General features: G+C 59.7%; 94 protein-coding genes, 1 tRNA gene and 1 other RNA gene (1 of these 96 only partly in view). 74 read left to right on the forward strand and 22 right to left on the reverse strand.

The window, feature by feature from the left end:
- Positions 1–369: 369 nt before the first annotated feature.
- Both larA and larD read left to right on the forward strand, forming a co-directional pair.
- Positions 370–1,647 (forward strand): nickel-dependent lactate racemase, encoded by a 1,278-nt coding sequence (larA, locus tag DXC52_RS00125; protein ID WP_117745662.1) that lies wholly within the window; start codon positions 370–372, stop codon positions 1,645–1,647.
- Between the two features lie 49 nt (positions 1,648–1,696).
- Positions 1,697–2,428 carry a D/L-lactic acid transporter LarD gene (gene larD / locus DXC52_RS00130; protein ID WP_117745663.1) on the forward strand — a complete coding sequence of 244 codons (732 nt, stop codon included), beginning with the start codon at positions 1,697–1,699 and terminating at the stop codon, positions 2,426–2,428.
- A gap of 303 nt (positions 2,429–2,731) precedes the next feature.
- Here larD and DXC52_RS00135 read toward each other — a convergent pair whose 3' ends face one another.
- From DXC52_RS00135 to serB, 4 genes are all read right to left on the reverse strand, one after another.
- The gene (locus tag DXC52_RS00135; protein ID WP_117745664.1) at positions 2,732–3,271 is read right to left on the reverse strand and encodes a TetR/AcrR family transcriptional regulator; all 540 of its coding nucleotides are present in this window, start codon (positions 3,269–3,271) and stop codon (positions 2,732–2,734) included.
- Positions 3,272–3,273: 2 nt separating this feature from the next.
- On the reverse strand, positions 3,274–4,185 hold the full coding sequence (locus DXC52_RS00140; RefSeq protein ID WP_117745665.1) for a LarC family nickel insertion protein: 912 nt from the start codon (positions 4,183–4,185) through the stop codon (positions 3,274–3,276).
- A gap of 10 nt (positions 4,186–4,195) precedes the next feature.
- Positions 4,196–4,978 carry a nickel pincer cofactor biosynthesis protein LarB gene (gene larB, locus DXC52_RS00145; RefSeq protein ID WP_117745666.1) on the reverse strand — a complete coding sequence of 261 codons (783 nt, stop codon included), beginning with the start codon at positions 4,976–4,978 and terminating at the stop codon, positions 4,196–4,198.
- Between the two features lie 114 nt (positions 4,979–5,092).
- Positions 5,093–5,728, reverse strand: coding sequence for a phosphoserine phosphatase SerB (gene serB, locus DXC52_RS00150; protein WP_117745667.1), 636 nt, complete (start codon positions 5,726–5,728; stop codon positions 5,093–5,095).
- A 256-nt stretch (positions 5,729–5,984) separates the two neighbouring features.
- Here serB and aspS point away from each other — a divergent pair, with 256 nt between their 5' ends.
- Positions 5,985–7,772 (forward strand): aspartate--tRNA ligase, encoded by a 1,788-nt coding sequence (gene aspS / locus DXC52_RS00155; protein ID WP_117745668.1) that lies wholly within the window; start codon positions 5,985–5,987, stop codon positions 7,770–7,772.
- 242 nt (positions 7,773–8,014) lie between these two features.
- Here aspS and DXC52_RS00160 read toward each other — a convergent pair whose 3' ends face one another.
- Entirely contained in the window at positions 8,015–9,031 is a 1,017-nt protein-coding gene (locus DXC52_RS00160) for a LacI family DNA-binding transcriptional regulator (protein WP_117745669.1), read from the reverse strand.
- A gap of 376 nt (positions 9,032–9,407) precedes the next feature.
- On the opposite strand from DXC52_RS00160, the gene DXC52_RS00165 reads away from it, so the two are divergent.
- The 15 genes from DXC52_RS00165 (at position 9,408) to DXC52_RS00235 (ending at position 29,903) form a co-directional block, all read left to right on the forward strand.
- Positions 9,408–12,416, forward strand: a complete 3,009-nt coding sequence (locus DXC52_RS00165; RefSeq protein WP_117745670.1) for a glycoside hydrolase family 2 TIM barrel-domain containing protein — start codon at positions 9,408–9,410, stop codon at positions 12,414–12,416.
- A 3-nt stretch (positions 12,417–12,419) separates the two neighbouring features.
- A complete protein-coding gene (locus DXC52_RS00170) occupies positions 12,420–12,875 on the forward strand; it encodes a hypothetical protein (protein ID WP_117563669.1) in 456 nt (151 codons plus the stop codon).
- 153 nt (positions 12,876–13,028) lie between these two features.
- Positions 13,029–14,492 carry an amino acid permease gene (locus tag DXC52_RS00175; protein WP_117563668.1) on the forward strand — a complete coding sequence of 488 codons (1,464 nt, stop codon included), beginning with the start codon at positions 13,029–13,031 and terminating at the stop codon, positions 14,490–14,492.
- Positions 14,493–14,913: 421 nt separating this feature from the next.
- Positions 14,914–15,162: an HPr family phosphocarrier protein gene (locus tag DXC52_RS00180; RefSeq protein ID WP_022094361.1), complete on the forward strand. Its 249-nt coding sequence runs from the start codon at positions 14,914–14,916 to the stop codon at positions 15,160–15,162.
- A gap of 188 nt (positions 15,163–15,350) precedes the next feature.
- Positions 15,351–15,593, forward strand: coding sequence for a FeoA family protein (locus DXC52_RS00185; protein ID WP_040358815.1), 243 nt, complete (start codon positions 15,351–15,353; stop codon positions 15,591–15,593).
- Between the two features lie 39 nt (positions 15,594–15,632).
- Positions 15,633–15,854 (forward strand): FeoA family protein, encoded by a 222-nt coding sequence (locus tag DXC52_RS00190; protein ID WP_006234774.1) that lies wholly within the window; start codon positions 15,633–15,635, stop codon positions 15,852–15,854.
- A 123-nt stretch (positions 15,855–15,977) separates the two neighbouring features.
- The gene (locus DXC52_RS00195) at positions 15,978–18,305 is read left to right on the forward strand and encodes a ferrous iron transporter B (protein ID WP_117745671.1); all 2,328 of its coding nucleotides are present in this window, start codon (positions 15,978–15,980) and stop codon (positions 18,303–18,305) included.
- A gap of 175 nt (positions 18,306–18,480) precedes the next feature.
- Positions 18,481–18,681 (forward strand): hypothetical protein, encoded by a 201-nt coding sequence (locus DXC52_RS00200; protein WP_117745672.1) that lies wholly within the window; start codon positions 18,481–18,483, stop codon positions 18,679–18,681.
- A 143-nt stretch (positions 18,682–18,824) separates the two neighbouring features.
- Positions 18,825–19,904 carry a substrate-binding domain-containing protein gene (locus DXC52_RS00205; protein WP_117745673.1) on the forward strand — a complete coding sequence of 360 codons (1,080 nt, stop codon included), beginning with the start codon at positions 18,825–18,827 and terminating at the stop codon, positions 19,902–19,904.
- Between the two features lie 284 nt (positions 19,905–20,188).
- Positions 20,189–21,616 (forward strand): glucuronate isomerase, encoded by a 1,428-nt coding sequence (uxaC, locus tag DXC52_RS00210; RefSeq protein ID WP_117745674.1) that lies wholly within the window; start codon positions 20,189–20,191, stop codon positions 21,614–21,616.
- 50 nt (positions 21,617–21,666) lie between these two features.
- Positions 21,667–23,172 carry an MFS transporter gene (locus tag DXC52_RS00215; protein ID WP_117745675.1) on the forward strand — a complete coding sequence of 502 codons (1,506 nt, stop codon included), beginning with the start codon at positions 21,667–21,669 and terminating at the stop codon, positions 23,170–23,172.
- A gap of 78 nt (positions 23,173–23,250) precedes the next feature.
- Positions 23,251–24,765: a tagaturonate reductase gene (locus DXC52_RS00220; protein ID WP_117745676.1), complete on the forward strand. Its 1,515-nt coding sequence runs from the start codon at positions 23,251–23,253 to the stop codon at positions 24,763–24,765.
- A gap of 78 nt (positions 24,766–24,843) precedes the next feature.
- A complete protein-coding gene (locus DXC52_RS00225) occupies positions 24,844–26,328 on the forward strand; it encodes a UxaA family hydrolase (RefSeq protein ID WP_117745677.1) in 1,485 nt (494 codons plus the stop codon).
- Between the two features lie 207 nt (positions 26,329–26,535).
- On the forward strand, positions 26,536–27,753 hold the full coding sequence (locus DXC52_RS00230; RefSeq protein ID WP_117745678.1) for an FAD-dependent oxidoreductase: 1,218 nt from the start codon (positions 26,536–26,538) through the stop codon (positions 27,751–27,753).
- A gap of 200 nt (positions 27,754–27,953) precedes the next feature.
- Positions 27,954–29,903, forward strand: a complete 1,950-nt coding sequence (locus DXC52_RS00235; protein WP_117745679.1) for an NAD(P)/FAD-dependent oxidoreductase — start codon at positions 27,954–27,956, stop codon at positions 29,901–29,903.
- Positions 29,904–30,256: 353 nt separating this feature from the next.
- On the opposite strand, the gene DXC52_RS00240 is transcribed toward DXC52_RS00235, so the two are convergent.
- The gene (locus DXC52_RS00240) at positions 30,257–31,348 is read right to left on the reverse strand and encodes an ATP-binding protein (RefSeq protein WP_117745680.1); all 1,092 of its coding nucleotides are present in this window, start codon (positions 31,346–31,348) and stop codon (positions 30,257–30,259) included.
- Positions 31,349–31,870: 522 nt separating this feature from the next.
- Here DXC52_RS00240 and DXC52_RS00245 point away from each other — a divergent pair.
- From DXC52_RS00245 to DXC52_RS00300, 12 genes are all read left to right on the forward strand, one after another.
- Positions 31,871–32,563 carry a GntR family transcriptional regulator gene (locus DXC52_RS00245; protein ID WP_117745681.1) on the forward strand — a complete coding sequence of 231 codons (693 nt, stop codon included), beginning with the start codon at positions 31,871–31,873 and terminating at the stop codon, positions 32,561–32,563.
- A 125-nt stretch (positions 32,564–32,688) separates the two neighbouring features.
- Entirely contained in the window at positions 32,689–33,711 is a 1,023-nt protein-coding gene (locus DXC52_RS00250; RefSeq protein WP_158554555.1) for a LacI family DNA-binding transcriptional regulator, read from the forward strand.
- Positions 33,712–33,753: 42 nt separating this feature from the next.
- Positions 33,754–34,248, forward strand: a complete 495-nt coding sequence (locus DXC52_RS00255; protein WP_117745683.1) for a type II toxin-antitoxin system RelB/DinJ family antitoxin — start codon at positions 33,754–33,756, stop codon at positions 34,246–34,248.
- Entirely contained in the window at positions 34,235–34,606 is a 372-nt protein-coding gene (locus DXC52_RS00260; protein ID WP_117745684.1) for a DUF86 domain-containing protein, read from the forward strand. Before DXC52_RS00255 ends, DXC52_RS00260 begins: the two co-directional genes overlap by 14 nt.
- A gap of 134 nt (positions 34,607–34,740) precedes the next feature.
- Positions 34,741–36,078 (forward strand): glutamine synthetase family protein, encoded by a 1,338-nt coding sequence (locus DXC52_RS00265; RefSeq protein WP_117745685.1) that lies wholly within the window; start codon positions 34,741–34,743, stop codon positions 36,076–36,078.
- Between the two features lie 50 nt (positions 36,079–36,128).
- Positions 36,129–36,791: a response regulator transcription factor gene (locus tag DXC52_RS00270; protein ID WP_006234733.1), complete on the forward strand. Its 663-nt coding sequence runs from the start codon at positions 36,129–36,131 to the stop codon at positions 36,789–36,791.
- A 208-nt stretch (positions 36,792–36,999) separates the two neighbouring features.
- On the forward strand, positions 37,000–38,460 hold the full coding sequence (locus DXC52_RS00275) for a S1C family serine protease (RefSeq protein ID WP_117745686.1): 1,461 nt from the start codon (positions 37,000–37,002) through the stop codon (positions 38,458–38,460).
- A gap of 447 nt (positions 38,461–38,907) precedes the next feature.
- Positions 38,908–41,136, forward strand: a complete 2,229-nt coding sequence (gene ligA, locus DXC52_RS00280) for an NAD-dependent DNA ligase LigA (protein WP_117745687.1) — start codon at positions 38,908–38,910, stop codon at positions 41,134–41,136.
- Between the two features lie 284 nt (positions 41,137–41,420).
- Positions 41,421–41,813: a type II toxin-antitoxin system Phd/YefM family antitoxin gene (locus tag DXC52_RS00285; RefSeq protein WP_158554556.1), complete on the forward strand. Its 393-nt coding sequence runs from the start codon at positions 41,421–41,423 to the stop codon at positions 41,811–41,813.
- Positions 41,810–42,232 carry a PIN domain-containing protein gene (locus DXC52_RS00290; RefSeq protein ID WP_117745689.1) on the forward strand — a complete coding sequence of 141 codons (423 nt, stop codon included), beginning with the start codon at positions 41,810–41,812 and terminating at the stop codon, positions 42,230–42,232. The genes DXC52_RS00285 and DXC52_RS00290 overlap by 4 nt, the downstream gene beginning before the upstream one ends.
- A gap of 108 nt (positions 42,233–42,340) precedes the next feature.
- A complete protein-coding gene (locus DXC52_RS00295) occupies positions 42,341–42,610 on the forward strand; it encodes a type II toxin-antitoxin system prevent-host-death family antitoxin (RefSeq protein ID WP_117635874.1) in 270 nt (89 codons plus the stop codon).
- The gene (locus DXC52_RS00300; RefSeq protein ID WP_117745690.1) at positions 42,600–42,935 is read left to right on the forward strand and encodes a type II toxin-antitoxin system RelE/ParE family toxin; all 336 of its coding nucleotides are present in this window, start codon (positions 42,600–42,602) and stop codon (positions 42,933–42,935) included. The genes DXC52_RS00295 and DXC52_RS00300 overlap by 11 nt, the downstream gene beginning before the upstream one ends.
- Positions 42,936–43,072: 137 nt before the next feature.
- Here the strand turns inward: DXC52_RS00300 and DXC52_RS00305 are convergent, their stop codons facing one another.
- Complete coding sequence (locus DXC52_RS00305; RefSeq protein WP_117745691.1) at positions 43,073–44,419, reverse strand: MATE family efflux transporter; 1,347 nt, start codon at positions 44,417–44,419, stop codon at positions 43,073–43,075.
- A 317-nt stretch (positions 44,420–44,736) separates the two neighbouring features.
- Here DXC52_RS00305 and DXC52_RS00310 point away from each other — a divergent pair, with 317 nt between their 5' ends.
- The 15 genes from DXC52_RS00310 to gatB all read left to right on the forward strand — a co-directional run bounded on the left by DXC52_RS00310 (position 44,737) and on the right by gatB (position 64,311).
- Positions 44,737–45,774, forward strand: a complete 1,038-nt coding sequence (locus tag DXC52_RS00310; RefSeq protein ID WP_117745692.1) for a hypothetical protein — start codon at positions 44,737–44,739, stop codon at positions 45,772–45,774.
- A 235-nt stretch (positions 45,775–46,009) separates the two neighbouring features.
- Positions 46,010–47,065 (forward strand): GTP 3',8-cyclase MoaA, encoded by a 1,056-nt coding sequence (gene moaA / locus DXC52_RS00315; protein WP_233504692.1) that lies wholly within the window; start codon positions 46,010–46,012, stop codon positions 47,063–47,065.
- A gap of 4 nt (positions 47,066–47,069) precedes the next feature.
- Positions 47,070–48,356, forward strand: a complete 1,287-nt coding sequence (mobB, locus tag DXC52_RS10365; protein ID WP_117745693.1) for a molybdopterin-guanine dinucleotide biosynthesis protein B — start codon at positions 47,070–47,072, stop codon at positions 48,354–48,356.
- Between the two features lie 265 nt (positions 48,357–48,621).
- A complete protein-coding gene (locus DXC52_RS00325) occupies positions 48,622–49,908 on the forward strand; it encodes an MFS transporter (RefSeq protein WP_158554557.1) in 1,287 nt (428 codons plus the stop codon).
- A gap of 224 nt (positions 49,909–50,132) precedes the next feature.
- Positions 50,133–50,954, forward strand: coding sequence for an HAD family hydrolase (locus tag DXC52_RS00330; RefSeq protein ID WP_117745695.1), 822 nt, complete (start codon positions 50,133–50,135; stop codon positions 50,952–50,954).
- Positions 50,955–51,459: 505 nt separating this feature from the next.
- Positions 51,460–51,654: a hypothetical protein gene (locus DXC52_RS00335; protein ID WP_117583351.1), complete on the forward strand. Its 195-nt coding sequence runs from the start codon at positions 51,460–51,462 to the stop codon at positions 51,652–51,654.
- 223 nt (positions 51,655–51,877) lie between these two features.
- The gene (locus DXC52_RS00340) at positions 51,878–54,841 is read left to right on the forward strand and encodes a hypothetical protein (RefSeq protein WP_117745696.1); all 2,964 of its coding nucleotides are present in this window, start codon (positions 51,878–51,880) and stop codon (positions 54,839–54,841) included.
- The gene (locus DXC52_RS00345; protein ID WP_158554558.1) at positions 54,834–56,498 is read left to right on the forward strand and encodes a SpaA isopeptide-forming pilin-related protein; all 1,665 of its coding nucleotides are present in this window, start codon (positions 54,834–54,836) and stop codon (positions 56,496–56,498) included. The genes DXC52_RS00340 and DXC52_RS00345 overlap by 8 nt, the downstream gene beginning before the upstream one ends.
- Before the next feature lie 114 nt (positions 56,499–56,612).
- Positions 56,613–58,367: a SpaA isopeptide-forming pilin-related protein gene (locus tag DXC52_RS00350; protein WP_158554559.1), complete on the forward strand. Its 1,755-nt coding sequence runs from the start codon at positions 56,613–56,615 to the stop codon at positions 58,365–58,367.
- A gap of 304 nt (positions 58,368–58,671) precedes the next feature.
- Entirely contained in the window at positions 58,672–58,824 is a 153-nt protein-coding gene (locus tag DXC52_RS10040) for a hypothetical protein (RefSeq protein WP_192919544.1), read from the forward strand.
- 328 nt (positions 58,825–59,152) lie between these two features.
- Positions 59,153–59,305 carry a hypothetical protein gene (locus DXC52_RS10045; protein ID WP_199409394.1) on the forward strand — a complete coding sequence of 51 codons (153 nt, stop codon included), beginning with the start codon at positions 59,153–59,155 and terminating at the stop codon, positions 59,303–59,305.
- 282 nt (positions 59,306–59,587) lie between these two features.
- On the forward strand, positions 59,588–60,505 hold the full coding sequence (locus DXC52_RS00355) for a class C sortase (protein WP_158554560.1): 918 nt from the start codon (positions 59,588–59,590) through the stop codon (positions 60,503–60,505).
- 304 nt (positions 60,506–60,809) lie between these two features.
- Positions 60,810–61,121 carry an Asp-tRNA(Asn)/Glu-tRNA(Gln) amidotransferase subunit GatC gene (gatC, locus tag DXC52_RS00360; RefSeq protein WP_055287082.1) on the forward strand — a complete coding sequence of 104 codons (312 nt, stop codon included), beginning with the start codon at positions 60,810–60,812 and terminating at the stop codon, positions 61,119–61,121.
- The gene (gene gatA, locus DXC52_RS00365) at positions 61,121–62,635 is read left to right on the forward strand and encodes an Asp-tRNA(Asn)/Glu-tRNA(Gln) amidotransferase subunit GatA (RefSeq protein WP_117745700.1); all 1,515 of its coding nucleotides are present in this window, start codon (positions 61,121–61,123) and stop codon (positions 62,633–62,635) included. Before gatC ends, gatA begins: the two co-directional genes overlap by 1 nt.
- The gene (gene gatB / locus DXC52_RS00370) at positions 62,635–64,311 is read left to right on the forward strand and encodes an Asp-tRNA(Asn)/Glu-tRNA(Gln) amidotransferase subunit GatB (protein WP_117745701.1); all 1,677 of its coding nucleotides are present in this window, start codon (positions 62,635–62,637) and stop codon (positions 64,309–64,311) included. Before gatA ends, gatB begins: the two co-directional genes overlap by 1 nt.
- A 224-nt stretch (positions 64,312–64,535) precedes the next feature.
- Here gatB and DXC52_RS00375 read toward each other — a convergent pair whose 3' ends face one another.
- On the reverse strand, positions 64,536–65,540 hold the full coding sequence (locus tag DXC52_RS00375; protein WP_117745702.1) for a helix-turn-helix transcriptional regulator: 1,005 nt from the start codon (positions 65,538–65,540) through the stop codon (positions 64,536–64,538).
- A 114-nt stretch (positions 65,541–65,654) separates the two neighbouring features.
- Here DXC52_RS00375 and DXC52_RS00380 point away from each other — a divergent pair, with 114 nt between their 5' ends.
- The 6 genes from DXC52_RS00380 (at position 65,655) to DXC52_RS00405 (ending at position 73,073) form a co-directional block, all read left to right on the forward strand.
- Positions 65,655–67,481 (forward strand): ABC transporter ATP-binding protein, encoded by a 1,827-nt coding sequence (locus tag DXC52_RS00380; RefSeq protein WP_117745703.1) that lies wholly within the window; start codon positions 65,655–65,657, stop codon positions 67,479–67,481.
- Positions 67,482–69,239, forward strand: a complete 1,758-nt coding sequence (locus DXC52_RS00385) for an ABC transporter ATP-binding protein (RefSeq protein ID WP_117745704.1) — start codon at positions 67,482–67,484, stop codon at positions 69,237–69,239.
- A gap of 485 nt (positions 69,240–69,724) precedes the next feature.
- Positions 69,725–69,970 carry a DUF6110 family protein gene (locus DXC52_RS00390; protein WP_022094642.1) on the forward strand — a complete coding sequence of 82 codons (246 nt, stop codon included), beginning with the start codon at positions 69,725–69,727 and terminating at the stop codon, positions 69,968–69,970.
- Between the two features lie 78 nt (positions 69,971–70,048).
- Positions 70,049–72,064 carry a heavy metal translocating P-type ATPase gene (locus tag DXC52_RS00395; protein WP_233504693.1) on the forward strand — a complete coding sequence of 672 codons (2,016 nt, stop codon included), beginning with the start codon at positions 70,049–70,051 and terminating at the stop codon, positions 72,062–72,064.
- Between the two features lie 143 nt (positions 72,065–72,207).
- Positions 72,208–72,561 carry a hypothetical protein gene (locus tag DXC52_RS00400; protein WP_147330579.1) on the forward strand — a complete coding sequence of 118 codons (354 nt, stop codon included), beginning with the start codon at positions 72,208–72,210 and terminating at the stop codon, positions 72,559–72,561.
- On the forward strand, positions 72,558–73,073 hold the full coding sequence (locus tag DXC52_RS00405) for a PIN domain-containing protein (protein WP_147330580.1): 516 nt from the start codon (positions 72,558–72,560) through the stop codon (positions 73,071–73,073). The genes DXC52_RS00400 and DXC52_RS00405 overlap by 4 nt, the downstream gene beginning before the upstream one ends.
- Before the next feature lie 58 nt (positions 73,074–73,131).
- Here the strand turns inward: DXC52_RS00405 and DXC52_RS00410 are convergent, their stop codons facing one another.
- A complete protein-coding gene (locus DXC52_RS00410; protein WP_117745708.1) occupies positions 73,132–73,566 on the reverse strand; it encodes a hypothetical protein in 435 nt (144 codons plus the stop codon).
- A 239-nt stretch (positions 73,567–73,805) separates the two neighbouring features.
- Between DXC52_RS00410 and ssrA the strand changes: the two genes are divergently transcribed.
- The 8 genes from ssrA to DXC52_RS00450 all read left to right on the forward strand — a co-directional run bounded on the left by ssrA (position 73,806) and on the right by DXC52_RS00450 (position 83,244).
- Positions 73,806–74,169: a transfer-messenger RNA gene (ssrA, locus tag DXC52_RS00415) on the forward strand.
- 685 nt (positions 74,170–74,854) lie between these two features.
- Positions 74,855–75,733, forward strand: a complete 879-nt coding sequence (locus DXC52_RS00420; RefSeq protein WP_117745709.1) for a patatin family protein — start codon at positions 74,855–74,857, stop codon at positions 75,731–75,733.
- Between the two features lie 193 nt (positions 75,734–75,926).
- A complete protein-coding gene (rplM, locus tag DXC52_RS00425) occupies positions 75,927–76,370 on the forward strand; it encodes a 50S ribosomal protein L13 (protein ID WP_022094635.1) in 444 nt (147 codons plus the stop codon).
- 2 nt (positions 76,371–76,372) lie between these two features.
- Positions 76,373–76,768, forward strand: a complete 396-nt coding sequence (gene rpsI, locus DXC52_RS00430; RefSeq protein WP_022094634.1) for a 30S ribosomal protein S9 — start codon at positions 76,373–76,375, stop codon at positions 76,766–76,768.
- Between the two features lie 123 nt (positions 76,769–76,891).
- A complete protein-coding gene (gene glmM, locus DXC52_RS00435; protein ID WP_006234694.1) occupies positions 76,892–78,229 on the forward strand; it encodes a phosphoglucosamine mutase in 1,338 nt (445 codons plus the stop codon).
- A gap of 71 nt (positions 78,230–78,300) precedes the next feature.
- On the forward strand, positions 78,301–78,798 hold the full coding sequence (locus tag DXC52_RS00440; RefSeq protein WP_022094632.1) for a PTS glucose transporter subunit IIA: 498 nt from the start codon (positions 78,301–78,303) through the stop codon (positions 78,796–78,798).
- Between the two features lie 271 nt (positions 78,799–79,069).
- Positions 79,070–79,798, forward strand: coding sequence for a glucosamine-6-phosphate deaminase (gene nagB, locus DXC52_RS00445; protein WP_117745710.1), 729 nt, complete (start codon positions 79,070–79,072; stop codon positions 79,796–79,798).
- Between the two features lie 449 nt (positions 79,799–80,247).
- Complete coding sequence (locus DXC52_RS00450; RefSeq protein WP_117745711.1) at positions 80,248–83,244, forward strand: BTAD domain-containing putative transcriptional regulator; 2,997 nt, start codon at positions 80,248–80,250, stop codon at positions 83,242–83,244.
- A gap of 58 nt (positions 83,245–83,302) precedes the next feature.
- Here DXC52_RS00450 and DXC52_RS00455 read toward each other — a convergent pair whose 3' ends face one another.
- From DXC52_RS00455 to DXC52_RS00480, 6 genes are all read right to left on the reverse strand, one after another.
- On the reverse strand, positions 83,303–83,602 hold the full coding sequence (locus tag DXC52_RS00455) for a YhbY family RNA-binding protein (RefSeq protein ID WP_006234690.1): 300 nt from the start codon (positions 83,600–83,602) through the stop codon (positions 83,303–83,305).
- A 158-nt stretch (positions 83,603–83,760) separates the two neighbouring features.
- Positions 83,761–84,648: a methyltransferase domain-containing protein gene (locus DXC52_RS00460; protein ID WP_233504694.1), complete on the reverse strand. Its 888-nt coding sequence runs from the start codon at positions 84,646–84,648 to the stop codon at positions 83,761–83,763.
- 318 nt (positions 84,649–84,966) lie between these two features.
- Entirely contained in the window at positions 84,967–86,331 is a 1,365-nt protein-coding gene (locus tag DXC52_RS00465) for a PFL family protein (protein ID WP_117745712.1), read from the reverse strand.
- Between the two features lie 108 nt (positions 86,332–86,439).
- A complete protein-coding gene (locus DXC52_RS00470) occupies positions 86,440–88,998 on the reverse strand; it encodes a homocysteine S-methyltransferase family protein (protein ID WP_199409395.1) in 2,559 nt (852 codons plus the stop codon).
- Positions 88,999–89,007: 9 nt separating this feature from the next.
- Positions 89,008–89,796: a hypothetical protein gene (locus DXC52_RS00475; RefSeq protein ID WP_117745713.1), complete on the reverse strand. Its 789-nt coding sequence runs from the start codon at positions 89,794–89,796 to the stop codon at positions 89,008–89,010.
- Positions 89,796–90,668 (reverse strand): methylenetetrahydrofolate reductase, encoded by an 873-nt coding sequence (locus DXC52_RS00480; protein ID WP_117745714.1) that lies wholly within the window; start codon positions 90,666–90,668, stop codon positions 89,796–89,798. The genes DXC52_RS00475 and DXC52_RS00480 overlap by 1 nt, the downstream gene beginning before the upstream one ends.
- A gap of 428 nt (positions 90,669–91,096) precedes the next feature.
- Here DXC52_RS00480 and DXC52_RS00485 point away from each other — a divergent pair, with 428 nt between their 5' ends.
- Positions 91,097–93,184, forward strand: coding sequence for a glutamine synthetase III (locus tag DXC52_RS00485; RefSeq protein ID WP_117745715.1), 2,088 nt, complete (start codon positions 91,097–91,099; stop codon positions 93,182–93,184).
- Between the two features lie 218 nt (positions 93,185–93,402).
- Here the strand turns inward: DXC52_RS00485 and DXC52_RS09920 are convergent, their stop codons facing one another.
- The 5 genes from DXC52_RS09920 to DXC52_RS00510 all read right to left on the reverse strand — a co-directional run bounded on the left by DXC52_RS09920 (position 93,403) and on the right by DXC52_RS00510 (position 98,340).
- Entirely contained in the window at positions 93,403–93,630 is a 228-nt protein-coding gene (locus tag DXC52_RS09920) for a hypothetical protein (RefSeq protein ID WP_147330581.1), read from the reverse strand.
- A 190-nt stretch (positions 93,631–93,820) separates the two neighbouring features.
- Positions 93,821–93,897: transfer RNA gene (locus tag DXC52_RS00490), tRNA-Glu, on the reverse strand.
- A gap of 100 nt (positions 93,898–93,997) precedes the next feature.
- Positions 93,998–96,175 (reverse strand): MurT ligase domain-containing protein, encoded by a 2,178-nt coding sequence (locus DXC52_RS10180; protein ID WP_233504695.1) that lies wholly within the window; start codon positions 96,173–96,175, stop codon positions 93,998–94,000.
- 45 nt (positions 96,176–96,220) lie between these two features.
- Positions 96,221–97,264, reverse strand: a complete 1,044-nt coding sequence (locus tag DXC52_RS00505; protein WP_117745716.1) for a hypothetical protein — start codon at positions 97,262–97,264, stop codon at positions 96,221–96,223.
- A complete protein-coding gene (locus DXC52_RS00510; protein WP_117745717.1) occupies positions 97,264–98,340 on the reverse strand; it encodes a hypothetical protein in 1,077 nt (358 codons plus the stop codon). Before DXC52_RS00510 ends, DXC52_RS00505 begins: the two co-directional genes overlap by 1 nt.
- Positions 98,341–98,840: 500 nt before the next feature.
- Here DXC52_RS00510 and DXC52_RS00515 point away from each other — a divergent pair, with 500 nt between their 5' ends.
- From DXC52_RS00515 to DXC52_RS00540, 6 genes are all read left to right on the forward strand, one after another.
- Positions 98,841–100,064, forward strand: a complete 1,224-nt coding sequence (locus DXC52_RS00515) for an iron-containing alcohol dehydrogenase (RefSeq protein ID WP_035136916.1) — start codon at positions 98,841–98,843, stop codon at positions 100,062–100,064.
- Positions 100,065–100,147: 83 nt separating this feature from the next.
- Positions 100,148–101,248 (forward strand): glycerol dehydrogenase, encoded by a 1,101-nt coding sequence (locus tag DXC52_RS00520; RefSeq protein WP_117745718.1) that lies wholly within the window; start codon positions 100,148–100,150, stop codon positions 101,246–101,248.
- Between the two features lie 156 nt (positions 101,249–101,404).
- On the forward strand, positions 101,405–101,731 hold the full coding sequence (locus DXC52_RS00525; RefSeq protein WP_117745719.1) for a hypothetical protein: 327 nt from the start codon (positions 101,405–101,407) through the stop codon (positions 101,729–101,731).
- 151 nt (positions 101,732–101,882) lie between these two features.
- Positions 101,883–103,136 carry a 4Fe-4S binding protein gene (locus DXC52_RS00530; RefSeq protein WP_117745720.1) on the forward strand — a complete coding sequence of 418 codons (1,254 nt, stop codon included), beginning with the start codon at positions 101,883–101,885 and terminating at the stop codon, positions 103,134–103,136.
- Positions 103,137–103,250: 114 nt separating this feature from the next.
- Complete coding sequence (gene ychF, locus DXC52_RS00535) at positions 103,251–104,327, forward strand: redox-regulated ATPase YchF (protein ID WP_035136922.1); 1,077 nt, start codon at positions 103,251–103,253, stop codon at positions 104,325–104,327.
- 11 nt (positions 104,328–104,338) lie between these two features.
- On the forward strand, positions 104,339–104,722 hold the full coding sequence (locus DXC52_RS00540; RefSeq protein ID WP_089572786.1) for a DUF1648 domain-containing protein: 384 nt from the start codon (positions 104,339–104,341) through the stop codon (positions 104,720–104,722).
- 9 nt (positions 104,723–104,731) lie between these two features.
- On the opposite strand, the gene DXC52_RS00545 is transcribed toward DXC52_RS00540, so the two are convergent.
- Positions 104,732–105,121, reverse strand: coding sequence for a hypothetical protein (locus tag DXC52_RS00545; protein WP_117745721.1), 390 nt, complete (start codon positions 105,119–105,121; stop codon positions 104,732–104,734).
- Positions 105,122–105,197: 76 nt separating this feature from the next.
- Here DXC52_RS00545 and DXC52_RS10380 point away from each other — a divergent pair, with 76 nt between their 5' ends.
- Positions 105,198–105,416, forward strand: a complete 219-nt coding sequence (locus tag DXC52_RS10380; RefSeq protein ID WP_035136926.1) for a helix-turn-helix domain-containing protein — start codon at positions 105,198–105,200, stop codon at positions 105,414–105,416.
- Positions 105,417–105,738: 322 nt separating this feature from the next.
- On the opposite strand, the gene DXC52_RS00555 is transcribed toward DXC52_RS10380, so the two are convergent.
- A complete protein-coding gene (locus DXC52_RS00555) occupies positions 105,739–106,752 on the reverse strand; it encodes an asparaginase (RefSeq protein WP_117745722.1) in 1,014 nt (337 codons plus the stop codon).
- A 267-nt stretch (positions 106,753–107,019) separates the two neighbouring features.
- Between DXC52_RS00555 and guaA the strand changes: the two genes are divergently transcribed.
- From guaA to DXC52_RS00580, 7 genes are all read left to right on the forward strand, one after another.
- Positions 107,020–108,618 (forward strand): glutamine-hydrolyzing GMP synthase, encoded by a 1,599-nt coding sequence (gene guaA, locus DXC52_RS00560; protein ID WP_117635915.1) that lies wholly within the window; start codon positions 107,020–107,022, stop codon positions 108,616–108,618.
- A 489-nt stretch (positions 108,619–109,107) separates the two neighbouring features.
- Positions 109,108–109,275, forward strand: a complete 168-nt coding sequence (locus tag DXC52_RS09970; RefSeq protein WP_158553195.1) for a hypothetical protein — start codon at positions 109,108–109,110, stop codon at positions 109,273–109,275.
- Positions 109,272–109,550 (forward strand): hypothetical protein, encoded by a 279-nt coding sequence (locus tag DXC52_RS10050; RefSeq protein ID WP_199409396.1) that lies wholly within the window; start codon positions 109,272–109,274, stop codon positions 109,548–109,550. The genes DXC52_RS09970 and DXC52_RS10050 overlap by 4 nt, the downstream gene beginning before the upstream one ends.
- Positions 109,551–109,618: 68 nt before the next feature.
- On the forward strand, positions 109,619–111,457 hold the full coding sequence (locus tag DXC52_RS00565; protein ID WP_199409397.1) for a site-specific DNA-methyltransferase: 1,839 nt from the start codon (positions 109,619–109,621) through the stop codon (positions 111,455–111,457).
- Between the two features lie 2 nt (positions 111,458–111,459).
- Positions 111,460–114,369 (forward strand): DEAD/DEAH box helicase family protein, encoded by a 2,910-nt coding sequence (locus tag DXC52_RS00570; protein WP_117745723.1) that lies wholly within the window; start codon positions 111,460–111,462, stop codon positions 114,367–114,369.
- A 391-nt stretch (positions 114,370–114,760) separates the two neighbouring features.
- Positions 114,761–115,060, forward strand: coding sequence for a DUF2958 domain-containing protein (locus tag DXC52_RS00575; protein ID WP_158554561.1), 300 nt, complete (start codon positions 114,761–114,763; stop codon positions 115,058–115,060).
- Positions 115,061–115,064: 4 nt separating this feature from the next.
- Positions 115,065–115,343 carry the 5' portion of a hypothetical protein gene (locus DXC52_RS00580; protein ID WP_117745725.1) on the forward strand. It continues 15 nt past the right edge of the window, so the window shows 279 of its 294 coding nt (coding positions 1–279); it begins with the start codon at positions 115,065–115,067; its stop codon lies off the right edge, out of view.

Raw genomic sequence — 115,343 nt, forward strand, 5'->3', positions numbered from 1 at the left:
GGGCTTCTTGCGTCCTGCGGAGTGTGCCTAAAAGTAAACTGATGGCGGGCCCTACGATGTCCGGTCTTCGGGGATTAAAGCTGAAGGGAATAATGGCGCGCTACGCGCGTTTTGGATGGGGTCTGTCCCGGCGGCGCGTTTGGCGCTTCGCGCCTCGCGTCTTATCGATCGGGATTGAGATGCATTTGGCGCTTCTGGCCTTACGACTGTAGCGGCCGCGGTCCCGTTTGGGGTCGTGGCCGTTTTGCTGTGGGTCAAATATGAACGTTGTGTTAATGAGTCGGTGGACGGTGGTGTTTTTCGGTGAGCGGCGTATCCTTCCAACGGTTTATCTAGTGTGTCAGTTGAAAAGGAAGAGGGCGCTCGTCATTGTTTGAATGTGAACTGCCGTTTGACCACAAGACGTTGCATCTGGAGCTCGAGGATAAGAACTTCGCGGGTGTGATGGAAGGTCATCAAAACGAGTTTAAGACCACGAAATCGCAGGAAGAGCTGGTAGAGGAGTCGCTTGCCAACCCTTATGGCTCGCCGTCGCTCGAGGAGCTTTGTGCTGGCAAGAAGGATATCGTCATCATTAGCTCCGACCATACGCGCCCCGTTCCATCGCGTGTGACGATGCCTATTCTGCTGCATCATATCCATACTGCTGCACCCGAGGCTCGTGTGCGTATTTTGGTTGCTACGGGTATGCATCGTCCGTCGACGCATGAGGAGCTCGTCAACAAGTACGGCGAGGAGATTGTTGCCAACGAGGAAATCGTTATGCACGTCGCGACTGATGACAGCATGATGAAAAAGATCGGCACCCTGCCTTCTGGTGGCGAGTGCATCATCAACAAGATTGCCGCCGATTGCGATCTGCTGCTTGCCGAGGGCTTTATTGAGCCGCACTTCTTTGCTGGTTTCTCTGGTAGCCGCAAGTCCGTCCTGCCTGGTATCGCCAGCTACAAGACCATCATGTACAACCATAACGGTCAGTTTGTGAATGATTCCCACTCGCGTGCCGGCAACCTGTGCCACAACCACGTGAGCGAGGACATGTTTGCCGCTGCCGAGATGGCTCACCTTGCCTTTGTGCTCAACGTGGTGCTCAACGGCAAGCACGAGGTCATCGGCTCCTTTGCCGGCGATATCCACAAGGCGCACGAGGCTGGCTGCGAGTTCGTGAAGAGCCTTGCCGGCGTTGAGCCCGTCGAGTGCGAGATTGCCATCACCACCAACGGCGGCTACCCGCTCGACCAGAACATCTACCAGGCCGTGAAGGGCATGTGCTCTGCCGAGGCCACGCTTCCCGAGGGCGGCGTGATTATCGATGTCGCCGGTTGTGCCGACGGTCACGGTGGCGAGGGCTTCTATCACAACATCGCCGACAACGATCCTGCGGAGTTTGAGCGCGCCTGCATCGACCGTCCTAAGGACGAGACCCTGCCCGACCAGTGGACGAGCCAGATCTTTGCCCGCATCCTGGCGCATCACCCCGTGATCATGGTTACCGACCTGTGCGATCACCAGATGATCAAGGATATGCACATGACGCCGGTCAACACTCTCGATGAGGCGCTCAAGCTCGCCTTTGAGATGAAGGGTGCCGATGCCAAGGTGGCCGTCATTCCCGATGGCCTGGGCGTTGTCGTCGCTCAGCACTAGTACGCGGCCTAAACGAATCGTTTATAACCGACAAGAAAGATAAGGTTTTATGCTTACCAAACTCCTCTGCGAATTCGGCGCAACGGCCCTCATGATCATCTTTGGCGTGGGCGTGCACTGCGATACCGTGCTTAAGGGCACCAAGTATCAGGGCTCCGGCCACATGTTTGCCATCACCACCTGGTCTTTTGGCATCTCGGTCGCCTTGTTTATCTTTGGCGGCGCCGTGTGCATGAACCCCGCCATGGTGCTTGCCCAGTGCATCGTCGGCTTGGTGCCGTGGAGCAGCTGCATCCCCTTCATGATTGCCGATATGCTCGGCGGCTTTGTGGGCGCCGTAATCGCTTGGCTTATGTATGCCGATGAGTTCAAGGCTTCCGAGGGCGTCGTCGACCCCATTGCTCAGCGCAACATCTTCTCGACCAACCCCACCACCGAGGGCACGAACTATGCCCGTAACTTCTTCTGCGAGGCCATCTGCACCTTCGTGTTCATCAGCGCCATCCTTGCTGCTGCTAGCCGCGCCGGCGAGAACGTTCTGATGCTCGCTATCTGCGTCGGTCTGATCGTTTGGGCCGTCGGCATGGGCATGGGCGGCATCACCGGCTTCGCCATGAACCAGGCTCGTGACCTTGGTCCTCGCATGGCCTATCAGGTGCTGCCGATCAAGAACAAGGCCGATAACAACTGGAAGTACGGCCTGCTCGTTCCTGGCATCGCGCCGTTTGTCGGTGCCGCTCTGGCCGCGCTGTTTGTGCATGGTTTCTTGGGCATGTTCTAGTCTGAGGCTACATAGGTTGTCCGCTGTCCGCATGGGGTAACTTCCCAGCGCGTCCTCGGACATGCAAAAAGGCTCGCTGCGCACTTTGTGCGGCGAGCCTTTTTGCGTCCTGCGGAGTGCGCTGGGAAGTTACCCCATGCGGACAGCTGCGGGGTCTTTGTTGCGTTCGTACAAGCAACCCAACATATATATCTGAATTTGGATGGGAGGGGCTTGTTGCTGGTAGGGGCGTTGGGCTGCTGTCGACACTTTGGGATGCGTGGCGGCTTGGGTTGGGACGATGCTTTGGGATGAGCTTCTTACTTAGTTGAAGAGGGGCTTTGTGGCTGAGAGGTAGTCTTTGGCTACTTCGGCCTTATCTGCTTGAAAGTTGTGCCAGGCCCACCATTGGACCATTCCTACGAAGCTTGAGGCTATGTGGTGCAGTAGAAAGCTGCGGTCCATGGTGGCGGCGGGGCCGTTTGGGTCGGTAGGGATGGTTTCGGCTGCGCGCGACATGATGGTCTTGCGTAAGCAGTCGGCGAAGACGCGTGAGCCGGCGCCGGCTACGAGGGCGCGTACGCCCTGACGACGATCCCAGAGGTTGTTGAGGATATGCTCGACTTGCACGAGTGGGTCGTCGAGCGGCGTGCCATCGTCGTCGAGGGCGTGGGTGCAGATGTCGCTCACGAGCTCGGACAGTAGGTCGTCTTTGCTCTTAAAGAGGCCGTAGAATGTCGCGCGGCCTACGTGAGCGCGCACGATGATGTCGCCGACGGTGATCTTGCCGTAGTCCTCTTCGCGTAGGAGTTCGGAGAACGCCGCGACGATGGCGGCGCGGCTTTTTGTCTTGCGGGCGTCCATGGCTATGCGTCCGCGTGAACAAGCAGGCAGCGGAGCGTACCGGAGCAACCCTCGTAGGGGCGTTTGCCGGCGCCGTAGCCGACGGCTTTGATGCGGTAGCGTGAGGGCAGTTGGTCGGACGTGCGCAGAGCAGTGACGATGGCGGCGCCCGTGGGCGTCACGAGCTCGCCGGCGACCGGTGCGGGCGTGAGAGCGATATTGCCTGCTTGGCATAGGTTGATGACGGCGGGCACCGGGATGGGCATAAGGCCGTGGGCGCAGCGGATGGTGCCGTGGCCCTCGGAAAGCGACTCGACCACGATGTCCTCAATACCCAGGTCATCGAGGCAGATAGCGACAGAGCAGACGTCGACGATGGAGTCGACGGCGCCTACCTCGTGAAACAGGACGGTCTCGGGCGTTTTGCCGTGAGCTTTAGCCTCGGCGGCGGCGAGTGCGGTAAAAATGGCGAGCGCGCGACGCTTGGCGCCATCGCTTAGCTGCGAGCCGTCGATGATGGCGGTGACGTCCGCCAAAGAACGATGGTGATGGTGGTGGGCGTGATGATGGCCCTCGTGGCCATGGCCGTGGGCCTCATGGTCATGGTCGTGTGTGTGCTCGTGTTCGTGCTCGCCATGGCCATGATGGTGATGCTCGTGCGTGTGCTCGACAGCTGTTTCGTTGCCGTAGAGCCAGGCCATATCGTGGTCGTGGTTCTCGAGTCCCTCTGCAAGCTGGACGTCGAAATCGCAGGCGTCGATGCCATGCTTGTTTGCACGCGTGACGGCGATCGTAAAGCCGTCGACCGGCAGTGTGGCGAGCTGTTCGCGCAGGTGCTCCTCGCTGGCACCCAGATCGAGCAGGGCCGCGACGGTCATATCGCCGCTGATGCCTGAGGTGCCGTCGATGATAAGCGTGTGCTGATGATTGGACATGGAATGCTCCTTAGCGGGCGCGGGGTGTGCCGGCGCTCAGATGATTGATAAGACTTGCCTGGTAGGCGGCGCCAAAGCCGTTGTCGATATTGACGACCGAAACGCCGCTGGCACAGGAGTTGAGCATGGCGAGCAGTGCAGCTACGCCACCAAAACTTGCGCCGTAGCCAACGCTGGTGGGAACGGCGATGACCGGACAGCTCACCAGACCGCCGATAACGCTCGCCAGCGCGCCCTCCATGCCGGCGATGGCGATGACCACCTGCGCCTGGGCAAGTTCCTCGGCATGCGCGAGCAGGCGGTGCAGGCCGGCGACACCTACGTCGTAGAGGCGGTCGACCTCGTTGCCATAGAACTCGGCCGTCAACGCGGCTTCTTCGGCGACGGGTAAGTCGCTCGTGCCGGCGCAGGCGACGACGATGCGTCCGTTGCCGGTAGGGGAGGGCTTGCCGCCCACGAGGGCGAGCTGTGCGTCCGGGACATATCCCAGGTCGATGCCGTTGTCGAGGAGCTCCGAGGTACGGGCTGCTTTTTCGGCATCCAGGCGCGTGACCAGGATGCGCTCCTGGCCGGCATCGCGCAGCGCTTCGATAATGGCGGCAATTTGCTCGGCGGTTTTACCGGCACCGTAGACAACCTCGCCGGCTCCCTGGCGCACTCCGCGCGAAAGATCGAGCTGTGCAAAACCCAGATCGGCGGTTGGCGCCGTTTGGATGCGCGTGAGGGCGGCTGCCGGGGTGACTGCTCCGCCGGCAACATCGCTCAGCAATTGCTCAAGATCTTGCTTATCCATCTATGTTCCCTTCGACGGCGCAAAGTCTAGCACTCAAAGGGTATGTTTCCGAACACTAAGACAAAATTGTTCGGAAACTATAGGACAGACTGATTCAATTGTTAGACGGATCGACTAGTCACGCAGGATGATGTCCATGGCGAGCATCAGGTTGCGCTCGTCGATGGCAAACGGGGCGGCCTCGCGCGTCTTGGGCTTGGCGCAAAACGCGATGCCCGTGCCCGCGGCCTGAATCATGGGGATGTCGTTGGCGCCGTCGCCGATCGCGACGGTATGGGCCATATCGACGCCGCACTCAACTGCCCAATCCAGCAGCTGGATAAGTTTGGACTCCTTGGTCACAATGTCGGCCGCCAACTTACCGGTGAGCTTGCCGTCTACGACCTCCAGACGATTGGCCAGGCAAAAATCGATGCCCGCAGCGGCCACGATCTTATCGGCGACCTCGTGAAAGCCGCCGCTTACCACGCCGACCTTCCAGCCCTTGCTGTGCGCCGAGCGCACAAGCTCCAGCGCGCCGGGGGTAAACGTCACGCGCTTAAAGGTGCGCTCGAACACACTCTCGTCCAAGCCGGCAAGCAGCCCCACGCGCTCCTCGAGCGCCTGCTTAAAGTCGAGCTCGCCGCGCATGGCGCGCTCAGTAATCTTCGCCACTTGCTCGCCTACGCCGGCCTCCTCGCCCAACAGGTCGATGACCTCCTGGTTGATGAGCGTGGAGTCGATATCCATAACGATGAGGCGTGCAGTCATGACGGGCCTTTCCAAGTGCTGTTTTATTGGGGCATATTGTCGCACGCCGTGCGCCTGGGCGACGGCCACGGCGCATCAATTGTTTCGTCTCCGTCAAGTCTTTGGGCAGGAGCTACTTTTCCGTGGCGCATCGACACAGGTGCGATAAGATAGAACGCCATGTCTGGCTGCGCGGTTTACGCAGGCTGGGCAAATCTGTACGACGCCGCCCGGAACGACACGGGGCGGCACAGATCCATAAAGGAGGATCACTGGTATGAGCCAGACCCGTCCCATCGATGAGCATTCCATGCACACCCGTACCTGCGGCGAGCTTCGCTTCGAGAACGTGGGCGAAGAGGTCACCCTCACCGGTTGGGTGAGCCGTCGCCGCGACCACGGCGGCCTTATTTTCTGCGACCTTCGCGACCGCGAGGGCATCACGCAGCTCACCTTCGACCCCGAGCACTCCGACGGCGACGCCTTTAAGATTGCCGAGACCATGCGTCCCGAGTGGCCTATCAAGATCCACGGCGTCGTGCGCTCCCGTGGCGAGGAGACCACCAACGCCAAGCTCGCGACCGGCGAGATCGAGGTCCTGACCGACCACGCCGAGGTGCTCAACACTTCCGTCACCCCGCCGTTCCAGATCGAGGACGGCATCGAGACCAGCGAGGACACCCGTCTGCGCTATCGCTATCTGGACCTCCGTCGTCCCGAGATGATGGCAAACCTCAAGCTGCGCTCCGACTTTACCTTTGCCATTCGCGAGGCGCTGCACAACCGTGAGTTCATGGAGGTCGAGACGCCCTCCCTGTTCAAGTCCACGCCCGAGGGCGCCCGCGACTTCATCGTCCCCAGCCGCATCCAGCCGGGCAACTTCTACGCTCTACCGCAGTCCCCGCAGCTTCTGAAGCAGCTGCTCATGGTCGGTGGCGTCGAGCGCTACTACCAGGTTGCCAAGTGCTTCCGCGACGAGGACCTGCGTGCCGACCGTCAGCCGGAGTTCACCCAGGTCGATATCGAGATGTCTTTCGTGGACCAGAACGATGTCATGAGCGCACTCGAAGAGGTTCTTGCCGATGCCTTCGGCCGCATGGGTGTCGAGATGCCCACGCCGCTGCGTCGCATGAACTACTGGGATGCCATGGACACCTATGGCTCCGACAAGCCCGATACCCGCTATGGCATGCACCTGGTCGACCTGACCGACATCTTTGCCAACTCCAAGTTCAAGGTCTTCGCGACCGCCGCAAATGAGGAGGGCTCTGTCGTCAAGGCCATCAACGCCAAGGGCGCCGGTGCCTGGGCACGTGCCAAGATCGATAAGCTCGCCGGCGTGGCCTCCACGTTTGGCGCCAAGGGCCTGGCCTGGATCGCCTTCCGCGAGGACGGCTCCATCAACAGCCCCATCGTCAAGTTCTTCTCGGACGAGGAGATGGCGGCTCTGCGCGAGCGCATGGACGTCGAGCCCGGCGACCTTGTGATGTTCGCCGCCGGCCCGCGCCTGCTCTCCGACGAGATCCTGGGCGGCATGCGTTCGCACATGGCCAATGCGCTCGAGATCAAGCGCGAGGGTCACGACTTCCTGTGGGTCGTCAACTTCCCGCTGTTCCATTGGGACGAGGACCGCAAGGCCTATGCTGCCGAGCACCAACCCTTTACCCTGCCGACCGAGACCGACATCGCCAAGATCGAGGCCGACCCGTTGGCAGCCGGTTCGTGCACCTACGACTTTGTCATGGACGGCTTTGAGGCCGGCGGCGGCGGCATGCGTATCCACAACGCCGAGATGCAGATGTCCATGCTTAAGCTTCTGGGCTTTACCGAGGAGCGCGCCGAGTCTCAGTTTGGCTTCCTCATGGAGGCCCTCAAGTTTGGTGCACCCCCGATGGGCGGTTTCGCTCTGGGCCTGGACCGCGTGTGCATGCTGCTCACCGGCTCCGATTCCATCCGCGACGTCATGGCGTTCCCCAAGACGGCCAGCGGCTCCGACCTCATGTCGGGCGCCCCGAGTGCCGTTAGCGGCGCCCAGCTCAAGGACGTCAGCCTGCGCCTGATGTAGGCAAGCGGCTACATATTGCTTGCAACGAGGGAAGGACGTGTGCTTTCCCTCGTTTTTTATATGCCGAGGTTGCGAGGGCATAGGGTGACCGGACGTCGCGGAAACTGCGACCCAGAATCCAGCCAAATAACGGGTCGCACTTTCCGGTTGAGCTTCTGGCGGAAAGTACATCCCAGAATCGGCGTTCGGAATGGGCCGGGCTTTCCGCTAAAGCAGCCTAGCGGAAAGCCCGGCCCAGTTTCCTACAGTGAGTCTCTCTGAACGAGCTGCATGTGCATGACGGTGGTGGTGGGTACGGCGCCATTGATCATATCGAGCGCAATGCCTGCGGCCATGCGGCCTTCCTCGCGAAGCGGCTGACGAATGGTCGTCAACGCGGGGACGCTGCGAGCTGCGACCTCGTGGTCATCGAAGCCCACGACCGAAATGTCTTTGGGTACGCTAATTCCTGCTTCGTTGAATGCGGCGATAACGCCGGTTGCGATACGGTCCGATCCGCATAGCACGCCGTCGGCATGTATTTCGCGCGCGAGCAACCGCCGCGTGGCTTGGTAGCCGTCTCCGCTGCTCCATCCGGTATAGATGACATTTTCATCCGGAAGGCTTTCGCCCAAAATTGCACGGTAGCCGCGAAGGCGGTCGATGACGGCGGGGTTATCCTGCGGTCCCAACACGGCGACGATATCTTTGCGCCCGCGTTCCTTCATAGCGAGCGCCGCAAAGCGTCCGCCCTCTTCGTCGTCGGAGTAGACCGTCGAGAACACGTCGCGATAGGGATGGCCCTCGAGCTGGCCGCATAACACAGTGGGTACGCCCAGCTCGCGCAGCACCTCGAGCAGCTCACTGCCCTTGTAGGGCGAGACGTCGATGACGGCGTCAAACGAGCGGCGCTCAAAATGCTCGCGTGCGCGGTTGCGCTCATGCGAGGAAGATGCCTGCAAGATCACGGGCAAGTAAGACGACTCCGAAAGTTCCTCGGTAATGCCGCTTAAAAACTCACTGTAGGTGGGATCGCTAAACAGCTCGCTCAAAGGCTCGGTAACCAGTACGGCGATAATTTCCGTGCGTCCGACGGCGAGCGCCCGGCCGCGTGCGTTGGGAACGAAGTTAACCTTTTTCGCCGCTGCGCGGACGCGCTTTTTAGTTTCCTCGCTAATGCGGGGGGAGTCGTTGAGGGCACGCGATGCCGTGGAGCGCGAAACACCGGCAGCTTCAGCAACCTCGGCAAGCGTGGGTGCGGTGCGTGCTGGTTGGGTCATGGCGTCTCCTGTGCAATTGGGTCGGTGGGCTATCGATAAAGGCTAATGCGGATACAGATTACTATAGCGCGCGTGAACGGCGTCCATGGTATCCGGTGGCCGGTGTCGTTTTGCAATCAAACTGCGACTGAGCACGGCATGTATGGGCGAGACATAGGCAGGCGCGACAGTTGCCTGTGAGTTCAAGAACGATGCCCCGTGCTGTGCACCTAAGCTTAGGGTGACATAAGTAGCGTGGTTGTACAACCGGTTGCACCGTTAATCCGACAAAATCGACCGTTCGGCGGACAACCGGTTGCACAGATTTTTGTACCGCCCGTAAGATAAGGACAACCGGTTGCACAAAGAAGCACTACGATGACGAAGGAGCATCACCATGGACGCCATTAACGATTGGGAAAACCAAGCGCTCACCCACAGGAACCGCCTGGCACCCCATGCGTACTTTATGGGTTATGAGACCGCCGATCTCGCCGCTACGTACAGCCGCGAGCTGTCGCGCGGATTTGTCCAGCTGTCCGGCTCGTGGCAGTTCCGCCTTTTTGAGGGCCCCGCGGCCGTCTCCAACGAAGCACTTTGCACGTACGAGCCCGAGTGGGATCACGTGGAGGTTCCGCACCTGTGGCAGGTAGACGGCTATGGCAACCTTGCCTACACCGACGAGGGTTTTCCGTTCCCGGTGGATCAGCCGTTCGTTCCCTCCGACGACCCTACGGGCGTCTACCAGCGCATCGTCAAACTTCCCGCCGTGCCTGCCGGCGCTCGCGAGATTATTCGCTTCGACGGTATCGAGAGCTACGGCGAGCTGTATGTCAACGGCAAGTTTATCGGCATGACCAAGGGTTCGCGCCTGTCCGCCGAGTTTGACGTGACCGACGCGCTCGTCGAGGGCGACAACCTGTTTGCGGTCAAGGTTCTGCAGTACAGCGATGGTAGCTACATCGAGGACCAGGACATGTGGTGGGCATCGGGCATCTTCCGCGATGTGTACCTCATGCAGCGTCCCGCCGCGCATCTGGTCGACTTTAGGTTCCGCACGCACCGCGAGGGCGATGCCGCTCTGATCACGCTCGATACGGTTGCCGAGGGCGCAAGTCGCGTCGTGTATACGCTCAGCGATGGCCAGAATGTGGTCGCTACGGGCGAGTGCGTCGACGGCCATGCCGAGTGCAGCGTTGCCGATGCCCACTTCTGGAACCCCGAGGACCCCTTCCTCTATGACCTTACGCTTGAGGTCTACGACGGCGACGAGGTCAGCGAGTACGTTCCGCATCGCCAAGGCCTTGCCGAGGTGACGGTCGAGGGCAATCATATCTACCTCAACGGCACCTACTTTAAGATGCATGGCGTCAACCGCCACGACCACGACGATCACAAGGGCCGCGCCGTGGGTCTCGAGCGCATGCGCCGCGACCTGGAGCTCATGAAGCAGCACAACATCAACGCGGTGCGCACGTCCCACTACGCCAACGATCCGCGCTTCTACGAGCTGTGCGACGAGTACGGCATCATGCTGGTCGCCGAGACCGATATGGAGAGCCACGGCTTCGAGAATATCGGCAATATCGCCCTGGTCACCGACGACCCTGCCTGGGAGCCGGCTTACGTTGACCGTGTTGAGCGCCTGGTGATGCAGGAACGCAACCACGCGTGCATCATCATGTGGTCGATGGGCAACGAGAGCGGCTATGGCTGCAACATCCGCGCGATGTACGCCAAAGCTCACGAGCTCGACGGTCGTCCGGTCCACTACGAGGAGGATCGCAACGCCGATACCGTCGACGTCATTTCCACCATGTACTCCCGCGTGTCGCAGATGAACGACTTTGGCGAGCATCCGTTCCCCAAGCCGCGCATCAACTGCGAGTACGGCCACTCCATGGGTAATGGTCCCGGAGGCCTGTCCGAGTACCAGGAGGTCTTCGATCGCTGGGATTGCATCCAAGGCCAGTTTATTTGGGAATGGTGCGACCACGGTTTGGCTGCTGTGACCGAGGACGGCGTTGCCTACGACATGTATGGCGGCGACAACGGCGATTACCCCAACAACAGCAACTTCTGCATCGACGGCATGGTGTTCCCCTGGCAGCAGCCGAGCCCGGGCCTTACCGAGTACGGCCAGGTCATCTGCCCGGTTCGCATGGCCTACGATGCCGAGGCGGGCGAGCTGACCGTCACCAACAAGCGTTGGTTTACCACCCTCGAGGATGTCTGCCTGTCGGCGGAGACCCTGGTGGACGGCGACGTGGTCTGCCGCAAGACGCTCATGCCCGGTGCGGTTGCCCCCGGCGAGTCCGTCCAGCTTCCGCTGGTGATTCGCGAGGCCGCAGTGGGCGAGACCCTGCTGACCGTGCACGCCTACACCATGGCGGCTCACGCCTGGTGCGAGTCGATGTTCCAACTGGGTGCAAGCCAGTTTGCCATCGCAAACCATCCGGCGCCGGCAATTGCCGCCCCCACTCGTCCTGAGCTTACGGTCGAGGAGACCGAGCAGGAGATTCGCATTCGCTCCCTCAACGGCGAGCTGACCTTCAGCAAGGTCAACGGTACCGTGAGCGAGTGGAAGGCATCCGGTCGCGACGTCATGACCTCCGGTCCCCAGGTTGGTTTTTGGCATCCGCTCGTCGATAACCACGCTCAGGAGTACGACTCCCTGTGGAAGGATAACTTCATCGATGTGATGCAGACGTCTACCCGCAATGTTTCTTGGAAGCAGGACGGCAATGCGGTCGTCGTTACCGTGAGCCAGCGTATCGCTCCTCCCGTCCGCGCGTTCGGCATGCGCGTCGAGCTCGTCTATACCGTGCTTCCGAGTGGCCGCGTCGACCTCAAGGTTTCCGGCGAGCCCTACGGCGACTATTCGGACATTATCCCGCGCATCGGCATCTCCTTCGAGGTCCCCGGTTGTGATCGTGCCGTCGAGTGGTATGGCCACGGCCCGGGCGAGAACTATCCGGACTCGCTGCGCGCCAACCCGGTCGGTCATTACCGCACTACGGTCGACGACATGTTCACGCCCTACGTTATGCCCCAGGACTGCGCCAACCGCGAGGGTACCCGCTGGGTCGCCCTGCGCTCCAGCCACGGTGACGGTCTGGTCGTGACGCGTCCGAGCGACGCCGCTTCCAATCCGTTCTCGTTCTCCGCATGGCCCTATAGCTGCGAGGCTATCGATAATGCCAAGCATGTCTACGATCTTGTCCCGGGCGACACGGTTACGGTCAACATCAACGACCAGCTGCTCGGCCTTGGCTCGAACTCTTGGGGTTCCGAGGTGCTCGATTCCTATCGCACCCGTTTTGAGAGCTTCAGCTTTGAGGTGTCCCTGCGACCGCTGACGTCTGCCGATCTGGCTCAGGCGCTGGCACCCATTAAGGAGGCATAAGTCATGCATATCTTTAACTCGCGTGCCGATTTCGACGCCCAGATGAAGTCCGTCAAGAAGTGGATGCGTACCGGTCAGGCACTCGACGGCGTTTCTGAACTGCAGCACGATGTGGCGTACTCTATCGGCGACTCGCTGGTGTATTGGTGGGTGAACGCCCACGAGGCGGCTACTGCCGATCTGGTCGGTCACCGTCGCTACCATGCCGTGCTCGCCCCGCTCGACGGCAATCTGACCGTTGAGGTGGCTTCCAAGGCCGATCTTACCTGTACGCGCGCCTACAGCGATATCGATGATCGCGAGCGCTTTGAGGGTACGGGGGAGACCGTGACGATTCCCACCGGCGGCGTTGCCGTCGTCGAAATTGACGAGGCCTACCGTGTCGTGGCCGATGCCGCGGATCCCCGCGTCGTGGTACTGCACGTGACAGTCGAAGGTTATTCCTTCCCCAACAAGTAGTATTCGTCCGCCTGGACGTTTGCTTCGCGCCGTTAAGGGGGATGGCTTTGTTGACTCCCTTTTCCCCATTCCCCTTAGCAGGTGCGCCGTCCGTGTTTGCACTTGCAGCTCGGACGGTTTTAGATGACATTTAACAGATGATTGGGAGGGCTTATGAGCTCTGAAAAACGAGGAACGATTGGTTCGTTCGCTCTGCTGGGCATGACGGTCGCCGCCGTGTTCGGTATCAAGAACATCATCAACAACAACGCGGCCATCGGCTTGGCAGCTGCGCCGTCGTTCTTCTTCGCCACGCTTTTGTACTTTGTCCCCTATACCCTGGTTACCGCCGAGTTCGTCGGCCTCAACAAGGACTCCGAGTCTGGCGTGTACGCATGGGTTAAGACCTCGATGGGTGGTCGCTGGGCGTTCCTGACGGCATTTAGCTACTGGTTCGTTAACCTGTTCTTCTTTGCGTCCGTCCTGCCCAACGTCATCATCTACGCGAGCTACGTGTTCTTTGGTGCCAACGCCGAGCTTTCGCAGCTATGGATCACCATTATCGAGATCGTCGTCTTTGCTATCGCCACGTGGGTTTCGACCAAGGGCGCTAAGTGGATCGGCTCCATTTCCTCCTTCGGTTCGACCGCGGCTCTCGGCCTGACCGCCGTGTTCATCCTGCTGTCCCTGGCTGCTGCCTTTGGCGGCGTTGAGTTCGCTACGGCTCCTACTCCCGCTAACATGGCTCCCGACATGAGCAACTTCGCAACTGCGTGGGGCTTCTTCGGTACGCTTGCCTGGATCATCCAGGGCGTTGGCGGCGCTGAGTCTGTCGGCGTGTTCCTTAACGACCTTAAGGGTGGCGTCAAGGCCTTCGTGCGCACCGTCGTTATCGCCGGCCTGACCATCGGCCTTCTGTATGCAGGCGCTTCGCTGCTGGTTAACCTGTTCATCCCCGAGGGCGGCGTTGCCATCTCCACCGGTATCTTCGACGTATTCGGCGCTGTCTTTGCCCACTTTGGCATTCCCATGGAAGTGTCTACGCGCGCCATCGGCTTGATCCTTCTCGCCGCCACGCTGGGCTCCCTCATGATGTGGACCTCTGCTCCCATCAAGGTCTTCTTCACCGAGATCCCCAAGGGCGTCTTTGGTAGCAAAATCGTCGAGCTCAACGAGCACGGCATTCCTGCCCGCGCTGCCTGGCTGCAGTTCGCCATCGTCGTCCCCATCCTGATCATTCCGGCCCTGGGCTCCGGTAACCTCGACGACCTGCTCATGATCGTCACCAACATGACTGCTGCCACCGCTCTGCTCCCACCGCTGCTGATTTTGCTTGCCTACTTTATGCTGCGCAAGAACTTTGACGCCGCTCCCCGTGGCTTCCGCATGGGTTCGCGCAGCTTTGGCCTGGTCGTTGCCGCATTCCTGCTTGTGGTCTTCTGCTTCGTGCTTATCTGCGGCACCATTCCGCTCGATCAGCCGCTGTGGCTGACGCTGGTCTACAACGTTGGCGGCGTGGTTGTCTTCTTGGGCCTTGCCGTGATGTGGTACAACCGCTACATCAACCGTCTGCGCGAGACCGATCCCGAGGCCGCCGAGAACGAGCTTCGCCCTTCCGTCCTCGATATGATGGAGTAGCGGCTAGGATTAATCTACGGCTGTGGAATAAATCGATTCCCTTTCCTAAGGAGGGGCCTTACGAGGCCCCTCCTTTTGTGTTTTGGGGCATGGTTTTGGCCCCCGTGGTCAAAAAATGCCAAATATGAGTACTGTTGCAAAAGAAGTGCCATATTTTTCGGCCTGCTCTGAGCGAAAATGGGCTCAAAATCGATTTATCTAACTCCCTTTAAAGGGCGTTTGACGGCTTTCAACCTCTTCGAATCGCTCAAGCTAGGCAATTTGCTCTCGATTTTGCTGCTACTAAATTTGTGACAGTACTCATATTTGCCACTTTTTGACCACGGGGTATCCGGAGGGGCCCTCGATAAGCATCTAACGCTACAATAACTACCACGTGGCTGGGTTTGCCGGCCGAATGTGTGATGTCGTGGGAGGGGACATGGTCGAGTTTACAAAGACGATTAAAGATCCGTTGGGACTACACGCCCGCCCGGTTGCGCTGCTCTATGACATCATTGCCAAGCACCGTAGCGACGTGTCGGTCAGCATCGGCGACCGCCATACCGACGGTCGCGATGTCATGGGCCTCATGGCTCTCTACGGCGAGTGCGGCGAGGACATCATCTTTCGCGTTTCGGGCGTAGACGAGGCTTCCTGCGTTACGTCGATCAGAAACCTCTCGCTCTAAGCATGACAAGGCGCGGCAAAGGACAGCTCTTTGCCGCGCCTTTTTGTTTCGTATAGGAAACTTTTTCGAAATCTGAATGGGGACCCTTTCCAAAAAGTTAACCACGTGTTAGTTTACTAAAGCAAACATAGGCGTGGTTAACTTTTACCGCGTCGATGTTGAGGACGAACTGACGTTAGGAGCCACTCATGTCTTGCGGACCGCAGATGCCGGCAATGCCGCTTTCGATGGTAAAAGCGGGCGAAACCGTGCGCGTGTCTCGTGTAAAGGGCAATGAGGATATGAAGCACCACCTCAAGGACCTCGGCTTTGTCGAGGGCAGCGAAATTCACGTGGTGAGCTCGAGTGGCGCCAATATCATCGTCACGGTGCTGGGCGCACGCTTTGGTATCGATTCCAAGGTTGCCATGCACATCATGACCGTCGGTTAGTCCGCAGCATTTCATAAAAACCGAAAGGGGGACAAGAGGATGAAGACGTTGGGTGACGTTAAGGTGGGCGAGAGCTCCACCATCGTCAAGCTTCACGGTGAGGGTGCGCTTCGCCGCCACCTTATGGACTTGGGGCTCATCAAGGGCACTTCGTTCAAGGTCGTGAAGGTCGCGCCGCTCGGTGATCCGGTCGAGATCAACGTGCGCGGCTACGAGCTTTCCATCCGCAAGGAGGAGGCGGCCGTCGTCGAGGTCCAGTAAGGGCTTGCGACGTATATTTCTGCAGATAAAGTTAGGTTTTTCTAACTTAATGCAGCATCTTTGAAGCACATTATCCAGCCTGCGCGGAGAAAGCAGCGCAGGCACACAAGGAAGAAGGATTGAATGGCGGATTCTCAGATCCATGTCGCGCTGGCGGGTAACCCCAACTGCGGCAAGACCACGCTTTTCAACCTGATCACCGGCGCCAACGGCTACGTTGGCAACTGGCCCGGCGTCACGGTTGAGAAAAAGGAGGCCAAGCTCCTAAGCGACAAGAACGTTACCATCACGGACCTCCCTGGCATCTACTCGCTTTCCCCCTACAGCCCCGAGGAGCAATGCTCGCGCGATTACCTCATGAGCGGCGAGCCCGATGTTGTCGTCCAAGTTGTCGATGCCACCAACCTCGAGCGCAACCTGTACCTGGCGCTTCAGGTCATCGAGACCGGCCTGCCCGTGGTCGTTGCCCTCAACATGGCCGACTTGGTCGAGAAGAACGGCGACAAGATCGACACCGACAAGCTTTCCAAGAAGCTCGGCTGCCCGGTTATGATGATCTCCGCTCTTAAGAACAAGGGCATCACGGAGCTCTTCGAGCAGGTTAAGAAGTCCGCTGCTTCCAAGGGCCAGGTGCCGGAGCACAAGTTCGACTCCTCCATCGAGGACGTTCTGGACCACATCGAGAACAACCTGCCGGCAAGCGTCCCCGCCAACAAGCGCCGCTACTATGCCGTCAAGCTGTTCGAGCGCGATGCGGACGCCTGCAAGCTCATCAACCTCACCAAGGAGAAGGCCGCTCGCGTCGAAGAGCTGGTCGCTCAGTGCGAGCAGGACTGCGACGATGACGCCGAGTCCATCATCACCGGCGAGCGCTACGGCGTCATTGCCCACATCATCGACGAGTGCCTCACCAAGGCTCCTGCCAAGATGAGCACCTCCGAGAAGATCGACCGTGTGGTTACCAACCGTATCCTGGGCCTGCCGATCTTTGTGGTCATCATGTTCTGCGTGTACTACATCGCCGTTTCCACCTTGGGTGGCACGGTGACGGACTTCACCAACGACCAGCTCTTCGGCACCGACGGCTGGTACGTGCTCGGTCAGGGCCGCGACGCCTATGACGCGGCTGTCGAGGCTGCGGGCGACAATGCCGACTCGGTCGATCCGGCGCAGTACGGCCCCTATGTCCCGGGTATTACCACTATGGTGCACGATGCCCTCGTGGCGGGCGGCACCGAGGACGGTGGCCTGGTCGACTCGCTCGTCTGTGACGGTATCGTCGGCGGCCTGGGTGCCATCTTTGGCTTTGTGCCGCAGATGTTCCTGCTGTTCGTCATGCTGTCCTTCCTGGAGGACTGCGGCTATATGGCCCGCGTCGCCTTCATCATGGACCGCGTGTTCCGCCGCTTTGGCCTGTCCGGTAAGTCCTTCATCCCCATGCTCGTGTCCTCGGGCTGCGGCGTCCCTGGCGTCATGGCCACCAAGACCATCGAGAACGAGAAGGACCGCCGCATGACGGTCATGACCACCACGTTCATCCCCTGTGGCGCTAAGCTGCCGATCATCGCCCTGCTCATGGGCTCCATCATCGGCGATTCTTCCACTACCGCCGCGTGGATCAGCCCGCTCTTCTACTTCCTGGGTGTCTTTGCCGTCATCGGCTCGGGTCTGATGCTCAAGAAGACCAAGCTCTTCGCCGGTCGCCCGACGCCGTTCGTTATGGAGCTTCCCGCTTACCACTTCCCGGCGATTCGCTCTTGGGCGCTGCACGTGTGGGAGCGCTGCTGGGCCTTTATCAAGAAGGCCGGCACGGTCATCTTCGCGTCCACCGTCGTCGTTTGGTTCCTCTCCAACTTTGGTAGCTACAACGGTTCCTTTGGCTTCCTGCCTGCGATGGACGGCATCCCCGAGGAGTTCATGGACTACTCCGTGCTTGCCATGCTCGGCAACCTGATCGCCTGGATCTTCGCCCCGCTCGGCTTTAGCACCTGGCAGGCAACAGCACTGTCCGTCTCGGGTCTTGTCGCCAAGGAGAACGTCGTCGCCACCGCCGGCTCGCTGCTGTCCGTTGCCGATGCCGCCGAGACCGATCCGAGCCTATGGACCGCGTTCGCCGGCATGTTCCCGACCATGGGCGCTTGCGTTGCCTTTGGCGCTTTCAACCTGCTGTGCGCTCCGTGCTTTGCCGCTATGGGTACCATCCGCAACCAGATGGACTCCGGCAAGTGGACCGCGATTGCCCTCGGCTACGAGTGCGCCTTTGCTTGGGTGATCGGCCTGTTCATCAACCAGTTCTACAACCTGCTTGTTCTGGGCCAGTTTGGCATCTGGACGGTTGTGGCTATCGTGCTGCTGGTTGCGATGCTCTTCCAGATCTTCCGCCCCATGCCCAAGTATGCTTGGACGGACGAGGACGAGACCAATACTGCTTCCGCCGCAGTTTCCGCTTAAGTCCGAATAAGGATTAGCCCCTTTTCACGAGCCCGGGTGTCCCAGCGACACTCGGGCTTTTTGGTGGGGGAGATGTGACGTTTCCGCAGATAAAACCGAGCAAAATAAACCTGTTCCTTTTTGCTAGGTGGAGAATGGGGTAAAGTAAGTGATGGCTAACTAGAGGAGGCTTGCTATGGCACCTATCGATATTGTTGTACTGGCTGTTGTCGGTATTGCGTTTATCGCCGTGTGCGTGCGCATCTACCGTAAGGGCACCTGCGCCGACTGCGCTCAGGGTGGCGTTTGCACGGGGCATTGCTCCAACAAAAAGACGTGCGCCGCACTTAAGGGCGTGGACAAAATCGCCGAAGACTTGGGCCGCGGTATCAAATAAGGCCTGACATCCAAACACCCCGCGAGCATCCGCTCGCGGGGCACTTTGCGCATTTGGGCGCGAGCGCGGCGAGTTGAAGAGTATTTTTGGGGTATCGTTACCTGTACTGTTAATTGGCAACTTATCTATAACGGAGTAATCCCATGAGCGCTCGTGTAACCATGAAGGACATAGCCGCCGAGCTTGGCGTTTCCATCAATACTGTGCACAAGGCCCTGACGGGAAAGGCCGGCGTGAGCGAATCCGTGCGCGCCAAGGTGAACGCCAAGGCCGAGGCCATGGGCTATCACCGCAACACAAGTGCCTCAAGCCTGCGCCGCAAGGACATCAATCTGGTGTTTTGCCTGCCCCGCGCATCGCGCGAGGGAGCGTACTTTTTCCGTTACCTGTGGGAAGGCTGCAATCGCTTTGAACAGGAGGTCATCGACCAGGGCATTACGGTTGAGCGTGTTGAATTTGGCGTGGGCGGCTACGCCGATGCGCTCGAGCAGATTGATGAGCGCCTGCAGGTAGGCGAGAAGATTGATGGCCTGCTTGCCTATGTTCCGGGCAATGACCGCGCGACCGAGCTCCTGAGACAGATTGCCGAGGCAGGCGTGACAATCGAGCTCGTCGACGGCGACCGCCCGCACCTCGATCGCTTGGGTGCGAGCTTGGCCGACTATTCGACGGCAGGCAGCCTTATGGCTGAGCAGGCGGCAAATCTGGCCCACGCTTCTGGGGCTGACGCCCGCGTGCTCCTGTTGGCGGGCGACCCCTATACCGATTCACACTATCTGACCGCTCGCGCCTTCCACAATTACCTTCGCGAGCACAATGTTCCCTGGCAGGTCGAGGATCTGACCGGTGCTCATGCCCAGGTCAAGCAGCTCGAGCACGAGCTCAACCAGCGTCTAAGGTCATCGGAAGCCCCCGAGTTGATCTGCAGCGTGTTCGCCGTGGGCTCTGAGCTGATTGCCGATGCGCTTGTCTCGGCTAACAAGGCCGGCGAAGTAATGGTGATTGGCAACGACCTGTTCCCAGAAAGTGCGCTGGCTTTGCGTCGGGGCATCTTTACCAACATCGTCTACAAGGACCCGGTGAGTTTGGCATACCGTGGCGCCAAGACCTTAGGCGATTACCTGCTGTGGGGAAAGACACCGGCGGAGCCTGTGCAAAAGGGGGCTGTTGAGATGGTGTTTGCCAGCAACGTCGATCGTTACTGCGAGCTCGCCGGAATCTAATGTGTTTAGGGAGTTCCCTACTTGCCGCGTATTTTTTGGCAGGGGATCGAAAAATTGTTTCGAAGGTCGCTGATGGCGAATCTGCCGTCAGCGACCTTTCTTTGTGCCGCTTCAACGCAGGATCCATGGCTCGGCAACCGTTAAGCGGTCAAAACCTACCGTTTACCCCGTGGTAGTTAGGTGAACGTTCACCTTTTGAGTCGTAATGGATTAGTATGGTGAACGTTCACCTAGAGGATGACGAGCGTATTGTGCGCCCGCTCCGCAAACAAAGGGGTTGTTTGATGAAAAACTTCATGGACGATCAGGATTTCCTGCTGAGCACCAAGACCGGCGAGGAGCTGTTCCACAACTTTGCCAAGTGCATGCCCATCGTCGATTACCACTGCCACATTTCTCCCAAGGAGATCTGGGAGGACAAGCGTTTCGAGAACATCACCGAGGTTTGGCTGGGCGGCGACCACTACAAGTGGCGCCTGATGCGCGCCAACGGCGTCGACGAGCGTTTTATCACTGGCGACGCCCCTGCTCGCGAGAAGTTCCAAAAGTGGGCCGAGACCCTGGGTCGCTGCGTTGGCAACCCCGTCTTTGAGTGGAGCCACCTGGAGCTTAAGCGCTACTTTGGCTACGAGGACGTCCTCAATGGCAAGACTGCCCAGGAGGTCTGGGACCTTGCCAACGCCAAGCTCGCCGAGGCCAGCTTTACCTGCCGCAACCTGATCAAGCAGTCCAACGTCCGCATGATCTGCACTACCGACGACCCCGCCGACAGCTTTGAGTGGCACAAGAAGATTGCCGCCGATGACAGTTTTGACGTTCAGGTCGTTCCCGCCATGCGCCCCGACGCCGCTCTGCGCATCGAGCGCGGCCAGGAGTTCGCCGACTACTGCAAGCACCTTTCCGAGGTTGCCGGCATTGAGGTCAGCGACTTTGAGGGCATGAAGTCCGCCATCTCCAAGCGCTACGATGTTGCCCACGAGCTGGGCTGCCGCGCCTCCGACCACGCACTCGATTACGTTATGTATGTCCCGGCTACCGCCGATGAGATTGAGGCCATCTTTGCCAAGGGCCTGGCTGCCGAGCCGCTCACCGAGGAAGAGGTCCTCAAGTACAAGACCGCCTTTATGCAGTTTGTCGCCGGCGAGTATGTCCGCCTGGGCTGGGCCATGCAGCTGCACTTTGGCTGCAAGCGCGACAACAACCGCGCCATGTTTGCCAAGCTCGGCCCCGATACCGGTTATGACTGCATCTCCAACTACACGCCGTCCGACCAGCTCGCCGATTTCCTCAACTCCATCCAGGAGACCTGCGGCTTGCCCAAGACCATCCTGTACAGCTTGAATCCCATCGACAACACCATGATCGATACCGTGATGGGCTGTTTCCAGGAGGCTCCGACTGCCGGTAAGATCCAGAACGGTTCCGCCTGGTGGTTCAACGACAACGAGGTCGGTATGCGCGAGCAGCTCACGGCTCTGGCCAACGAGGGCGTCCTGGGCAACTTTGTCGGCATGCTCACCGACTCCCGCTCCTTCCTGTCCTATCCGCGCCACGAGTATTTCCGTCGCGTGCTGTGCAGCGTGATCGGCGAGTGGGTTGAGCAGGGCAAGTATCCGGCCGACATGGAGCTGCTGGGCACCATCGTGCGCGATATCAGCTACAACAATTCCGTTCGCTACTTTGGCTTCGATCTGGGCACCGTCGAGGCATAGATCTGTATGTGCTCCGATTGGTGAAATCGGTTGCAAAGGGGAGGGACCATATGGGAACAGGGCAACAGAAAAACGAGCAGATCGTGTCTGCTCAGGCGGATTCGAGATCTATGCAGAGCTCGCAGGATATCAAGCTGAGCTGGCGTGAGAAAATCTGCTATGGCTTTGGCGATTTGGGCAATGGATTCATGTTCGATCTTGGTCAAGCCTATCTGACCAAGTTCTACACTGACATCTGTCTGATTTCGCCGGGCGTAGTGAGCCTGATTTTCGCCGTCACCAAGATTTTCGATGCGTTCATGGACCAGATTGCCGGTGCATTCGTCGACGGTAGAAAGAAGATTGGCAAGCACGGTCGGTTTCGTCCGGTCATGATGGTTTCGGCCGTGATCCTTGCCGTTCTAACCGTGGTGACCTTCACTGCGCCCGATATTCCCATGGCGGGCAAAATTGCCTATGCGCTGATAACCTACATGATCTGGGGCGTCGTATACAGCTTCACCAACGTACCATACGGATCTCTGGCCACGGTAATGACGCGTGACGTCGATGACCGCGCGCACATGGCGTCAACGCGCCAGGCCGGTTCGCTCTGCGCACAGCTCATCACGGGCGTAGCGTTCATCCCATTGGTCCTGTTCTTTGCGGGTGGCGACACGCTCGACGGCAATCCGCACGGCTATACGATTGCAGCTGTCGTCATGGGACTGTGTGGCATCGCCGGATTCGCCATCTGCTTTTTGGGAACGCGCGAGCATATCCGTATCGATCGACAGGCCGAGGAGAAGGCTGCGGGAAAGGCCGGCAAGAAGTCGAGCGCATTCAGCACGTATTTCAAGGTCGTTTTCACCAACAAGAACCTGGGAGCAGTTATCCTGCTTACGCTGTTTACCATCTCGGCCATGAATACCAACAACACCATGATGGTGTATTTCTGCCAGTACAACCTGGGTAACATCGCGTTGCAGCCCATTGTCAACGGCATCATGATCGGAACGTCGGTTGTCGCCATTCTCGCCATCCCGACGCTCGTCAAGCATTTTGGCAAGAAGCGCACGTGCGTTGCCTGCTTTATCGTCGGTGCCGTGGCAAACGGCCTCAACTTCATCCTGCCGACCAATACCGTGACGTTCATCATCTTCGTCACCATCGGCTACGTCGCGCTTGCCATCCCCAACGGTATCACCTGGAACTTGGTTTCCGATGTTATTGATTACGGTGAATGGCACACGGGAATCCGCAAGGAGGGTACGACCTACGCCGCGTTCAACTTTTCTCGTAAGCTTGCGCAATCCCTTGCCGCGATCATTTCCGGCGGCATCCTTGCCCTTACCGGATATGTGGCAAATAAGCCCCAGACGGCTGCCACGCTGCTTGGCATCAAGGGTGCTCTGACGATTTATCCCGCCTGCGCCCTTCTGGTAGCAGCCTTGATTATCTTCGCTCTCTACGACATTACCGAGAAGAAGTTCAATTCCATTTCCAACGACCTGTCGAATGGTCGCTGGGAGCGCGGCAAGATCGGCGAGAGCATTATCGAGACGATCGATAAATAGTTCCGCTGTCTAAACAATCATGAATGCAACCCGGTGCGGCGATGCCGTACCGGGACTTGAGTTGAGAGGAAAACCTCTATGAATAACATCAGCTACGAGACGCTCGAGAAGATCGGCTACGAGGGCTACGTGCTGCCCAAGGACGCCCCCGAGAAGGTCCTACAGTTTGGCGAGGGCAATTTCCTGCGCGCCTTCGTCGATCGTTTCTTCGATATGGGCAACGAAGCCACCGGTTGGAACGGCAAGGTCGTCATGGTGCAGCCCATCAGCGGCGCCTTCGATTTCGCCGATGGTATCAATGCCCAGGATGGCCTGTACACCGTACTGGTGCGCGGCAAGGAGAACGGTGACACGGTTGACGATTCCCGCGTGATCAGCGCCTGCAGCCGTTGCCTCAATCCGTATCGCGAGGCTGACTACCGTGCCATGATGGAGGTCGCCGTTTCCGACGACCTGGAGATTATCGTCTCCAACACCACCGAGGCCGGTATCGCCTACGATCCGTCCTGCAAGGCCGACGACATGCCCCCCGCGAGCTTTCCTGCCAAGCTTGCCCAGGTGCTCCATGCCCGCTGGGCTGCCGGCAAGCAGGGCGTCATCGTGCTCGCCTGCGAGCTCATCGACCATAACGGCGAGGAGCTGCTGCGCATCATGAACCAGTACGTGAGCGACTGGGGCTGGGAGGACGAGTTTTCGCAGTGGATGGCCAACGACCGCACCGTCTGCACCACGCTCGTCGACACCATCGTTCCGGGTCGCATCCGCGATCCCAAGGAGGCCGCTGCCGTGGCCGAGCGCTTGGGCTATGAAGATCCGTTCTTGGCCGTGCGTGAGCCCTTCCAGATGTGGGGCATCCAGGGTGACGAATCGCTCAAGGAGCGTCTGCCCTTCGTGAAGGCCGGTCTGCCGGGTGTCTTTGTGACCCTCGACGTCACCCCGTACAAGAAGCGCAAGGTCCGCATCCTCAACGGCGCCCACACCGCCTTTGTCCCGGGTTCCTGGGTTGCCGGCTTTGATATCGTGCGCGATTGCATGCACGACGAGACCGTCCGCGGCTTCATGAACACTATGCTCTACGACGAGGTCATTCCGACGCTTGCCGCCGACCTGGATGTCGAGGACTGCAAGGCCTTTGCCGCCGCCGTCGAGAACCGCTTCGACAACCCGTTTATCGACCACGCGCTGCTCTCCATCTGCCTCAACTCCACGGCTAAGTGGCGTGCCCGCGACCTGCCTACGCTCAAGGACTACGTTGCCGAGACCGGCAACCTGCCCAAGTGCCTGGCGACGAGCCTGGCCACGCTCATCTCCTTCTACACGCAGGAGCTCGTGTCCCGCGAGGGTGACGGCCTGCACCTGCGTCGCTCTGACGGCACCGAGTACACCGCTCAGGACGACGCCTTCGTGCTCGACTTCTACGCTGCCCGCGCCGGCGCCGACGACGCCGAGCTGGTGCACGATGTGCTCTCCAACGAGCAAATGTGGGGCGAGGATCTTACGCAGATCGCCGGCCTGGAGGAGTTTGTCGTCAACGCTCTCGCCGTCGTGCGCTCCGAGGGCGCCAAGCAGGCGTTCGCGAACGCTCAGGCCTAAATCCTTCTGTACGCCCGCCGGGTAACTGGCGGGCGTCACTCGACTTCTGCTCAACCTGTAGGGTTAGGACTCTTTGTAATGAACACTATCCAGATCAATCCGGCCGACAACGTCATCGTTGCGCTGTCGCCGCTCGCCAAGGGTGCTGCCGTCGAGGTTCCCGGCGTGGGCGAGGTCGTTGCCGCGGAGGATATCCCGCAGGGTCACAAGATGGCCGTGCGCGCCATTGCAGCCGGTGAGGATGTTATCAAGTACGGTCTTCCCATCGGCCACGTGACGAAGGACATTCAGCCCGGCCAGTGGCTGCACACGCACAACGTGAAGACCAACCTCTCGGGTGAGATCGAGTACGTCTACAATCCGACACATCCGGTCGTTGAGCCGGTCGAGGCCGAGACCTTTATGGGCTTCCGCCGTGCCGACGGTCGTGCCGCCACGCGCAATGAGCTTTGGATCATTCCCACCGTCGGTTGCGTCAACGAAGTCGCTCGTGCCATGTGCGAGCAGGCTCAGGACCTGGTCGAGGGCTCGTTGGAGGGCGTCTATTACTTCCCGCATCCGTTCGGTTGCTCACAGACCGGCGCCGACCATGCCCAGACCCGTCGTCTGCTGGTGGCGCTGTCGCGTCACGCAAACGCCGCGGGCGTGCTGTTCTTGTCGCTCGGTTGCGAGAACTGCACGCATCAGCAGGTGCTCGACGAGCTCGGTGACTTCGATCACGAGCGCGTTCGTTTTCTCACCTGCCAGGATGTAGCCGACGAGCAGATCGAGGGCCACAAGATTCTGTCCGAGCTGGCTGACCTGGCCAAGCAGGCCAAGCGTGAGCCCATTCCGGCCTCAGAGCTGGTTATTGGTCTTAAGTGCGGCGGCTCTGACGGTCTTTCGGGCATTACCGCCAACCCCACGATCGGTCGCGTGAGCGATATGGTCGTCGCCCGTGGCGGCACGTCGGTGCTCACCGAAGTGCCCGAGATGTTTGGCGCGGAGAGCATCCTGCTCGATCGCTGCGAGAACGAGCAGGTCTTTAACGCTGCCTCTGACATGCTTAACGGTTTTAAGGATTACTTTATTAGCCATGGTGAGGTGGTCTACGAGAACCCGAGTCCCGGTAACAAGGATGGTGGCATCACCACGCTCGAGGACAAGAGTTGCGGCTGCGTGCAAAAGGGCGGCTCCGCACCCATCGTCGACGTGCTGCCGTATGCCGGTCAGGTCACCAAGCATGGCCTGAACATGCTGTGCGGCCCGGGCAACGACATGGTATCCACCACGGCGTTGACGGCTGCTGGCTGTCACGTGATTCTGTTCTCGACTGGACGCGGCACGCCGTTTGGTGCACCGGCGCCCACCCTCAAGGTGTTCACCAATCAGCGTCTGTGCGACCACAAGGCCAACTGGATGGACTTTAACGCCGGCGTGATTGCCACAGGCGAACGCACACTCGACGAGGCTGCCCGCGACCTGTATCAGCTGGTACTGGATACAGCGAGCGGTAAGCTAACGAGTGCCGAGCGCCGCGGCTGCCACGAGATCAGTATCTGGAAAGACGGCGTCTGCCTGTAGAGAGATTCGCCATTCGTAGGGGTGGCGAATCTTTTGATCTCGATGACGGGGCTGCACAGTGGCTCCGTGCGAGGGAAGGGTTGCTACTGCGCGTTTGTGAGATGCTTTTCGGTGCCCTTTTCCGCACTGTTGACGTATCTATGGTTATAAATTCGGGCAAATTGGTTTAAGAAGCCGATTTCGTCCAGGTCGATAGAGGGGAATTGCGTGGCTATCCACATCGTTGAGGAAGCAAATCGCTGTCTGGGCTGCAAAAAGGCGTTCTGTCAAATAAAGGGCTGTCCGGTGCAGACGCCCATTCCGCAGGTTATCGACCTCTTTAAGCAGCGCCGTCTGCAAGAGGCGGGCGAGCTACTGTTCCAGAACAATCCCATGAGCGCGGTCTGCCCCATGGTGTGCAATCATTCGGGCCAGTGCGAGGGCGCTTGCATTCAGGGCCGCAAGGGCGCGCCCGTGCATTTTTCGAGCATCGAGAACTATATCTCCACGGCGTATTTGGATCGCAAAGAGTGGAGACCCGCGCCGTCGCGCGGCAAGCAGGTCGCCGTGGTCGGCTCCGGCCCAGCCGGCATTACCGTGGCCATTAAGATGGCCCAGCTGGGCTGTGCCGTCACGGTATTTGAACAGCGCCCCGAGATCGGCGGTGTGCTGGAATACGGTATCCCCGAGTTCCGCCTGCCCCGTGCGCTCGTGCAAAAGTACCGTCATGTGATGTGCTCACTTGGCGTGCGCGTGCGCCCCTCGACCACCATCGGTGGCGCGCTGCATATCGACGACCTGCTGCGCGACGGCTACGATGCGGTCTTTGTTGGTACCGGTACCTGGCGTGCCCGCAAACTGGGCATTCCCGGCGAGTCGCGCGGCAACGTGCTGTTTGGTATCGATTACCTGGTCGATCCCACGAGCGTGGCGATCGGGCAGAACGTGGCGGTCATCGGTGCCGGTAATGTGGCCATGGATGTGGCCCGCACGGCGCTGCGTTCGGGTGCTCGCAAGGTCACTGTGTATGCACGCTCGCGCCATATCTCGGCCATCGACGACGAGGTCGAGCTGACCGAGCTTGACGGTGCCGAGATTGTGTGCGGCAAGGCGATCTGCGCCATCGACGATAACGGACCGGTGTTCGAGACGGCTATCTTTGACGAGGACAACAACGTGGTGGGCTACGAGGAGGAGCTCGACCATGCGTCTGCCGACACAGTTGTGATTGCAGCTTCGCAGGTGCCCAAGGACAAGCTTGTGCTTACGACGGGCGGTCTGGAGACCGACCATCGCGGCCTTCTTTCGGTCGATGAATGCGGTATGACCACCGTGCCTGGCGTCTTTGCCGCCGGCGACGTGGTTAACGGCCCGCTCACCGTGGTTCATGCTGTGGCAGGCGCCAAGCTCGCCGTCGAAGGCATGACCAGCTACCTGGGCCTCTAACCCATCCCACCCATCAGTTGTGGTGAAATACGGACTGTTTTGGCTGTCAAAAGCCTCGATTGCTCCGTATTCCACCGCAACTTTTTTGTGAGGATCGGGATTGAAAGTGGGGAGTGCGAGCGAGTACGAATGCGGCGGATACTGATACGATAGGTACGTCAGCAACTGCCGCCGAGCGGCTCAAATGAAAGGAACCCTGTATGGAGTCCTCCGCCTATCCGATGCTCTTTAGCCCAATCAAGGTCGGTACAACCGAGGTCAAGAACCGCGTCTTTATGCCGCCGGTATCTACCAACCTGGCCGATCATGGCTATGTGACCGATGACTTGGTCGATCATTACCGTGCCCGCGCCAAGGGCGGCGTGGGCCTCATCGTCACCGAGGTCGTGACGGTCGAGCCCACCTATACCTATCTGCCGGGTGACATGTGCTGCTACGACGACACGTTTATCCCCGGCTGGGAAAAGCTCGCCGCGGCCGTCCACGAGTACGGCTGCAAGATTATGCCGCAGCTCTTCCACCCCGCCTACATGGCCTTTAACATTCCGGGCACGCCTCGCCTGATCGCTCCGTCCTTTGTGGGCCCGTCTTACGCCCGCGAGGCACCGCGCCCCATCACGGTCGACGAGATTCACGAGCTCACGCATCAGTTTGGCGACGCTGCCGTGCGTATGCAGAAGGCCGGTGTCGATGGCGTCGAGGTCCATGCGGCGCACGCCCACGGCATGCTCGGCGGTTTCTTGACCCCGCTCTATAACAAGCGTACCGATGAGTACGGCGGCTCGCTCGACGCCCGCATGCGCTTTTTGCTCGAGGTCATCGCCGAGATTCGCGAGCGCTGCGGCAAGGACTTTATCATCGACGTCCGCATCTCGGGCGATGAGTACACCGATGGCGGTCTGACCCTCAACGACATGATCTACGTCTCGCGTCGCCTGGAGAAGGCCGGCGTCGACATGATTCATGTGTCGGGCGGCACCACCATCAAGCGCGGTTCCGCGATTCCTGCCGCCGGCACGCAGCAGGCCTCGCACGCTGCCTGCTCGCGCGAGATCAAAAAGCACGTCAACATTCCTGTCGCCACCGTCGGCCGCATCAACGAGGCCTGGATCGCCGAGGAGCTGATCGAGGACGGCGCTGCTGACATCTGCATGATGGGCCGCGCCAATCTGTGCGATGCCGAGTTCTGCAACAAGGCCGCTGCCGGCAACGCCGATGACATCCGCCCCTGCATTGGCTGTCTACGCTGCCTGAACGGCATTATGTTTGGCAAGCGCATCTCCTGCACCGTCAATCCGGACGTGGAGCGCGACGAGGCCGGCTACGAGCCTGCCGCTACGCCCAAGAACGTGCTGGTCGTGGGCGCTGGTCCCGCAGGTATGGAGGCGGCCTACATTGCTGCCAAGCGCGGGCACCACGTGGTGCTTGTGGACAAGCAGGACGAACCGGGCGGCGAGATGCGCATCGCGGCTGTTCCGCCGGCAAAGCAGGAGCTTACGCGCGTGATCAAGTATCAGTATCGCCGCCTGGCCGAAGCGGGCGTAACGTGCGTCTTTGGTACCGAGCTATCTGCTGAGGATATTCAGCGCGACTATGCCGGCTACGAGGTCGTTTTGGCCTACGGTGCCGAGCCTATCGCTCCGGCCTTTATGCAGGGCTTTAAGCAGGTCATGACGGCTGACGACCTGCTGGGCGGCAACGCCTTCCCGGGCAAGAAGATCGTCATCGTCGGCGGCGGTACCGTCGGCTGCGAGACTGCCGACTATCTGGCTCCGCTGGTCAACGACCTGTCGCCGGCCAATCGCGATGTCACCGTCATCGAGATGACCAAGACGCTCGCTGCCAACGAGGGCGGCGCCGGCCGCGCGGTGCTCATCACGCGCATGCTTTCCAAGGGCGTTCACGTGCTGACCGAGGCCAAGGTAACCGAGATTACCGAGGACACCATCAGCTACGAAAAAGATGGCGAGATCCACACTATCGCCGATGCCGATACGCTGGTGCTTGCCATGGGCTATCGTCCCAACACCAAGCTGGCCGACGACCTGGCCGCTGCCGGTGTTGCCACCCACGTGCTGGGCGACGCCCAGAAGTGCGGCAACATCCGCGATGCCATCGGCGATGGCTACAAGGTTGCCTGCGAGCTCTAGTCAACCCCTTGTTGCGTGGGGGCAGGTTACTTTGCACCAACTTGGCGCATGTAAACCTGGCCCCATTGACGAGGTTTCCGCCATCCCAGGGCGGCTACATGGAGTAGCGCCCGTGCGCATCGATTCCCTCTCATAGATGTGCGGCACAAAGAACCCCGAGCTCACACGAGCTCGGGGCCTTTTTCGTCTGGATTGGGGACGCATAGCCGGACGAAAGCGTGTTGCGTTTGGCGTAAAACCATACGAAAGTGCAATTTGCGTCTTATTTCCGAACGTAAAACAGACGAAAACCGTTTACGTCTGCTTTAAATCCGTACGAAAACGGTTTTCGTCTTGCAGGGCAGTTGCCGTTTCTACAGTTCAACTTCCAGTTCGGCTTTGTGTTCGCAGAGGTAGTCGCGCATGTAGGGGATGGCAAATGAGACCTTGCCGTACGAAGGAGCCTCGATAATCGATTCTCTTAACAGGCGGCTGCGGACGGAGCTCACCTGTTGAGGCGTTTTGTTTAGGGCATCGGCAACCATGCTGGTCGAGCTCGTCTGCCCCAAAGACGCCATGCTCAGCAGATAAGCGATGCACGTGGGCGGAATGCGCTGCAGCGCGGGCTCAATCACCATGGCGCAGAAGCGTTCGCGTGCCGTTGCAATGCCACGCTCGGCTTCTTCTTCTCCAATAATCGCTGTATGTGCGCGTCTTGCCAACTGCCATGCGTAGTATCCAACGAGTTGGATCATGAAAGGATAGCCTTGCGTTGCCTCGGCAAGTTGGCCGGCAATACCTGGCTGCAACTCCATGCCAGACGCTTCAATGGTTTCCTCGAGGGAGTACGACACTTCGGTTACTGCCACAGCCTTCAGATCAAAGGGGAGGGCACGGCGCAAAAACGTAAGTGTCTTTCCGTTGATGATGCTTTCAATCATCGAAGGCAGCCCAGCAAAAACAAAGGCGATATCAAGGTCTTCGCCGATAACCTGCTGAATCGCAATGGAGAGCGTTCGGACCTCATCGAGCTCTGCGTCTTGAACCTCGTCGAGAGTGATGAGCAGGCCATTTCCATTCTTGGATATTGTCTGTCTCATGGCGTCGCGTAGCGATGGGCCGATTCGCTCAATGTCTATGCTGCCGATGGATATGCCAGCTACGGTGGGCTCAAATCTGGCGTGCTTGGCCTGGAATTTGGGCTGCAGCTGTTCGAGAATGCGCTGGCAAAGTCCCTCGGTTGCGACCTCTTTTATGACCGTCCAGCCACGGCTTTGCGCCAAACGTGAGCACTCGTCAAGGAGGACCGTCTTGCCCGTTCCACGGACGCCGGCTATGCGCATTAGGCGCCCAGGGGCACCAGGCCCGTTGATGAGGCCTTCACTGAATTCTTCAAGTACATCTTCGCGGCCGATAATCGTGGGAGGTGTTTTACCTGCTGTGGGCTTAAAAGGGTTTGTTTGCATGTGAGCCACCTTTGCTCAAGATATAGCAAGATATAGCAAAGTATAGCAAGATATAGCAAAGTATAGCAAGATATAGCAAAGTATAGTGAGATATAGCAAAGTAAGCGTTACTCGCGGGTTTTGCGGTGGTGCTATTTTCCAAATGCCGCGCGGATAAAGCGCTGGGCGAACAGCTTGTTGGCAACTCACGAGGGCTCGGGGTGCCAATTTGGGGTGCAGTAGTGCTGCGCCACGAAAAGGGCCTATCTACTACGTTTAAGCCGCAGGGGTCAACCATAGTCGGCTTTTTCGAAAATCGACAAGCTGTCTACCTGCGGTTTTGTTTTCACGGTTTTCGGTATGGCCGAGGCTATCCGTGTTAACGTAGTAGATGGGCCACTTTTGTGGCAAGGGGGCCGATCTGCGGGCCAGGGTAGCTAAAAGAGCCCCGTCCCAAAAAGACTGATTGGGAGCTGGGGCGTGTCGATGCGATAGTATTACGTGGTGATATTCGACAAACCGTGGGCTTCATCCGAGGGCTTTATGGAACAACACCAGCATTATCAGAGCCTGCAAGACCAGGCATACAACGCATTGCGCTCCAAGATCATCTATGCCGAGCTCAAGCCTGGCACGCGCCTTTCGGCGATTGGTCTGGAAAAGGAGACGGGAATCGGGCGCACGCCCATTCGCGAGTCCTTTGTGCGCCTGCGTGAGCAGGAGCTGGTGGAAACGCGTCCCAAAAGCGGCACTTATGTCTCAAAAATCAGCATGGAGCGCGCCGAGAACGCCTGTTTCTTGCGCGAGAAGCTCGAGAGAAGCGTGCTCATTAAATGTTGTTCGGCTGCTACGCCCGAGCAAAAGCAGCGGCTTGAGCAGATTCTTGCCGAGTCCGAGTCACTCGACCATAGCGAAACACGTCGCTTTTTCGATCTGGACAACTTGTTCCATGAGACATGTTTTGAGATTGCCGATCGTCACATGTTGTGGGATTGGATGAAGAGCATCAACACGCATTTTGAGCGATACAACTGGTTGCGTATGGTGTCGCAGGATCTGGATTGGGAGCCGATTCGTCGGCAGCATCGCCGGATTCTCGAGGCCATTAAGAGGGGCGATACCGATGCGGCGAGTTATCTGGCAGAGACGCACTTGCACCTGATGCCCGAGGAGCAGGGCCCGGTTATCGCCTTGCATCCCGACTACTTTGAGCTGCCTAAAGACTCGTCTATCTAGCCCATCATCGCATCTGCTCGAGACGTAAAAACGACGCTGCTCACCTACAGCGTTTTGCAACCGAGATTTTTAAAAAAATGCCTAAAATGGCTCAGACTGCTGACAATTGGGAAACGGGGTGCGCCATGGCGCAGATGAGAATCAAGGACATTGCCGCCGAGGCGGGCGTGAGCCCGGCCACGGTCTCGCGCTATCTCAACAACCGCCCCGGGCAGATGACCGAGGAAACCCGCGCTCGCATCGCGGCGGTTATCGAGCGCACCGGCTATCGCCCACGTGCTGCCGCGCGCAATCTGCGCAGCTCACGCACCAACCTCATCGGCGTGATTCTGGCCGACATCGCCAACCCGTTCTCGAGCGCTATGCTTGAAGGACTTTCCGCCAGCGCCGCCGCGCGCGGCTGCTCGCTCATGACGGCCATTAGCGGCAACGATCCCGCCAAGGAGGCCGAGTCGCTCACCAGACTTATCGATGCCGGCGTGGACGGCCTGGTCGTCAACACCTGCGGAGGCAACGACAAGGCGATCGCCGCGGCCGCGGGACGCCTGCCCGTTGTGCTGCTCGACCGCGACGTTGCCGACGGCGGTGTCGATCTGGTGACATCTAACAACCGTGAGCTGGTCGCCGGCCTGGTAGACGCCTTGACCGCCGCTGGCAGCGAGCGCCTGTGCCTGCTCACCGAGGCAAGCGACGACAGCCCCGTGCGTCGAGAGCGCGCCGAGGCCTTTACCGACGAGCTGTCGCGCCGCGGACTTGCGGGCGAGGTTGTCACCCTGGCCGACGGTGGCGCCACGGGCATCGGCCGCTTGGACGAGACCATCCGCGGCTATGCAGGCAAAAAGCTCGGCCTCATTGCCGTCAACGGTCTGGTCTTCCTGCGTCTGACCGAGGCGCTGGCGCAGCTTGGTCCCTCGCTGCCGGCGGGGCTCAAGATCGCGACGTTTGACGACTACCCCTGGAACCATGTGCTCTTTGGCGGCGTGACCACGGCCGCGCAGGACACCCTCACCATTGCCGAGCGCGTGGTCGAGCGCCTCTCCGAGCGCATCGACGTTGTTACCACCACCGTGGGCGAGGCCGCAAAGCTGGCGCCCAAACGCATCGAGGTCCCCGGCCACATCGAACACCGCGCTTCCACCTCGCGCTAGTTTGTGTGATAATATATAGACAATGTCATACAGGAGGTATCCATGGCTGCGTCTGTGCTGAGTGTGCGAGTGGACTCGTCAATTAAAGACTCATTTGCCGAGCTGTGCGAAGAACTTGGCATGTCTTCATCTGTTGCGGTCAATATGTTTATGAGACAGATGCTGCGCGAGCGTTCGCTGCCGTTTGTTCCTTCACTCGGTAAAAGCTCTGCGAGCGAAAGCGTCTCGGCGGGCATTTTAGATACTGCCCAGATTGAGTCCGCAGTCCGCGAGGCAGCCAGCTCGATTCCTGCTATCAAAAGCGTGATTCTTTTTGGTTCGTATGCTCGTGGCGAGGCACATGCCGATAGTGATATTGACTTGCGTCTCGAAGTCGATCGTGAGCAGGGCTTTGGTCTTTTCGCGTTGTCGGCGTTTGGTGAGGCGGTGCGCAAAGAAACCGGGAGGCAGGTTGACCTCGTCTCGAGCGACCATCTTGATGACGATCTTGCCGCGGTAATCGAGCGCGAAGGAGTGATCCTTTATGATCGCGCGTAAGTCAGACGGTCTCCGCGCCCAAGAGGTTTTGGAGGCCATCTCCGAAACGAACGAGCGCATCAAGGCTTTTGATATCACCGAGGACCAGTTTCTGCATGCGAATGACGTACGGACGAGGGCGTTGGCGGACTCCCTTTTGATGTGTGCGCTTAGGGTGACGGAAGAAGCGGGCAAATTGTCGGAACGCTCGCAGCGGCTTCATCCCGAAATCGAATGGCGTGGAATTGTCGGCATGAGAAATTATCTTGCGCATGATTACGGCAATGTCGACCGCTCGGTTGTTTGGGATGCGGTGACGATGGAGTTCCCCACGCTGGAACGAGCCTGTAGACAAATTGTCTCCGAATCTGAACGCTAGCCGCTCGTTCGCAACTGCCTGTTCGCGCACGTTTTTTGAGCGCTTGATACGCTTTAACCCTGCGGAAACATTTTTCTGCGATAGTATCTGCGATATAGACCAGTCGAAACCCGCCCGAAAGAAAGGGGAGCGACATGAACCAGCAGAACATCGATTACGTACTCCGCTCCGTAGAGCAGCGCGACATCCGCTTTGTGCGTCTGTGGTTTGTCGACATTCTCGGCCGCCTCAAGAACTTTGCCATTAGCCCCGAGGACCTCGAGGTCGCTTTTGAGGAGGGTATTGGCTTTGACGGCTCCGCCATCGAGGGCTTTGCTACGCCCGAGGAAGCCGACATGCTGGCGTTTCCCGATGCTTCGACCTTCCAGATTCTGCCGTGGCGCCCGAGCCACAACGGCGTCGCCCGTGTGTTCTGCGACGTGTGCACTCCCGATCGCAAGCCGTTTGCCGGCGACCCGCGCGATGCCCTGCGCCGCATGTTCCGCAAGGCCGAGAAGGCTGGCTATCTGCTCAACGTGGGCGCCGAGCTGGAGTATTACTACTTCCCCGACGAGCATACCCCTGAGCCGCTCGACAATGTGGGCTACTTCGATCTTTCGGTGAGCGATGCCGCTCGCGACCTGCGTCGCAACACGGTCCTCACGCTCGAGAAGATGTCCGTGCCCGTGGAGTACACCTTCCACGCCGCCGGTCGCTCGCAGCACGGTATGAGCCTGCGCCACGCCGAGGCCCTGAGCATGTCCGACGCCATCACCACGGCCAAGCTCATCATTAAGCAGCAGGCTTACGAGAGCGGGTGCCACGCCTCCTTTATGCCCAAGCCGCTGGCGGGCGAGGACGGCAGCGCTATGTTCCTGTGCCAGTCGCTATTCGACCACGACGGCAACAACGTCTTTTGGGGCGAGGACGACGAGAAGTATCACCTCTCCGATATCGCCAAGCACTACATGGCCGGCATTCTGGCACACGCGCGCGAGATCAGCGCTATCACTAACCCCACGGTCAACTCGTACAAGCGCATCACCACGGGCGGCGATTCCGTGCCGCAGTACGCCACGTGGGGCCTGCGCAACCGCGCGAGCATGGTCCGCATTCCGGTCTACAAGCCCGGCAAGCAGCTGTCCACGCGCATCGAGCTTCGTAGCCCCGACCCCATGGCCAACCCGTACCTGGTCAACGCCGTCACGCTGGCGGCTGGTCTGGACGGCATCGAGCGCAAGCTGGAACTCCCGCCCGAGGCAACGGCCGAGACGCTCAAGCTTACCGACCGTCAGATGCTCGAGGCCGGCTACACGCCGCTGCCGCGCTCGCTCAAAGAGGCGCTCGACGTGTTTGAGGACTCGCAGTTTATGAAGGATGCCCTCGGCGAGCACATCCACAGCTTCTTCCTCAAAAAGAAGCGCGACGAGTGGCATAAGTTTGAGTCTACGATCACCGAGTGGGAGATCAAGCACTACCTGGCGAACTCCTAATCGCGCTGGCTTGTTCCAGTACGATTGAGCTCATTTCTTTGGAGGCCGATATGTCCGAAAAGAGTGCCCTGTTCATGGCGCGCACGACGCGCTTCCACGAGTTTGCCCGCAGCTTGACGACCACCCTGGGTGTCGAGGTGAGCCTGGCAACCCCCGATTCGCCGACTGCGGCGCACGACTTTGACCTGCTGATTCTCGATTCCGATGGCATCCGCAGCGACCGCATCGATCAGATTGCCAAGTGGCTTGACGATCGTGGCGGCGTCCCCATGTTGGTGATTGTCGACGACGAGGCGCTCGGCACCCTGCGTCTGCCGAACCACGCGCATGCCGACTTTGTATGCCCCACGGCGACGCCCAACGAGCTCAAGGCTCGTGCGCAGCGCCTGATGGGCGAGGAGGAGACCGTCACCGCCGACGATGTGCTCAACATCGATAACCTCGAGATCAACCTGGCCACCTACCAGGTGACGCTCGATAACGAGCCCATCGACCTGACGCTGATGGAGTACTCGCTGCTGAGCTTTTTGGCGACGCATCCCAACCGCGCCTACAGCCGCGAGGTGTTGCTGCACCGCGTGTGGGGCTTTGAGTACTGCGGCGGCACGCGCACCGTCGACGTGCACATTCGACGCATCCGCTCCAAGGTGGGCCCGCAGATCGCGGCGCACATCACCACCGTCCGTGGCGTGGGTTATCTGTTTAAGGACTAGATTTCCACCACAAAGGGGACAGGCACCTTCGTGGTGGTTTTGCCGCATGCGTGGATCCCTTTCGAGTTTGCAGCAGAACTTAAGCCTTCCTAAAAGATTGCGTTCTCATACACGTTCGCCCGCATATTGGGGTACAACTCAACGTGAACAATGATGGCCCGCCACATGTTTGGCGGGCCTTTGGTTATTTGACGAAAGGATCGCAGCTATGAGCGAGTACGATTCCCAGCGTCCCCAGGATGCGGGCAACGCCGGCGAGACCCAGCAGCAGCCGCGCGTGCAGGTGGAGTCGACGCCTGCCGGTAGCAACATTCCCTACGTGCAGGCTTACGACACGCAGACCGGAAAGCCGCTGGGCAGCCAGCAGGTTGTAAACAAGCACACAGTGGTCAAAACCAAGACCAAAAAGTTGCCGATCTTTATTACGGCACTCGCCGGCTGTGCCTGCGGCGCCCTGCTGGTCATTGCGCTCATTATGAGCGGCACGCTCGATATCGATGGCGGCAAGAATGCCGTGACGGCGGGTGCTTCGGGTTCATCGACGCAAAAGATTACGATTGATTCCGAGGACACCACGCTGGCCGAGGCCGTTTCTGCCAAGGTATTGCCCTCCGTGGTTTCCATCACCGCCACTTCGAGCGGTAGCCAGAATGGCTCGCTTTCGCAGTCTGCCGACAAGTCGGACAACTCGGGCAGCGTCGGTTCGGGCGTGGTGCTCGATACCGAGGGCCACGTCCTCACCAACAACCACGTGGTCGATGGCTATGACCAGTACGTGGTTACCATGGACGACGGCACTACATATGAGGCCGAGTTCGTTGGCAACGACGCCTCGAGCGACCTGGCCGTCATCAAGCTCAAGGATGCCGATGCCTCCAAGCTCACGCCGATCGAGATTGGTGATTCCTCCAAGCTCAACGTGGGCGAGTGGGTCATGGCGATTGGCTCGCCCTTCGGCAACGAGCAGTCTGTCTCCACCGGTATCGTCTCGGCGCTGTATCGCTCCACGGCCATGAGCTCTACCAGCGGTAACACCATCTATGCCAACATGATCCAGACTGATGCCGCCATCAACCCGGGCAACTCCGGCGGCGCGCTCGTCAACGACAATGGTGAGCTGGTGGGTATCAACTCGCTCATCGAGAGCTACTCGGGCTCCAGCTCGGGCGTGGGCTTTGCCATTCCGGTTAACTACGCCAAGAACATTGCCGACCAGATCATCGACGGCAAGACGCCGGTGCATCCGTACATGGGCGCCACGCTTTCGAGCGTCAATGCGCTTAACGCCCGCACCAACAAGCTGAGCACCGATAGCGGCGCGTATGTGGCGAGCGTCGTTGAGGATGGTCCTGCTGCCAAGGCCGGCATTCAGGAGGGCGACGTCATCACCAAGCTGGGCGACGACGAGATCACGAGCGCCGATGGCCTGATCATCGCGCTGCGCAGCCACGAGGTGGGCGAGAAGGTCGAGATCACGCTCATGCGCGGCAAGGAAGAGAAGAAGGTCACCGTCGAGCTGGGCTCCGACGAGGAGCTGCAGAACCAGCAGCAGGACGACAGTTCGACCGACACCGGCAACGGCGGTATTACCGACGATCAGCTGCGCCAGTACCTGGAGGAGCTGCTGGGCCAGCAGGGCCAGGGTCAGGGCTACGGTCAGGGATTCTAGCGAGCCGTTTTACACATATCGAAGCAAGAGGGGCTGTCCCGCCAGCGCGGGACAGCCCCTCTTTTCTTATTGATCCGTTGGGGACGGAGGAAAACGGATCACTTGTGGCTGGCAAGAGGCCTGGTTCGTAATGGTCTGGACAGTTAGTTCAGATACGTATAAATCTGGGGCAGCTTGGGATGCGTTTTGAGCAATTTTTGATTGGGATGGGGTTTGAATGGGTGTTTGGGAGGGCGAGCGGGACGTTTACATGGTCTCAGGGAGCCCAAATTAGTTGAAACAGGGGTGTTCGTGCCTAATCCAGCTCTAGGATTTATACGTATCTGAACTAACTGTCCACCCCAGTCTGGCGGCTGCCGATTCGGTGCGGTTTGAGACCGCTATTCGGCCCCTTTGCGACCGGTGGTACTCTAGTATCCGTTTGAAATCGAGCGAAGGAGTGCCGCTATGGAGCAATCGAGCCTGTTTGGGGACGGCGTGGACATCGATACCGAAACGCCCGCGAGCGCGGATGCCGCCGCACCGGCCGACGCCCGTGCCCAGGCGGCAGCGCGTGCGGCCGAGCTGCGCCACGAGCTCGATTACCACGCCTATCGCTACTACATGCTCGATGCGCCCGAGATCACGGACGCCGCCTTTGACAAAATGCTCGTTGAGCTGCAGGAAATCGAGTCGACCTACCCCGACCTGGTGACGCCCGACAGCTATACCCAGCGTGTGGGCGGATACGTGAGCGAGCAGTTTACGCCGGTAACGCACATGGCACGCATGTATTCCATGGACGATGCCATGGACCTGGACGAGCTCGACGCGTGGCTCCAACGCACCGAGGATGCGCTCGGCGCCGGTAGCGTCACCTATACCTGCGAGCTCAAGATCGACGGCCTGGGCGTGGCCCTTACCTACCAAAACGGCACCTTCGTACGTGCGGCCACACGTGGCGATGGCACCACGGGCGAGGACGTGTCGCTCAACGTGCGCACCATCAAGGATGTGCCCATGCACCTGTCCGAGCCGGCGCTCGCCCACATGGGCGCCGACCGCGAGCGCACCATTGAGGTACGCGGCGAGGTCTACATGCCCAAGGGCAGCTTTGTTCGTCTGAATGAAGAGGCCGATGCCGAGGGCCGCGACCCCTTCGCCAACCCGCGCAACGCCGCCGCCGGCAGCCTGCGCCAAAAGGATCCCAAGGTCACGGCGCGCCGTGATCTCGCTACCTTTATCTATGCCATCGCCGATACCGACCCGCTGCACGTCCACAGCCAGCGCGAGTTCCTCGATTGGCTACGTAGCGCCGGCTTTAGCGTCAACCCCAACGTGGCTCGTTGCGCCACGCCGGCCGAGGTCCACGAGTTCTGTGCTCAGGCGCTCGAACATCGCGGTGACCTGGACTACGACATCGACGGCGTGGTCGTAAAGGTCGATAGCTTTCAGCAGCAGCTCGACCTGGGCTTTACCGCCCGCGCGCCGCGCTGGGCCATCGCCTTTAAGTTCCCGCCCGAGGAAAAGCAGACCGTCCTGCGCGAGATACGCATCCAGGTGGGTCGCACCGGTGTGCTCACGCCGGTCGCCGAGTTCGACCCGGTGACGGTCGCCGGCTCCACCATCGCGCGCGCCACGCTGCATAACATCGACGAGATTCGCCGCAAAAACGTGCGCGAGGGTGACACTATCATCGTGCACAAGGCAGGCGACGTGATCCCCGAGGTCGTGGGCCCGGTGCTCGATAAGCGCCCGGCCGACAGTGTTGACTGGCAGATGCCCGAGGTCTGCCCCGTGTGCGGCAGCCCTGTGGTCCACGAGGATGGCGAGGTCGCTTACCGCTGCGTCTCCATCGACTGCCCCGCGCAGCTCAAGGAGCGTCTGCTCCACTGGGTGAGCCGCGGCTGCATGGACGTCGACGGCCTGGGCGACGAGATTGTCGACAAGATGATCGCCGCCGGGCTGATTCACGACGTCGCAGACTTCTACCAGCTCACGGTCGACGATATCGCCGGCCTGGACACGGGGCGCACCTATGCCAGCTCCAACAGCAAAAAGGGCGTCAAGAAGGGCGACCCCATTCCGGTAGGCCTTAAGACGGCCGAGAAAATCATCGCCGAGCTCAACAAGTCCAAGAGCCAGCCGCTCGGTCGCGTGCTGTTTGCCCTGGGCATCCGCCACGTAGGCAAGAGCGTGGGCGAGGTCATCGCCGAGCGATTCCTGTCGATCGACAAGCTCATCTTGGCGAGCGAAGAGGACATTGCCGAGTGCGAGGGCATCGGTCCCAAGATTGCGGCGAGCGTTAAGCAGTTCCTGGCCGTGCCCGAGAACCTTGCCGTGCTGGAGCGTCTGCGCCAGGCGGGCCTGTCGCTCGAGGTCGACCTGGGCGCCGCACATGCACAGGCCGCAGCCGATGCCGGCGTGGCGGGCGAGCTCGCCGACGCACAGCCGCTCGCGGGTCTGACCTTCGTGCTCACTGGCACGCTCGTCAACCGCACGCGCGACGAGGCGGGCGCGGCGCTCAAGGTGCTCGGCGCCAAGGTTTCGGGCAGCGTGTCAAAGAAGACGAGCTACCTGGTCGCCGGTTCCAAAGCGGGCTCCAAGCTCACCAAGGCCGAGCAGCTGGGCGTGCCCGTGCTGGACGAGGACGCACTCGAGCAGATTCTGGCTACCGGCGAGGTGCCCCAGGCTTAGGACATCGATAATCAAATTAGAAAACCTCCCGGAAAGGTTGATACTTTCCGGGAGGTTTTTATTTGGGCGTGGTGGCGGGCAGCATGATCTGCGTCATGTAGGTTGCCGAGGGTGACCCTGCGGAGCGGTGTCGTTCCGGAGCGATAGAAGATTCATACAAAGCAAAGGGGCCTCGCAGTGAGGTCCCACAACGGGGCTGCCCCATTGTAATGAGTTTTATACACTTTAACATTAACATTAACGTGTATACTTAGCAGTAAAGATATATGTTGAGAGGAGCAGTTATGGTTACCGTCGCGTTTTCGGAGCTGCGCCAAAACCTTACGCAGGTGGCCGAAAGGGTTGCCAATGATGGCGAGGAGGTTGTGGTCTTCAAGCGGAGCAAGCCGTTGTTCAAAATCGTGCCGCTCGACTATCAAGGCCCGGTTGCAGTGGAATATGATGCTGCCCAGGAGCGTGGGGGCACAAAACCGACGTGCGGCTCGGACAAGCCCAAGCGCGACATGGGTACGATGTGGCATCCCAAGATCACCTGGAAGGAGATCCGTGAGATGCTCGCGGAGAATGAGGACTACCAGGAGTATCTCGATATCGTGGCTAACATGCCAAAGGGAACGCCGCTCGATACGATGACGGTTGAAGATGAAAAGCGCGTCGCGAGGGAGCGCTACCTATGAGGGCATTTCTCGATACCAATTTTCTGCTCGATTGTGTGCTGCCGGGCCGGCCGGAGCACGCAGCGGCGCAAACGATCAAGGGGCTCGTCGACGTGGGGCTTATCGAGGGCGTTGTTTCGGCCTGTTCTCTCAAGGACGCGTACTACATTCTCACTAAACAGGCAGGCGAGGCGCGCGCCCGCGAGGTAGTGCGCGACTGTCTTAAGAGCTATTCGGTAGAGCCTCTCGACCAAGAAGCTTGTTTTACCTCCGCCTATTCCGATGAGCCGGACTTTGAGGACGGCTGTATCCGTGCGATGGCCGAGCGTGCCGGCGTGGACTTTATCATCACGCGTGACCGCGCTGCTTTTGTGCGCTCGACCATCAAGACCTTCTCGCCTGCAGAGTTCATCCGTGCGTTTCCGATTCCGGAGGAGTAAAACCGCCATATCGGGGACTGTCCCCGGCATGGCGGTTATCCTGTAGCCGACGCTCGTTAGCTGAGCTATACTTCATAATTATGTACACAATTATGTTAGGAGTGTGCCATGCCTGTTTGCGTTCCAATTAAAGATATGCGGGACACCGCGAAATTCTCGGAGCTCGTTGAAACTACTACTGGTCCAGTGACTGTTACAAAAAACGGCTATAGCAAATTTGTTGTACTTCGATCCGAGGACTACGACCTCATGGTTCAGGAACAGGCTAAGGCTCGTCTGATGGCTCGTATAGCTGTGGCCGAGCGGGAGCGTGCTGCTGGCACGGCGCGTGATGCCTTTGAGGCTCTCGATGACCTTGAGGCAAAATATGGCCTATAACGTCAAGATTCTGCCTACAGCTGAACAAGAAGTTGACGATATCGTTGATTATCTATTGGGGCATGGTATTTTTACTGCCCGGCACTTTCTTGATAAATACCGTAGCCAGCTCCAGCTTCTTCAAAGTGGTGTAGTTGACTACGGCTTATCGAAGTTACCCGAGCTTGCAGTGCTTGGTTACCATGCTTGCCTCGTTAATTCTTATGTAATGCTTTATTACTACGATAACGAGGACGTTGTGATTGCCCATGTTTTTCACCAAAGCCAAGATTATGCTGCATTGGTGATATCTAGAAATCGATTCGAGTTGCTGGATGATGATTAGTAAGAACCGCCCGGAAGCATGATGCCTTCCGGGCGGTTCTTACTTTGCTGGGGCAACCGGCACCGCGATCCGCGTCACTTGGGTCGCCGGGTCGTCGCTGATGATGTCGTCGATAAGGGCGATTTCGCGTTGCCCCGCTACGCTGCCAACTTGTCAAAAGCCCCGCGTCGGTTGAGCACGGTAAACGCGACAACACAGATGACTGCCGACAGAATCGACCCGCACGGCGAAGCGATGCCCATGGGAAACAGCGTGTCGGAATAGGCGTTCGACAGCAGCCACGCGCCCGGCACGCGAATGAGCGCCACGGCCAGCACGTTGTGCGCAAAGCCGATGTAGCTCTTGCCGTATGCAGCGAAAAAGCCGCTAAAGCAAATGTGGATGCCGGCAAAAATCGCGTCGAAAATGTAGCTGCGCATATAGCCGGTGCCGGCGGCGACTACTGCAGCGTCCTTGGCAAAAAAGCCGATAAACGCCGGTGCCACCAGCCACATCAGCACCGTGATCAGGCAACCGTACACCACCGAGATGGTCATGGCGTCCTTGAGCACCTGACGCGCGCGGTCGCCCTTGCCCGCGCCGGCATTTTGCGCTGTGAGCGCGCTGACGGTAGCACCCATGGAGCTCGGCACAATGAACAAAAAGCTGATCATCTTTTCGACCAGGCCCACGGCGGCGGCGTCGACGAGCCCTCGGTGGTTGGCGATGACGGTGATAAACATAAACGCCACCTGGATGCAGCCGTCCTGCACGGCCACAGGCACGCCGATCTTAAGAATGCTGCCGAGCACCTCGGGCTGGGGGCGCAGGTCGCTGCGCTTAACGTGGATGTTTGTGCGGCGGCTCTTGAGCCACACGAGCGCGAGGGCAACGCTGGCCGTCTGCGCGGTCACCGTGCCGAGCGCCGCGCCCACGGGGCCGAGCCCCATGTGGCCGATAAACAGAAAGTCGAGCGCGATGTTGATGATGCACGCCACGCCGATCACGTACATGGGCGAGCGCGAATCGCCCAGCCCGCGAAAGATGGCCGAGAGAATGTTGTACGCGGCGATAAACGGAATGCCGACAAAACAGATACGCAGGTAGGCGGCGGTTCCTTCGACTGCCTCGGCCGGCGTGCCAATGAGCGCCACGATTTGCGGGCACAGTGCGAGCAGGATGGCGGCCAGCACCACCGAGACGCCCATAAAGAGCGTGATGGTGTTGCCGATGGCGGTCTCGGCGCGGTCAAACCGGCGCGAGCCCACGGCGTGGCCGACGATGACCGTCGTGCCCATGGCCAGGCCCACGAGCGTCACGGTAATGATATAGAGCGTCTGCGCACCATTGCCCACGGCGGTGATGCCGGCGGCGCCGCTAAACTGCCCCATCATGTACAGGTCGGCCATGCCGTAGAGCATCTGCAAAAAGTACGAGAGCATATAAGGCAGGGCAAAGACCGCGATGGTCTTAAGGACATTGCCGCGTGTGAGGTCGTGTTCCATGGGCGGGGCTTTCTGGCTGGGTTCGTTTACGTACCAGTGTAGTGAAAACCCTACAACGATTGTAGAGTCAAGGTTTGTGTTGGCAGTGGGGCGAAAATAGTCACGCTCCAAGCACGATGCTTTGACCCCTCCGTGCCTCTCACCTCGCCTCAAACCATCACAACATTCGGCGTTTTTTGCCAAAATCGGGAAAAGCATCGAATGTTGTGATGGTTTTTCTACCACTCGACCGGGTGGAATCGCTTTCTTGCGCACGAAGGTGTGCGAACCCGTGAGCAGGGGAATAAGGTTGGTTATCCGACTCCATTGGAGGGCTCATGGACCTGCCGATTGTCCTGTCCCATAAGACTGCCTGGCTGTACCACAACGTGGCGCGCCCGTCCGAGCCGCTCTCGCGAGCAAGCAGCCTATACGATGAGGACTCGCTTGCTAACGAGGCGGAGCCGACCGCGAGCCTGCCCAAATTGGGACTCGATGCCAAGGGGCTGAGGGCTTCAACGGCAGTTGGGATCGTTACCGACTATCTGGTTTCGCTTGGTATTCCACGAGAAGAGCTCGATCATATCGACACGCTCGTCAACTTCGATTTTGAGCGCTCGACGCCGGCTGGATTCAGGTGCCACGTGTTTGGAGCGCCGGTACCTTCAGACCATCTTATCGAGGTGGCAGAGGGCCTTCTAGTGGTTGATGAGGCCATGTGCTTTGTCCAAGCGGGTTCGTGGATGAGCGAGCCCGAGCAGCTGGAATATGGCTACGAAATCTGCGCTCGATACCATTTGAATCATCTGTCGACAGGCGATTATATCGAGATGGGGCAGAGGTATACCGTTGCCGACTTGATTGCCTATTGCAATGAGAACCGATCTCGTCAGGGGGCCATACGCGCGGCCGCCGTGCTCAAGCGCGTGCACGATGGCGCGCGATCGCCCATGGAGACGGCCACTGCAATCATGGTCGTAGCAAAACGTTCCCAGGGCGGGCTGGGATACGCCAAGATCGAACTCAACCATCGGGTCAATGTTCCCAACGAGTTCAAGTATCTCGCAAAGGCCGGGTATTTCGAGATCGATGTATATGCGCCTGCAAGCGGTACAGGGATTGAATACAACGGCTCGGACCATCTTGATAAACAGCGCAGCGCGTCGGATGCGGAGCGTATGACCGTGCTGAGCGCGCTGGGCTTTAGGATGATCGTCCTCACCGGGACTCAGTTTGCCCACCAGCTGCAATTGCACCGGGCGATGAACGCCATCGCGCTCGCTATGGGCCTTAAGTGCGACCGAAGCGAAGCGTTCCAGAAACGTCAAAACGACCTGCGAGAATTCGTGATTCGACACTGGGACGGCGGCCTTTAGGGGCGTTTTGGTCCTTCTACGGGGTGCCGTGGGCAGGCAAGCCATCACAACATTCGACGTTTATCGCCAAAAACGGGAAAAGCATCGAATGTTGTGATGGTTTGTATGCTGAGGATGGGCTTGGGAAGCCGGTCTTGCTCGAAGCGACCTGTCCTGTCGTACGGGTGTCGGCATGATTCTCTCGTGGGGTATTATGTTTTCCGAAGAATAAAACGCCGTGTGAGGGGAGGGCTGCGTGGACGGGCACGTGCAACATGACGGCTTTGGCCGCGATATCAACTACCTGCGCATTGCCGTTACCGACAAGTGCAATTTCCGCTGCATCTATTGCATGCCGGCCGATGGCGTGGCGCCCCGCGCGCATGACGAGCTGCTCAGCGCCGAGGAAATCGCCCGCTTTGTGCGCTTGGTAGCGGGGGAGGGCATTCGCCGCGTGCGTCTGACGGGCGGCGAGCCTCTGGTCAGCCGCCGTATCATCCCGCTTATTCGTGACATCCGCGCGATCCCGCAGATCGAGGACATCTCGCTCACCACCAACGGCGCCCTGCTGCCCAAGCTGGCGCCGCAGCTCAAAGATGCCGGGCTTAACCGCGTCAATATCTCGCTCGACACGCTCGATCCCGCGCTCTTTGGAAAGATCACGCGTCTGGGCCGGCTCGAGCAGACCATGGCCGGCATCGATGCAGCGCTAACCTGGGGCTTTGAGCCGGTTAAGGTCAACTGCGTGGTGGTCCGCCGGCTCAACCAGGATGTGGCGGCCCTCGCGCGGCTCACGGTCGACCGCCCCATTCACCTGCGCTTTATCGAATACATGCCTATCGGCGATGAGCACACGAGCTCGCATTGCGCCGTGGATCCGCACGCGCCCACGCTCAATCCCGAGCTGTGGGACGCGAGCGACACCGTGCCGAGCGACGAGCTGCGGGTACGCATCAATGCCGGCGCCGCTGCGGCGGGCCTGGGCGAGCTTGAGCCGCTCGATATCAATGACGCTCCTGCCGGCGCCGGTCCTGCGCGCTACTGGCGCTTTCCGGGTGCGGCGGGCACGGTCGGTTTCATTAGCGCCATGTCCAACCATTTTTGCGCGAGCTGCAACCGTCTGCGCCTGACGGCGGACGGCAGCGTGCGCCCCTGCTTGTTCAGCGATGCCGAGTATTCGGTGCGTGAGGCGTTGCGCCGTGGTGATGATATGCAGGTACTTTCGATTTGGCGCGATGCCGTGGCCCACAAACCGCAGGAACACGCGATAATTGAGGGCACGCAACGATTTATGTCCCAAATCGGAGGATGATCATATGGCCAAGAGCAGGTACGCCGATGCCACCAAGGCCGCTCGCAGGGCCGCGATGTCTGCCCACAAAGCCGCGGCCGCGGCAAGCGATGCCGACACGTCCGTGCAGCCGTCTGTCAGCGCTGTCGTCGAGCCCGCCCGTGACGCCCGTCGCGATGAGCTGACGCATGTGGACGCCAAGGGTGAGGTGCGCATGGTCGACGTGTCCGACAAGGCCGAGACGCATCGCATCGCCATTGCTGAGGGCACCATCCTCATGCACCCCGAGACGCAGGCCATGGTGCTGCAGGACCGCGCCAAAAAGGGTGACGTGCTTGCCTGCGCGCGCGTGGCGGGCATTATGGCCATCAAACGCACGAGCGACATCATCCCCATGTGCCATCCGTTGCTCATTACCAAGAGTAAGTGCGACATTGCGCCCATTGCTTCGGCGGGGACGCCGGCCGAGGACGTGCCCGAGGGCTGGGCGCCGGCGCGCGCGGACGGGCAGGTTGGCTTTTATGTTCTGGTTACGGCGGGCGTGACGGGCAAGACGGGTATCGAGATGGAGGCTCTGACCGGCGCGAGTGCCGCGTGTCTGACCATCTATGACATGTGCAAGGCAGTTGATCGCGGCATGGAGATCGTCGACGTGCGCCTGCTGCACAAGGAGGGCGGCCGCTCGGGCGTGTGGGATCGCGCAGAGCGTCAGGCCGCTGCTGCTGAGGCTGCCGCCGCAGACGGTAGCGCACCCGTCGCCGTCGCGCCTGCAGCTCCGGCCCCGGCTGTCCCCGCGATCGCGTTTATCGGCTACCAAAACTCGGGCAAGACCACACTTGTCGAGAAGGTTATCGCCGAGCTCACCCGCCGCGGCCTGCGCGTGGGTTCGCTCAAGCATCATGGGCATCACGGCTTTGATATTGATGTGCCCGCTAAGGACACCTGGCGCCATCACCAGGCCGGATCCAAACACGTGGGCCTCATCTGTGCCACGCGCTGGGCGGAGTACGCCGACACGCGCGAGGAGGACGAGATGCCCGCGCGCGAGCTGCTGTCGCGCTACAACGATGTCGACGTGGTGATCATCGAGGGCTACAAGACCGAGGGCTTCGACAACATCGTGGTCGCGCGCTCCGGTGTCGACCGTCTGCGCGGCAAGAGCTCGCTCGATCTGGTCGACGGCCACACGCTGGCCCTTGCCTGCAACGAGGCCCTGGCGCGTCAGGCCTTCGACGCCGGCTTTGCGACCCGAGCCATCAACATCAACGACGCCCGAGCCATCTGCGACCTTATTCAAGATCATCTGGCCTAAAACCTGCCAAAAAGGGACAGGTTTATTTTGGCAGGTTTTATCAAGGAAAACGTCATTACCACCACAAAGGGGCCAGGCTCCTTTGTGGTGGTTTTTGCTTTGGTAGATGTGTGGGACATGCCTTACAATCTACCAAATAGTTCATGACGGGCAAAAAACGGAGAGAAGGGGCTTGATGCGTCCTTAAAGTTTCATGCGGATAGATTGATTTGACAGACGGTGGCGAATGCCCGCCGCCCGTATTCGTATGAAACAAGGAGTCTCCATGCTCATCCCTCTTCTCTCAAAACCTCAATCATCGCTGCCCGTGCAGGCCAAGCGCCTGGTGGCAATGCGCTTTCTTATCTACACCGGTTTTCAGACCAGTCATTTTATCGGCGTTATCGGAACGCTCACCTATGCGGACGATGCCTCGGTCGTGGCGACATCGCTGGCCGTCCTGTTTATGAATGTTTTTGTAATCCTGGGATCCTTTGCGGGTGGCGCGGCACTCGACGCCTGGGGGCCACGTCGTCATTTCTCGCTGAGTATCGTCGCCACGTTGGCAACCGGCGCGGCAATCCTCGCCTTTGGCAGCGCGACCGGAACAGTCCTTGCCGGCGCGGTACTCCTGGGCTTTGTGATGGGATTCGCCCAGCCCATCGCCACGTCCTATCCGGCGTATCTCACCGACGACCCCGTCGAGCTCAAAGACATCAACTCCGCCATAACCATGTTCTCCAACGTGAGCATTATCGTCGGCCCCACACTGGGCGGCTTTGTCGCGGCGGGTGCATCGTCACGCGCGGTGTTCGTGCTCATGATGATCTTTACCGTACTGGCGCTCGTCGCCGGTTGGGGCTTTAGGCCGCAAGCAGGTCGTGCCGCCGCGCGCAAAAGTACTCCCGCGGATGGCAGCACAACGGCAAGTACTGCCAGTCAAAACTCCGACTCCAGTAAATCCACCCGCGCCACCTTCGCGACCAGCATCAAGACGGTCTTTACCAACAGCGTCCTCGCCCTGCTGTTCTGCATTATCTTCCTTTCGAACTTTGGCTATGGAGCTTTCGATCCGTTGGAGTCGTTCTTCTACCGCGATGTTCTGCATGTCGGTGTTGAGTGGATGGGCTGGCTCTCGTCGGCCAGCGGTGTGGGCGCGGTGCTTGGCGCCGTTGTTGCGCTCCGTTTGCCGCCGCGCTTCGTCAGCCTCAAAACGCTGCTCGTGGCACTCATGTCCGTGGGCCTGGGAAGTTTGCTCTATGTGGGGACACCGTACGTGGGCGTAGCCCTCGTCGGCCAGATTGTCCTGGGCGTGGCCTGGGGCGTTGTCAACCCGCTCCACAACACAATCGTGCAAACGACGTCCCCGCTCGAGCAACTCGGTCGCGTGAACTCGGTCATGGGCTTTGGCAACATGTTCGCCGGCGTGGCCCCGCTGGCGATTGCCCCGTGGCTGGCGGCGACGTTTGGCGTGCAGCAGACGCTCGTAGGGGCGGGCATGGTCGTGACGGCGGTTCCCGCGGCGCTGCTGCTGTTTGGACGCCGGCACTTGGATCGTGCCGCAAAGCAGTAAAAACCATCACAACATTCGATGAAAATCGCGATTTTGCCGAATGACGTCGAATGTTGTGATGGTTTGCGCCCCGGGCCATGCCATCCTGCGGGTCCGGCCACCACAAAGGGGACAGGCGCCTTTGTGGTGGGTTTTGCTTTGATAGGCCGCGCCTGCGCCTTGGTATACCATGTACACCACTTTCGACCTCATCCAGCACCGTCGCACAACTCAGAAAGGCCCCCATGGACACCACCTTCAGCCACATCAAAGCCGTGTTCTGCGATATCGACGGCACGTTGCTCACGAGCCAGCACACGGTGTCCCCGCACACCGTGGCGGCGATCCGCGCCCTGCGCGAGCGCGGCGTGCTCTTTGGCCTGTGCACCGGGCGCGACGCCCAGGCGACCGAGGCCATGTTTGGGCTCTGGGGTATCGAAGGCCTGGTAGACGTGCTGGTGGGCTGCGGCGGCGCCGAAGTCATCGACCGTGCGCATGACATCAACGAGCTGAGCTACCCGCTGCCAGGCGAGACCATCGCGCACATCTGCGAGCACATGGCAGACCTGCCGGCAACGCCCGTTTGCCCTCGGGACGGCGTGCTCTATGTGCCCGAGAGCAATGCATGCGTCGAGCACCTGTCGCGTGTCGATGGCGTGCCCTACAAGGTGGTCGACTTTGCCGAGTTTTTGCGCGAGCCGCAGACCAAGGTGATGTTTACCATGGCACCCGAGGCGATGCCGCAGGTCATCGAACGGGCGTCGTCGCTCGCCGACGACACCGTTAAAGCGGCTGCTCTACAGACCACGCAGCGACTCTACGAATTCATGGATCCGCGCGTGTCCAAGACGCGCGGCCTTGTGCGCGTGGCGGAGCTCAACGGCATGGAGCTCCAGAACATCTGTGTGTTTGGCGATGCCGATAACGACACCTGCATGGTGACCGACGCCGGCGTGGGTGTGGCCATGGCAAACGGCAGCGATGCCACCCGCTCCGCCGCCGATTTTGTAACCGCCAGCAACGACGAAGACGGCATCGCGATCTTTATCGAGGAACATCTGCTGTAGCGCTAGGGCGGAATCACCACAATGGGGACAGGCACCTTTGTGGTGGCCTCAGGCGATTTGGGCGAATTGATACCTAAAATCTGCGCGTAAATTCAAATATGGTTGTCTGAACATTACGCTTCCAACCACCGATGGGCTAAAGATATTCTCATCAGTTTGGCAGGGTATTACTCCCGGTAAATGACCTACCGCTCATGGTCGATTTTCGACTGTTTACAGGATGTTTACTCTTGAGCAAAATGTTGTGCAAATAAATCTAATGCCATTAAAAAATGATAGACAACTATATTACCAGCAGAAACAAAAAATAGATAGCGAATAAACGAAGGTAAATCTGAGCAAATGTCAAGAGAATTGAGAATTCGCTACAAAACAATCGGTTATCTTGTTCAGATGTTCAAACAATCGCTACAATATGGATTACTAAGCGTGCGCAATTACAGATTGCGCAGATACGTTTGATAGTGAAAGAGCAAGATCGCGGTCTCTTGGGGAGGAGACATCGATGAAAGCAAATTCAGACAAATCTAAACAGAGTAATAAAGCGACGCGCCGTGTACTGGCAGGCGTCTTGTGCGGAGCCTCCGTTTTGAGCCTGGTACTGTCGCTCGTCATGCCTCCAATCTCGCAGGCCATTGCCAACGATGCCCAGACGGTTTCTACCGAAGAAACTGTGATGGGGGGGGGGTTCCTCAAGTGAGTCTACTGGTGTAGACAGCACCACTAACGGGGGTGCCGAAAAGCAGATTAGCGATGATGCCGAGAATGGCGCGAGCGAAGACGCCGCTGCCGCGGGACTGCCGTCCGACGACGCGGAGGCCAAGGGCGCCGCGCAGCCTTCCGATACACAGCCTTCTGATGATGAAACTAACGATGAAAACGCTATCGCTCCCGCTACCGTCAGTGCCGATGGCTATAACGAGGTGAAAGGTAATATTGCTGAGACGTTCACCAATGGCGGCAAGTTCCGACTGACGGATTTTGCCTATTCGGATAAGCAGATCACCATCACCAAAGACACTGCTATCGATCTTGCGGGACACATGCTCTACCGTGGTTCCGGCAACAAAGACTCCTTCTTTGTGGTCGAAAATGGAGCCACACTCACTATCGAGGATTTAGGTAAAACAAAAGACGAACAGACCCTGGTCGAAACGACGGCGGGTCATCTTGCGTCTATGGAATGGGAAACAGGAAACGGCTCAAATAGTGGCACTCCTAAGAGTCTTACTTACTTTGAGACCAAGAGCACGCCCAATCAAGATGGACTCGGCACAACCGAGACTACGATCAGGCATGTCGTTACGGGCTTTGGCGCTATTGATGCGGCATCGGACAGCGGTTCCGTAAAGCATGTGGTCACCGTTAAAGAGGGCGGCACGCTCGATCTCAAGGGCGGCATGATTACCACGGCCGCCAATCTGAGCGATGACGGCCATGTGATTTTTTCTGAGGGTAAAGTCAAAATCGAAGGCGGTTACGTCACCAATGGCAACGGCGGTGGCTGGGGCGGTGGCCTGTGCATAACGGGCGAGAAGGCGGGCGCGAATGCCAGTCTCGAAATGACAGGCGGCGTGGTCGCGGGAAACAAGTCGGGTTCTGGCGGCGGCATCTATGCTGACAAGGGAGCCACCCTGAAGCTTACGGGCGGAATTATCTCTGGCAACGCTACGTATGAAAACACTTGCAACAGCGGCGGCAGTCCCGAAAATGGTTATGGCGGCGGCGTCTTTACCAAAAATGCTTGCGTTAGTATCAGCGATTCGGCAAGCATTACTAACAATCGTGTCGATTCCAATATCTCTGAATCGTTTAACAATGGCCTGCTCGGTGGCGGTGGCATTGCATGTGTAAATGGTGGCAAGCTCAGTATAACGGGTGGCTCAGTTACTGCTAACTACTCCCATGAGGCTGCCGGCGGCGTTTACGCTGGTTTTTACAACCAGACCATCGAGTTTGAAATGACTGGCGGCACGATTGCCGGCAACGTGGCGGAGAACGCTGAGGGCGGCGGTTTGCGTATCGCTGGCGGTGACAACACTGGTACGATGGCAACAATTAGCGCTGGTGAGAACAGCAAGATTTACATTACGAACAACAAGACTATGACGGGTAAGGATCGCGGCGGCGACTGGGGCGGCGGTGGCGTCTTTATCCAGAAGGGCGGCAAGCTCAATATCGTAAAGACGTTGATTGCCGAAAATGAGGCTGGCGGCTGGGGCGGCGGCGTTGGCGCTTGCCCTACGGGCGAAACAATCGTTTCGCATTCCAACGGTGCCGCTATTTATAACAATAAAGATAATAATGGTGAACACTACTCTGCCGGCGGATATGGGAAGAACGAGGATAGTAACTCCGAGTACATTACCGAGCCCTTCAAAAAATCCGGCCATAAGGATTTCTTCCTGGTGCGTAAAAAAGATGGTGCGAACTCGACAATTGCAGTTGTGCTCGGCAAGATGCTCGGCGGCGACTCGGCTGGTTGGCAGGGCACTTGCGACGGCGAGAAGATCACCATTGAGCCAAATGGCGGCGCCGAGGCCAAGTACATGTTCGGTCTTGAGGCCCATCCGACTGCCGATGCCATGGGAAAGGCGCAGACAGCGGCTACGACCATTATCAGTGGCAACTATTCCTACACCCACGGTGGCGGCATCATGACCAACGGCGATCTTGTCGTTGGCGAGGTCAAGGATCTGAGTGTTTATCCGAGCATGAAGCTCAATGCCACCAAGGTGCTTAAAGATGAAAAGGGAATCTCGCAAGGCCTTAGCACGCACAATTACAGATTTAAGTTGCTGCGCCAGGATGGTGACATCGAGCCTTCTTGGAAAGATGACGACACATTTGATATGGGCGATTGCAGTGTTGCGGGCGAGGCGCCTGTTGATCAAACAAACGGCAATATCACCTTCGACTCTGGCAAGGACTATTCTTCGGGACAATACGTTTTCTATCTAGTTGAGGAACCCATCAGCGGCGAAAACGAATCGAATACCATATTCGACGAGACCATTTACAAGATCGTGGTAAAAGTTGAGGACAATCCATCCGACACTAAATATCTCATGTCGATTCCTATTAATTATTACAAGGTAAAAGAAATAACCGTTTCTAAAAAGACAGAGAAGGATCCCGACTTCAAACCACTTGGTTCCGGAAGCTATTCCGTTGACATCCCACAAGATAGCTCACAAGATAGCACGAAGACTACGGTTACTATCGGTAACAGTAAGAAACCGACCTTTACCAACAAAATCGTGTCTCCCGTCTCCTGGACTCCTAAGGCGACTAAGGTCGTTGAGGGTGGCGAGATGAAGGCGTTTACGCTTCAACTTGCGAAAGACAGCGAATTTAAAAACATCATCGGTACTGCCGTGACCTCTGGTCCTGAGAAGACGCAGACGCTTTCGTTCAAGGACAAAAGCAATGAAACGATTGAGCTCAAGTACTCGCTCTCTGATATCAGGAATAATCCCGACGACCCGGGCGGCTCCACGGGTGGCCCTTTCAAGACCTTTACGTACTATGTGCGCGAGAAAACCGACGGTTCGCAGTTCTCGCACTACACGTACGACCATTCGGTCTACAAGATTGCGGCCAAGGCAACTGTTCAGCCTGATAAGACGATTAAATGTGAAGTGACCTACAGGAAGGGAACCGTTAACTCCAAAGGTGAGTGGGAAAACGCCGATACCGATGACCACGACCTCACCGACACTTCCACCCCCACCTTCACCAACACCTACTCCACTTCTTTGCCCCTTTCTGGTATGTCGGGCGTCACTCTGACGTACCTTGCCGGCGCGGCGGTGCTTTGCGCTGCTGCGGCCTGGATGCACATTCGTCGCAAGGCGAATGCGAAGGGAGGTGAGCGTCGTGAATAAGAAAGTTTGCTCCTTCCCGATCTTGTTTGCGCTGCTTGCCCTCCTGATCGGCACCTGCGCGGTTGTGTTCCCCGCTTCCGCGCAGGCCGTGCCGACCTCGGCCGGTTCCATCACGGTGAGAGGCACCGTGGCGCGCAGCTACGACGCCTACCAGATCTTTAGCGCCAACGTCGTCGACGGCGACAGCGACGCCAAGATCGCCACCGACCTCGCCTGGGCAAGCGACGCCGTGCGCGACGCCGCGCTGCCTGTGCTGCACAGCGCCGGCATGCCCAATTCCCAGGCCACCGCACAGGAAGCTGCCGAGTGGCTCAACACCGATTCCCACCTTACGAGCGCGCTGAGCGCACAGCTCGCTCGTTCCCTCCAGAACTCTGGCGCCGTGTTCGAGGCCCTTAAAGCGGGCACGGCGGCCGAGCTGCCCTGCGGCTACTGGCTCATCGTTGCCGACGACGACGCCATCGCCCAGAACGAGGCCGGCACCGCGCCGATCATGGTTCTGGTCGGCGGCGGCGCTGTCACCGTCAAGCCCAAGGCGGCGACCCCCAAGGTGTCCAAGCACGTGCTGGAGGACGGCACCGCCGCATGGCAGAAGGCCGCCGACGCAACGGTCGGCGACGACCTGTACTGGCGCCTCTCGGCCACGGTCCCGGCGGGGCTTTCCGCCTACGATACCTACGCGGTGCAGCTCGTCGACACCATGAGCGCGGGGCTCGACCCCTCCAAGGTGGCCGAGAGCATGCGCGTGTACGTGGCGGCGGGCGCCGAGGGCGGCTTCGACGCCGTCCCGGCCGGCAAGGACGGGCGCGCCGGCACCGAGCCCGCCAAGGGCTGGACCGACATCACGGCTCAGTGCGTGGTCTCGGTCGAGGGGAGCTCCTTCACCGTGCGCACCGGCGACCTCATCGCCGCGCTCTGCGGGGCCGACGCCTTCACCGCGGGCGCCCGCGTGGTCGCCGTGTACAATGCGCCGCTCAACAGCGCATGCAACCACGGCATCGCGAAGGGCAACCCCAACGAGGTGTACCTGCGCTACCCGCGCTCTCCCTTTGCCGACCAGTCCGGCGATGCCGGCTTTACCCGCACGCCGAGCGACGACGCGTGCGCCTACACCTGGGATCTCGCGCTCACCAAGCGCGGCAGCGACGGCGACAAGCCGCTTGCCGGGGCGGTCCTGAGCATTACCGACGACCGCGGCCGCACACTGGCGGCCGATGGCGCGTGGGATGCGGAGGGCAAGGCCACCGTCACCACGGGCGACGACGGCCGCGTGACCGTCTCGTGCGTGGACTCGGGCAAGCTGGAGGTCCGCGAGCTCAAGGCACCCAAGGGCTACACCGCCTTTGAGGGCACGCGTTCCGTGACGGTCAAGGCCGAGGGTCTGGACGTCGACCAGGTGGCCGCCGCCAAGCCCAAGCTCGCCATCACGGCCGAGTCGCCCCTGCGCGCCGACAGCGCGGACGGGTCGACGGGCAGCCTGGAGGCGTCGCTCATCAACACGCCCACCGGCACACCCCCTAGCATTACCACCGGAGGCTTTATGCCCTCGACTGGCGATATGGCAATGTACGCCGCGGCCGCCGCAGCGGTCGCCGGAGCCGCGCTCATCGTGGTCGCGCTCCTGGTCAAGCGGGGAGGTGGCAGCCATAAAGAGTAGCTGGCAGCCCCACAGAGAGCGGGGCGAGACGTAGCGAAGCAGATGCTAAGACACAGACAGATGATGACCGATCGAATGGGAATCAAACGGAAAACGGAGGAAAAGAAGATGAGCATGAGCAAGAACATCGCACGCCTGGCAGTAACCGCCGGCCTCACAGCAGCGCTGAGCTTCGGCGGCGTGATGGCCCCGGTGACCATGGCGTTTGCGGCGGGCACGCCGACGGTGGCCACGGAGAAGGGTAAGGTGGCTATCACCGACGAAACATACACCGGCACGACATTCAAGGGCATTCAGATCTTCACCGCGAAGGTCACGCAGAATCAGAAGGGCGATGGGAGCTGGGATGGCTCGGCCGCTAAGACTCTTTCCGATATTCAGTGGGCTCCGGGTAATGTGAAAACCCTCGTTACGACTGCGCTCAAAGACGTTACTGGAGCACCTGAAGTAGATGCTGACGCCCAGACGTGGGCGGAGTTCATCAGCACGACTCAGGGCTCTAATTTTGGAGAGACTACGGCGGTTGATACTGGCACAACTCTTGACTTGATTGCCAAGGCCTTGGAAGGGGACGAGACCCTCACGTGGACAAAGCCAAGCGATTCCACCAAAGGTAGCTTTAAGGATCTTGATAATGGCTACTGGCTTTTCGTGACCGATACGCCCAGTACGACCAACGGTGCTAATGGCAATACTGATGCGTATACCTCGCCGATTTTCACCATCGTCGGTGGCTCTGACGTTAACGTGGCCCCCAAGAAGGACGTCCCCAACGTGACCAAGGCCGTAAAGGATGACAAGAACGGCAAGTTTGTTACGGACGATAGCAAGGATGTTTTTACCGCAGCCAACAAGGCTGCCGACTCCGCTGCTGAACAGCCTGTTGAATATCAGCTTGCCGGCACTGTGGCTAGCAACATTAACACGTATGTCAAGTACAGCTACACTTTCACTGACGAGCTCCCCTCCACGATGGTTCCAGAGCTTCAGGGTGGTAACCCAGTCGTTGAGGTCAAGATTGGCGATTCAGTCGTGGATCCCGCTTGCTACAGTGCGACCTATGTCCCGGGGGAAAGCACGAATACGCTCACTGTTTCCTTCGAGAACCTCAAAGAAGCAAAGGATAAGACTGGCAATCTCATCAACGTTGACGGTGGTTCGACAGTCTATGTGAACTATGAGGCAAAACTGGTTGCTGGCAAGATTAACGCGGATATGCTCGGCAAGGCCCAGGTGAACAATGTCAAGTTGACCTATTCCAACAACCCGCACACCAATGGCACCGGTACCACGGTTGACCATCCGGCCTACGACTACACCTATGGTATCGACGTTACCAAGGTTGGCAGCGATGATGATGAGGCCGGCAACCCCAAGACTCTCAAAGACGTCGAATTCACGCTGAAGGAGCAAGGCACCGGCAAATTTATCAAGGCCGACGGCACCACGACGTCAAATGAGAATGAAGCAATACTGACCACCACCTCCCAAGGCAAGATCAACGTTGTCGGCCTCGATGAGGGCACCTATATCCTCACGGAGGTTAAGCCTGCGCCTGGCTACAACAATTCCGCGGCAAACGGTGTGACCTTTACTATCAGCCGCACGCTCAATCAGGACGGTACGAATGTGACGCCCGACACGACGAGCGCCATTGTGGCAGGTCAAGATGTTGTTCAGGAGGGCTCCGCGAAAGCTGAAGTCGGCAAGCTCAGCTTCACCATCGTTGACAAGAAGGGCTCCAACCTCCCGCTGACCGGCCTTAACGGCGTGACCTTCACTTGGATCGCTGGTGGCGCGGTGCTGTGCATCGGCGTGGCGCACCTCATTCGCAGCCGTAAGCAGGCTGAGGAGTCCGAGAAGGAGTAACGCCCGCTCTCCCATCCCTTTGGCAGGTGGGATGTGATGGCCATGAGACTTGCGGACACTCTTCTCGTCCATCCACGTTCTTGCTTTGCCATTCTCTTTTCGGGGCAGACTCCAGTGCGGAGTCTGCCCCGTTTTTTTGGACAACGCAGCCAGGCTCCATTGCCCGATGGATCAAGCGTATGAATATCGAACAGATGTTTGCAATTATTGCGTTTACCAGCTGTGGGTGCATACGCTCGCAGTAAAATACCCTTGCGACGCATTCCGTGCGCGGGCGGCCGACGACTCGATCGGAGGTCCCCAAATGCTCAAATTCCTTAACGCGCTCGCCGCCCTCGCGGCGGTGGGCACGTTCGTCATCGCGTTTCTTGACTCGTATGAGGTTCGGTTTAAGGTCCGTAGGCGCACGCGCGGTGCGGACGGTAGAAGGCATTTGCGCCGCAACAAGCGCAAATAAGAATGCCCGGGGTTAGAGGCCCGGGCATTTAACAACACCGGAAACTGGTCGCCCGCGCTCCAAAGTACTTACGCGGGGTGCGTCGTTTCCTGTAGCTATTGTATCCCGAATCGCCCCGCCGATTCGGGTCATTTTGAAAACTCAAACACGTCGGGCAAACCCGGACAATGCGGCCAGGCTCCGCTGGACGAGGAATCGTGTTTGTAACTATCGAACAAATGTTTGTCAAAATCGCGTTTACCAGCTGTAAGTGCGAGTGCTCGCAGTAAAATATCCTTGCGACGCATCCCGTGCGCGGGCGGCCGACGACTCGATCGGAGGTCACCATATGCTGAAATTCCTTAACGCGCTCGCTGCCCTCGCGGCGGTGGGCTCGTTCGTCATCGCGTTTCTTGACTCGTATGAGGTTCGGTTTAAGGTCCGTAGGCGCACGCGCGGTGCGGACGGTAGAAGGCATTTGCGCCGCAACAAGCGCAAATAAGAATGCCCGGGGGTCGGATCCCGGGCATTTAACAAAACCAGAAAACTAGGCCGCCCGCGCTCTCGTACACTTACGCGGGGTGCGTCGTTTTCTATTGACATTGTATCCCGAATCGCCCAGCCGATTCGGGACATTTTGAAAACTCAAATGCTGGCTTATCCTCGACTGGACGGTGCAGTCTAGCTGCGTTGTCTGGCGCGGAAGCTCGCTAATCGGCTATTATTTGTTTAGACAACTTGAGTTGTAGAGGAGTGACCGGCGATGGTGCAGGGCGCCAAACATATGAAGAGCAATAACGCCGCGGACAACGGCGGCTCAAGCCCTCAGCCCAAACCTCAACCAAAGCCCAAGCGCCGCCGCAAGCGACTGCCGCGCTGGGTCGACCGGCTCATCACCATCGTCATCATCCTTATTGGCGTGGGCCTTATGACCTGGCCGTGGATCTTGGACCGGCTCGAGGCCTCGGGCGTGTTCAATCAGATCAGCACGGTGTCCAGCACCGTGGACGCGCTGCCTGCCGAGGAGCGCGAGCGCATCCTGCTCCAGGCACGCTCCTTTAACGAGCAGCTGGCGGGCGAGGCCACCGAGCTCCCCGCCGACCAGATCGAGCCCTACGCCCAGCAGCTCATCTTTGACCGCGACCCCATGATGAGCTGGGTCGAGATCCCCTCCATCGACGTGAGCATGCCCATCTACCACGGCACGAGCGAGGAAGTCCTTATGGCGGGCGTCGGCCACTTGGAGGGCACAAGCCTGCCGGTGGGCGGCACCTCGACGCATTGCGTGCTCACCGCGCACTCGGGCATGCGCAACCTGAGCATGTTCGACGACATCCACTCGCTGGAGCCCGGCGACCTGGTGCTGCTGCACACCATGAACAAGACGCTCGCCTATAAGATGGTGGACTCCGAGGTCGTGCTGCCCGAGGAGATGGAGTCACTGACCATCGAGCCCGGCGCCGACAAGGTGACGCTCGTCACCTGCACGCCCTACGGCGTGAACGACCATCGCCTGCTGGTGCATTGCGTACGCACCAAGTACAGCAAGAAGGAAGTCGACAAGCAAAAGTCGCTGGCCGGCCGCCACTGGGGCAAGCGCGAGTTTGCCGTGCTCATCGTGGTCGTAGCCATTGTGCTGTTGCTGCTGGACATCGTGATCCACGCGGTCCGCAAGCGTCGCAAGGCTAAGGTCTCGGCATAAGACATTCTCCAGAACCACCGCAATGGGGGCAGGCGCCTTTGTGGTGGGCGGGACTTCCAAACCATCACAACATTCGATGAAAATTGCGATTTTGGCGAAAAACGTCGAATGTTGTGATGCTTTTCGTTGTGGACGGGATGGTTTTCGCTACGGACGGCGCGGTTTCGCTGCAGAACTGCCAGCCCGCCGCCTGCCAGCCCGCCGCCCTCGTTACGTTTTCGCTGCATTTAGGTAAAGCACCTGCTCCAAGCGGCGTTGCCTTGTATACTAGAGCGGTTTAACTTTTATGCGGAAGGGAGCGCCTATGGCACTCAGCGAGAAAGACGTGCGCGGCATCGCCGAGTACGCAAAGATCGCACTGACCGATGACGAGCTCACCCAGATGACGTCCTACCTGAACGACGCCGTCCAGATGCTCGAGCCCGTCTTGCAATATGACTTGCCCGACGTGGAGCCCACGTTCCATCCCATCGGAAGCCTGTCCAACGTGATGGGTGATGACCTGCGCGAGCCCGAGCGCGACCTGCCGCTCGACGTCGCACTCGAAAACGCCGGCAGCGCGCGCGACCGCTACTTCCGCGTGCCGTCCATTTTGGGAGAGGGGGAGAGCGAGTAATGGCGCTAAGCTTCGATTCCCTTACCGCCGCCCAGATCGCCGCGGGCGTTGCCGCCGGCGACTTTACCGCTACCGAGGTGGCCAAGGCCTCTCTTGCCGCCATCGAGGCGCGCGAGGGCGGGGTCCAGGCATTCCTGCAGGTGGCGCCCGAGCTTGCGCTCGAGGCCGCCGCGCGCGTGGATGCCGACCGTGCCGCCGGCAAGCCGCTGCCCCCGCTCGCGGGCGTGCCGCTAGCTATCAAGGACAACATGAACCTCGTGGGCACACGCACCACCTGCGCTTCCCGCATGCTCGAGGACTACCAGAGCGTCTACACTGCCACCTGCGTCCAGCGCATGCTCGATGCCGGCTGCCTGCCCATGGGCAAGGCCAACATGGACGAGTTTGCCTTTGGCAGCTCTACCGAGAGCTCGGCGTTCCACCGCACCAACAACCCCTGGGATACCGAGCGCGTGCCCGGCGGCTCCTCGGGCGGCTCCGCTGCAGCCGTCGCCGCGGGCGAGGTCGCGCTCTCGCTGGGCTCGGACACCGGCGGCTCCATTCGCCAGCCGGCGTCGCTGTGCGGCGTGGTGGGCTTTAAACCCACGTATGGCGCCGTGAGCCGTTACGGTGTGGTTGCCTTTGGCTCGTCGCTCGACCAGGTGGGCCCCTTTGGCCGCACGGTCGAGGATGTCGCGCTGGCCATGAACGCGCTTACCGGCGCGGGCCACGATCCGTACGACTGCACCAGCCAGGATTGCGCCGTCGACTTTACCGAGCATCTCAACGACAGCATCGAGGGCAAGCGTGTGGGTATTATCCCCGCGTTTATGGAGGCCGAGGGCCTGACGCCCGAGGTCAAGGTCGCTGTTCAGCGCGCCGCCCAGGAGCTGCAGAACCAGGGCGCCGAGCTGGTCGAGGTCGACCTGCCGCACCTGGACGCCGCCATCGCCGCCTACTACGTCATCGGCCCGGCCGAGGCGTTCTCCAACCTGGCCCGCTTCGACGGCATTCGCTACGGCTATCAGGAGGAGGGCTGCGCCAACCTGTCCGACCAGAGCTCGCTCTCGCGTGCCCACGGCTTTGGCGCCGAGGCCAAGCGCCGTCAGATGCTCGGCGCCTACCTGCTGAGCTCGGGCGTGTACGACAAGTATTACTACGCTGCGCAAAAGGCCCGCACGCTCATCACGCAGGACTACGACGCCGCGTATGCCAAGGTGGACACCATCCTCATGCCCGCCTCGCCGCGCACGGCCTTTAAGTTTGGCGAGATCAGCGACCCCACGCAGATGTACCTTTCCGACCTGTACACCATCTCGCTCAACATTTGCGGCAACGGTGGCATCTCGGTGCCGCTGGGCCTGGGCGAGGATACTCAGCTGCCCGTTTCTGCCCAGCTGGTTGGTCCGGCCTTCAAGGACCGTCAGCTGCTCACATTTGCCCGCGCCCTGGAGCGCGGCTTTGCCGATGCCGCCACGGGTGCGCCCGCGCTTTCCGTCGCGCCCGATTTTGCTGGGAAGGGAGGCGAGCTGTAATGAAGGAGCTTTCCGAGGTCCTGCAGGATTGGGAGGCCGTGATCGGCCTGGAGATCCATACCGAGCTCACCGCACTCGATACCAAGATGTTCTGCAACTGCAGGCTCAGCCACGATGACGAGCCCAACGCCAACGTGTGCCCGGTGTGCCTGGGCCTGCCCGGTGCGCTGCCGGTGCCCAACAAGCGCGCCATCGAGAGCATCGTCAAGGCGGGTCTGGCCACCAACTGCGAGATCCAGCGCCACTCGATGTTCTACCGCAAGCACTACTTCTATCCCGATATGGCCAAGAACTTCCAGACCACGCAGGGTCCGGTCGCCTTTGCCATGTACGGTCACCTGGATCTGGACGTGACCGGTCGCGGTGCCGCCGAGCGTCCCGACTGCGCGTTTGGTGAGGCCGAGGCCCAGAGCCTGGCGAGCGCTTCGGCCAACGCCGAGGGCCTGTCCACGTCCATGACGTCGACCATGCGCGAGGGCAACCAGCGCGCCGGCCATCTGGCCAGCTATGACGCGTCCAACCTGCAGATGCCCGAGCGTCGCGAGGATGGTTCCTACACGGTGCCCATCCGCATCCTGCGCATCCACATGGAGGAGGACGCCGCCAAGATGGTCCACGTGGGCGGCGCCGAGGGCCGCATTACCGCCGCGGCCGAGTCGCTCGTCGACTACAACCGCTGTGGCACGCCTTTGATTGAGCTCGTGACTGAGCCCGACTTGCGTACGCCCGAGGAAGCGCGCCTGTTTATGGAAAAGCTCCGTCGCATCTTTGTAACGCTGGGCATTTCGGACTGCTCCATGGAGAAGGGCTCCATGCGCTGCGACGGCAACGTGTCACTGCGGCGCCGCGGCGAGACCAAGCTGGGCACCAAGACCGAGCTCAAGAACCTCAACTCGTTTAAGAGTCTGCATGATGGCCTTGCCTACGAGATCTGCCGTCAGGCTGAGGTGCTCGAGGAGGGCGGCATCATCTATCAGGAGACCCGCCACTGGGAGCCCAGCCGCAAGCGCACCGTGGTCATGCGCGTTAAGGAAACGGCCGACGACTACCGTTTGTTCCCCGACCCCGATCTGGCGCCGTTCGACCTGGACGACGAGTTCATCGACCGCTGCCGTGGCGAGATCCCCGAGCTGCCCGATGCCAAGCGCGTCCGTTTTGAGGCCGACTTTGGCATTAAGGCGGCCGATGCCGAGCAGATTGCCGGCGACCCCGAGTTTGCCGACTTCTTTGAGGCCGCTGCTGCCGGAATGGCCGGTAAGGAGGCCCAGACGGTCGCGAACCTGCTGGTGAACGAGATGATCGCCTATCTTAAGAGTGCGGGCGTCTCGCTGACAGAGTCCGGTATCGCGCCGGCTCAAGTGGCGGCTCTTGCCAAGCTGCTGGCGACCGATGCCATCAGCTCCAACCAGGCTCACGAGGTCTTTGAGGCTATGGCTCAGACCGGCGATGACCCCAACAAGATCGTCGACGAGCGTGGTATGCGTCAGGTGAGCGATGCCGGCGCGCTGCAGCCGATCGTGGACGAAGTGCTGGCAAACTGTGCCGATCAGGCGCAGCAGTATCGTGACGGCAACCAGAAGGTCATCGGCTTTTTGGTGGGCCAGTGCATGAAGGCGAGCCGCGGCAAGGGCAACCCGAAACTCTTCAACGAGTTGCTGAGAACGTCGCTCTCGTAGCTGCGAGGCCGGGGAAGCTCCGAGTCGCCGGGGTATTTCCTCCAAATTTCAAACAGTCCTATGCAAGACGAAGGCCACATTTAGTGGCCTTCTTTGCATGCGGAACTCATTTGGAGCAAACACCCCGGCGACTCGGAGCTTCCCCGGCCAGACGACTCGGCCGTTCGGGTCAGGTAGGCTGAATTGAATTTGGTGAATGAGGGCGCCGTTGGCGCCCTCATTCTTTATATATGTTGGGAACGCCAGGTGGTGGGGGTGGTGCCGGTGTATTGTTTGAAGGCTTGGGTGAAGGCGGCCTGCTGAGGGTAGCCTAGGCGCTCTGCTACCTGCGCTATCGTGAGCGCGCTATCGGCCAAAAGGTCCTGTGCTCGCTCCATACGGCGTCTGCGAATGTAGGCGCCCAGGGACTCGCCAGTTTGGGCCTTAAAGGTGGCGCATAGTTTGGAGCGGCTTGTGTAGAGCCTCTCGGCCACCTCGTTGATACCCACACGTCTGCCTTTGTCGAGCGCGCGCTCAATCATTGCCGTTGCTTCTTCGGCAATGGTTATGCTGACGCGTGTGCCTGCCGCCTGCCGCGCCTGCTTGTGGGCCGCGCACGAACAGGCGAGCTCCGCGACCATGATCTCCACGATGCCCTGCATATAGACGTGTCCGCCTACGGTGCGGGCGCGGTCCTCGTTAATCCGGCGCAGCGTGTGGCAGATGGCAGACGTCGCTTCCTCGTGCCATGGCTCGGCAAACGCCTCAAAGATTCCCACGAACTCGGTGGGATAGCGGTGTTCCAGTTCGTCAAAATATCCAGGCAAAAAGAGCACCGAGCGCGAGTGATAGAGCTGCCCCGCAAACAGCGGGCTTAATTCCTCGCCACAGCTATCTTGAATAAAGCTGCAAACGGCATTGTTTGGCCACGGTCCATGCAATGGTTTAAGGTTCGCGGGCGTTATGCCAGCCTCGGGCATGCATGCAAGTGTGGGCGCGCTGACCTCGCTCACGCAGGCGTATGGCTCGGGTGTGTATTCGGCCAGGTGCATATCGTGCGTCGGGGTTATGAAATGCTCCATGACGATGCAGGCGGGGGAGAGGGGCATGATCCATGCGCGTCCGTGTGCCCGATCGTTTGCCACCTCGCCGGTAAAGACAGCGCCCTTGCCGGAAAGCTCCAGGCCAAACTGCTCAAACTGTGGTGCGTAGAGCTCGGTTATGTCGGTTGCTGCCCGCTGTATTTGCAAAAGCGTCCCTTTCCTTTGCAGAAATGTCCACGCCTGGCTTGATTGTGAGCCATGGCTAACACATCAATGATAAGTTCATTACGGTTAACTCTCAAGCCGTTAGAAAGGAATCTCATGGCAAAGGAATCAAAAAGGGAAGGTGGAGGCATCGGCGAGTTGCTCGCGTATGCCGGTGACCGCAAATTCCTAACGTATTTGGGCATGGCGCTCTCGGCGCTCTCGCAGCTTCTGAGCTTTGGCCCGTACGCGTGCATTTGGCTTGTCGCGCGCGATCTGATCGCCGTGGCGCCCAACTGGAGCGAAGCCACTAACATCGCGATGTACGGTTGGTGGGCCGTGGGTTTTGCCCTGGCAAGCATCGTAGCTTATTTCGTCGGGCTCATGTGCACGCATCTGTCCGCGTTTCGCTGCGCGTCCAATATCCGTAAGGCTACGAGCGAGCACCTGCTTAAGTTGCCGCTCGGCTACTTCGACACGCATGCCACCGGCGAGCTGCGCCGCATTGTAGACGGGTGCGCCGCCTCCACCGAGACTTTGCTCGCACACATGCTGCCCGATATCGCAGGCGCCGTCGCCATGATCGTGGGCTTGCTCGTGCTGCTTTTCGCCCTCGATTGGCGCTTGGGCGCGGCATGCCTCATCTCGGTGGCCATTTCGTTTGGCGCCATGGCCACCATGATGGGCGGCAAAGGCGCCGAGTTCATGAAGGCCTACATGGGAGCGCTGGTCAAGATGAACAAGACCGGCACCGAATACGTACGAGGCATCCCCGTGGTCAAGGTGTTTCAGCAGACGGTCTACTCCTTTAAGGCCTTCCACGATGCGATCGCCGAATACGCCGACATGGCGCAAAACTATGCGGGCACGTTCTGCCGAGGTCCGCAGGTGCTCAACCTTACCGCGCTCAATGGCCTTGTGGCATTCCTGTTGCCCGTGGCGTTGCTGTTGGCGCCGGGCGAGACGGACTTCGCGCATTTTATGACCAACTTCACGTTTTACGCGATATTTTCGGCCGTGGTACCGACGGCCATGACCAAGCTCATGTTTGTGGGCGAGGCCTCTCAGGTGAGTGCCGATTCGCTGGCTCGCATCCGAAGCGTTATGGAGTCCGAACAGCTCCCGGTGCCCGTTCAGCCTAGGCGTCCTGTTGACAGCGACGTGCGATTTGAGGACGTGAGCTTTACGTACGAGGGTGCCGAAGCACCTGCCGTTAGCCATGTGAGTTTTAGCGTTCCCGCTGGCAGCACCCTCGCCCTGGTGGGTCCCTCGGGTGGCGGTAAGTCAACCTGCGCAAGCCTGATCCCGCGTTTTTGGGATGTTTCCTCGGGTCGAGTGCTCGTAGGCGGTGTGGACGTTCGCGATATGGATCCGCACGAGCTTATGGACCAGGTCGCCTTCGTGTTCCAGACCAACCAGCTGTTCCGGCAAACACTTGCCGATAACGTGCGCGCCTCCAAGCCTACGGCCACTGACGACGAAGTGCGTGCGGCCCTCTCCGCAGCTCAGTGCGACGACATTGTGGCCAAGCTCCCACAGGGTATCAATACCATGCTCGGCGCCGGCGGAGCATATCTTTCGGGCGGCGAGGTCCAGCGCGTGGCACTCGCCCGCGCGATCCTTAAAGACGCGCCTATCGTGGTGCTCGATGAGGCCACGGCGTTTGCCGATCCCGAGAACGAGGCGCTCATCCAGCGCGCCTTTAGCAAGCTGGCGGCGGGTCGCACGGTCATTATGATTGCGCACCGACTCTCGACTGTAGTGGGCGCAGACCAAATCGTGGTGCTCAACCGGGGCAGCGTGCAGGGGTCGGGCACCCATGCCGAGCTGCTGTCCCAAAATGGTCTGTATGCCAAGATGTGGGCCGAATACGAACAGGCTGCGAGCTGGAAAATCACTGCAGCGACCGCGGATGCCGCCGTCACGAAGGGAGGCGAGGCCTAAATGTTCGCCTCATTCCAAAAGAAGTATTTCCTATCCGATAAAGGCGTCGCCGGCGTAAAACGCGGCATTTTCTGGACCACGCTCACCAATCTCATTACCATGGCCGGCATGGGCTTTTTATTCCTGGTTATGGCCGGCTTTGTCGAGCATCTCGCCAGCGGGGCTGACCTGCCGGATGCCCTGCCGATCGTGGGCGGCCTCCTGGTCTTTTTCGTGTTGCTCTTTGCCTCTAACTGGCAGCAGTATTACTACACCTACTGCATCTTTTACGAGGAGTGCGGCAAGCAGCGTATGGAGATCGCCGAGCGCTTGCGCAAACTGCCGCTGTCGTTTTTCGGTCGTCGTGATCTGGCCGATTTAACCGAGACCATCATGGGCGACGTCCAGGCCATGGAGCACGCCTACAGCCACGTGCTGGGAGAGCTTTGGGGTGCCATCATCGCAAGCGCCATTGTGTTCGTGGCGTCGCTGTTCTTTTGCTGGCAGCTGGCGATTGCGGCGTTTTGGAGCGTTCCCGTGGCCTTTGCCGTGCTGTATCTAACACGCGGCCCCATGACTCCGGTGTTCGATCGCGTGCGCGCCGAGAAGGTCAAGGTTACCGAGGCTATTCAAGAGACGCTCGACTGCGTTCGCGAGATCCGCGCCACCAACCAGGAGGCCCATTATCTTGAGGGTCTCAACGGCGTGATCGATGCCGAGGAGCGTGAGACCACCAAGGGCGAGCTCGCTAACGGGCTTTTGGTCAACTCCGCCTTTGCCATCCTGCGCCTGGGGATTGCCACCACGTTGGTCACGGGCGCCGCGATGGTCGCCTCCGGGCAGGTCGACTTTTTGGTGATGTTTGCCTTCCTGCTTATGGTGAGCCGTATCTATGCACCTTTTGACCAGGCGTTAATGCTAATGTCCGAGCTGTTTGCCGCCGAGTCCTCTGCCAAGCGCATGCGTTCCATCATGGAAGAGCCTGTGGCGCGGGGCAGCGAGAAATTTGAGCCCGTGGGCCACGATGTGGTGTTCGATCACGTGGCATTTGGCTATGGTGCGGGCGAGGATGGCCGTGCCGGCGAGAAAGTTCTTACCGATGTGAGCTTTACCGCCAAGGAAGGCGAGGTCACGGCACTGGTCGGTCCTTCGGGTTCCGGTAAGTCTACGGTGAGCCGCCTGGCCGCGCGCTTTTGGGATGCCACCGCGGGCAAGGTTACCGTGGGTGGCGTGGATGTTGCGAGCGTTGATCCCGAGGTGCTGCTGCGTGATTATGCCATTGTGTTCCAAGACGTGCTGCTCTTTGACGATACGGTGATGGGAAACATCCGCCTCGGGCGTCGTGATGCCACCGATGAGGAAGTGCTTGCGGCTGCGCGTGCCGCCAACTGCGACGAGTTCGTGAACCGCATGCCGCAGGGCTACGACACCATGATCGGAGAGAACGGCTCCAAGCTGTCCGGCGGTGAGCGTCAACGCATCTCTATCGCCCGTGCGCTGCTCAAAGACGCGCCCATCGTCCTTTTGGACGAGGCCACGGCGAGCTTGGATGTGGAGAACGAGACCGTGGTACAGCAGGCACTCTCCCGTCTGCTTACAGGTAAGACGGTTATCGTTATTGCCCACCGTATGCGTACGGTGGAAAATGCCGACAAAATCGTTGTACTCAAGGATGGTGTGGTTGCCGAGCAGGGCACTCCGGCGCAGCTCAAGGCAGCAGGTGGAGAATTCGCCCGCATGGTTGCGCTGCAAAAGGAAGCGGCTGACTGGCAGCTGTAGGACTGTGGCAAAGGGACTGTCCCTAATGTGACAAAGGGACAGTCCCTTCGTCACATTATGGTGATGGTGGAAATCGAAGGTGAATACTTTTCCGCGAAGTGAACGACCTTATTTGGACCCCTGAAACATCGACACCTTTTGGGCTCTGTTTCCTGCGGTTTTGTCGAGTTTTTCCTGCGGTTTTGTTGCCAAAAAATGCGGATGCTTCAGGGGTCCGATTTTGCTCGTTCACTTCTCGGGAAAATATTAGACCTCGATTTGTTGGGTCGGGGGAGAGCCTTTCTTGGATGCCGGAGATATACGTTGCGGCAAGCGGATTGTCGAAAGTCGGTCGGTTTGTGCTCCAAGATTTCCAAAAAGTTAACCTTTGTTGAACTTAATAGTTAGATAAACTAAACTATTTTCCAAAAGTGTGCTCGAGCAAACTTGTTTACTCGGGTGCTAAGGCACCGTGCCGCAGTTGTTGCGGAAAAGGGAGAGACATCATGAAGAAGTCCACGTTTAACACCCTGCTTGTTGGTGGCGGTTTTCTGCTCGGCACGGCCGGCATCAAGCTGCTTACCAGCGCTCCGGTAAAGAATGCCTGCGTGCAGGGCATCGCGTGCGGTATGCGCGTCAAGAACTGCTATCAGGACATGGTCGAGCAGGCCAAGGCCAATGTCGACGACATGGTTGCCGAGGCTGCCTACATCACCCAGAGCGAGGCCGCTGCTGACGAGGCAGCCGAGTAACGCTCCCGGGCACAAACTATGAGATTCTCGATTATTAGCGAGATCCCCGGCAGGACCCGTCTTCAATTGGCGGGTCCTGTGCCAGAGAGCGATCTCGACGCACTTCTTAAACTCAGCGGCGATATCGACGGCGTGCACAAGGTGCGCGTTTATGGCCGTATTGGCCAGATGGCGCTCGAATATGACGAGCAGTGTCGTGCAGGCGTGCTCGACGCCCTGGGTGCGCTCGATGCCCAGGCCATTGCCGACGCAAAGACGGGTTACGTGATGCAGCTTGAGCCACGCAAGCACAAGCTCGTCATGGATCTTGCCACACTTATCGGTGCCCACTACGCGCGCCGCTGGTTCCTGCCTACGCCGCTGCGTGCCATCTTTGTCGTGGCCGGTTACATGGCATTTTTGCGCGCCGCTCTCCACGAGCTCTCGCAGCCGCGTCTGGCCGTTCCCGTGCTCGACGCTTCGGCCATCGGTATCTCGTTTGTCAAACGTGATGTCGATACCGCGGGGCAGACGATGTTCCTGCTCAACGTGGGCGAGCTGCTCGAGGACTACACCCGCGCCATGAGCGAAAACGAGCTCATCAACTCGCTGCTCGATGTGCCCGACAAGGCGCAAAAGGTCGTCGGCGACACCGAGGTGAGCGTTGCCGCCACCGAGCTTGAGCCCGGCGACTTGGTCGCCGTTCGCACCGGCATGTCCATCTGCATCGACGGCGTGGTTGAGCAGGGAAGCGCCATGGTTAACCAGGCGACCCTGACCGGCGAGCCGCTTGCCGTCGAGCGCAGCGCAGGCGACGATGTGTTTGCTGGAACTGTCGTCGAGGACGGCAGCATCTTGGTGCGCGTGCGCGCCAACACGGCTCAGACCAAGCTGCGCTCGATCGTCTCGCTCGTGCAGGCGGCCGACTCGCTCAAGTCCGAGGGCCAGTCGCACATGGAAGACCTCGCCAACAAGATCGTCCCGTGGAACTTCCTGCTCGCGGGCCTTGTCGCTCTCACCACGCGTAGCCTCATTAAGACCTCGGCGGCGCTGATGGTCGACTACTCGTGCGCACTCAAGCTCACGGGTTCCGTTGCCGTCATGACCGCTATGAGCGATGCTGCCAAGATGGGCGTCATGGTCAAGGGCGCGAAGTATTTTGAGTCGTTTGCCAAGGCCGATACCATTGTCTTTGACAAGACCGGCACGCTCACCGAGGCGCAGCCGCGCCTGGCTTGCGTGCTGACGACCGATGGCTGGAGCGAGGATGAGGTCCTGCGCCTTTCCGCTTGCCTGGAGGAGCATTTTCCGCATCCGGTGGCGCGCGCTGTGGTCAATGCGGCGCGCGAGCGCGAGCTCGAGCATCGCGAGCGCCATGCTGCCGTTGAGTATATCGTGGCGCACGGCATTGCCTCGTCAATCGAGGATCGTCGCGCAATCATCGGTTCAGCGCACTTTGTATTCGAGGATGAGGGCGCGCAGCTCGAGTCCGACATCAAGGAGCGCATCGAGTCCCAGATGCAGGGCTTGTCGCCGCTGTACCTGGCGGTCGACGGCACGGTCGTGGGCGTGCTCGGCATCGAGGATCCGCTCAAGCCCGGGGTCCGCGAGGCTATCGCCGACCTGCATGCGCTGGGCGTCAAGCATGTCGTTATGCTCACGGGCGACTCCGAGCGCACGGCCGAGCGCATTGCGCGCGAGGCGGGTGTCGATGAATTTAAGGCCGAGCTGCTGCCCGAGGACAAGTACGCTTATGTGGAACGCATTAAGAGCGAGGGGCGCCACGTTGCCATGGTGGGCGACGGCGTCAACGATTCGCCGGCGCTCGGCTTGGCTGACGTGGGCCTGGCGATGGGTGGCGGAAGCGACATCGCCAAGGAGGTCGCCGATATCATCCTGACCGATACGGATCTCGCCGCAATTGTGCGCCTGCGCCGCATGAGCCAGGGCCTCGTTGATCGTCTGACGAGCTCCTACTCTAAGGTGATGCTTACCAACTCAGCGCTCTTGGCACTGGGTATTACCGGCGCGATTACCCCGCAGGCGTCGTCGCTGCTGCACAACGGCTCGACGATTGCCTACAGCCTGAGCAACGCCAAGGCTTACCTGCATTAGCAGACGTGTTTGCCCACGTTATCTGGCCTGCGCCCAGACGGCATCGGTGTCGTCCGGGCGCAGGCCTTTTGCATTTGACCATTTGCTAGCTTCTCTATATAGTGTTGCTAGCGATGCTAGCAATTGAAGGGAGCAGGATCAACGTGGGTGCTGTTAGCGGCATGGCGCAGGTGAACGTTCGCGTAGATCGCCAGGTCAAGAACCGTGCCGAGGAGGTGCTGCGGCTTTCGGGCGGGTCGCTGCCCGAGCTCATCAAAAAGGTGGTGGCCAAGGTCGCGCAGGGTGGCGGGCAGTGCGAGGAAGTGCTTGCGGCCGTCGACGACCGGCAGCAGATCGTCGCGCCCGATACTCCGTTCGCCGCATCATGGGCGGCGGCTGATCAGCTTTACGCGGACCTGGGCATCGCTACGTCGCCCGTGTCCGACGATCGCGATTGGGACACAATCTATTCCGAAGCCATGGACGAGCGCTATCGCCAAAAGGGGATGATCCTGTGAGCGGGGCTCCCCTCAAAATAATGGTGGATGCCAACGTATGGGTTGATTCGTTTTGCGTCGACCATGCCGAGTCGCTTGCCGCACGCGCGTTTATTGGGCAGGCGGCGGAGACGGGGGCGTTGCTGTTCTTTCCGGTGCATATTGCTAAGGACGTACTGTACGTTGTCCAACATGAGCTGAAGCGTAGCGTTCTTGCCAGCGGGGGAGTGCTCGAAGAGACATCTGCCCGTGCAATTGGCGATGCGGCGTTGGCGTTTGTTCGGAACATGACCGAAAACGCCACGGCCGTGGGCACTGATGCATCCGATCTGTGGCTAGCCGACAAATATCTGTCGCTCCATCGCGATTACGAGGACAACTTGGTACTCGCCGCGTGCAAGCGCGCGCAGGTCGATTACTTGGTGACCAACGATCGCAAACTGCTCGAACATGCCGATCTTGCAGCAAAGACACCTCGTCAAATGATGCCGATTCTTGCTTTGGCCGATCGCGGCGGCGCGGCTATCGGTTGACGCGAACTGTTTGCGGGCCTCTTGGACGACGATGCGCCAAGGGGCCCGCGTCTTCTATTTACAAAAGCTCGGCCTTAATGGCGGGGACTTTGGTGAGCTGCTCGGCTGCCTTTTCTTCGGAGCTGCCGAGCGCGGCTAAGCTGCGGTAGACCCACTCGTTGACCTGGGTGTTCTTGACGCCTGCGGTCTGCATAAGGGCGCCTATCTCGCGGATTGCTGCGAGCAGATCGGCTTTGGGACCCGCGAGCTCGACCTCGATGCCGTGGTAGGCGGCCACGCCGCGGTTCTCACTCACGTGGTCGATAAAGCCCTCGACGGTCTCAAACTGCTGGGCGAGAGCTGCATCATCGTCAGCGTCCAGCGCGACGAGTGCGTTCGATACCGTGAGGGCGGGATGTCCGCAGGGGACAAAGCCCTCGATGACATCCATAGCTTCGGTAATGGTTGAGCCCAGTCCCGCGAGGGCATTGACGAGTTGCTGCTTGTTATCCATAACGATCCTTTCGATGGGTCAATTTTGCTTGGCGAAAATATACGTGACGCGATCGGCAGCAAAAGTGCGAAGTGCGGTGCACATTAGGGTCTTCACAGCTCGTGCATAGAACAGCTGTCCGCTTTCAGAGCGTGGTAAAATAACACTCCACAAGCGGGGCTCGCCCCGCATGTTCCTTGAAAAGTCGACGGTTATCGGGTGCTTGTAGGTCCGATACCATCCAGACTTTCCCGACATTCGGGGGCGACTGGTTTCGACACGATAGCTCTGAGAGAGGAAGCAAGCCGAGGTCTCCTCGCCTCGTTAAACAGGGGTACCGTCAAATTGAATTGACAACAACTCTTCTTTTGAGCCTATGGCTCTCGCTGCTTAGTTTATAGCGGCGCGTCAACCCGGTGATTTCCCCGACACCGGCGCGACGTCATGTTAGGGGAATGCTCCCGCGCACGTAATCGGTATGGCGCGGGCTAAGACCGAACCGGTTGGGATGCCGCGAGCGTGTCGCTGCGCGCAAAGCGTCCGAGACTAAACCAGCGACTGAGCTTGGAGATGCCAATCAGGGGGCTTTCGTGGACCGGAGTTCGATTCTCCGCGCCTCCACCATAAGTAACAGGCAGGTAGATACCCATATCTACCTGCCTTTTTATTTCTTGTCCGTACCGCGTAGAATCGAACTCTATGCAGGGCGCGAGCGTTAAACAAACGCGGAGCGTTTGTAGCGAGCGGGCGAGGACGCCGACAGGCGGCCGAAGCCGGTGCGGGTTCGCGAAGCGAACACGCGGATTCTCCGCGCAAAGCCTCGACCCGATATGGATGCGATGTTATCGAATCCCAGCCTGCCATGCGCCACATCAACGGAATCCCAAACCCGCGGAGAATCGAACTCTATGCAGGGCGCGGGCGTAAAGAAAACGCCTTGGCAACGCAGACCGGGACACGCTTTCCCGATGGCAGCCCAGGCGGAAAGCACGTCCCGGAATCCGCGCTCAGACTGGGATGTAGTTTCCGGATGATGCCTCAAGCGGAAACTGCGACCCGGAATCGAGCCGTAGAGTGGGATATGCTTTCCCAATGGCAGCTCAAGCGGAAAGTACATCCCGGAATCTTCGTTCGGAATGGGATGCAGTTTCCAAATGAATGGCTAGCGGAAAGTTCGTTCCGGAATCCGCGCTCAGAACGGGACGCGCTTTCCCGCCGACCGCCCCGCCCTCCTCAACTCCAAAACCTGCGCTCTCGCCATCCCAAAACTGGGTAGAAGAAGGCCAAAACGAAACAGCAGGAGGTCAACATGACTGCAGAAGATAAGGCAAAGAACGCCGGCAAGGTCGCGCTCGTCCTGGAGGGCGGTAGCTTTCGCGGGCAATTTACCGCAGGCGTGCTCGACGTTCTCATGGAGGCTGGCGTCGAGATTCCGGCTGTCTACGGTGTATCGGCCGGCGCCCTCAACGGCGTGAACTACAAATCGCACCAGATCGGCCGTGCCAACCGCATCAACCTGGCTTTCTGTAACGACAACCGCTTCATGGGCGCCGCGTTGTTTGCGGCCACGGGCTCTATCGTCGGCTACGATTTTATCTTCAACGATGTCCAGGACCGCCTGGACCCCTTTGACAACGAGACGTTCGATGCGAGCCCCATCGAGATGTACGCCGTCGCGACGGACATGCTCTTTGGAACCGCCACGTACCTCCCGGTCAAAAGCGCCGTGCTCGACCTCGACGCTGTGCGCGCATCGACCTCGTTGCCGCTGGTGACACCGCCGGTCGAGATAGACGGGCACAAATACGTCGACGGCGGCGTGGCCGATTCGGTTCCTATCGAGCATGTGCTGGAGGAGGCGGGCTTCGACCGTGCGGTCGTCATCGTCACGCAGGACCGCTCGTACGAGAAAAAGCCCTACGAGTTTTTGCCGGCCGCGCGCGCCCGCTATGCCGACTACCCCTATCTGCTCGAGGCTATCGAGACGCGCCACGACCGTTACAACATCCAGCGCATGCACCTGTGGAAGTATGAGCGCGAGGGCCGTGCGTTGGTCGTCGCTCCGCAAAAGCCGGTCGAGGTCGGCCATGTTGAGCACGATCCGGCAAAGCTTCTGGACCTGTATATCCAGGGCCGCCAGGAGGCAAAGCGCCTGCTCGCGGAAATCCAAGAGTTCGTTGAGCGCTAGCGACGGCGAACCCTCAAAAAATGACAACAGCTAAAGAGCTGGAAAATCACGGCTCGTGGATGACATGTGCAGAAACTCTGGTCGGAGCCAAAATACCTGTTGACTCGTACGGCGAGCGGGGTAATATGGACGGGTTACTTGCAGAGCCCCGTGAATCTCTGTAACAACACGTACTGTACATGGAGGAGTCTAAGTGATTTCGAAATCGACTCACTACGCCAAGCAGGGCGAGGTCCAGCGCAACTGGGTTCTCGTCGACGCCGATGGTGCTGTCCTGGGCCGTCTTGCCACCCAGATCGCAATGATCCTGCGCGGTAAGAACAAGCCCCAGTTCACGCCCAACAGCGACTGCGGCGACTTCGTTGTCGTCATCAACGCCGATAAGGTCCAGCTTACCGGTAACAAGGCCGACACGAAGACCTATTATCGCCACAGCGGCTACAACGGCGGCCTCAAGGCTGAGAGCTTCCGCCAGGCTATGGAGAAGCACCCGGAGAAGGTCATCGAGCGCGCCGTTCGCGGTATGCTGCCCAAGACCACCCTCGGCCGTGCCCAGATGACCAAGCTTAAGGTCTACGCTGGTGCCGAGCATCCGCATGCTGCCCAGAACCCCACGAAGATTGAGCTGGAGGCTTAAAGATGGCTGAGAACACCGTTGTCTACCAGGGTACCGGTCGTCGTAAGAACGCCGTCGCCCGCGTCCGTCTCGTCCCCGGCACCGGCAAGGTGACCATCAACAAGCGTGACGCCGAGCAGTATTTCGGCCGCCATCAGCTCGTTGAGAACGCCCTTGCTCCCTTCAAGGTGACCGACACCGCCGGTCAGTTCGACGTTATCGCTCTGTGCGATGGCGGCGGCATCTCCGGTCAGTCCGGCGCTCTGCGCCTGGGCATCGCTCGCGCTCTTCTGAACGCTGGCGACTACCGTGCTGACCTCAAGAAGGCCGGTTTCCTTACGCGCGATGCTCGCGTGGTCGAGCGCAAGAAGTACGGCCTCAAGAAGGCCCGCCGCGCTCCCCAGTTCTCCAAGCGCTAAGGTTTTATCTCCTTTCGAGATACAATGTACAAGCGGGGCCTGCCGATTCCTCGGCGGGTCCCGCTTTTCTTTTTCGACTAGGGTGGGCGGTTGCATATCGCCTGCTAGGGAAGGAGCGATCCTATGCCCCAGAACATCTTCGGTACCGATGGCGTCCGTGGCGTCGCCAATGCCGACCTCTCGTGCGACCTCGCGTTTCGCCTGGGCCGTGCGGCGACCAAGTTTCTTGGTCCGGATATCTGCATCGGCCGCGACACGCGCCTTTCGGGCACCATGCTCGAGAGCGCTCTGACCGCCGGCATTATGGCCGAGGGCGGCCGTCCTCATTGCTGCGGCGTTATCCCCACGCCCGCCGTGGCGCTGCTCACTGTTCAAAACGAGCTCGATGGCGGCATTGTCATCTCCGCTTCGCACAATCCGCCGGAGTTCAACGGCATCAAGTTCTTTAGCCGCAAGGGTATGAAGCTTCCCGATGCTGTCGAGGAAGAGATCAGCGCCTGGGTCATGTCCGAGGAAGCCATGGCTGCCGACACGCTGCCGACCGGCGCCGGTGTGGGCCACATCATCAAGATGAAGGACGCTCGCAAGGCATACGTCGACCACGCCATCGATACGCTCGATGGCCTGAGGCTCGACGGCCTAGTCGTTGCCGTCGACTGCGGTCACGGTGCTTCCTGCCAGACTACGCCCGCCGCGCTGCAGCGCCTGGGTGCCACGGTCCATGCCATCAACACCGATTACTGCGGCACCGACATTAACGTTGAGTGCGGCTCTACGCACCTCGAGCCCCTGCGCGAGCTCGTGCTGCGCACCCATGCTGACATCGGTCTGGCCCACGACGGCGACGCCGACCGCGTGCTGTTCGTGGACAGCGAGGGCAATGAGATCGACGGTGACTACATCCTGGCTATCTGCGGTTCTGACCTCGCCGCTCGCGGCAAGCTCGCCAACTCCGAGATCGTCTCGACCGTCATGTGCAACCTGGGCTTCTCCATCGCTATGAAGGAGCAGGGCTTCGAGATGGTTCAGACCGCCGTGGGCGACCGCTACGTTTTGGAGCGCATGCTCGCGGACGGCGCCGTCATCGGCGGCGAACAGTCCGGCCACATCATCTTCCTGGAGCACAACACCACCGGTGACGGCTTGGTGACGGCTCTGCAGCTGCTGGCCGTGCTCAAGCGCACCGGTCGTACCCTCACCGATCTTGCCGGCATCATGAAGAAGTACCCGCAGGTACTCGTCAACGTGCATTCCGACAACAAGGCTGGTCTGGACGATTGCCAGCCCATCTGGGATGCCGTTGCTGCTGCCGAGAAGGAGCTTGACGGCCGCGGCCGCATTCTGGTGCGCCCGAGCGGCACCGAGCCGCTGGTCCGCGTGATGGCCGAGGCCGAGACGCACGAGCTGACCCAGCGCGTTGTCGACGACATCGTCGAGGTTGTCAAGCGCGAACTTCCCTAATGGTCAAAAACCGTTGCCAAGTGGTAAACTGTTAAGGTTATTTTGATTGATTGGTATGTCCGAGGGGGAGCATGTTCACTAAAGTCCTAAGGTCTTTTGGTATGCGTGGTCGAGTCCTTACGCTGGATGCTCCCATCTCGGGCGATGTCATTCCGCTTTCCGAGGTAAACGATCAGACGTTTGCCACCGGCCTTTTGGGCCAGGGCGTTGCCATTCAGCCTACGGGTACGCGCGTGATCGCGCCGGCTGATGCCAAGGTCGAGGCTATTTTTCCCACGGGACACGCCGTTGCGCTTAACACGGTCGATGGCTTGGACGTGCTCATCCACGTTGGTTTGGACACTGTTCAGCTCGAGGGCAAGCACTTTACCGTACATGCGCAAGTGGGTGACATCGTCCATAAGGGCGATGTGCTCATTGAGTTCGATCGCGAGGCAATTGCTGCCGAGGGCTACGATGTGACGGTTCCCATCTTGGTGTGCAACTCCGTTGAGTTCTCGAGCATCAAGGGCTCCGTTGGCGTGCATGTCGAAGAGATGGACCAGCTCATCGTTGCTCGCGAGCGCTAGCAAGTGCACGTGGCCATTAGTCTACAATTCAAACACGTTTACGGAGGGCGCCCTTGAAAGAGGACGCCCTCAGTGGCAAGATGGGATTTGTCCGAAGCTAAAAGGCTTTGGGTCACCGTGGACGGGCAGGGGCCTCGACGCGGCTAGACACGAGACACATACATTACGCGACCTCGCCCTGGTGGCCGCACACGTTGGTTGCGGCCGACGCGGGCCGCGGGCAAGTGCTTGTAAGGGAGCCTTGCCTCTCTTGTACGAGAAAGGACGCGTAATGAAGATCATTAAAGCTAAAGACTACGAGGATATGAGCCGCAAGGCCGCTAATATCATCTCGGCCCAGGTTATCCTCAAGCCCGACTGTGTGCTGGGTCTTGCCACCGGCTCCACCCCGATCGGAGCCTACAAGCAGCTCGCTACTTGGTACAAGAAGGGCGACGTCGACTTTGCCGAGGTCAGCACCTACAACCTGGACGAGTATCGCGGCCTTTCGCACGACGATCCCCAGAGCTATCACTACTTCATGCGTGAGAACTTCTTCGATCACATCAACATCGACCTGAACAACACGCATGTGCCCGACGGTTCCAACCCCGACGCCGCCGCTGCCTGCTCTGAGTACGACAAGATCGTCGCCGACGCCGGTTACCCGGATCTGCAGCTGCTCGGCATTGGCAACAACGGCCACATCGGCTTCAACGAGCCCGATGACCACTTCTCCAAGGGCACGCACTGCGTCGACCTCACCGAGAGCACCATTCAGGCCAACAGCCGCCTGTTCGACAGTATCGACGATGTTCCCCGTCAGGCCTACACCATGGGTACCCAGACCATCATGTATGCCCGCATGATCCTGGTCGTCGCCAACGGCGAGGCCAAGGCTCAGGCCGTGCATGACATGTGCTATGGTCCGGTTACGCCCGAGTGCCCGGCTTCGATCCTGCAGCTGCACACCAACTGCGTCGTCGTTGCTGACGAGGCCGCTCTTTCGCTCTGCGAGTAACGCGACCAAGCGATCTTACATAGCTTTCCAAAAGGCCCTCGCTTTGCGGGGGCCTTTTTAGTGGACATAGGCCGTGGCACATGCATGACGGAAACCTTGCCACATGCTTGGCGAGCGGGCTCTAAATTATGAGATTCATTCCATACCAGATTCTATGCACATTTGCCACTATAGAGTCGCAGGCGGTAGCGAGGAATAGGCGAGTTGCGCAACTCAAATAAAAACAGCCGACTGCGCTACACTGCAAATTGGATGGGACATGCTGGCAAGCGCATTGACCTGCACAAAGACCTATTGGTTGGGGAATAAAATACCATCGGGCCTCGCTGTACAAAAACTTGCCAAACACGTACCGGCAGACAGCCAAAAACTCTAAGTCGCGCTATTCACGGGGTGGCTCATATGGTCCTGCAGCTACGGTGTCCATATGGTCGAGTAGAGGAGCAGGCATGGTAAACGATCTGGGCAATACGAATGACCTCGAGTTGATGCCGACGGGCGGCGGCTATATGGTGCGGCGCGATCGCTTGATGAACGAGCTCATCGTTAAAGGGCGCAAGGCGGGAATCGTTCTGCTTTACGCGCCCGACGGGTTTGGTAAGACGTCGGTATTGCTGCAATACGTGCAGGAAGTTAAATCGGACCCCACGCGAGGGCCGGTTCGGATAATCGAGGCCGACCGCGCGATTGGACGCGAGCTCTTTATGCAGCTCGAGGTTGTCGCCGATGAGCTCAAGGACAAGCCGCACTCGCTCGTTGCGATCGACAACGTGCCCAATCTCGAGCAGCGCGAAACAGAGGACCTCATCGATCGAATCCGCAGCTTACGTGCTACGGGGACGGGGGTCTTTATTACTTGCCGCCCCTCCAACCGATTGCTTATCCACGGGCTGGGCGATTCTGTAAAAGTCAATGCGCAGATGCTCAAGGTGCACGCCTATGAGTATTCGTCATGGGCCACGGCGTTCTCGATCAGCACATCGCTCGATTTTTATCGGCTCACGCAGGGTGTGCCAGAGCTGGTATCTGCCCTGCAGGCGGGAATGTATGGACAGGGCGATGTTGCCGGGTTGCTCGAGAACGAAATCGTCAACGTGTGCGGTGCGGCGCTGGCCGATCTCGCATCGCTCGAGAACAACCTGCTGTTTACCGTTGCCTGCTTGATGGTGCTGATGGGCGAGGGCCGCATTGCGGAGCTAGAGGCGTGCGGTGTGAGGCTTTCGATGGTCGACCAGTCCATCTTTGTGCGCGATTATCCGATTTTTGGCGTGGATCCGTCTGATCGCACCTTTAGGTGTTTGGGCGCTAAGGACAACGCGCGTCTGAGACTGCGAAAGCTTGTTGCCGAGATCCGTCCCGAACTGGTATCGCGGGCTGCTCGCATTTTGATTAAGGCAGGCAGATGCGATTTGGCCATGGACCTGGCCGATGCGTTCTTGGACCGCCGTGTGGTGTTGGAGCTAGCCGGGCAGTATGGGGCCGATCTTGCCCTGACCGGGCATGGAGGGGACATTTGCCGCGCGGCGTCGGCGATGATCAATGCGGAAAAGCAGGAGCAAGAGCCGGCACCCGCCGAGGCACTCGGCGTGTATCTGGCGGCTGTCAGCGTGTGCAATACAAAGCTAGCAAGGTATATGGCGTCCGTTATCGAACGCGCGGGTGATCAGGCGGCGCGCGAGCTCGACCCCGCTACCTGGAAAATAGCCCAGGCGCTCACTATCGCCTTTTACGGTGACAATGACCTGGGACTTCCCACCAATCCTGTTTTGCAAGAACAGACATCCTGCGAGGTACTCGACATGCTGTCCGCGCATATCGAGATCAAGCGCCATCTAATCGAGCGAGCGGAAGACGGCAATGTTCTCGCGAAGCTCAAGGCGTGCAAAGTCTATGATTGCGAGCTCGACATCGCGGGGATTCTCATACAGGCCGACCATATGCTGGTGGAGCTGTTCGACGGCTCGTTTACTAAACCCGACGAGCGCGATGACAAGATGGCTCAGATACTCGAGGCGCTCGATATCCGTGGGCTTAAGGCGCCATCCATTTGGCTGCGTATGGTATTAGCAGCGCGGCGCCTGCTCGCGGGCTTGCCCGTGACCGACGATGTGGCGTTTGGCGAGCTCGACCGCTTTGCGGTGCGTGTTCGCGACAATCAAATTCAGTTGTTTGGTCTATTGCTGGAGGGCTGGCAATCGCTGGCGGAGGGGCGGCCGGTCAACGCGAAGTTCCGCGCGGTCCAGGTGCTCAAGCTCGCTGACGAATCGATTACGTACATGCGCGAAAATGCATTGCTGCTGGAGCGCGTGGCGTACCTGCGCAATACGTCGCTGGTATCGGTTCGCGAAGAGGCAGAGCTGCTCGACATTAGCAAGACGCAGGTCAATGGCTCAGAAGCCTGGATCGTGGCGCTGCACCTGGCCGCTGCGGGCCGCGACAGCGATCTTGCTGCCTGGATGTCTATGAATCGCTCGGGGATTTTAGACCCATCGTATCGGCTGTTCGCGCGTCTTGCGATGCATTGTCTGGGCGAGCCTGCCGTCAGGATTCGCAAGAAGCTTCCGGTGCGCGAGCTGTCGCGGTATTCACTACGCGATGACTTTGAGGGTGAAAGTGAGCACCTGTTCCAGGCGGGCGAGGTTGAGGCAGTCGATACTATCGGCCATATTGAGATGCGCATGTTTGGCGCGTTTCGCGCCGAGCGCGACGGTTTTCCCATCACGGATAAGATGTGGCGTCGCAAAAAGGCGGCAACGCTTGCCGAACGCCTTGCGTTAGGTATGGATGCCATGGTCGACCGCGAGACGATCGCCATGGAGTTGTGGCCCCATGCCGAGTTTAACGCCGCGCGCAACAATCTGTATTCGACGGTATCGCGCTTGCGCTCGGCTTTGGGTCCAACGCCGGATGGCAAGTCGTGTGTGCTCATCCAAAACGAGTGCATTGGACTCAACGGCGACTACGTTAAGACTGATGTTAGGCTCTTTGAACAGCTGAGCCGCGAGATCTTGGGAAATCGCATGGGTGCGAGAGGGCCTCACCTGGTTGAGCTATGTCTTAAGGTTGAGCAGCTCTACGCGGGCCCGCTGTATGTTCCCACCGGTTGCAATCCCACGTTCTTTACGCGTATGCGCCACATAATGCAATCCAAGTACATCGACTGCATGATTAGGGGAGCGAATGCCGCTCTCGAGGAGAATGACCTGCAATCGGCAATTTGGCTCGTGGAATCGGGGCTTCGCCAGGAGACGGCGCGCGAGGACATGGTTCGCTGCGCCATGCGCGTTTACGGTGCGGCGGGACGACGCCGCGATGTTGTCGAGTTATACAGCGGTCACATGCACCACCTGCGAGAGCAGGTTCAAGGCGTGCCCGAGCCCGAGACAAGGCGCCTGTATGAGCGCCTGGTCGAAGGCAGGCTCAAGCGCGTGCTTGTCGAGCGATAAAAAACGGGCATCCGAATCACTCGGACGCCCGCAAGCTACTCGGTATGGCCACTCGGTTTTAGACGAGCTTGATCTTCTCGATATCCTTGCGCGAGGACTCGCGATACAGCGAGAACTTGCGGCCGATAACCTGAACGACCTCGGCGTGGCAGCGCTCGGCGAGCTCCTCGGCGGCCTCGCGGGCAGAAAGGCTGGAGCCGTCCAGCACGGAGCACTTAACGAGCTCGTGCTTCTCCAGGTAGGCGACCGTCTGCTCGACGGTGCCCTCGTTGACATCGGACTTACCGATGATGATGGCGGGGTTGAGGTGATGGGCCATGCTGCGAAGCTGCTTGACCTGGGCTCCTGTCAGTGCCATGGGTTCTCGCTTTCTATGTATGGGGCGCCCCGCAATGGGGCCTTAATCTACGTGAGCTGTCCCACGATAGCGCAGGAACGGCGCGGTGTGGAGCGCGTTTGCCCAGTTCGCAAAGAATGCGGATGCCGGGCGGGAAGACGATGCAAGCTTTAGATGGGCTACGGGCGGGGTACGGAGACCGGCTCCCAGGCGATAAACGCCCATCGGACTTTGCGGATGTGGTCGAGCATGTAACGTCCCTGCGGTACGCCCTTGGATCCCGGCTCGCCGGCATGGGGGTTCTCGATCATGTGGTGGGCGATATAGTCGCGCAGGCGGTCGATCTTATCCTCGTTGCCATGTTCGAGCATGCGAGAAAAATCCGCCACGCCCGCCTCGAGACTATCGAAGGTGTCACGGCGGGGCGATTCAAAGTACGTGACCTGCGGCAGTGCACCCATCTGAATAAGGATGTTAAAGGCATACACAAAACCATTACTGCAGGTAACCGAGGCGCCGATGGCATTCATCAAGTGCAGGTCATAACGCGGACTCGAGTTGGCGATCATCGTGACGGCACAACGCCGACGAGTCGTACGGTCAAGCTTGGCAAGTGCCCCTTTTAGGTTGGTCGTGGTGACAGAGCGACTGGCAAAGGCAACATCTACCGCTTTCGCGACCGGCCCAACCAAATCCCAGTCATCATCCCAAGCAAGCTCAAGCGGCGTAATGCGATCCTCGAGTCCATAGTACTCAATGCCAGCATCAAGCGTGCCCAACATAGCAGGGGAAAAGTCAGCAGCAATCACAGGATGTCCAGCCTGAGCAAGCGGAATAGCAATCGACCCAGCCCCGCACCCCATATCGAGCACCGACTCACCAGGCTCAAGCGCCAACAATTGTATAAAATCCCGAGCATACGGGGCAGTTTCCAGCGGACGAAAATGCCGAGCCCGCTTATCCCACTCAAAAGGATCATCAGCCCGTCGCCGATCAGCTTGCAGACGCATCCATTCGCCATTCCAATCAGCAGAAAGCAGCTCAGATTGAATTGCACCATCAGCCACGGGCCATCCCCCTCACAACAAAAAAGCGACTCCTTCCAAAAGAAGAGCCGCAACCAGCATATATCAGAAAAAGAACCGTTCCAACGCCAAACCGCCGCACCAGCCAAGTGGTGCAGGAGCGAAGCAACTGCAACCGGGATAGAACCCAACTGAGGTCCCGTTGTGCGGGAGCCCCGGGGAGGGCAAATATATAAGGTCGATCGCGAGTTCCGCACGAGCCGGAGAGCACTTAATGTGCTCTCCGTGCGAGTCAGGACTGTCCGAGCAGGCGACCTTATATATTTGCCCTCCCCGGGGCTCCTCGCCCGAACCCCTCAGCTAGTTCTTGAGCGAGTTCAGCGGCGCCGGGAAGCGTCCGCCACGGTGGGCGAGCACGGTGCCGGCGTTGGGGTTCACCGGCATGATGGGCGCACGGCCGAACAGACCGCCGTACTCGACGCAGTCGCCCACGCCCTTACCGATGGCGGGAATCACGCGGACGGCCGTGGTCTTATTGTTGATGACGCCGATGGCCATCTCGTCGGCGATAATGCCGGCGATGGTCTCGACCGGGGTGTCGCCGGGGATGGCGATCATGTCCAGGCCGACGGAGCACACGCAGGTCATGGCCTCGAGCTTCTCGAGCGAAAGCGCGCCGGCCTCGACGGCGGCGATCATGCCGGCGTCCTCGGACACGGGGATAAAGGCGCCCGAGAGACCGCCCACGCTGGAGCTGGCCATGACGCCGCCCTTCTTGACGGCATCGTTGAGCATGGCGAGCGCGCAGGTCGTGCCGGGGCCACCGCAGGTGCCCACGCCGATGATCTCGAGGATGCGCGCGACGGAGTCGCCGATGGCGGGCGTAGGTGCCAGCGACAGGTCGACAATGCCCTTCTCGACACCCAGGCGACGGGCGGCCTCGCGGCTCATGAGCTCGCCGGCACGGGTAATCTTAAAGGCGGTCTGCTTGATCTTCTCGGCGACTTCCATCATCGATGCGGAATCGGGCAGCGTCTCCAGGGCTGCGGCCATAACGCCGGGGCCCGAGACGCCTACGTTGATGACGGCGTCGGCCTCGCCACCGCCGTGGACGGCGCCCGCCATAAACGGGGAGTCCTCGACCATGTTGGCAAAGCAGACAAACTTGGAGGCGCCGACGGAATCCTCGTCTGCCGTAAGCTTGGCGGCATCGATGATGGTCTGAGCCGCCATGAGCACGGCGTCCATGTTGATGCCGGCACGCAGGCTGGCGACGTTGACGCTGGAGCAGACGCGGCTGGTGGTGGCAAGCGCCTGGGGGATGGACTGGATGACGCGGCGGTCGGCGTCGCCGATGCCCTTCTGGACGAGTGCGGAGAAGCCGCCCAGGTAATCGATGCCGAGCGTCTCGGCCGCGCGGTCGAGGGCATGCGCGATGGGGGTGAGGTCCTCATCCTTGCAGCACGCGGCGATCTGTGCCACCGGGGTGACGGAAACGCGCTTGTTGACGATGGGGATACCGTACTCGCGCTCGAGGTTCTCGGCGGTCTCGACCAGGTGCTCAGCCGTGTGCGTCACGTGGTCGTAGATCTTCGTGCACATGCGGTCGAGGTTCTCGTCACCGCAACCCATGAGCGAAACACCCATGGTGATGGTCCTGATGTCGAGGTTCTGCTCCTCAACCATGCCGCGGGTTTCCGCGATTTCTGCGGGCGTGATCGCCATCCTTGCGCTCCTATCTGCCAAAACGAGCATAGTCTTGTCTATTCTAACGTGCCGCACGTGCCAAGTGGCGCGTGCGGCACGTTTTGGTGCTCGGTTGTTTCCGTTGTGTTACTGCCCAAAGACCTCTTCGGCGATGCGCGCGCTTTCGGCGGCGTCCTTGGCGTAGTAGTCAGCGCCGATCTGCTTGGCGTATTCGGGGGTGAGCACGGCACCGCCTACGATGATCTTGACGCCTGGCACCTCGGCATGAAGCAGCTTGATGGTCTCCTCCATGGCGACGACCGTGGTAGTCATAAGCGCCGAGAGGCCGACGAGCTTAATGTCGCGTTCCTTGACGGTCTTGAGCACCTCCTGCGGGTCGACGTCGCGACCCAGATCAAAGACGGTGTAGCCGTAGTTATCGAGCAGCATCTTGACGATATTCTTGCCAATGTCGTGGATGTCGCCCTTGACGGTGGCCACGCAGATCTTGCCCTTGTCGGCAATCTCGCCGGCGGGCATCAGGCGCTTGATGGTGTCAAAACCCACGCGCGCGGCCTCGGCCGAGGCCATAAGCTGCGGCAAGAAGAACTTGCCCTGGTCAAAGAGGATGCCAACCTCGTCGAGGGCGGGGATAAAGTGATTGTTGATGAGGTCCATGGCGTCGTGATCTGCCAGCAGGCGCTCGGTCTCGGCCGCGATCTCGCCTTTGCGGCCCGAGACGACCATGCGACGAATCGGGTCGTCGTTGCTGTCAGTGCCGGCGGTGCCAGCAGCGGGCGCGGTGTCGGTCGATACTACCTGAGCCGCCGCCGGGTTCGCGGCGATCTTGTACGGATCGGTCCAGCCGGCGTAGCGTTCGATGTATCCGGTCGAGCCCTCGTCCTCAACGCTCAGGACGCGATAGCTGTAGACGGTATCCATAAAGCGCTTGGAGCCCGGGTTCATGATGGGGGCGTCCAGGCCCGCGCCAAAAGCGGCAGCCAAAAAGACCGAGCCCAGCAGCGGGCGGGCAGGCAGGCCAAAGCTGATGTTCGACACGCCGAGCGCGCATTTGACGCCCAGACGCTCCTTGCACAGGGACATGGCGCGCAGGATCTGCTCGGCTTGGCGTTGATTGGTCGAGGCGGTCATGACTAGACAGTCGATGAGGATGCGGTTCGGGCCGATGCCGTAGCGGGCGGCCTCGGCCACGATGCGCTCGGCGATGGCGAAGCGGGCCTCGGCGGTATCGGGGATGCCGCCTTCGTCGAGCGTAAGTCCGACAACGTTGGTGCCGTAGTGGGCGACCAGCGGAAAGATCTCATCCATGATCTGCTGCTTGCCATTGACCGAGTTGATGATGGGCTTGCCGGCGTAGCGGCGCACGGCGGCCTCGACGGCTGCGGGGTCGGTGGAGTCGATCTGCAGCGGCAGCAGCGTGGAGCCCTGGAGCTGTTCGGTCGCCTGTTGGATAATCTTGACCTCGTCGATCTCGGGCAGGCCCACGTTGACGTCCAGGATGTCGGCGCCCTGCTCCTGCTGGCTGATGCCCTGGCTCACCACGTAGTCCAGATCGCCGTCGCGCAGGGCCTGCTGCAGGCGCTTTTTGCCGGTGGGGTTGATACGCTCGCCAATGACGGCGATCTTGTGGCCATCGCGGGGAAGGTCCACGACCGTTTGGGCGCTCGTGACCGACATGCTGGGCTTGCAGTGGCGTGGACTGGGCGTGTGGTTGTCGATAAGCGTGCGCAAGGTCGCCATGTGCGCCGGCGTGGTGCCGCAGCAGCCGCCCACGACGCTCACGCCGTCGGCGATCATACCGGCGACGGCCTTGGCGTATTCGGGGGCTTGGATATCAAAGACGGTGTTGCCGTCGTCGTCCACATGGGGGAGTCCCGCATTGGCCTGCACCATAACAGGCTTGTCGGTAACGGTGAGCATACGTGCGGCGAGCCCCCGGAGCTCGGCCGGTCCTTGGCTGCAGTTGATGCCCAAAACGTCGGCGCCGATGGCATCGAGCGTGATGGCGGCCACCTCGGGACTCGTGCCCAGGAAGGTGCGACCGTCTTCCTCAAAGGTCATGGTGGCAAAGACGGGCAGGTCGGAGTTCTCGCGGCAGGCGAGGACAGCCGCCTTGATCTCGGCAAGGTCGGTCATAGTCTCGATAATAAAGAGGTCTACGCCCGCATCGACGCCGGCGCGCACCTCCTCGGCAAAGAGGTCGTAGGCCTCGTCAAAGCTGAGGGTGCCCAAGGGGCGAAGCAGTGCGCCGATGGGGCCGATATCGCCGGCGACGTAGCGGGCGCCGGCCTCGCGGGCACAGGCGACGGCCGCGGCAAAGACGTCTGCCACGGTGGCGGCACCGTCGAGCTTATGGGCGTTGGCGCCAAAGGTGTTGGCGGTAATCACGTCGCAGCCGGCCTCGACATATTGACGCTGGATATCAGTGATAACCTGGGGCTCCTCAAAGTTGAGCAGCTCGGGCAGGGCGCCGGCCTTCATGCCGGCCGCTTGCAACATGGTGCCCATGCCGCCGTCGAACAGCAGGTGTCCCGTGCCCTCGATGGCCGCACGCAGGCGATCGTCCTTAATGCGCAGATCGTCGATCGTGTGCGTATTGTACGTGGCACCGTTGCGACGTGCGGCATCAACGGGTGCCGCCAATGCAGTGCCGTCAGAATCATGAGTGATAAGCGGAGTAAACATCGAGGGCTCCTAATGGCTGGAATAGCAGGTGGTGTGGGCGGCGCGGAAGCGGCAGTGCTCGCGCATACGGCAGATATTGCAGGTGGGGCGGCTCTGGGCGTCGTGGACTTCGCCGTCGAATAGGCCGATCACCGCGGTCACGCTTTTGGTGGGCATGAGCAGGCTGGTGGGTGTGACGGTAAGCCCGATGAGCCGCGTGGCGTTGAGCGCATTGACGATCGAGCGCTGGGCCGAGAGCGGGCAGTCGCCGTAGCCGGGACTAAAGCGCCAGTTGCCGGCGAGCCCATGAACGGCGGCGTCCGTCTTGACCTGCTGGTCCATTTGCTCAACGGCGGCTTCTACGTAAGCGGAGCACGCGGCGTCGAGCACGGCGCCCTCCAGGGGATGTTGGGCTCCCGTGGTGCGCAGGCGACGCTCGGCGTCCATGCCGAGGGTGCATGCCATGAGCGCGGCAAAGCGGGCATCTTTGAGATGTCGATAGATATCGCGACCTCGCAGCTCAACGTTGGTGCCGACCAAGCGAATGCAAGGCTCACTTTGTTCGTCCACGCCCGTGGCATCGACGGCAAACACGCGGCGCACGCCACGGGGCTCAATGTCCAGTTCCAGACGTTCAACGACAAGCTCAATACGTCGTGACAGTTCGGGCTCAATCTGCTGGCCGCCGTAACCCAGATACCGCAGCATCTCGGCACGGTCGACACGGGGATGGTGCGCGGCATCGACACGGTAAAGCGCCGGCGACGCAAGGTCGGCCGGCACTTCGACAGCGGTTGTATCGATGTGCGGTTTTTCCATTACCCCAGGCGCTCCATAATGGTCGCGGCGATCGCAGGACGGTTCATAGTGTACAGGTGCAGGCCGTCGGCGCCGTGCTCCTTGAGGTCGCAAAGTTGGCGGGCGGCATAATCTACACCGGCTGCCTGCAGGCTCTCGGGGTCGTTCTCGTACTTGGCGAGAATCTTGATGACGGGGGAGGGCAGCGACGCGCCGCACATAAAGACCATGCGGCTGATCTGGGACTTGCCCATAAACGGCATGATGCCCGCGGTAATGGGCACGGTGATGCCGACCTTGTCGGCAAGCTCGCGGAAGCGGTAGAAGCACTCGTTATCAAAGAAGAGCTGCGTCACAAAGAAGCTTGCGCCGGCGTCCTGTTTTTGCTTGAGGTGTTCGACCGAGAGGTTGAGATCCTCACAGGCAATGTGGCCCTCGGGGTAGGCTGCGGCGCCCACGCAAAAGCCGGCGTCGACGAGCTCGGGGATGAGGTCGCGGGCGTAGGCGTAGTCGGAGGCGGGCTTGTCGTCCTCGGTCGCGCCGGCAGGGAGATCGCCACGCAGGGCCAGAATGTTTTCAACGCCGGCGGTGCGATACTCGTCGATCTTGGCGGCGATATCGGCATGCGAGCGGCCCACGCAGGTAAGGTGTGCCACCGAGGGTGTATCGAATTCGCTCGTAATCATATGCGCGATGGGGGCGGTGGTGGCGCCGTTGCCCGAGCCGCCGGCCGAGCAGGTGACCGAGACAAAGCTCGGCGAAAGCTTGCACAGATTGCCTGCCACTTCGCGAGCCGTGTCGAGGGTCAGCTCGCCCTTGGGCGGGAACATCTCAAACGAAACGGGTGCGGTGCCCTGGGATGCTGCCTGCTTAAAAACCTCGTCGACGCGCATATCGTGCTCCTCTAGATACGTAATAGTGTGATGTGTTGTGTAAGGATTCTACAGCACCACTGTGCCACGGTGGAGTTTCACTCGCTATTTGAGGATACCAATCAAAGATGCCTTGCTATCGGCTTTCTCTATAACAGAGCGGCTAATCTAGGCACGGACTATAAAGACTGGTATCTGATGCATAATACCAATTAATAGAGCTCCATCCCAAATTGACTACCCTTAAACCATGGAGAGAGGTCTGCAATTTATGCAGTTGATTGGCTGTTGAGGGTGGCAACGCCGCCTCGATAGGGTAACCTCATTGATTGGTTTCGCGACAGCAACATAACGGTAATGTCGCGGAAACACGGCGAGTCTAAGCTATGACTCGTTCGTTAGTAATCAACACCGCTTCTCACGCGGTGCCGATACGAAGGGAGTTCCGTATGGCCGAACTTACTGACCGCTTCGGGACCATGGTGTTCTCTGAGGAAGTCATGAAGGACTACCTCCCCAAGGACATTTGGAAGCGCCTTGCTGCAACCCTCGAGGGCGGTGAGCCGCTCGACCTGGATGTGGCCAACGCCGTTGCCCATGCCATGAAGGTCTGGGCCATCTCCAAGGGCGCGACGCACTACGCGCACTGGTTCCAGCCGCTTTCGGGCATTACTTCCGAGAAGCACGACAGCTTCCTGGAGCCCAACCACGACGGCACCGCCATTACCAAGTTTACGGGCAAGAACCTCATCCAGGGCGAGCCCGATGCCTCGAGCTTCCCCAACGGCGGCCTGCGTGCTACCTTCGAGGCCCGTGGCTACACCGCTTGGGACCCCACTAGCCCCGCCTTTATCAAGGACGATGTCCTGTGCATCCCCACGGCTTTCTGCTCCTACACGGGCGAGGCCCTGGACAAGAAGACCCCGCTGCTGCGTTCCATGACCGCGCTCTCGCGTGAGTCTAAGCGCGTTTTGGCGCTGTTCGGTAAGACCCCCAAGAAGGTCGTTCCTTCCGTGGGCGACGAGCAGGAGTACTTCCTGATCAAGAAGGACGCCTACCGCAAGCGCAAGGACCTGGTCATTACCGGCCGCACCCTCTTTGGTGCTGCTCCATGCAAGGGTCAGGAGCTCGAGGAGCACTACTTTGGCGCTATCCGCCCCACCGTCTCGGCCTACATGAAGGACTTGGACGATGAGCTGTGGGCGCTCGGCATTCCCGCCAAGACCAAGCACAACGAGGTCGCTCCCTGCCAGCATGAGCTCGCACCGGTCTATGGCGAGGTCAACGAGGCCATCGACCAGAATCTGGTCATGATGGAGAAGATGAAGCTCATCGCCTCCCGCCACGACTTGGTCTGCCTGCTGCACGAGAAGCCCTTTGAGGGCATCAATGGTTCGGGCAAGCACAACAACTGGTCGCTTGGCACCGAGTCCGAGAATCTGCTCGATCCGGGCGACACTCCGCTCGACAACCTGCAGTTCATCGTCTTCCTCACCGCGGTGATCGAGGCCGTCGATAACTATCAGGAGCTCCTGCGTGCCTCCGTTGCCTCGGCCGGTAACGACCATCGTCTGGGCGCCAACGAGGCTCCTCCGGCGATTATGTCCATCTTCCTGGGCGACCAGCTTACCGAGGTCGTCGAGAAGATCATCGATGGCAAGGCTTCCGTCCATGCCACGCGCGGCGTGCTCGACTTGGGCGCCGATACTCTGCCCAAGCTGATGCAGGACAACACCGACCGCAACCGCACCTCCCCGTTCGCCTTCACCGGCAACAAGTTCGAGTTCCGTGCCTGCGGCTCCGAGCAGAACGTCTCCGACTCCAACCTGGTGCTCGATGCCGCCGTGGCCAAGTCGCTCAAGTCCTTCGCCGACGCGCTTGAGGGTACGCCCGAGGATGAGTTCCAGGATGCCGCGCTCGAGTACTGCAAGAAGGTGTTGACCGATCACCAGCGCATCCTGTTCTCCGGCGACGGTTACTCCGACGAGTGGCCCATTGAGGCCGAGAAGCGCGGCCTTGCCAACAACAAGACCACGGCCGATGCCCTGCCCGCCTTTGTTTCCGATAAGGCTATCGCGCTCTTCGAGGAGACGGGTGTCCTGACCAAGGCCGAGGCTCAGTGCCGCTACGACTGCAAGCTCGAGAAGTACAACAAGCTCATGAACATCGAGGCTACCACGATGGTTCGCGAGGCGCGTCGTACCTATCGCCCGGTCATTACCGCCTATGCCACCAAGGTCGCTAAGGGCCTTGAGACTATTCGCGCCGCCGGCGCCGAGGCCGCCATGCAGTGCGAGCAGAATACGCTCAACAAGCTCTGCAACGGTATCACTGCCATCAACGACTCCATTAAGGCGCTCGACGCCGTGCATCAGAAGGCCGAGGCCCTCGATGGCCAGGAGCAGGCCAATGTGTATGCACACGAGGTCGTTCCCGCTATGGATACGCTGCGCGCCGCCGTGGATGCCATGGAGGAGATCGTGGCCGCCGACTACTGGCCGGTTCCGACCTACGACGACATTCTGTTCTATGTGTAGAACGTAACTGACATATCGTCACGGTATTGAGCCGGGGTCCGCATCGCGCGGGCCCCGGCTTTTTGTTTGCGAAGGACGCTTTGAAGCCCGTTTTGCCGCCGATGTGCCTAGGTATAAAGGGCTATGGGCAAAAAACGTCAAATATGAGTACTGTCACAAGTCCTGTAACATTATTTATTTGCAAAATATGTAGTGTTACGCAACATATGTCCAAGTACTTAGCCGATAAACGTCTGCAATTTTTCCGCCGTAGGACGCCCGACGGCTAAATCGCCTTCTGAAGGCATGAAATCGCTGTAACTAAAATGGTAACAGTACTCATATTTGCCATTTTTTGACCACAGGCCTTGCGATGATGCCGGGATTCGCACCCTGTCGGGTTCGAATCCCGACATATCGGTAGCAAAAAGCCCGTCACCGCGGGGGTAACGGGCTTCTAGTTTCAAATGGTGCCCCCAGCGGGATGTCCGCGTGCGGCTGGCGCCGCCCGCTTCCGCTGCGTCGCTCCGCTCCTTGCGTGCTGCGCTGGAAAACGCTTGCGCGTTTCCTCAGCTTCGCACCCTGTCGGGTTCGAATCCCGGCATATCGGTAGCAAAAAGCCCGCTACCGCGAGGGTAACGGGCTCTTCAATTCAAATGGTGCCCCCAGCGGGATTCGAACCCGCGATATCCACCTTGAAAGGGTGGCGTCCTTGGCCGCTAGACGATGGGGACAGCGGGAAAGAGTATAGCAGACTTTTTTAGCCGTTCACATATCGTTGGCAAACTGAAAAACCACCACAAAGGTGCCTGTCCCCTTTGTGGTGGTGAGGTGCTAGGGGAGGAGCTTCATGGCGGCGTCGTGGGCGGCGTGCTCGTAGGTGTCGTCGAGGGGCTTGAGCGGCAGCAGGGCGGCGGCCTGTGCATCGCCACGGCGCTCGAGGGCATGGGCGATCAACCAGTCGGCGAGCTCGGGGTTCTTGGGCAGCGCCGGGCCATGCAGGTACGTGCCGATGACGCCCTTGTAGATCAGGCCCTCAAAGCCATCGTCGCCGTTGTTGCCGGTGCCCGTGACGACGGACGTTCCGAGCGGCGTGGCATCGGCGTCCAAAAGCGTGCGGCCGCCATGGTTCTCGAATCCCACAAAGGGCTCAGGTGCCAGGTCGGTTTTGACGGCTACGTTGCCGATCAGGCGGTCGGAGCCGCGTACGGTTTCGGCGGCAATGACCCCCAGACCCTCAATGCGATCCTCGCCCATATAGTACGAACGGCCGAGCAGCTGATAGCTGCCACAGATGGCGAGCAGCGAGCCGCCATCCTCAACATAGGATGCGACCTTGTCTTTTTGGGCGAGCAGCTCGTGTGCCACGGCTAGCTGGTCGCGGTCGGAGCCGCCACCCATCATGACGATATCGGCATCGGTGAGATCGAGTGACTCGCCCATACGGACCTCGTCCACGCGAACGGGGATGCCGCGCCAGGCGCAGCGACGCTCGAGGGCGATAACGTTGCCGCCGTCGCCGTAGAGGTTGAGGGCATCGGGGTACAGGTAGACGATGCGCAGCGGGCGCGAAAGCTCGACTGGCGCGATGCCGACGGGGACGGCACTGCCATCGGCACACGTTGCAGCGCGGGCAGCAACCGTGGCTGCATCGGCACCCTTCAGCCCATCGAGTTCTTTGACCAGCGGCGGGAAGGCCGTGTAGTTGGCGACGGCATAGAAAGTGTCGCCTGCGGCTTCATCCGCAACGGCGCCAATTGCCTGCGCGACGTCCGAGATAATCGCGGCATCGATGCCGGCGTACTTGAGGCGTACCTGCATGTCGTGCGCACGCGTGCCTCCGGCAAAGGCGACAAGACCCGGTGTGTCGGCGATGCGCTCGAAGTCGACGTCGTAGATCCACGAGACATCGTGGCCGTCGGCGTCGTTGTCGTTGAGGAAGAAAGCACAGAGCCTGCCGCCCGCCGTCTTAATGGACTGGATCTGGCGATCGAAGCCCACGGGATTCTTAGCCAGGTTGGCCTCGACGGTGCGGCCGGCGATATCCCAGCGGCCCATGCGTCCGCCGGCGGGGACGTAGGCATCGAGCGTGGGCTGCAGGTGCGCCGTATCCACGCCCAACTCGTGCGCGGCAAAGAAGGCGGCGGCAACGTTGTAGACCATGTACAGGCCGTTGTAGCGTGTGGCGATGTGTGCGGCAGCCGCGTCGGGCGCAGATCCAAAGACCAGGTCAAAGTCGTAGCCGTCGCAGCCGAGCTCCACGCCCGTCACGCGGCGGACCAGTGCGGGGCGTGCCCAACCGCACGAGGGGCAATGGTAGGCGCCGAGTTGACCATACTGCACATAGTCGTACTCCAACGGGGCGTTGCACTGCGAGCAAAAGCGAGAGTCGCTAATGCGGTCAGACTCGGTGTCGGTGGCGCCGTCGATGCCAAAGGCGATGTTTGCATTGGGAACGCGTGCGGCGATCGCGGCACACAGCGGGTCGTCTGCGTTGTAGATGAGCGTTGTTGCCGGAGAGAGCTCCAACGCATGGGCGATGACCTCCTGGGTGTGATCGATCTCGCCATAGCGATCCAGCTGGTCGCGGAACAGGTTGAGCAGCACGAAGTACGTCGGCTTGAGCTTGGGCAGGACGCGCACGGTGTAGAGCTCATCGCATTCAAAAACGCCCACGCGCTTGCCGCCGCCGGCTCGCTTGAGGCCGCTGCGCGCCTCGAGCAGTGCACCCACCACACCAGGCTCCATATTGTTGCCGGCACGGTTGCACACCACGGTAGCACCGCTGGCAGCAACGGCGTCGGCGATGAGGTTGGAGGTGGTGGTCTTGCCATTAGTACCCGTAATCACCACGCTGCGGTCGACAAGGCCGGCGAGGTCGTTCAGCAACTCGGGGTCGATCTTCATGGCGATGCGGCCGGGGAGTACGCCGCCCTGGCGCTTAAGGACGGAGCGCAGCCCCCAGCGGGCGATATCGCTCGAGGTGCAGGCAAGAGATGAGCGGAGATTCATGAAGCCGTTCCTAACGTGAATGACATGGTCGTGGCGTTTGCGCCGTTAAAAGCCGTAGCGGCGCGCAAATTCCTGGGCAAGCTGCGAAACGTCTTCGCAGGCATTGGCCCAGGGGGCAAAGTCGGGGGTATCCGAGATGATGCCGTCGGCTTCCCAAACCGCCTGGTGCGAGAGATCCCAGGGGTCGCGCGGCTCGGGTCGGCAGGGAAGGTACGGCGTCTGGTACATGGGGTTCAGCAAGAAGAACGCGCCGCCCTCGCAGCGGTTGGCAAACTCACGCAGCGCGCGTGTCGCCGGGCGCATCTTGTTCGTTTTGAACAGCAAGATCGTGCGGGCGAGCAGGTACCAGGGGGAGTTCTCGAGGGTATCGGCCCCCATCTGCTCCTCGAGCTGGTGGGCCAGGGCAAAAAAGCCGTCCTCGTCTTCCAAGCGAGCGAGGGCGAGTAGCACGGTGCCTGCAGCTCGGGTGGGATAGCCTTCTGCTTTAAGAACACGGCGGGCGTAGTTGGCAGCAGCGCGGTAGCGGGCGCTCGCCATGCACAGCTGCGAGATGGCCTCGAGCGTGTGAAGCCACCCGATAAGAGCCGGCTCGCTCACGGTAAGGTCTGCTGCGGTGACACCGTCGGCCAAAACATTATTGGCCCAGTAGTGTGGGGCCTCCATATCGAACCCGGGCACGCTTTGCTGCAGGTAATCGGCCGTGGTCGCCTCGAGCTTCATCAGGTCGCCCAGGCAGGCGTCAACGGGCGTGTCGGCCAGGATGATGGCGAGCAGCTGCGCGTCGAGGACATACGCATCGATGCGGACGATCTTGAGCAGCTCATCGCGCATGTCGTCGAACAGGCGATTGCGCGTCTGCTCGAACTCCTCGTCGCTGCCCATGTCCTCGATGCGATGGAGCTCGTCGAGCAGGTGGCGATGAACACCGGCGTAGGACAGCAGCGCCTGGGCATGCTCGGACTGCGCATACTTTTGGGGATTCGCGCTAATGTCGTTATGGACAAGCTCGCGTGCTGCATCGGTGAGTTCGGGGTGCGACGCAACGTAGGCGCGCTCCAGGTAGGCGGGGATGTAGACGCTCGGATCCATTAGAGGTCTCCTCCCTTAAACGGCAAGCCCTGCTCGGCCGCCCGCAGGATGCGCTCGTCGATCTGGGAACGCACGATATCGTTGGTGGCGACCCAGGCGGCAAAGCTGGCGTTGTCGGGGGCGCCCAGGCCCTCCTGCAGTACCGGCGTCGCCTCGGACAGCGCAAGGACAAGCTCGTCGGTGGAGCCCACACTCACATTGACGCGGGCATAGACGCCATCGGGAAACTCGGTTTGGAAGTAGAGTGCCTCGGCTGCGTGCGGACACAAGCGCACAAGGATACGCAGGTAGTGCTCGGCGCCCTCGTAGTCCAGTTCGCGCCAAGCCGTGCTCATCAGCGCGATGAGCGTCCACGGGTCCAAGTCGCGCTCCGCATCTTTGGGGCGGCGGCGCAGTGGGGTATTCGCGAGGTACGGCACGGAGTGTGCGGAGCGAAAGCGCTTGAGCTCCTCGGCGGGGTATTCGAGCTTTGCCATGGCGAGCATCGCGGTGTGGCGGACACCAGCGGGGTCGTTGGGCGCAAAGTCCAAGCTGCGATTCGCGGCTTCGAGCGACATGCGATAGCGGCCGCTAATGAGGGCGCGCGATGCCAAGGCGGCAAGCCAGCGCAGATAGGGGCGGCGCGTAAGGTCGCCTGCGGCCTCGCGCTCGTAGGGGTCCTGGGCCGAGGCGATTTTGAGCGCTAGGTCGTGCTCGACCTCATCGCACTTGGACACCAGGTACTGTACGTATTCCTCGTTGGATTCGGCGGTGAGTGCCGTCAGCATGCGCTGAGCGTCCCAGTTGGCCGGATCGAGTGCGGCCGCCTCGCGGAGCATGTTCTCGGCAGCTGTCTCTTCTTGCTCTGCCTGGGTATCGTCAGGGATAAAGGGAATGCGGTAGTCGACAGCCTCGACCACCTTGGCAATGAGGTGCCCGGCGCGGTCGCGGTCGTGCACGATGAGCGGTGCGGGGTTGCGGGTGAATTGTTCCATCAGACGCTCTACGGCGGCAGCGTCGGTGAGCGGGATATTGTCGCGGCGCAAGGCCTCAAGAACGAGGCGATGGCAATCCTCTTGAATGGGATCGAATGCCATGGGGCCTCCTTTGCTGCGGTTAGGGTTCAAATGTTTCTATATAAGGTTCTAGTTTACCCGCATGTGGCACACCGGGGGTGCCGCACTTGGACTTGCACCTTTGCACCACGAAGACGGATGTCGCACAAATGTCGGCACCTTGGACGACCGAGTGGTATCACGGTGCCGCAAACGGTCGATTTTTGGCGGCGAACGGTGCATATTTTGGAGGGGCACCGTCCTGCCCAGGATATGTAGTCAACCTTGATAAAACGTTTGCCCAGCTTGGGAGTATGAATGCCGCACAAGGGTCTTCAGGGATAGAAAAAACGTTTCATCATTGGCGGCTTTAGGTGAATAACTGACCAACCAGAACGGTAAAATAGTGTTTGTCTGAGCGTTGAGACGTTTAGACATCGCGCATTGTCATCGCCGGCAACGCGCAAACCGGTCCTAACGGAGCCAATTGGGTGCTCCGTTATATACGCAAGTCTAAGAGGGGCTTGTTTAGGAGGCACAGTATGGGACGTTTTACCAATCCTCGCGATCTGTACTTTGGTGAGGGCGCTCGCCACGAGGTGAAGAACCTCAAGGGCAAGAAGGCCATCATCGTTTCTGGCGGCAGCTCTATGCGTCGCGGCGGGTTCCTGCAGGACGTCGAGGCCGACCTCAAAGAGGGCGGCTTCGAGGTCAAGCTGTTCGAGGGCGTCGAGTCCGATCCGTCCATCGAGACGGTCATGAAGGGCGCCGAGGCCATGCGCGAGTTCGAGCCCGACTGGATTATCGCCATCGGCGGCGGCTCGCCCATCGATGCCGCTAAGGCCATGTGGGTCTTCTACGAGTATCCCGAGGAGTCCTTCGATAACATCATCCAGCCGTTCAGCTTCCCCGAGCTGCGTCAGAAGGCTCACTTCTGCGCCATCTCCTCTACCTCCGGTACCGCTACCGAGGTCACTGCCTTCTCCGTCATCACCGACTACGCCAAGGGCATCAAGTACCCGCTGGCCGACTTCAACATCACCCCTGATGTCGCCATCGTCGACCCCGAGCTCACCTACACCATGCCCGCCAAGCTGTGCGCTCACACCGGCATGGACGCTCTGACCCACTGCATGGAGGCCTACGTTTCCACCTGCGCCTCTATGTTCACCGATGCCAACGCTCTGCACGGCATCCGCGAGATCGTCGAGTGGCTGCCCAAGTCCTATGCTGGCGACCATGAGGCCCGTCAGCACATGCACGAGGCTCAGTGCATCGCCGGTATCGCCTTCTCCTCGGGCCTGCTCGGCATCGTTCACTCCATGGCTCACAAGACCGGTGCTGCCTTCGAGAACGGCCACATCATCCACGGTGCTGCTAACGCCATGTACCTGGGCAAGGTCATCCAGTGGAACTCCAAGGATCCCCGTGCTGCCGAGCGTTACGCTTACGTGGCCAAGGAGATCCTGCACCTTCCCGGCGAGACCAACGAGGAGCTCATCGCTGCACTCGTCCAGAAGATTCGCGACCTCAACGACCAGCTCAACATTCCGCAGTCCATCAAGGATTACGCGAATGGTGGCGTGAAGGTCGACGCCGAGAACCCGCAGATGGTTTCCGAGGAGGAGTTCCTCGCCAAGCTGCCCGAGATCGCCGCGAACGCCGAGCAGGACGCTTGCACGCCCGAGAACCCGCGTGAGACCAAGGCTGCCGACTTCGAGAAGATCCTCAAGGCCTGCTACTACGACACCGACATCGATTTCTAATCGACTCTTGTTATCGTAACGAGGGGCTCCGCACGTATCTGTACGGAGCCCCTTTCTTTTTTCTTTTAGAGAATGGGATAGTTATGGCTGCAATTTTCAATAGCCCCAGCAAGTACATCCAGGGTCCGGACGAGCTCGCCAAGCTCGGCTCTTACGTTGAGCCGCTCGGCGCTAAGGCCCTCGTCATCGTGACGCCTTCGGGCAAGAAGCGCGTCGGTGCCAAGATCGAGGGCGGTTTTACCGAGGCTAAGGCCGAGCTGCTGTTTGAGGACTTTAACGGCGAGTGCTCCAAGGGCGAGGTCGATCGCCTGGTTGCGCTCGCTCGCGACAACGGTTGCGACATCATCGTCGGCGTCGGTGGCGGCAAGATCCTCGACACCGCGAAGGCCGTCGCCTATTACCTGGAGTCCCCGGTTATCATTTGCCCCACCATTGCTTCGACCGATGCCCCGTGTTCGGCGCTTTCGGTGCTCTATACCGATGACGGCCAGTTCGACAAATACCTCTTCCTTAAGGCAAACCCCAATATCGTCCTTATGGATACGACGGTTATCGCGGCGAGCCCGGTGCGCCTGACGGTTTCCGGTATGGGCGATGCGCTCGCAACCTATTTCGAGGCTCAGGCGACGCACGATGCCGACGGCGGCACCTGCGCCGGCGGCAAGGGCGGAATGGCCGGTCTGGCGCTCGCCAAGCTCTGCTACGAGACGCTTATGGCCGATGGCGTCAAGGCCAAGGTCGCGCTGGAGAAGGGCGCGCTCACGCCTGCCGTCGAGCACATCATTGAGGCCAATACGCTGCTTTCGGGCATTGGCTTTGAGAGCTCGGGCCTTGCCGCTGCTCATGCCATCCACAATGGTCTGACGATGCTGCCCGAGTGCCACGGCATGTATCACGGCGAGAAGGTCGCCTTCGGCACTATCGTCCAGCTGGTACTCGAGGATGCCCCGACCGAGAAGCTCGAGGAAGTCTTGGGCTTCTGCATTGAGCTTGGCCTGCCGGTCACGATGAAGGAACTTGGCGTTGCCGAGCTTACGCGCGAGCAGGCCATGATTGTTGCCGAGGCCGCGTGCGCGCCCGAGGACACCATGTGCAATATGCCGTTTGAGGTGACGCCCGAGATGGTCGCAAACGCCATCCTGGGTGCCGACGCACTGGGTCATTATTACCTTATGGATGAGTAAACTAAGGTAAGGAAGGGGCAAAGCCGACAGATGGCTTTGCCCCTTTTTTGCTATGGTGCAAAGTGGCCTGTCTCCAATGCACAAGTTGGTGCAGAGGGCAGGTTACTTTGCGCCAATCGTTGTTTGATGAAGGGCGGATTCTCGTATGGCGCTCCCATGGTTTATGGCGGTCCGGGCCGGTATGTTCAGGGGCCGGGAGAGCTCTCGCGTCAAGGCAGATTTCTGTCATGGCTGGGGTGCTCCGCCTATGTCCTGTTTGACCAAGGCACCGAGGATCGACTGTGCAAACAGATCGTCGATGGATTTCTGGGCGAAGATCTAAGCGAGCCGTTCTTTAAGATTTATGACGGTCCGTGCAGCGAGATTTCCGATGTCGACCTGCAAGGTGTTGCAAATGCGGTCTTTAGTAACGAGCGTAACATGGCCAACGAGCAGGCCAAGGTGACCAAACAGAAGCTCGTGCAGCTCATGTGCGAGGCATAGCTTGGCGCTTGATCGACCTTGTGCAATCGGGGCGGCGATAAGCCATGGGCTATTTGCCGCAAAGATGCGCCGCGTGTAATTTACCCGAGGCGTGGGCCGATGGCGTATCATTATCTCTTGCTTGTTTGCACTGCTCAGGGAGGGGCCGCGCATGGCGCAGGAACACGATCTGTTTGATGACATTATCGAGATCAGCAAGGGTTTCGACTTTCTAAAAAACCCGCTTGGCGGTGTGACCGATGCGCTCGATCCGTCGGCGCCGCAGTGGAATCCTGCCGACTACAAGGAGCGTCCGCGTGGCAACACCATTCCGTGCCTGACCTGCAAAAACGAAAAGAGCAGCTGCACCGCGTGCATGGACGTTTGCCCGGTCGACGCTATCGAGGTCGAGGAAGACGCTATCGAGATCCTCGACTCCTGTCGCAAGTGCGGCCTGTGCGCCGCTGCCTGTCCGACCGAGGCGATCATTTCGCCGCGCCTGGCGCCCAAAAACCTGTATGACGATATCGTCTCTGCTGCTACGAGCCACGAGACCGCCTACGTCACCTGCACGCGCGCCCTCAAGCGCATGCCGCGCGAAAACGAGGTCGTCGTTGCCTGCGTGGGCGATATTACGGCCGAGACCTGGTTCTCGGTACTGGCGGACTATCCCAACGTGAGTGTGTACCTGCCGTTGGGTGTGTGCGATAAATGCCGCAACACCGGTGGTGAGGACATTCTGGGCGAGGCCATTGCTACCGCCGAGGAGTGGGCGGGCACGGGCATGGGTCTGGAGGTCGATCCCAAGAGCCTCAAGTGCCATAAGCGCCGCGAGTACGAGCGCAAGGAGTACATGGAAAAGATCGCCCGCACCACTGGCCTTACCGTGACCAAGCTCAACCCGGCAACGGCGGCGCTGGCCTCGGTGACGCAGAAACTCAAAGCCCACCGCCACCAGATTACCCAGTTGGAGCGCACGCTCAACACCATGTGCGGCACCACGACGACCAAGCGTCGCCGTACGCTTACGCACGGTCGCCAGCTGGTGCTCTCGACGTTGCAAAACCACCCCGAGCTTGCCCAGAACATGCAGGTGAGTACGCCGGAGTGCGATTTTGACAAGTGCACGTCGTGCGGCGAGTGCGTCAACGTGTGCCCCACGTTTGCCTGCGATTTGGTGGGAAGCGGTCGCTTTGCGTTGGAGTCCACGTATTGTTTGGGCTGCGGTGCCTGTGCCAAGGTGTGTCCCGAGCACGCGCTCAAGCTTGTTGAGCACGATGCGTCCAACTTGGTCGTCGTCGACCCCGAGGCCGAGGAAAAGGCCGCCCAGAAGGCGAAGGCTCACGAAGAAGCTGAGAAGGTCAAGGCCGAGGCAAAGGCCAAGCTGGACAAGATGCTCGACCAGGTGGAGAAGCTCGCGGACTAGTCAGCGAGCTCTATCTCTGCTTCATTTGCGCCGCCGCGGTGTCCGGATTCGCCCGGATGCTGCGGCGGCGCTATACTTATACGGTTTGAAGTACCTGTACCAAAAGGAGCTGTCGTGTCCCTTTCCATCGGTATCGTGGGCCTGCCCAACGTGGGCAAGTCGACGCTGTTCACCGCGCTTACCAAAAAGACCGGCCTTGCCGCCAACTACCCGTTTGCCACGATCGACCCCAACGTGGGTATCGTCGACGTGCCCGATAGCCGCTTGCAAAAGCTTGCCGACATCGTTAACCCGGGTCGCATTGTGCCGGCGACGGTCGAGTTCGTCGACATCGCAGGTCTGGTGAAGGGCGCTAACGAGGGCGAGGGCCTGGGCAACCAGTTCCTGGCCAACATTCGCGAGACCGACGCCATCTGCGAGGTCGTGCGCTACTTTAAGGACCCCAACGTCATGCGTGAGGTGGGCCGCACGGGCGAGTTCGTCGATCCCGCCGGCGATGCCGACACCATCATGACCGAGCTCATCCTGGCCGACATGGGCACGCTCGAGAAGCAGCTGCCTAAGCTCGAGAAGGAGGCCAAGCGCGACAAGGAGCTCATGCCCAAGTTCGAGGTTGCCAAGCGCCTGCTTGCCTGGCTCAACGAGGGCAAGCGCGCCGCATCCATGGAGATGACCGACGAGGAGCGTGCCGCCGCCAAGGGGCTGTTCCTGCTCACCATGAAGCCCATCCTGTATGTGGCCAACGTGGACGAGGATATGCTCAACGACGATCTGGCGCCCATCGATGGTGTCAAGCCGCTGCCCATCTGCGCCAAGATCGAGGCAGAGCTTTCCGAGCTCGATCCCGAGGACGCCGCCGACTACCTGGAGAGCCTGGGCCTGGAGCAGCCCGGCCTGGACGTGCTCGCTCAGGCTGCCTACAAGCTGCTCGGCCTGCAGTCGTTCTTTACGGCCGGCGAGATGGAGGTCAAGGCCTGGACGGTTCGTCAGGGCGCGACCGCCCCGCAGGCCGCCGGCGTCATCCACACCGATTTTGAGCGCGGCTTTATTAAGGCCGAGGTCATTGGCTACGACGACTACATCGAGCTCGGCGGCGAGCAGGGCGCCAAGGCCGCCGGCAAGTTGCGTATTGAGGGCAAGGACTATGTCATGGCCGATGGCGACGTCGTGCACTTCCGCTTTAACGTGTAAGGACGACGCATATGTTCAAATATGGCAAAAAAGCTGGCTACATGGGTATTGCGCTGCTCGTACTTGCGGTGATTCCGCTGGTGGTCGCAGCGTGTGTTATCCCCAACATTGGCCCCGAGGTGGCAACGAAGTTTAACGCCGCCGGCGAGGTGACGCGCTGGGGTAAGAGCTACGAGCTGCTGGCACTGCCGGTACTCAATCTGCTGCTGAGCGTGGCGACGTACTTTACGGCGGGACGCCAAGCCAAGAACAATGACGACTCCGCCGCCATGGCGCGCATCGTGTGCGAGCGCTACCTGCGCAACGGTTGCATCACGGGTGTGTTCCTCAACGTGATCAACGTTTACTTTATGTACTCGGCGATTACCGGAACGGGCTTTGGCTTTGGTTTCTAGCTTGTCCTTTTAGGCAACGAGTCTGCACACATATTCGATAGCTGCTGCGAGGCCGCCGCTCGATCGTGGTTTAAAGACCATGTCGGCGGCGGCCTCGTTTTCGTATCCGGCGCCGCGAAGGGCGAGTGCGATACCGGCTTCCAGGAGAAGGGGCAGACCGCGTTGGCTGGTTGCGATCACGGCAGCCTGATTGAGCGAGCAGCTGTGCGCCTGGCATTGGATAGCAAGTTCACCTTGCGCCGGGCAAGGGACCAGAACGGCGGCGACGCGACTTGATAGCAATGCAAATGCTGTGCGCTCATCGGGCGAAAGGCATTCTGATTCAACGACGACGAGCTTGGGCGGCGCGCTGTTTGTGCGAGGCGTGGCTCGGTACATGCGGACCGAAGAACCCGACATAGAAAACTCCTGTGTATTCGGCAAAACGTAAACTATAGTTTACGTTTATGTTCGGCTCCATTTCAAACTCGGCTGCATGGACGAACGTGCGAAACAGATTCTTGGTAGGCGGGTCGAAGAGACACGCAGAGACCTTGGTATCTCCAAGGTTGATTTTTGTGTGGCGACAGGAATCAGCCGACCCTACCTCGACCGAATCGAAGATGGGACGGCAAATTTCACGCTCAAGGTTCTATTTAAGATCGCGCCCGCACTCGGCATGACGGTATCTGAGCTTCTCGAGGGTATCGAATAGGGCGTTCCCCCGCTGTATTTGACGCTCTTTGGGCGGGTCCCCCCTGGTTGCGATGTGCAAAATCGCGAGTATTCAGCACCAGTTCGGCCGTAGATGGTAGCTCGAGCGGCTGGCTTTGCCTTTTTGACAGTAGATAATCCACACGTTAAATAAAAATGAGGAATAAATATTTACTAGACGGACCCTTCGTCCTAAAAGTTCGTCTAACAATCGGCCGATTCTATGCCTCCGGAGGAGAAATTGCAGAATACTCCGATTTTTGCACGGCCTGAGGGGGACCACCTGTCGTTTAAGGCTGCGATAAGTGGAGCTGCCTTAGGGATTACGCCATCGGGATGCGGTCGTGGTTGACTTGGCTGTAGAACAGGCGCTGGATCTCGGCCGCATCGCGTGACTGGCCGAGCGCCCACATGGTCTTGGCCACGAGCGTCTCGGTGGTCATGTCGTCGCCGCGCAGAATGCCCGGATGATTGGCGTAAGCACGGCCGACCTCATAAATGCCCAGATCGAGGCCCTCTTCGGGGACCTGCGTGGTCATAACGACGGTGCGACCCGAATCGACCCAGCGGAAAATTGCCTCTTGGAACGACTCGCCCGACTCGCCAAACTCGGGAATACCGCCAATGCCAAAGGTCTCCAGAATCACGGCGTCGTAGCTATCGGCAAGGGCGTCGAGGATGCCCGGGTTTACGCCGGGCGTAAGCTTGAGTACAAATACGCGCGGGTCGATGCTGTCGTAGAAACGCACCGGGTTTTCGCCCTGATGAGTGCCGTGGAGCCCGTTGCGCACAATGCGGTCGTTGCGGATGTAGGCAATGGGCGGATAGTTGACGCTAATGAACGCGTTAAAGCTCATGGTGCGCTGCTTGCGGGCGCGCGTGCCGGCAATGGCGACGCCGCCAAACACGATCGACACATCGTGCGAATGCTCGTCGAGCGCATAGAGCAGGCTCTGGTACAGGTTGAGCTTGGCGTCGGTAAAGGGGTTGCCCATGGGCTTTTGCGAGCCGGTGAGCACGATGGGCTTGGGGCTGTCCTGAATCAGATAGGAAAGTGCTGCCGCGGTGTAGCTCATGGTGTCGGTGCCGTGTAGAATCACGAAGCCGTCGTGGTCGGCATAGCCCTTGACGATGACGTCGCGGATACGCATCCAGTCGCTCGGGCGCATATTGGTGCTGTCGATGTTCATGGGCTGCACGACGTCGAGCTCGCAGAGGCCCGAGATCTCGGGGACGCTCTGGGCGAGCTCCTCACCGGTCAGGGCGGGGGAGAGGCCGTTGCCGTCCTCGGTCGATGCGATGGTGCCGCCCGTGGCGATGAGAAGGATGCGCTTCATGCTGGTATTCCTATCGTATTTGCCGCCGCAAGGGCGGAGTCGTTCGGCAGTATTGTGGCACAGGGCGTCCAATGTTCAAACGTATTACATCATCTGTAACGTTTGGTAACACTTCAATTGCCGTCAAATAGGGGCCTAGGTCGTGCGTTTGCCGTGCGCTGATGGCTGCGAGGGGCGAGAAACCCCATATAACGTGTACACTATGAAGGCTATTTTCGTTCATTCACGCGGGTGGGCACCGGCTCCCCGCCAACAAGAGGGGGAACCATGGATCAAAAGGCTTCCGCAAAGGTCCTCGTACTCGACTTTGGTGCGCAGTACGGTCAGCTCATTGCCCGTCGCGTCCGCGACCTCAACGTGTATTCCGAGATTGTCCCCTGCGACATCTCGGCCGACGAGATTCGCGAGATGAACGCCTCTGCGCTCATCCTTTCCGGCGGCCCGGCTTCTGTGTATGCCGAGGACGCTCCGTCCATCGATCCTGCCATCTTTGACCTGGGCCTTCCCGTCCTGGGCTTTTGCTATGGCCATCAGATCACGGCCGTGACGCTTGGCGGCAAGGTCGGCCACTCCGAGGTGGGCGAGTACGGCCGCGCCACCATCACGCGCACGGCCGGCGCCAAGCTCTTTAACTCCACGCCCATGGAGCAGACTGTGTGGATGAGCCACCGCGACGCCGTGTCCGAGGTACCCGAGGGCTTTACCGTTACCGCCAGCACCGACGTGTGCCCGGTTGCCGCCATGGAGTGCGTCGAGCGCAAGATCTTCACCACGCAGTTCCACCCCGAGGTCAAGCACTCCGAGTATGGTCAGCAGCTGCTGAGCAACTTCCTGTTTGAGATCTGCGGCCTGGAGCCCAACTGGAGCATGGACAACCTGGTCGAGACCATGACGGCTGAGTTCCGCGAGAAGGTCGGCAACGACCGCGTGATTCTGGCCCTGTCCGGCGGCGTCGACTCCTCCGTCGTGGCTGCGCTGGGCGCCCGCGCCGTGGGCAAGCAGATGACCTGCGTGTTCATCAACCACGGCCTGCTGCGCAAGGGCGAGCCCGAGCAGGTGGAGGAGGTCTTCACCAAGCAATTTGACGTCGACTTTATCCACGTTCATGCCGAGGACCGCTACGCCGAGCTTCTGGCCGGCGTGACCGAGCCCGAGGAGAAGCGCCGTATCATCGGTACGCAGTTCTGGAAAGAGTTCTTCGCCGTGGCGCAGCAGCTCGAGACCGACGGCAAGCCGGTCAAGTACCTGGCTCAGGGCACTATCTACCCCGACATCATCGAGTCCGGCGCTCGCAAGACGGGCGGCAAGACGGCCACTATCAAGAGCCATCACAACCTGATCCCGTTCCCCGAGGGCGTGCACTTCGACCTCATTGAGCCGCTCGACCACTTCTTTAAGGACGAGGTCCGCGCGCTTGGTCTGGCGCTGGGCCTGCCGGGTCACATCGTGTTCCGTCAGCCCTTCCCGGGCCCGGGCCTGGCCATCCGCATCATCGGCGCGGTCGACAAGGAGAAGCTCGAGATCCTCAAGAATGCCGATGCCATCGTGCGCGAGGAGCTCGACGCCTACAACCAGCGTCTGTTTGAGCAGACCGGCGAGCGCAACTCCGAGCACAGCTGCTGGCAGTATTTCGCGGTCCTGCCTGACATCAAGTCCGTTGGCGTTATGGGCGACGAGCGCACCTACCAGCGCCCGATCATCTTGCGTGCCGTCGAGTCCAGCGATGCCATGACCGCCGACTGGGCCAAGCTGCCCTATGACGTACTAGCCCGCATCTCTGGCCGCATCGTTGCCGAGGTTCCTGGCGCCAACCGCGTGTGCTACGACATCACGTCCAAGCCGCCCGCGACCATCGAGTGGGAATAGTAAATAGCCCTTTGCGAGGGAGGCCGGATACGGCCTCCCTCGTTTTTTATTTGCGTGCCATGGGTGCTTGTGCATTGTGGTGTATGTGGTACATGCAAACCAGTCACGCAATCTCTCAAGCTGTTTAGCTGGGATTATTGTTTGCTGGTATGTTTTAAAGTGCTTTCAATTACCGAAGCAACGTCATCAATTTATTTCTAATTAATGCTGACCGGCAGATTGCGTCCGCCCGCGAGAGGCCGCTCGGACTGGTACTCAAAATGTACTCACGACGTTTTGAGTATCGATTTGCTGGTACTCACAGACGGTAAAAACGGCTGTCTACCTCGATATATTCGTTATCCCCAACGATTCGCCAACGAATACTGACTAGTGATTGAGTGCTGCATGGCTCAAATTGGCCTACGTAATTACGTAATTACGTATTCTGAAGTAAAATGATTTCGGTCAATTAAGGAACGTAGAACAGGTCAATTCGGAGGGGCGACCATGGAGGAAGATCAGGCTGTTCATGCCGAAAGGGAGCTGGATAAGTTCACGCTCTCGATAACCCGCGAGGATAAGCGGGCTCTTAAGTCCTATGCCGCGCGCCAGGATAAGACGGTGGCTAAAGTCTTGCGCGAATGGATTGACGAGAAGTGCAAGGGGGAGAAGTGATGTCTCAGACGGCGCAAGCAGTCGTTCAGAACCTTGTTGATCGCGCTGTCAAGCTGGGCGATCGTCAGCTCGCTGCCGACATCCGCGCCTTTGCGGCGCAGCGCCAGTTTGGGCTTGTATTTGAACACAACCGTCCAGAGCGACTTCGCCTTTATGGCAAACCTGTCATGAAGGGCGATGTCGTACAGGTGCTTCCCGAGCGTGGTAAAAAAGAGGACTCTAGCTCCCAACTGCTATGGTTGGTAAATGCCGTTCGGGGGGGGTTGCTGATCTAAAGCCATATCAATCGCCCTCATATGACGAAAACGAATGTGAGCCCCGCTCCGTTGCTGTCGACGATGTCGTGTCTGTTGCTGAATATGACCAGCCGATTTATGCTGGCCTCAAAGAGACTGGGCGTGTTGAGCGCGCTGGCGATAAGCCCTATCAAGTAGTCATTAACGGCGAAAACTACCATGCTCTTGAAACCTTGGCCTTTGCCTATGCAGGCAAAGTGGACTGCATATATATTGACCCACCCTATAACACTGGCGCTCGCGACTGGAAATACAACAACGATTACGTTGACGGCTCCGACGCCTATCGCCACTCCAAGTGGCTTGCCTTCATGGAGCGCCGCCTTAAGCTCGCCAAGCAGCTGCTCAACCCCAACGATTCCGTACTCATCGTGACGATTGACGAGAAGGAGTACGCAAGGCTTGAGCTTCTTTTAGAGAGCGTTTTTCCCAACGCGACCGGTATTCAGACGGTTTCAATCACCATAAACAAGAACGGGGTCGCCCGCGGCAACCAGTTCAAGAGGGCTGACGAGTACGCCGTCTTCTGCTTTTTTGGTACCGCCACGCCGTGCCAAGTGGACCGCAGACTCTATTCCGTTGAGTTCGGAGAACTTGAGAAAAAAGTGGCTGATGACGCGTCGAGCAGCCGCTCCCAACGTAAAGTACGTTGGGAGCGGCTGCTGAGAGGTGGTTCCAATTCGGCGCGAAGTGATCGACCTAACCTCTTTTATCCAATCTACATCAACGAGAGAAGCCGAACCATAGAGGCGATTGGCGATAGCATTCCTCGTGAAATGGATTATCGCGCGGTGCCAGGCGTTGATGGGCTGCGCGCAATTTGGCCCATCCGCCCTGATGGACGTGAAGCCACGTGGCATATGTCTCAGCCCACGCTAAAACAGAAGCTGGACAAGGGTTTTGCCCGAGTAAGCACATATGATGAGAAGAACGATAGATACACGCTCCTTTATCTTGCCAATATTCAAGAAGACAGGCTTGCAAAAGGCGAGCTGAAAATCGTAGGCAGACGCGATGACGGGTCTGCGATTCTCGAGGCGGTTGGCGAGGCGACTGCAATACCAACAACAGTTTGGTCGGGAGCTCAATTCTCGGCTGGAGAATATGGAAGTCGATACATCAAGCGATTCCTAGGCCATCGGTCTTTCAACTTCCCGAAGTCTCTTTATGCGACCGAGCTCTCAATCGCTTCCGTTGTCGCCGACAAGCCCGATGCCCTTATAGTCGACTTCTTCTCAGGGTCGGGCACTACGGCGCACGCCGTCATGCGCCTGAACCATCAGGACGGCGGGCGCAGGCGCTCCATCAGTATCACGAACAACGAGGTCTCCGAGGACGAATCCAAAAAGCTCACCAAGCGCGGTCTTCGCCAGGGCGACCCCGAATGGGAGGCACTGGGCGTCTGCCAGTACGTTACCAAACCTCGCGTCACGGCGGCCATCACGGGCAAGACGCCCGATGGCGACCCCATCAAGGGTGACTACAAGTTCACCGACGAGTTCCCCATGGCCGACGGCTTTGAGGAAAATGCTGTCTTCTTTGACCTCACCTACGAAGACCCAGACGCCGTCGAGCTGGGCGTGGCCTTCGAGGAGATCGCGCCTTTGCTCTGGCTGCGCGCTGGTTCGCGTGGCAGCATCATCAAGTACGAGCAGCCGGGTTTTGCCATGGCCGACGCCTACGCCGTCCTTTTCGACTTTGCTTCGGTTGGCGCTTTCATAGACGCCGTCAAGCAGAATGCCAGCATAAGGTGCGCCTATGTGATCACGGACGACACGGCTCGATATGCCTCCGTCAAGGCTCAGCTCCCCGGGCTCGACGTGGTCCGGCTTTACGAGAACTATCTGCAATCATTCAAGATTGCCGCCGAGGATGCGGTGAGGTAAACATGCGAGTCGAACTTAAGGATTTCCAAGCCGGGGCAGTCGCGACCCTGGCAAACAAGTTGCAGTCGATGCGCCGACGCTATGAGCAGGACGGCGAACTGTCTTCGGTGTGCCTCGCATCTCCCACGGGCTCGGGCAAGACAGTCATGTGCGCGGCGACGATTGAAGCACTCTTCTTCGGAGACGATGATCTGGGCCTTATACCCGACGAGAATGCCGTTGTTCTTTGGCTCTCGGATTCCCCGAGCCTGAACGAGCAGACGAGCGTGCGTTTCTCCAACGTGGCGGACAAGCTTGCAGACAGCATCCTTGACAGGCGCCATCTGGTCACGATTACCAACGACTTCGGAGCCGCGCACGACATTCTCGAACCGCGCCATGTCTATTTCCTCAGCAAGGACCTGCTTAGCAAGAATGGCCTGCTCACCAAGGGTGGTGAGGCCAACTCCGGCCGCGTGTTCTGGGATATCCTTGACCGCACTATCAGGGACCCGGAGCGTAACCTCTATCTGTTCATAGACGAGGCCCACCGCGGCCTGGGGGCCAATGCATCAAGTAAGCGCGGCACCGCGACGATTTACGCCAACTTAATTGATGGCCTGGATGGTCGTGCAGCGATGCCCGTTGTCGTTGGTGTCTCCGCCACGCCGCAGAGGTTCGAGGCAGCTATGGACCAGCGCGTCGACCGCGTGCGTATGCCAAAGGTCGCTGTGACCCCTCGCGAGGTCCAGGAGTCAGGTCTGCTCAAGGACATCATCGAGTTGCGCGTGCCAGAGAAGGACGACCCAGTCGAGCACCAGTACCTCACTATGGCGTGCGAGCGCTATGCCCTTGCCTGCCGCGAGTGGGGCGAGTACTGTGCCCGTGAGGGCGAGAGTGCCGTCAACCCGCTGCTGCTCATCCAAGCGGTGGACAACGTGAGCAACTCGGCCCTGGCTGAGATGTGCGACCAGATCACGGGCCTGGTCCCCGGCCTTTCCGAGACGATGTCGTTCGGCAACGTCTTCGGCGAGCATAAGGACATCGCGGCGGGAAAATACCTCATTCCCTATGTCGAGCCCGAGTTCGTTCAGGACACCTCGCGCATTCGCGTGCTCTTCGCCAAGGAGGCTGTCTCCAACGGATGGGACTGCCCGCGAGCGGAGGTCATCTTCTCGCAGCGCAGACGTTCGGACTCGACCTATATCGCACAGCTCGTGGGACGTATGGTACGCACTCCACTTGCGCGGCGCATCGAATCCGATGATCTTTTGAACTCCGTCGCCTGCTACCTGCCCCAGTTCAATCCCGAGAGCACTCAGGACGTGGTCGACTACCTCATGGGCCGCAAGGACGACATGGGCGAGAGCTCCATCGGCAAGCAGAACATCGTTCTCAACCCCGTGACTATCACGGCGGCTGCGCCCAAGTCCGAAGCTGACTACCAACAGGAGCTCAAGGCGTACGAGGAGAACGAGAAGGCCATCGAGGCGGCGCGGCAGGCACAACCCGGCTACCAGGCGTCGCTTGCCGGCATTGCGATTCAGGAGCCGTTGGACATGCAGGGAACGCAGCCCTCGCTTGCCTCGACGGTCATGCCCGTCGACGTCCCGGCGCCAGAAGCGGAGCCGGCGCCTCAGCTCGCAACGGGCAACTACGTTGCAGCGCCTGCCCCGCAGCAACCTGCGACACCTGAGCCAAGTTCCACACGGACCGAGCCGACCCAGCCCGTCTCGGTCGTAAAACCCGTGCCCATGGCAAAGCCCAAGCCGCCCACCAAGCGCGAGCAGTCTTTCACGCACCAGGAGTGGCAGGGCATCCGCACAGCATTCGATTCCATCCCCGTCCAGCGCATTCCGAAGAAGGCCAGAAACGAATTCCAGAGCCTGGTTAAGACGGCGACTCTGCTTGTCGAGACCGGCCTCGATGTCAATGCCGCGGCCGACGTGAAAAAACAGTTCGTCCAGAAGCTCAAGGGATACATCGTTGCTTACGAGGACGAGTACCGCGAAACCAAGCACGACGTTGAGGTTGCCGAGACCGTCAAGATCACGCTCGACAAGCTCAACGAGACCGAGGACCAGGAGCAGGAGGAGGCCCGCACGGACGCCGAGGGCCTCAGAAAGGCCGCCCGCGACGCCGACATGCATTTCACCAAGGAGTTTGCGAATGAGTATCGTCGCGCCAACTTCAAGGAGCTTGGGCGCCCCGAGTGCGACTTGCGCCTTGCCGCAGCGGTGCGCACGCAGGCCATCGTTGATGCGCTCGAGGGCTGGGCGGCTCAATGTCGAAAGGAATACTTCGATAAGGTCGATGGATCTGGCGATTATGACTACCTTAACGACTCGGCAAAACAGCGTTACGACGAGCTGGCCCGTGAAACCGAAGGCAAGCGCCTCACAAAGATAGAGTGGCCCACGTCTGCCAGCACGTCGGATGACTTCGCTAAGTATCCGTGCCATATCGTGCAGAAAGAGGACGGCCTCTGCCCGCTCGACCTGAACCCGGCGGAAGACTATATCGTTAGGAACGAATTGGCAAAGAATCGAACGGTTGCCTTCTATCGCAATCCGTCGGGCAGCATGTCTGCCAAGGCGTTTTCGATTCCGTACATGTCTTCGGTGGGACGCAAGGCCCTGCATCCAGACTTCCTCTTCTTCGTGAAGGATGCAGCGGGCGTCATCAGGCCGTCCATCGTTGACCCTCATGGCGAGTTCCTCGGCGACACGCTAGCAAAGCTTAGGGGCTATGTGACCTATCTGCGCGATTATCCCGATGTGTTCAAGCAGGTACTCTTCGTCGGGGATATGGGCGAGGGCGTGTACAAGGTGCTCAACCTCTTGCGATCCGATGTGCAGGATGCCGTGATGGGCTACAGCGATGTCGACTGTAAGGCGCTCTTCTACGGCTCCTTCGCAAACGACTATCACTAGGATTGTCGGGATTTGCCCGGCGGGCGTCTCGGATCATATACCAGAACCGAATTAGTAAGGCTCGCTAAGGCGGCCGTCCGTTAGGGGCGGCCGCCTCTCTTCAGTCTTGACCAATGATTTCAAGCGTTTCGGTGGCATTCGCCGGTCATGACCTCGTATCCGTTACGTGGGTGGCACCTCCGCTACGCCGCGTCAAGGGGGCCCATGAGACCCCGCACAAACCTCCGCTCCGCTCCGGTTGGTGGAGGTCGTCATGGACCTCCCTTGACCCGCCTTCGCTCCGGTGCGGCTTTGCGGGGAGCAAAGCCGACGACGACGCGCGGCGTCGCCATTCGGCTTTGCCCGCAGGGGCGAGATGTTCAGGGCAGCGTGCCCGGAAACGGAGGAAGACATGCAGGAGCTGATGACGAGGGAGATTGCGGAGGGGCTGCCGAGGCTCTATGAGCAAGACGGTGCGGAAGACCCCACGGTATACGTCCACTACTTCTCGTGCGTGAACGGATGGGACTGGTGGCTGCTCGAGTTCGATGGGACGGACGAGGCGTTCGGCCTCGTCGAGGGCTATGACGACGAGCTCGGCTACTTCAGCATCAAGGAGATGGAGGAGCTGAACCGCCAAATGGGGTTCGCCGCCGTCGAGCGCGACGAGCACTTCGAGCCGAAGCTGCTTAGCGCCGTCAGGGGGAGGTAGCTTCATGGAGATGGACGAGTTTGACGCCGTGGGCAGATTCGGCAAGTCCCCGGGCGGAGCCGTCGGGCTGACTGTCGTCGTCGAGTTTGAGTCGGGCGGCGAGGGCGGGGCGTTCGAGGTGGGTACTGCTCCGGAGGGGTCGACCGAACTCGGGCGACTCGTCTCGGACGCACGCGACGAGGCCGACGCCTTGGTGGAGGACGGGGGCGGATGGACTGCCGTCCGCATCGGATTCGGCGACGTGGAGAGCATTGACTGCGAGAGCGGCCGGACCGTGTACGTT

Source organism: Collinsella sp. TF05-9AC (genome assembly GCF_003438495.1).
Lineage (GTDB): Bacteria > Actinomycetota > Coriobacteriia > Coriobacteriales > Coriobacteriaceae > Collinsella.

Coding starts and splice junctions, on each gene's coding strand:
- DXC52_RS00475 (WP_117745713.1), bottom strand. CDS start 89,796: ATGGAAAAACCGCACATCGATACAACCGCTGTCGAAGTGCCGGCCGAC.
- aspS (WP_117745668.1), top strand. CDS start 5,985: ATGAGCCAGACCCGTCCCATCGATGAGCATTCCATGCACACCCGTACC.
- DXC52_RS00180 (WP_022094361.1), top strand. CDS start 14,914: ATGGTCGAGTTTACAAAGACGATTAAAGATCCGTTGGGACTACACGCC.
- DXC52_RS00305 (WP_117745691.1), bottom strand. CDS start 44,419: ATGGAACACGACCTCACACGCGGCAATGTCCTTAAGACCATCGCGGTC.
- DXC52_RS00420 (WP_117745709.1), top strand. CDS start 74,855: ATGACTGCAGAAGATAAGGCAAAGAACGCCGGCAAGGTCGCGCTCGTC.
- DXC52_RS00135 (WP_117745664.1), bottom strand. CDS start 3,271: ATGGACGCCCGCAAGACAAAAAGCCGCGCCGCCATCGTCGCGGCGTTC.
- mobB (WP_117745693.1), top strand. CDS start 47,070: ATGGCCAAGAGCAGGTACGCCGATGCCACCAAGGCCGCTCGCAGGGCC.
- DXC52_RS00520 (WP_117745718.1), top strand. CDS start 100,148: ATGGCTGCAATTTTCAATAGCCCCAGCAAGTACATCCAGGGTCCGGAC.
- DXC52_RS00165 (WP_117745670.1), top strand. CDS start 9,408: ATGGACGCCATTAACGATTGGGAAAACCAAGCGCTCACCCACAGGAAC.
- DXC52_RS00215 (WP_117745675.1), top strand. CDS start 21,667: ATGGGAACAGGGCAACAGAAAAACGAGCAGATCGTGTCTGCTCAGGCG.
- DXC52_RS00325 (WP_158554557.1), top strand. CDS start 48,622: ATGCTCATCCCTCTTCTCTCAAAACCTCAATCATCGCTGCCCGTGCAG.
- DXC52_RS00480 (WP_117745714.1), bottom strand. CDS start 90,668: ATGCGCGTCGACGAGGTTTTTAAGCAGGCAGCATCCCAGGGCACCGCA.
- DXC52_RS00485 (WP_117745715.1), top strand. CDS start 91,097: ATGGCCGAACTTACTGACCGCTTCGGGACCATGGTGTTCTCTGAGGAA.
- DXC52_RS00205 (WP_117745673.1), top strand. CDS start 18,825: ATGAGCGCTCGTGTAACCATGAAGGACATAGCCGCCGAGCTTGGCGTT.
- DXC52_RS00355 (WP_158554560.1), top strand. CDS start 59,588: ATGAAGAGCAATAACGCCGCGGACAACGGCGGCTCAAGCCCTCAGCCC.
- DXC52_RS00540 (WP_089572786.1), top strand. CDS start 104,339: ATGTTCAAATATGGCAAAAAAGCTGGCTACATGGGTATTGCGCTGCTC.
- DXC52_RS00450 (WP_117745711.1), top strand. CDS start 80,248: ATGGTAAACGATCTGGGCAATACGAATGACCTCGAGTTGATGCCGACG.
- DXC52_RS00300 (WP_117745690.1), top strand. CDS start 42,600: ATGGCCTATAACGTCAAGATTCTGCCTACAGCTGAACAAGAAGTTGAC.
- DXC52_RS09970 (WP_158553195.1), top strand. CDS start 109,108: ATGGAGGAAGATCAGGCTGTTCATGCCGAAAGGGAGCTGGATAAGTTC.
- DXC52_RS00225 (WP_117745677.1), top strand. CDS start 24,844: ATGAACACTATCCAGATCAATCCGGCCGACAACGTCATCGTTGCGCTG.
- gatC (WP_055287082.1), top strand. CDS start 60,810: ATGGCACTCAGCGAGAAAGACGTGCGCGGCATCGCCGAGTACGCAAAG.
- rpsI (WP_022094634.1), top strand. CDS start 76,373: ATGGCTGAGAACACCGTTGTCTACCAGGGTACCGGTCGTCGTAAGAAC.
- DXC52_RS00380 (WP_117745703.1), top strand. CDS start 65,655: ATGGCAAAGGAATCAAAAAGGGAAGGTGGAGGCATCGGCGAGTTGCTC.
- larD (WP_117745663.1), top strand. CDS start 1,697: ATGCTTACCAAACTCCTCTGCGAATTCGGCGCAACGGCCCTCATGATC.
- DXC52_RS00575 (WP_158554561.1), top strand. CDS start 114,761: ATGCAGGAGCTGATGACGAGGGAGATTGCGGAGGGGCTGCCGAGGCTC.
- DXC52_RS00470 (WP_199409395.1), bottom strand. CDS start 88,998: ATGTTTACTCCGCTTATCACTCATGATTCTGACGGCACTGCATTGGCG.
- DXC52_RS00510 (WP_117745717.1), bottom strand. CDS start 98,340: ATGGCATTCGATCCCATTCAAGAGGATTGCCATCGCCTCGTTCTTGAG.
- DXC52_RS00555 (WP_117745722.1), bottom strand. CDS start 106,752: ATGAAGCGCATCCTTCTCATCGCCACGGGCGGCACCATCGCATCGACC.
- DXC52_RS00220 (WP_117745676.1), top strand. CDS start 23,251: ATGAATAACATCAGCTACGAGACGCTCGAGAAGATCGGCTACGAGGGC.
- larB (WP_117745666.1), bottom strand. CDS start 4,978: ATGGATAAGCAAGATCTTGAGCAATTGCTGAGCGATGTTGCCGGCGGA.
- DXC52_RS00195 (WP_117745671.1), top strand. CDS start 15,978: ATGGCGGATTCTCAGATCCATGTCGCGCTGGCGGGTAACCCCAACTGC.
- DXC52_RS00525 (WP_117745719.1), top strand. CDS start 101,405: ATGGTTTATGGCGGTCCGGGCCGGTATGTTCAGGGGCCGGGAGAGCTC.
- DXC52_RS00310 (WP_117745692.1), top strand. CDS start 44,737: ATGGACCTGCCGATTGTCCTGTCCCATAAGACTGCCTGGCTGTACCAC.
- DXC52_RS00285 (WP_158554556.1), top strand. CDS start 41,421: ATGGTTACCGTCGCGTTTTCGGAGCTGCGCCAAAACCTTACGCAGGTG.
- DXC52_RS10180 (WP_233504695.1), bottom strand. CDS start 96,175: ATGAATCTCCGCTCATCTCTTGCCTGCACCTCGAGCGATATCGCCCGC.
- DXC52_RS00330 (WP_117745695.1), top strand. CDS start 50,133: ATGGACACCACCTTCAGCCACATCAAAGCCGTGTTCTGCGATATCGAC.
- DXC52_RS00200 (WP_117745672.1), top strand. CDS start 18,481: ATGGCACCTATCGATATTGTTGTACTGGCTGTTGTCGGTATTGCGTTT.
- uxaC (WP_117745674.1), top strand. CDS start 20,189: ATGAAAAACTTCATGGACGATCAGGATTTCCTGCTGAGCACCAAGACC.
- gatB (WP_117745701.1), top strand. CDS start 62,635: ATGAAGGAGCTTTCCGAGGTCCTGCAGGATTGGGAGGCCGTGATCGGC.
- DXC52_RS00250 (WP_158554555.1), top strand. CDS start 32,689: ATGGCGCAGATGAGAATCAAGGACATTGCCGCCGAGGCGGGCGTGAGC.
- DXC52_RS00140 (WP_117745665.1), bottom strand. CDS start 4,185: ATGTCCAATCATCAGCACACGCTTATCATCGACGGCACCTCAGGCATC.
- DXC52_RS00350 (WP_158554559.1), top strand. CDS start 56,613: ATGAGCAAGAACATCGCACGCCTGGCAGTAACCGCCGGCCTCACAGCA.
- DXC52_RS00440 (WP_022094632.1), top strand. CDS start 78,301: ATGTTCACTAAAGTCCTAAGGTCTTTTGGTATGCGTGGTCGAGTCCTT.
- DXC52_RS00295 (WP_117635874.1), top strand. CDS start 42,341: ATGCCTGTTTGCGTTCCAATTAAAGATATGCGGGACACCGCGAAATTC.
- DXC52_RS00385 (WP_117745704.1), top strand. CDS start 67,482: ATGTTCGCCTCATTCCAAAAGAAGTATTTCCTATCCGATAAAGGCGTC.
- DXC52_RS10040 (WP_192919544.1), top strand. CDS start 58,672: ATGCTCAAATTCCTTAACGCGCTCGCCGCCCTCGCGGCGGTGGGCACG.
- DXC52_RS00455 (WP_006234690.1), bottom strand. CDS start 83,602: ATGGCACTGACAGGAGCCCAGGTCAAGCAGCTTCGCAGCATGGCCCAT.
- DXC52_RS10380 (WP_035136926.1), top strand. CDS start 105,198: ATGGACGAACGTGCGAAACAGATTCTTGGTAGGCGGGTCGAAGAGACA.
- DXC52_RS00530 (WP_117745720.1), top strand. CDS start 101,883: ATGGCGCAGGAACACGATCTGTTTGATGACATTATCGAGATCAGCAAG.
- DXC52_RS00410 (WP_117745708.1), bottom strand. CDS start 73,566: ATGGATAACAAGCAGCAACTCGTCAATGCCCTCGCGGGACTGGGCTCA.
- gatA (WP_117745700.1), top strand. CDS start 61,121: ATGGCGCTAAGCTTCGATTCCCTTACCGCCGCCCAGATCGCCGCGGGC.
- DXC52_RS00335 (WP_117583351.1), top strand. CDS start 51,460: ATGAAAGCAAATTCAGACAAATCTAAACAGAGTAATAAAGCGACGCGC.
- DXC52_RS00160 (WP_117745669.1), bottom strand. CDS start 9,031: ATGACCCAACCAGCACGCACCGCACCCACGCTTGCCGAGGTTGCTGAA.
- DXC52_RS00270 (WP_006234733.1), top strand. CDS start 36,129: ATGTCCGAAAAGAGTGCCCTGTTCATGGCGCGCACGACGCGCTTCCAC.
- DXC52_RS00245 (WP_117745681.1), top strand. CDS start 31,871: ATGGAACAACACCAGCATTATCAGAGCCTGCAAGACCAGGCATACAAC.
- DXC52_RS00465 (WP_117745712.1), bottom strand. CDS start 86,331: ATGGCGATCACGCCCGCAGAAATCGCGGAAACCCGCGGCATGGTTGAG.
- DXC52_RS00260 (WP_117745684.1), top strand. CDS start 34,235: ATGATCGCGCGTAAGTCAGACGGTCTCCGCGCCCAAGAGGTTTTGGAG.
- DXC52_RS00390 (WP_022094642.1), top strand. CDS start 69,725: ATGAAGAAGTCCACGTTTAACACCCTGCTTGTTGGTGGCGGTTTTCTG.
- DXC52_RS00175 (WP_117563668.1), top strand. CDS start 13,029: ATGAGCTCTGAAAAACGAGGAACGATTGGTTCGTTCGCTCTGCTGGGC.
- DXC52_RS00505 (WP_117745716.1), bottom strand. CDS start 97,264: ATGGATCCGAGCGTCTACATCCCCGCCTACCTGGAGCGCGCCTACGTT.
- DXC52_RS00190 (WP_006234774.1), top strand. CDS start 15,633: ATGAAGACGTTGGGTGACGTTAAGGTGGGCGAGAGCTCCACCATCGTC.
- ligA (WP_117745687.1), top strand. CDS start 38,908: ATGGAGCAATCGAGCCTGTTTGGGGACGGCGTGGACATCGATACCGAA.
- nagB (WP_117745710.1), top strand. CDS start 79,070: ATGAAGATCATTAAAGCTAAAGACTACGAGGATATGAGCCGCAAGGCC.
- DXC52_RS00265 (WP_117745685.1), top strand. CDS start 34,741: ATGAACCAGCAGAACATCGATTACGTACTCCGCTCCGTAGAGCAGCGC.
- DXC52_RS00170 (WP_117563669.1), top strand. CDS start 12,420: ATGCATATCTTTAACTCGCGTGCCGATTTCGACGCCCAGATGAAGTCC.
- DXC52_RS00290 (WP_117745689.1), top strand. CDS start 41,810: ATGAGGGCATTTCTCGATACCAATTTTCTGCTCGATTGTGTGCTGCCG.
- DXC52_RS00185 (WP_040358815.1), top strand. CDS start 15,351: ATGTCTTGCGGACCGCAGATGCCGGCAATGCCGCTTTCGATGGTAAAA.
- glmM (WP_006234694.1), top strand. CDS start 76,892: ATGCCCCAGAACATCTTCGGTACCGATGGCGTCCGTGGCGTCGCCAAT.
- DXC52_RS00240 (WP_117745680.1), bottom strand. CDS start 31,348: ATGCAAACAAACCCTTTTAAGCCCACAGCAGGTAAAACACCTCCCACG.
- DXC52_RS00235 (WP_117745679.1), top strand. CDS start 27,954: ATGGAGTCCTCCGCCTATCCGATGCTCTTTAGCCCAATCAAGGTCGGT.
- guaA (WP_117635915.1), top strand. CDS start 107,020: ATGGATCAAAAGGCTTCCGCAAAGGTCCTCGTACTCGACTTTGGTGCG.
- DXC52_RS10045 (WP_199409394.1), top strand. CDS start 59,153: ATGCTGAAATTCCTTAACGCGCTCGCTGCCCTCGCGGCGGTGGGCTCG.
- DXC52_RS00570 (WP_117745723.1), top strand. CDS start 111,460: ATGCGAGTCGAACTTAAGGATTTCCAAGCCGGGGCAGTCGCGACCCTG.
- DXC52_RS00255 (WP_117745683.1), top strand. CDS start 33,754: ATGGCTGCGTCTGTGCTGAGTGTGCGAGTGGACTCGTCAATTAAAGAC.
- DXC52_RS00515 (WP_035136916.1), top strand. CDS start 98,841: ATGGGACGTTTTACCAATCCTCGCGATCTGTACTTTGGTGAGGGCGCT.
- DXC52_RS00275 (WP_117745686.1), top strand. CDS start 37,000: ATGAGCGAGTACGATTCCCAGCGTCCCCAGGATGCGGGCAACGCCGGC.
- serB (WP_117745667.1), bottom strand. CDS start 5,728: ATGACTGCACGCCTCATCGTTATGGATATCGACTCCACGCTCATCAAC.
- DXC52_RS00545 (WP_117745721.1), bottom strand. CDS start 105,121: ATGTCGGGTTCTTCGGTCCGCATGTACCGAGCCACGCCTCGCACAAAC.